The organism is Cryobacterium suzukii (genome assembly GCF_004403185.1).
Lineage (GTDB): Bacteria > Actinomycetota > Actinomycetes > Actinomycetales > Microbacteriaceae > Cryobacterium > Cryobacterium suzukii.
Genome location: NZ_SOHJ01000004.1, coordinates 57672 through 170199 on the forward strand (window position 1 = coordinate 57672; position 112528 = coordinate 170199).

Sequence of the window (112528 nt, forward strand, 5' to 3'; positions counted from 1 at the left end):
CATCACCGGAACCGTTTTCGACGACGATGATTTCGAGAAGCCTCTCAGGCCAATCCAACGCGAGCAGCCCACGAACACATTCGATCGTGTCGTCAGCGCCCCGAAAATTGACCAAAACGACCGACACGACACCCGAACGACGCTTCTTCACAGTGACACCTCACAAATAATGACTACACCGCACGGACGCGGTCAATCCAACGATCAATGGTTCCTAGTACACAGTCCTCGTCAACCCAACGACGATCTGCTATGCGGCCGACGCTCCAGGAAGTGATTCCAGGTACGCGGTGATAGTTTCGTCGGCCGGCCCGACCTTGACGAGCTCACCGTGGCTTAGCCAGGCAGCGCTGTCACACATTTCACGAACGGACTCCATCGAATGGCTCACCAAAATCACCGTGCGGCCTTCGTTCTTGAAATCAACGAACTTCTGCGCGCACTTGGCCTGGAATTCCGTATCTCCGACAGCCAAGACCTCGTCAACCACGAGAATGTCAGGGTTGACATTGATCGCTACGGAGAAGCCGAGCCGCACGTACATTCCCGAGGAGTAATTCTTCACCGGCTGGTCGATGAATTGTTCAACTCCTGAAAAATTCACGATTTCATCGAATTTTCCGGTGATTTCTTTCTTGGACATCCCAAGAATTGAGCCGTTCAGGAAGATATTTTCCCTCCCCGATAGCTCGGGATGAAATCCCGAGCCAACTTCAAGAAGAGCGGCGATCTTGCCGTTGTAGGTGATTCTGCCCGTCTCGGGATAGTAAATCTTGGCGAGGCACTTCAAGAGCGTCGATTTGCCCGATCCGTTGCTGCCAATGAGGCCAAACGTGGACCCGACTGGAACCTCGAAGCCGACGTCTTTCAGCGCCCAAAAGTCCTCATGCACGGATCTGCGACCGCGCATGATTGCGGACTTGATCGATTGGTTGCGCTCGTGGTACAGACGAAATTTTTTACTGACGTGTTCAATCTCCACAGCAATTTCACTCACAGTGCTTCAGCCAGTCCTTTCTCGCTCCGTCGGAAAACCCACAGTCCCACGCAGAATACGGCGAGTGCCCAGATCGCACACAGCAGAAAGTCCTGCGGATTCGGCCACCGGTTGTCGTATAGAAGCTGACGAAACACTGCGACGAATCGTTCCATGGGATTGATGCGGTAAATGTCGAGGATTGTCACTGACGTGCCAAATAGACCGCCATATTTGTCGCTTTGAGTCGCCACAAGGCTGATGGGGTAAATGATCGGAGTGAGGTACATCCAAATCTGCATAATGATCGAGACAAAGTACTGAGTGTCACGAAAATGCACATTTGCAACGGCCAGAATGAGAGCGAGCCCGGCCGCGAAGACAGCCAACAAGAACATCGTTACGACGACGAGAGGAAGCCACGGCCAAACGAAGGCGCCGCAAATGACCAGCACGACAACGAGCACGCCCATCTCGAACAGCCAGTTGTAACCAACAGAGCCGACCTTGGAGAGCGGCAGCACGATTCGTGCGAAATAAACTTTCTGCACCAGCCCGACGTTGCCCAGAATCGAACCCATGCCTTGCTGAACCACGTTGGAGAAGAACGCAAACGGGAGGAGGCCGCACAGCAACCAAACGGCAAAAATATCTAGGCCACTGGGATCGCCAGCTTCGGGTTGAACGCGAATAATGAATGCAAAGACGAGCGTGTAGACCAGCATGGACGCGAGTGGGTTCACCAACGACCACAGCTGGCCAAAAATCGTGCGCTTGTACTGACCGCGAATCTCACGCAGGGTGAGATTGGCCAGGAGCTCTCTCGACTGGAGAACTTCCTTTAGGTATCGCATTTAGCCTCACTGGGGTATCTGGCCGGTATGGCCGCATGCCAATCTAGCCTAGAACTATGATTGGTAGTCGTATGTCCACCGTATCGAAGCCTCCCGCCCCTACCCCACGTGTAGCAGTCGTGACTGTCAGCTATGGCTCCGATGACGTCCTCGGGCCCTTCCTCGCTTCCCTGCCGTCGGCATCTCGCCAGCCGCTCCACGTGGTAGTAGTGGACAATAAGCCGGCCGCATTCACCAATGTGGTCGAGTCACTGACGACCTCTGCAGGTGCGACCTACCTCCCGCTGCCCTCAAATCGAGGCTACGGGTACGCCATCAATTCCGCAGTTCGCGAATTGGAACCAGAAATCGACTGGGTCGTCGTGAGTAATCCCGACGTGACCGTGAATCCCGGTTGCATCGACATCCTTCTGGGATCAGTCCTCGATTCGGCCATCGCTGCGGTCGGCCCGCGCATACTCTCGTCCGACGGCGAGGTCTATCCCTCGGCCCGCACGGTGCCGTCGCTTCGATCCGGCGTCGGCCACGCGATCTTTGCAAATTATTGGCCGAAGAATCCGTGGACGCGTAACTATCGCAAGGAATCCGAAATCGAAGCCGTACGGCGGGATGCTGGCTGGCTGTCCGGCGCCTTCTTAATGATTCGTCGATCGGTTTTCGATCAGCTTGACGGATTCGATGAGAGTTACTTCATGTATTTCGAAGATGTCGACCTGGGGTACCGCATCGGTCGTCTGGGGCTTCGCAACCTGTATGAGCCCGCCGCCGTCGTCGTGCATACCGGCGCGCATTCCACATCAACGCACGATGAATCTGCCGGGATGATTCGCGCGCACCATGAGAGCGCCCAGAAGTTTCTCTTCAAGAAATACTCGGGTCCGTGGCAGCGGCCCTTAAGACTTCTGCTGGCCGTCGGGTTGGGGCTCCGTTCCCGCCTCGAGGCCCGTCGGTCACCCCGCTAAGCCTGAACCAGACCTGCCAGATACCGACCGTAGCCGCTCTTGATGAGGGGGGCTGCAAGGACTGCGAGCTGCGCGTCCGTGATCCAGCCGGCGCGCCAAGCGATCTCTTCAATGCACCCCACCTTGAAACCCTGACGGTCTTCGATGACGCGCACGTATTCAGAGGCCTGCATCATTGACTCGAACGTGCCAGTATCCAGCCATGCCGTGCCGCGGTCGAGCACCTGCACGTGTAAAGTCCCCTGCTCGAGGTACCGCTCATTGACCGTGCTGATTTCCAATTCGCCTCGTGCGCTCGGCTCAATGGTCTTCGCAATCTCCACGACGGAATTGTCGTAAAAGTAGAGGCCCGGAACCGCGTAGTTACTCTTGGGCTTGGTCGGCTTCTCCTCAATGGATATGGCCGTGCCCGTTTCGTCGAATTCGACGACTCCATAGGATGTTGGATTGCTTACGTGATAAGCGAAAATTCGAGCGCCTTCGATCTCCGCATTGCCCCGCAGAGAAGAACCAAGGCCTGCACCGTGGAAGATATTGTCGCCGAGGACCAGCGCAACGCTATCGTCCCCAATGAATTCTTCGCCAATGATGAATGCTTGAGCAAGACCATCCGGAGAAGGCTGAATTGCATACTCGATGCGGATGCCCAGATCGGAGCCGTCACCGAGTAGCGCTCTGAACTGCTCGTTGTACTCGGCAGTGGTAATAATCAAGATCTCCTTGATGTCCGCCATCATCAGCGTCGACAAGGGGTAGTAAATCATCGGCTTGTCCCAGATGGGCATGAGCTGCTTGGAGATGCCCTTGGTGATGGGCCACAGCCGCGTGCCTGAGCCACCGGCGAGAATGATTCCGCGCATGAGCGTTAGTTCCTGTCGTTCAAAGTGGCGTAGTAGGCGCGAGCGGCATCCCAGGTAGGGAGGAAGCCAGCAGCGCCCGCAGCCGCGAGTGTCGGGGCTTCCGTGTCTTTGGTCGAGAGCAGTACCTCTCCGGCCTCTGCGGGGAACACGAGCCCGATCTCTTCGTCGAGTGGGCTGATGCCGTGCTCACGGCCCGGGCTGAACGTGCTGTTTACGAGGTAACTGACCGTGGCGTTGTCGGTCAGCGCGACGAAGCAGTGGCCGAGTCCCTCGGCGATGTAGACCGCGCGACGATCGGTGTCGTCCAGCAGAACGCTGTCCCATTGACCGAAGGTAGGTGAGCCCACTCGAATATCAACGATGTAGTCGAGAACAGCACCATGAACGGCGGTGACGTACTTGGCCTGGCTGGGCGGGACATCCGCAAAGTGAATACCGCGCACTGAACCCCGCTTCGACACGGAGGTGTTCGCCTGAGCGAGGTTAAGTTTGTGCCCTACCTGCTCTTCAAGCTTGTCGAAGCGGTACCACTCAAGGAACACCCCTCGATCATCACCGAACTGCTTCGGTGTAATTTCGTAGGAATCGGGAATGGAAAGCTCTCGGATTTGCACCTTGGAAGTCTAGCAAGCGCGATCTCACCCTCCGGCGAGCGACTTGGAGCCGCCAATCGACCTAGGAGAGAGCGTTGATGGTGTCGAGCAAGCGGTCAATTTCGCGAGGGATGGGATAGTGGTGATTGCCCACGAAGAGTCCATCGACGTCGACTTTGTCTGCGGCCGGGAGGCTGTCCGGAACAATCGCAGATAGCCGGGACATGACGGGATTCTTAGTGAAGTTTCCGGCTACGACCGGCCGTGATTCAATGCCTGCGCCTGTCAATGCCTCAACGACCTCGGCCCGACGTCCGGCCAGAGGGCCCTCCAAGACGAGGGAAAAGCCAAACCAGCTGCTCTCCGAGGCGACCGATTGAAGGCGCACGTCATCCCGACCGGCAAATCGCTCCTGGAAAAGTATCGCGTTGTCCTGCCGACCCGAAACCAGCATGGGAACTTTTTTGAGCTGTTCGCGCCCCAGCGCGCCGGACATTTCAAGCGGGCGCACGTTGTAGCCGGGAAGAACGAACCGGAAGTGGTCGTCAAAGTCGACACCGGTCTTGGGGAAGATGAGGTTGTCCTTCGGTAGGTCTCGCGTCCAGCCGTGGGCGCGGAGCGACACCATCGCCTGATACATATAAGAATCGTCGGTTAGGACGATTCCACCCTCCATCGTCGAAATGTGGTGTGAGAAGAACGAGCTGAACGTTCCCGCCAGACCAAAGGTGCCGGTGAATTTATCACCAATCTTTGAGCCCATGGATTCGCAATTGTCCTCGAGCAAGACGAGCCCGTGGTCGTCGCAAATAGTTGACAATGCAAGCAAATCGGCGGGGTTACCCAGCAAGCTCACCGCGAAAACCGCTTTTGTCTTAGGCCCGATCGCGTCTAATACAAGCCGCGGATCCATGTTGAGCGTATTAACGTCAATGTCAACGAATCGGAGGGTCAGACCCAGCTGGTTGATCGGGTAATACGTGGTAGCCCACGAGACTGCAGGGACGATCACCTCGTCACCCGGATTCAAGTCCACATCGGGATTGGCGACTGCGGCTGCAATCGCAATGAGATTTGCACTACTACCCGAGTTCACCATCACGGCGTGTTCGGCGCCAAAGAACGAGGCGAATTCTTCCTCGAACTTTTTCACTTCTGGGCCCATCGTGAACCGGCCCCCGGAGATGACTCGCTGGAGGGCAGCATATTCTGCCTCATCCCACGATGAAGTCGCCAGCGGAAAAGTTGTTTCGGTCATTTCGTGCGGGTGTCTTTTCTCTTTTGAATCATGGAAGCGATGTTGATCAGGATGATGTAGCGAGGAAACGTTGGTAGGCGATTCGCATGCCGTCGTGGAGTCGGGTGCTGGGCGCCCATCCGAATTCCTTTGCACGTTCAGAACTCATCAGTTTCTGGTGCATGCCGGATGGCTTGCTTGGGTCTGGGACCAGTTTGCCTTGGAAACCAACGACGTCCATGGCCGCCTGGTAGTACTCGAGGACGGTGTGGTCACTGCCAAAACCGACGTTCAACATGTCAGGCCAAGCTTCCATACCATCGAGATTCGCAACGACCCAGTCCGCGAGGTCGCCAACAAAGGTAAATTCCCGTCGAGCGGTGCCGTCCCCCCAGACGTCAATCGTTGATTGTCCGGAGAGCTTGGCAGCGTGCACTTTTGCAATCGCAGCGGCGACCAGGTGTCCCTGCCCCAGCGAGTAATCGTCGTCGGGGCCATAGAGGTTTGACGGGATGATGACCCGGTAGCTCAAGCCGAGTTGCGTCGAAACATACTCGCAAAATTTCGCGCCAGCGATCTTCGACAGAGCGTACCCCTCATTCGTCGGCTCTAACGGTGCTGCGAGCACATCCGATTCCACGAGAGGCTGACGATAGTCGCGCGGATACATGCATGAGCTTCCGAAGTAGAGCAACCGGGGCACGCCGACGTCGACAGCAGACTTCAGCACGCTCGTGTCGATGAGGAGATTGTCCATGAGGAATGCCGTGGGATTGGCGATATTGGCCGCGATTCCGCCAACGTGCGCGGCGGCGTGCAGAATGACGTCGGGCTGAACTTTGTCAATCAGCGCGTGTGTCGCCCGTGAATCAGTGAGATCTGCCGTCGACCTCGTGGCAACCACAAGCTCATCATCGCGTCCTTGCAGACGCCATGCCGACTGAATACTTCGAGCCAGCATTCCATTGCCGCCTGTGAGGAGTGCACGCATCTGTAAGTCTCATTCCTGTCGAAACCGTCTGGCAACTCGACTCAACCAACTGATCTTATCCTTCGACCCGAACGAGCGCAGAACTCCTGAATCGAGCTCGCAGCACAGAGGCGAGTCGCTGACCATGATCTCTTCCCCATAGCCCGATAGAGTGGCTTGGCCAGCTCACGATTACAGACAGGCATAAATAAGTATGAAGATCCTCGTCACCGGCGGCGCCGGTTTTATCGGCTCCAACTTTGTGCGACGCACGATTGAAGACAAGTACCCGGGCCTCGAAGGCGCCGAAGTTGTCGTGCTCGACGCACTGACCTACTCGGGCAACCTCGAAAACCTCGCCCCGATCGCCGATTCACCGCGCTACTCCTTTGTGCACGGCGACATTCGCGACGGCAAACTACTCGACACGCTGCTTCCCGGGCTCGACGCGGTCGTGCACTTCGCCGCCGAGTCGCACGTTGACCGCTCGGTAATGGACTCGACGATCTTCGTTGAGACCAACGTGCTGGGCACCCAGCAGCTGCTCGACGCGGCGCTTCGCCACAAGCTCGCTCGGTTCGTGCACGTCTCCACCGACGAGGTCTACGGCTCCATCGCCGAAGGCTCTTGGAACGAGGAGCGGGCGCTCGAACCGAACTCCCCCTACAGCGCGTCGAAGGCCGGCAGCGACCTGCTCGCCCGCAGCTATCACCGCACCCACGGCCTCAACGTGTCGATCACGCGCTGTTCGAACAACTACGGCCCGTATCACTTCCCCGAAAAGGTCATTCCCCTCTTCGTCAGCAACCTGATCGACGACCTGCACGTTCCCCTCTACGGCGAGGGCAACAACATTCGCGACTGGCTGCACGTGGACGACCACACCCGCGCTATTGCCATGGTGCTCGTCGGCGGGCGCGCTGGCGAGATCTACAACATTGGCGGCGGCACCGAGCTCACCAATAAGGAGCTCACCCAGCTGCTGCTCGACTCGACCGGCAAGGACTGGTCATACGTCGACCGCGTCGCCGACCGTCTCGGCCACGATCTGCGCTACTCGGTCGACATTTCCAAGATTCAAGCCGAACTGGGGTATGCCCCCGAGGTCCCGTTCGAGCAGGGCCTCGCCGATGTCGTGCAGTGGTACCGTGACAACCGCCAGTGGTGGGAACCGCTCAAGGCTCGTGCGGCGCTGAACTAACATGACCCGCTACCTGATCACCGGGGCCACCGGCATGCTGGGGCTCGACCTACAGACGGCTCTAGCCGGCCGCGACGTGACGGCCCTCGGCCGGAACGACCTCGACGTAACCGACCTCGACGCGGTCAAGGCCGCCGTAGCCGGGCACGACGTCATCATCAACTGTGCCGCCTACACCAAGGTCGACGACGCCGAAACGAACGAAGACGAGGCCTACCAGGTGAACGCGGTGGGGTCGCGGAACCTGGCGGTGGCGGCATCCGCTATGCACGCGAAGCTCGTGCAGATCTCGACGGACTACGTCTTTGATGGCAGCGCGACCACTCCCTACGCCGAGAACACGCCGCACAGCCCAATCTCGGCTTATGGCCGCACGAAGGCTGCCGGAGAGGACTTTGTGGTCGCCGAGAACGGCGCGCGGAGCTACATCGTGCGCACTGCCTGGCTGTATGGCAAAAACGGTCCGAACTTCGCCAAGACCATGCTTAAAGCCGCTGGCACGCGTGACACGTTGAACGTCGTCAACGACCAGGTTGGGCAGCCTACGTGGACGGTTGACCTGGCTGCGCAGATCGTGCTGCTGCTGGACTCCGATGCGCCGGTCGGCATTTACCACGGCACGAACGCCGGGGTGGCTTCGAAGTTCGACCAGGCTCGTGACGTGTTCTCCCTGGCCGGGTTCGACCCGGAACGCGTGCTGCCGACCGATAGCTCGGCCTTCGTGCTGCCGGCGCCCAGGCCCGCGTACTCCGTGCTCGGCCACGCTAATTGGGCGGCCGCCGGGCTTGAGCCGATGCGAGGCTGGCAGGACGCCCAGGCTGCCGCCTTTGCTGCGGGGGTCTTCGAAACAGCATGATCACTCTGCGGGTAGTTGTCGACCAGATGGTCGCCCCGGTTCCGGGCGGTGTCGGTCGTTACACCGACGAACTCACCCGCGCGTTGATTACTAACGCTCCGGCCGGGTGTGAGGTCGAGGGTATCGTCTCGTCGTCGACTCCGGCACAGTATGAACTGATTGAGGCGGCGCTGCCGGGCCTGGCGAACCTGCACAAGACCTCGCTGGCCCGCCGCGAACTCGCTGCGGCCTGGGCCCTCGGCGTGACGGCGTCGTCGGGCACCGGTCTGATTCACGCGCCCGGACTGCTCGCTCCGCTGCGTCGCCACGACCGGGCGGAGGACGGCACCCAGATTGCCGTGACCTTGCATGATGTGCTCGCGTGGACGCATCCGTCGTCACTGACCCCGGCCACCGTGGCCTGGACCAAGGGAATGCTCAAGCGCGCCCGCAAGCACGCCGACGCGATCGTCGTGCCGAGCCACGCCGTCGCGCGGCAGCTGACCGACATCATGGATCTGGACGACCGGGTGCGGGTGATCGGCGGCGCTGTGGGGCGCGGGCTCGTACTGCCGGCCATTCCCCTGGTTGAGGAGCGCCTGCAAGCCCTGGGGCTCCCCTCGCAGTACATTTTGACCTCCGGGTCGCTCGACCCGCGCAAGGCCGTCACTGCGCTGATCACGGCGCTCGGGCTGCCCGGCGCACCGGACCTGCCACTGATCGTGCTCGGCCCGGACACCTGGGGAGAACTCGACCTGGCCTCGGTCGCCGATGAAGCCGGGCTGGCGCCCGGGCGGGTGCGCGCGATGTCGGGGCTGAGCGACTCCGACCTGGCCGTGGTGATTGCCCGGGCGAGCGTGTTCGTCTACCCGAGCCTCGAAGAAGGCTTCGCGTTGCCGATCATCGAGGCGTTCCACCTCGGCACGCCGGTCGTACACTCCGACGCCCCCGCCCTGCTGGAAGCAGCCGGTGACGCTGGCGTCGCGGTGGAGCGGTCGTCAAAGGGGTACCCCGAACGACTTCAGGACGCCGTCAACCGGGTGCTCGGCGACAGCGCGCTGCGCAACCGCATGACCATCTTCGGCGGCGACCGGTCGCGAGCCTTCAGCTGGCGGGACTCCGCCGAGCGGGTCTGGCAGCTGCACGCGGACCTGTAGCCCTTGATGCTGAGGCTTCTGCAAGACCAGCGGGTTCGCTTTCTCGCGGTCGGCGCCACGAACACGCTCGTCGGGTATCTGGTCTTCTCAGCCTTCACCCTCTGGGTTTTCGCGGATGTCTACCTCGGCTACCTGATCAGCCTCGCCCTCTCGTACGTGGTCGGCATAACTCTGGCTTTCGTGCTCTACCGGCGGTTTGTATTCGTGGTGCGCGGTCACGTGCTGCGGGACTTCGCCCGGTTCGTGAGCGTCTACCTGGTCGCGATTGCAATCAACGCGGCCGCGCTGCCGCTGCTGGTGGAAGTCGCGCGGGTGCCGCCGCTGCTCGCCCAGTTGATCATTCTCGTGGTCACGACGCTGCTGAGCTTCTTCGGGCACAAGAAGTTCTCGTTTCGCCGCAGTGGCGCCGAGTAACGGGCGAGTGCCGAGTTACGGGGTCGGGGTGGGCGCCGGCTCCAGAGCTGCGGCGATCATGGCCTGGATGGCGGAGTAGTCGGGGTCTTCGGGGTCGACGCCGTTCTCGGGGATAAGCGGCACCGAGATAACCGGCAGTTCCTTGGTCTTCGACGCGAGGTTCACGAAGTAGCCGAGCATGCCCTGGGGAACGTCGGTCTTCACGACGCGGGAGCTGGCCGCGGCCACACCCTGAAACTTGGTGAGCACGTTCGCCGGGCTGGCCTGCGCGAGCAGGGCCTCCTGCATCTGGGTCTGGCGTTGCATGCGGTCGTAATCGCTGGTGCCATGCCGTGAGCGGGCAAACCAGAGGGCGTGGTAGCCGTCCATGTGCTGCATGCCCGGCTCGAACCAGAACAACACCTTGTTGAAGTACTCGTCGGTGTGCACCGGAACGCGGTTCTGCACGTCGATGTCGACACCACCGAGAGCATCAATAAGTTCGGAGAAGCCCTGCATATCGATGAGTACGAAGTACTGAATGGTGAGTCCGGTGATGCCTTGGGCCGCCTCGAGCGTGGCCTGAACACCGGGGGAACTGCCCTCGGCCACCGCGTTCGGGTAGTACTCGGGGCGTTTCAGCTCGGCCTCGGTGAAGATGGCGTTGAGCATGCAGCCACCCGACACGTCGCATCCGTCGATGGAACCGTAGCCCTCTGGGTAGAGCGCTCCGAGCGAAGACCCAGCCGAGAACGGCACGTCCTCGAGGTTGCGCGGCATGCTAATGGTGGTGGCCTGGCCGGTCGTGGCGTCGATGCTGACCACCGACATACTGTCGGGGCGCAGGCCGTCGCGGTCGGCGCCGGCGTCACCGCCGAGCAGCAGGATGTTGTAGCGGCCATCGACCGGCGGTTCGCTCGGGCCGGCCACGAACACGGAGGAGAGGAATCCGCTCGCCGAGGTGGCGAAGAAGGCGCCGTAGCCGGCGGTTCCGCAGACGACGACCATGAGCGCCGCGGAGAACGCTGCGATGATCGGGCGGGCGCCGGGCGCGGCGCGGCGCAGGTTGATCAGGCCGAGGGTGTTGACGGTGAGCACGAGCCAGGTAAGCGCGTAGAAGGCGAGCACAGCGGCGGCTGCCCACAGGCCGATCGTGTTGGTGAACACGGTGAGCACGGCCTCGGGCCAAAACAGGTAGATCACGCCGACAATGATCGCAGCGGTGACCAGGGTGAGGGAGGCGCGGAGGCCGAATCGGCCGAGGCGGCGGTTGCCGGCCAGCACCTGCGCCGAACCGGGCAGAACGAAATTGAGTACGACAAGCCACCACGCACGCGTCGTCATAATGCGTGCGGAGCCGGAATTCGGGTGCCGGATCGGGTCTGTCACACTGCTCATAATCGCGTCTGGAGGTCCCGGTTCTTCTGCTCGACCAAATCTGCGAGCTGCACCGAATAGTCTTCGAGTTTGTGGCGCAGCGCGTCATCGCTCGTGGCGAGAATCTTGATCGCAATCAGCGCGGCGTTCTTCGCCCCGCCGATCGAGACCGTCGCGACGGGCACGCCAGCTGGCATCTGCACGATCGACAGCAACGAGTCGAGGCCGTCGAGCAGCCCGAGCGGAACGGGCACCCCCACCACCGGCAGAGTGGTCATGGCGGCGAGCATGCCGGGCAGGTGCGCGGCTCCCCCGGCTCCGGCGATGATTACCTTGAGGCCGCGGGCCTGCGCGCTGCGCCCATAGTCGAGCATTTTCTCTGGGGTGCGGTGCGCCGAAACCACCTGCACCTCGTGCGCCACCCCGAAGTCAGTGAGAGTCTGTGCTGCGGCGCTCATAACGGTGAAGTCGGAGTCGCTGCCCATGACCAAGCCGACGAGCGGCGCGCTAAAGCTCGCGGGCTCGTTAAATGTCTCGGTGTTGTCTGGCACGCAAATGATCCTATTGCTCACTGCTGAAAGAATTGTGCAGTGGCACGCGCTTGGTAGGCAACTTCGTCGAGATCGTCGCCGCCCGCCGTGACATGGCCCACCTTGCGGCCGGGCCGTGATGCCTTGCCATAGTTGTGCACCTTCACGAGCGGATGCTGCGCCAGGCCCGCCGCGTAACGGTCACTCAGCGAGCCTGAGGCTGGCCCGCCGAAGATGTTCACCATGACCGTCCACGGGTCCCTGGCACCGGTCGCACCGAGCGGCAGGTCAAGCACCGCCCGCAGGTGTTGCTCGAACTGGCTCGTGGTCGCGCCGTCAATCGACCAGTGACCGCTGTTGTGCGGGCGCATCGCCAATTCATTGATGAGGAGGCGCTCATCCGTTGTTTGAAACAGCTCTACGGCGAGCACCCCGGTGACGCCGATGCCCTCGGCCACGGCCACCGCGATGTCGGTAGCCACGTCGGCGATCCGGCCCACGGACTGGGGGGCCGGCGCGATGACCTCGGCGCAGACGCCGTCGCGTTGCACGGTCTCCACGACCGGCCAAACCGCGATCTCCCCGCTCGGGCGGCGGGCAACCACCTGGGCCAGCTCACGGCTGAAGTGCACGAGCTCTTCGACCAGAAGCGCGCCGCCGTTGCCGTCTTCGGCGAGGGCCTGAAACCAGTCGTCAACGTCATGTTCGTGGCTGACCACGCGCACACCCTTGCCGTCGTAGCCGCCGCGGGCGGTCTTGACGACGGCGCGGCCGCCGTGATTGCTGAGAAATTCGGCGAGCCCGGCGACGTCAACGATGCGCGCCCAATCCGGCACCGGCAGCCCCAGCTCGGCGAGCTTTTCGCGCATCAGTAGCTTGTCTTGCGCGTAGAGCAGGGCGTCGGGGCCGGGGCGCACCGTGACTCCCTCGCGCACGAGTTCGCGCAGAATCTCCTGCGGCACGTGTTCGTGGTCGAAGGTGATCACATCGACGGTCTTCGCGAACGCGAGAACCGTGGCCAGGTCGCGATAGTCACCGACACTCACGGCAGCGAGGTCGGCGGACATACCATCGGCTTCGGCGAGAACCTTCAGCTCAATGCCGAGGTTCACGGCCGCGGGAATCATCATGCGGGCGAGCTGGCCCGCTCCAATCACACCGACGGTCAAAGCCATCTGTTCACCATTTTCTCTGCAAGCGTTCAGCTAAACGCACGTCAAACTCGGCCCGTAAATTTCAGTTCGCCGTAGACTTCGAGACTTGAGTGCTTTCTAGCCCACTTTACCGAACGTCGGACGGACGCATGTCGATCACCCCGAAGCAGCGCCTGCTCAGTTTCCTGAGCCAGGGACTCAAGTTCGGCGCCGTCGGTGCGCTGGGCTTCGTGGTGGACTTCACGGTGTTCAACCTGCTTCTCACCACCGTGCTGGATTCCACCGAGGTACACGCCGGCCCCATCTACGCCAAGATCATCTCGACGGTGCTGGCCATTCTGGTGAACTGGCTCGGCAACCGTTACTGGACCTTCAGCAAGAACCGCCAGGATCACACGGCCCGGGAGGGCGTGGAGTTTCTCGCGGTGAGCCTCGTGGGCATGGGCATTGGCATCGCCTGCCTGTGGTTCAGCCATTACGTGCTCGGCTACACCAGCCTTCTCGCCGACAACATCTCGGGCAACGTCGTCGGCCTGCTGCTCGGGGCGATGTTTCGCTTCACGCTCTACCGCTACTGGGTGTTTGCACCGAGCCGGAGCGGGGCGCCGGCATCCGCTGGTATCGGTTCGGTCAGTACCCGCACCGGGGCTGTTCGGTTAGCGGCGACCCCAGAACGCTGACTCGTCGGAGTGGGCTGACTGCTCCTGCCGGCGAGAGCCGATGACGGTGCTCGCCTTTTCCATGAGGTCGTGCAGCGCGCTCTGCACGAGGTCGACGTTGGGAACGTCTTTCAAGACCAGCGGATGCTCCAGCCCCGAATTGATCAGGACCGTGCCCGAGTGAAACCCGGCCTGCACCCAGTTCTGCCGCACGCTCACGTCGTAGCCGCGGCTGTGCAATAGCTCCTGGCGGGTGCGCACGAAGAATCCGTGGCGAAAGATGATGCGACGGGTGGTGATCGTGTAGCGCTTCGTGAGCCAGGCGCCGAGCGGCAGCAGCCAGCCGATTACGGCGAGCGCGATGGCGCCGCCGAGCACAGCGGCGTTCTGCCACGGCTCCGCCATGTTGCCGAAGAAGTACCCGGTGCCACCGGCCAGGGCGAACAGGAGCAGTGTTGGCCAGACCAGGACGCGGGCGTGCGGGCGCAGGCGAGCCACGACCTTCTCTGGCCGGCTCTCGCGGGCATAGCCGGAGGATTCGGTCTCGTTGGTCTCGCCCTGCGTTTTCTTCTTCATTACCTCTATTAATACCTCAGGTGGGTGACATCGCCAGCGGCGACAGACCGTTCCTCGCCATCGACCTGGTTGACGACGGTCAGCCGGCCGTCAGCGTCAATGCCGGTGGCGGTGCCGACCAGGTCGGTGCCGCCGGGCAGTTCCACGCGCACGACACTGCCGAGCGTGCCGCAGAGCGCGGAGACGGCGGTATGCAGGCCGCTCGTCTCTGCGTCACCGTGTGCTTTCACGAAGGCTTCGTAGAGCGTTACGAGCTCGTGCAGGTAGGCGGCGAGCACCTGATCGGGGTCGGGCGCTGTGCGGGTGACCAGCAGCAGCGAGGTGGACGTGAGGGTGGGCAGATCGTGTTCGTCGAGGGAGAGGTTGAGACCGGCGCCGATGATGATGCCCTTCCCGTCGGGCAGGAGCTCGCACAGGATGCCGCACACCTTATAGCCGTCGATCAGTACGTCATTGGGCCATTTCAGGGTTGTATCGTGGCGGGGGTCCTCGGCTTCTTTGACCCCTTCGACCGGCTTCATGCTCGCCTCGACGACTGATTTCACGGCGCGGGTCATGGCGGCGCCGGCCAGCAGGGGGAACCAGCCGAGGGCGTGCGGCGGCACCTCCGGGCGCACGAGCACGGAGATGGCCAGGGCCTTGCCGGTCGGGGCCAACCAGACGCGGCCGAGCCGGCCACGCCCCTGGGTCTGGTTGTCGGTGACTACAACCGAGAGGTCGGGCCAGGCGGCGGCATCCGCTGTGGCGTGTTCTTTGAGCACATCGTTGGTCGAGGCGGCCTCGGAACGGTACTCGAACCGGCTCACCTCGGTGCGGCTGAGCGAAAACTCCATGGTGGCGACCCTCTCGTCGGCATAACTCCTGCAATTCTGTCGAATATGGCCTCAAAACACCTATTTCGAGGTGTTTCTGACCAAATTGCAGGAGTTCTGAACCTGGCGGAAGGGTTTCGGCTGGCCGATGGACCGCTGAAGGGGGAAACGTGCAGTGTTGGCCGGAAAAGTTGTGGAACATCGTCAACGGGGAGCGTGCGGGGGGTGCCGGTAGAGTGAAACGGTGACTGATAAGACGCCCGCCGCGGCACCCGACCTGTATACGACGGCGGGAAAACTCGCCGACCTCAAGCTGCGTTATCACGAAGCCGTGACCGCCAGCGGGGCGACCGCCATCGAAAAGCAGCATGCCAAGGGCAAGATGACCGCCCGCGAGCGCGTGGACCTGCTGCTCGACCAGGGCTCTTTTGTGGAGCTCGATGAGTTCGTGCGGCACCGCACCGTGGCTTTTGGCATGGAGAAGAAACGGCCATATGGTGACGCGGTGGTCACCGGAACCGGCACCATCCACGGCCGCCAGGTGGCTGTGTACTCGCAGGACTTCACCATCTTCGGCGGCTCGCTCGGTGAGGTCGCCGGCGAGAAGATCATCAAGGTGATGGATCTCGCCCTGAAGACCGGTGTGCCGATCATCGGCATTCTCGATTCCGGCGGAGCGCGCATCCAGGAGGGCGTCGTGGCCCTCGGCAAGTACGGCGAGATCTTTCGACGCAACACGGCCGCATCCGGTGTCATTCCGCAGATCTCGATCATCTGCGGCCCGGCCGCCGGCGGCGCGGTCTACTCCCCCGCTCTGACCGACTTTGTGATCATGGTCGACAAGACCAGCCAGATGTTCGTCACCGGCCCCGATGTCATCAAGACCGTCACCGGCGAAGATGTCGGCATGGAAGAGCTCGGCGGAGCCCTCACCCACAACAAGGTCTCCGGCGTCTCGCACTACCTCGCCAGCGACGAGCCCGACGCGCTCGACTTCGCCCGCGCCCTGCTGAGCTACCTGCCCGACAATAACCTGGCCGAGCTGCCCGTGTTCGACAGCGAGGTGGAGCTCGAAACAACGGATGCCGACCGTCGCCTCAACACGATCATCCCCGATTCGCCCAACCAGCCCTACGACGTGAAGACCGTCATCGAGCACATCGTGGACAACGGCGACTTTCTCGAGACGCAGCCGCTGTACGCGCCGAACATCGTCGTGGGGTTCGCCCGGGTCGAGGGGCGCTCCATTGGAATCGTCGCCAACCAGCCCAACGCCATGGCCGGAACCCTGAACATCGAGGCCGGCGAGAAGGCTTCACGCTTCGTGCGGTTCTGCGATGCGTTCTCCATCCCGATTCTCACCCTCGTCGACGTGCCCGGCTTTCTGCCGGGCACCGACCAGGAATGGACCGGCATCATCCGTCGCGGCGCGAAACTGCTCTACGCCTACGCTGAGGCCACCGTGCCGCTGGTCACCGTCATTCTGCGTAAGGCCTACGGCGGCGCGTACATCGTGATGGGATCCAAGCAGCTCGGCGCCGACACCAACCTGGCCTGGCCGACCGCGGAGATCGCTGTCATGGGCGGCCAGGGCGCCGTGAACATTCTCTACCGCGCCGAGATCAAGGCGGCCGAAGAGGCCGGCGAAGACGTGGCAGCGGTGCGCACGCGCCTCGCCAACGAGTACACCTACAACGTGGCCAGCCCGTTTCTCGCGGCGGAACGCGGAGAGCTCGACGGCATCATCGAACCGGCGGCTACGCGCGTGTCGGTCATCAAGGCCCTGCGCGCCCTGCGCACCAAGCGGGCGACCCTGCCCGCCAAGAAGCACGGGAACATTCCGCTGTAATGCCAAATTCGAAGCCTTCAGAGTTCGACCCGTCGGAGCTGGTTTTCGTGACCACGCATGTGAGTGATGTCGAGGTGTCGGCGGTGACCGCCGTCATCCGTGGTCTGTTGCGGGAAGAGTCCGACGAGCGTCGGGCCGCGCCGGAACTCGGTCAGAGTGCCTGGCAGCAAAACCAGCGCCCCTTGCGGGAGCCGGTGCACCCCGGCGCCAACCGCTGGCGCGGCTTCACCGGCTAGCTGCCCGGCCGCGTCCCACCCCCTTTCGGATGGGGCCCGGGCCCCGTCCACCGGCCCAGTCTATAAACTGGGCCCAAGGACGGGGCCCGGGCCCCGTCCGCGTGAGGCGGGTGCATCTACCGGTACGTCTGTCCCCATAAATGCCGACTGTGCAGACGAGTTTGGTAGTGCAGACTGAAGGTGCTCGGTGATGCTCCTTGAGTTTCACCACCAATCATTCGCTGACTAGGGTAAGCGAGCGAATGTGTTGGGGGCGAGAACGGATGGCATTCGGGTTGTCGTCCTTTCTCGAATACTCGTTAGGGGATCAGCTTCGGCTGATCCCCTTTCGCGTTTGTCCCGGCGCGCCACGCGCACCGCTAGGCACGCGCACCGCTAGGCGGAGGCGGCGGGCTCGACCTTTCGGGGGATTTCTATCCACAGGTCCACTTCTTCTTCACCGGACGAGTCCGGTCCGAGGGCGCTGACGGCCGGGTCGGGGCTGGAAAGGCCCACCACGGTGACCGCGATGGTCGCGTTGTCGGCAGATGTGCGAGCGATGATCCTGTCGGCCTGGGTGCGGCTGATTGCAGTCGCGAGGGTGTTGAGCACGATCTCCAGGGCGGAACCATTGAGATCGTCTATCCCGCCTTCATCGAGCAGGGTGACGCTCGCGCCGCGTCGACGGGCGGCCATGACCTGTTCGCGCACGGCGTGGTTCAGCAGACGCCGTCCACGGATTTCATCGCGAATTGCTGCTTCGAGTAGTCGGCACTCCTGGCGGTCGGCCTCGCTGAGATCGCCATCGCTCTCGCTGATACGCCGCAGCATGGGCATGGCCAGACGCATGGTGTGGGTCAGCCGCACCTGGCGCTCGTAGAGGTGGGCCTCCTGCGCGGCGTGCCATCCGCTCGCCTCCCGCTCAGCCCTTCCATACTGGCGGGCATCCCGGCTGGCCTTTACGAGCGCTCTCGACAGCAGCGCGGCCGCGACAACCCAGACCACGCTGCCGATAACGCCCATGTGCCCCAGCTCGCCAACCCCCGCCCAGATCACACTGTGCAGCACGAGCGCGCCGACACCCAGCAGGGCCAGCTGTGGGCGCTTGCGGGCAGCCGTGATCGTCATGAGGGTGCCGATCGCGGCCACGTACCAGGTGGCGTACCCGAGGTTGCCGGAGGATCCATCGAGCTGGCTGCCCACGATTAGCGGAATCGCTACCGAGACTCCCACGTTGAACAGGGCCAGCGGCAGCGACATGCGTATGGGGCTGCTGGTCCAGAGGCTCGCAACCGTCGCCACGACAAACAGGCCCATAGCCGCCAATATCGGTGCTACGGACACCGGCTGGTCGAGCGAATATACGCCGAGCAGCACATGGTAGCCCGAGAAGAAAGCGGCCACGATGAGAGCCAGGGTGCGAGAAACGACCACGACACCGGGCATTATCGATTGCCCGCGCCCGGCCCGGACAGCGAGCCCTTCGCTTCGGCCGACTGGTCACCGCTCGCATCGTCCGGCCGCGGCCAGGTGAGGGTGATGGTCGTGCCCTGGCCAAGGCTCGTGCGCAGAACGGCCACACCGCCGGCGGCGGCCACCCGGTCATGGATCGACACGCGCAGGCCCAGACGGGCGCTGGCGACGCTGGAAACGTCGAAACCGCGGCCGGTGTCGCTGATGCAGATGGTGCATCCGCTTTGGTCATCACCGCCCACAGTGACGCTGCGCGATTGTGCGGGGCCCGCGTGTTGCACGCTGTTAATCATGGCCTGCACGCTGGCCGAGTAGAGAGCCTCCGCGGCGTGCTCGGGAAGGGTGAGGCCTTCCACTCCCAGATCGGTCACGGTGAACACTCCGGTCGCTGTCGCGGCGGAGCGAATGCGCGCCGTCAGCTGGCTGACGGTGACCGTGACATCGTCGAGATTTCGCTCTCCGCTGGCTGCCTGCAAGCGGATGATGGCGCTGCGAGCCATAGCGGCGGCCAGCTCGGCTCCCTTGGCATTACGCACCCCGGCCGCGGAGAGAAGTGTCGCGAGCACACTGTCGTGCACGATGGAGTCGACCTCAACCCGTTCAACCTCAGTAGCATGATGCCGCACCGCTACGGCGTATTTGGCGAGCGCATTGGACTGGGCAGTATCGACGCGTGTTGTGGCCTGGCGCAGCACATAGATGATGATGAGTGCTGTCCCGCCGAGCAGCATGGCGTAGAACGTGTCGAGCGCAGCGAGCAGGTTCTCGGCCTCGCCGCCGGAGGGCAGCACCCGCACGAGCCCAAAGGTGACCGGGGTAACCACGGTGTAGACGATGGCCCACGCGAAGGGCAGGGCAATTGCCGCGCACGAAGTGGCGACACCGCAGAGGTACCAGAGCCACGGCTTACTCTCGAGTACCACTGTGGGATCGATCATGACCAACGGCCACACAAAGAGTGCGGCAAGATACACGGCCGACACTGCGCCCGCAGCCGTACGGATGCCCTGCCGGATCAGCGTCGCAGTGACGAAGATCAAAATCACCAGTGCCAGAACGATCGCAATCGGCACCGCTGCCGAAGCTTTGCGGCTGCCGAGTTGCTCAAGCATGACCGGCAGGGCCTGCAGGGCGAAGACCACGGCGACGGCGGCCACCGACCGCGACAGCACGATTTCGATCTGGGCGTGGCTGATCGGGTTGCGCGGCTGCCGCGCGCGGCCGAACAGGCCGCCATCGGCCTGGAATCCGTCGTCACCGACCGCGGAGAACGGCTGGGTTGTCGTGGAAACCAAGGCACCCTGACGGTTGTGGTCGCCCTGGCGGGCGGCCCGTTTAGGCACCGCGGTCAGCTTCGGTGGCGTCGAGCCCTGGCAGGATTCCATCTTCGACGGCGCGACGAAGCAGGTCGACCTTGGTCGGAGCAGGACGCCCGACCTCGACGTACTTCACCCGAATGCGGTCGAGGTATTCCCGGGCGGTGGAGTGTGCAATACCGAGCTGCATGGCGACCATCTTGAGCGGCAGTCCCGACGCGTAGAGGTGGAGCACGTCGCGTTCGCGGCGACCGAGCTGTGCCTTGGCGAAGTCGCGGTCGGCGTCGATGGCAGTGGCCCACTCGAGGTTGTTGAGCACATCACCTCGGGCAACGGATGCGACGGCCGCCATGACGGTGGTGGTCGGGGACGACTTGGGAATGACTCCGGCAGCGCCGGCAGCGAGAGCTTCTCGCACCGAAGCGACGCGGTCGGCAATGCTGTGTACGAGCACAGCGGAGCCGGTGGCCGCCGCCAGGTGCACGTTGTCGGTGACGAGCGACCCGTCGCCGAGCGAGAGGTCGAGCACGATCACGTCGCATGGGCGGCCGGCGAGGCCGTCGACGAGCGCCTGAGCGGTGGCTGCCGCGAACAAGACTTCGTAGCCGGCGTTCTCGCAGGCGGCCTGCAAGCCCAATCGCACCGACTCGTGGTCGTCGACAATTCCGACCCGAACGGGGGCATCGGTGGGGATGGATGGTGCGGAATCAGTAGCTGCGTGGCTCACGGTAGGGCTGCCTTCGGTTTGTCTGGTCTCAACGATAGCTATTTGCAGAGCAGTGCGACGGCTTCGACGTGGTGGGTATTGGGAAACAGGTCGAAAGCACGCAGGTTCTTCAGCTCATAACCCTGCTTCTGAAACAGCGCCACGTCACGGGCGAGCGCCACGGGGTCACAGGCCACATAGACGATTTGTTGTGGAGCGAGGGCGACCAGCTGGTCGACGACGGCCTTGCCGGCGCCGGAGCGCGGCGGGTCGAGCACCACCGTCGCGGCGGCGAGACGGGCCCGTTCGGCGGCATCCGCTTCGCGCAGCAGTCGTTGCAGAAAACGGTCGACCCGGTCGGCTTCGGCGGTCGCGCCGGCCCACTCCTTGAGGTTGCGAGCGGCGAAAGCAACCGCTTCGGAGTCGCTCTCTACCGAGGTGATGCGGGTCGTCGGGCCGAATTTATCGCCGACGGCCGCGGCGAGCAGGCCAACGCCGCCGTACAGGTCGAGGTTGGAGGCGCGCGGATCGAACACGCTCGGGTCGATGATGTCCTGCACCGCGTGGTACAGGGTGTCGGCGGCCATCGAGTGCACCTGCCAGAAGCCCGAGCGGTCCAGTTCGAACTCACGGTCGGCGACGATCTCGTGAATCAGACCGTGCGGCACCCGCTTGGGTTTGCCGTTCATATCTTTGGCTGAGACGAGCACCTGCACGTCGCCCTTGCTCGGCGCGACCAGGTCGATTTTCGCCGCGTTGTGAAACAGGGTGTCGAGCGGGGCACGAAGTTCGAGCTCGTGCTCGGCGAGCGGCAGGTCATCGACCGGAATGACCCGGTGGCTGCGGGCTGCGTACGGGCCGATCGTTCCATCGGCTGCCACGTGCAGGCTCACCCTGGTGCGCCATCCGGTACCGTCCATCGCGTCGCCGGGGCTGGCTTTCGCACTGACCGCAACCGGCTCGACGATAACGTCAGTGTCGAGGCCGGCCATGCGCTGCAGCGCATCGGCGAGCACCTGGCGCTTGAGTTCGCGTTGAAAGCCGAGCTCGATGTGGCCAAATTCTGCGCCGCCGGCGCGGTCTTCGGGGGCGCGATCAACGGATGCCGCGCTCCAGATGTGCGGCTGGCGTTCGGGGGCTTCGTCGATGACGGTGACCGTTTCGGCGCGCCAGAAGCTCTTGTGGTTGGCCTCGGTGAGGCGGGCGCGCACCCGTTCGCCGGGGAGGGTGTCGCTGACGAAAATCACGCGACCCTCGTGGCGGGCGATGAAGATTCCGCCGTGCGCGACGTTGGTGATGTTCAGTTCAAGCTCGTCGCCGACGCTCGCCGAGGATGTCGGCTCGGAGGCCTGGGGCTGGTGACTCGAGTTGCTCATCTAATGATGATCCCACACGGCCTCGCCGGCTTGCTCCTGCTGGCCTGCTTGAATGGATGCTCACCCTCTCGTTGATAGGACCGCATGCGCCTCCACCTGGCTTCCACGTCTCCGGCCCGCCTCGCCCTGCTGCGCGCGGCCGGCATCGAACCCGTACTGATCAACCCCGACGTCGATGAGGCTCGGGTCGTCGCCGAGACCGAGGCCGCGGTGGGCTCGGTGCTGGAGCCGCGAGTACTCGTGGAGCTGCTGGCGCGCGCGAAAGCGGAGGCGGCGGTATCCGCTGCGCTGAAGGAACCGCTGACCGGGCTGCTGCTGGGCGGCGACTCGGTGTTCGTACTCGATGGCGTCATCTACGGCAAGCCGCACACCGCTGAGGCCGCGCGGGAACGCTGGGAGCGCCAGCGCGGGCGTACGGGAACGCTGTATTCGGGGCACTGGCTGATCGAGGTCGCCGACGGCGTGCCAGGCCGGGCGATCGGCGCGGTCGCGGTGGCCGAGGTGACGTTTGCCGATGATCTCGACGACGCCGAGCTCGACGCCTATATCGCCACCGGGGAGCCTCTGTTCGTGGCAGGAGCGTTCACCATTGACAGCCTCGGCGCTCCTTTTATAACGAGCATCGTCGGTGATCCGTCAACCGTGGTGGGACTGTCGCTTCCGACGCTGCGACGGCTGGTGCGCGCTCTTGGGCACGAGTGGCCGGCCCTGTGGAATCGCCCCGGAGCGCTGTAATTGTAGGCATCCACAAGAATCTGCCGGGTCTTTTTGTGGGACAGAACCAAAAAGGATGCGGCGGCGGGCAATAGGCTAAGTGATTGTGTCACTCATAACGAAGGTCCTCATCGCCAACCGAGGCGAGATCGCCGTTCGGGTCATCCGTGCCGCGAAAGACAGTGGAATTCTCTCTGTCGCCGTCTACGCCGACCAGGATCGCGACTCCCTGCACGCTCGTCTGGCCGATGAGGCGTACGGTCTCGACGGCACCACCGGCGCCGAAACGTACCTGGTCATCGACAAGATTCTCTCGATCGCCAGGCGGAGCGGCGCTGACGCCGTGCACCCCGGCTACGGCTTTCTGGCCGAGAACGCTGACTTTGCCCGCGCCGTGATCGGCGCCGGTCTGATCTGGATCGGGCCGTCGCCCGAAGCCATCGAGCAGCTCGGCGACAAGGTCTCTGCCCGCAAAATTGCCGAAAAGGTCAACGCCCCCATGGCGCCCGGCACGCTCAACCCCTGCAGCGACGCGGCCGAGGTACTCGCCTTCGTTGACGTGCACGGCCTTCCCGTGGCGATCAAGGCCGCCTTCGGCGGCGGCGGACGCGGCCTCAAGGTGGCCCGTACCCGCGACGAGGTCGCTGAAATGTTTGATTCGGCCACCCGGGAGGCCATCACAGCTTTCGGTCGCGGCGAATGCTTCGTCGAGAAGTACCTCGATTCCCCCCGCCACGTGGAGACCCAGTGCCTCGCCGACATGCACGGCAACGTCGTCGTCGTGTCGACCCGTGACTGCTCACTGCAACGCCGGCACCAGAAGCTCGTCGAAGAAGCGCCGGCCCCGTTTCTCACTGACGCGCAGCGCGACGAAATGTACCGCGCCTCCAAGGCCATCCTCAAGGAGGTCGGCTACCTCGGTGCCGGTACCTGCGAGTTTCTCATCGGCCAGGACGGAACGGTGTCGTTCCTCGAGGTCAACACGCGACTGCAAGTGGAGCACACGGTCTCCGAAGAGGTCACCGGAATTGACCTGGTCCGCGAGCAGTTCCGCCTCGCCGAGGGGGGCGAGCTCACCTATGGCGACCCCGTCGCATCCGCTCACTCGTTTGAATTTCGTATCAACGGAGAGGATGCCGGCCGTGGCTTTCTGCCAGCGCCCGGCCCGGTACACGTGTTCAAGCCCGCGGGCGGTCCCGGCGTGCGCGTCGACACCGGCGTACAGTCTGGCGACGTGATCAGCGGATCATTCGACTCACTTCTGGCCAAGCTCATTGTCACCGGCGCGACCCGCGAGGAAGCCCTCGAGCGTTCGCGCCGGGCCCTCGACGAGTTTGAGGTGGCCGGCCTGCCCACCGTGCTGCCCTTTCACCGCAAGGTTGTGCGTGATCCCGCCTTCGCTCCGACCGATGGCAAGCCGTTCACCGTCTTCACCCGCTGGATCGAGACCGAGTTTGAGAACGACATCGAACCGTGGAGCGGCAGCATGGAAGACGCCGTCGGCCAGCAGAAACGCCACAGCATCGTCGTCGAGGTAGAGGGGCGGCGCATCGAGGTCACCCTGCCCACCCGACTGTTGCCCGGCGGCGCCAGCGCCCGCTCGGTCGGCCCAGCCCCGAAGCGTCGCGGTGGCCTGCACTCCGTCGACACCGCCACCGGAGACGCCGTCAAGGCGCCGATGCAGGCGACCATCATCAAGTTGCTCGTCGCCGAAGGCGACACCGTCGTCAAGGGCGACCTGCTGCTCGTACTCGAGGCCATGAAGATGGAGCAGCCCCTCGTCGCCCACCGCGACGGCACCGTGGGTAGCGTCGCTGCCACCGTGGGCGAAACGGTCTCCTCCGGCAGCGTGCTGCTGACGGTCTCCGACGCCGCCTAACCTTTCGCGCCGGCTCCTTGTTTTTCGAGACTGGGCCGCGGAAACCGGGTAATCCGCTCCTCGCTCAAACATTGCGATGTTGCGGGGCCCCGCGCGAAAAGCGTGCGCAGAGCCCCAACAACGCAAAACTCACAACCCCGCGGAAAACCCGGCCCCCACGGCTGCTCACAGGCATTGCCCCGCGTTCACCTGCGCGAGCTATCTGTGGAACCGGGTGGGGGCAGGGTATTCGCGGGGTGACGAGTTATGCCGGTTTCAGGAACGGATCCGAACGCCTTTCTCGGATTTGTTCCTGAAAACCGGCATTGTTCGAGCTGAGGAGCGGATGCCCTGCCCCCGACCCCGTCTACGAAACCCTGCTGCGAGAGCTAGAGGACGACGTGCATGGCGCGCGCGGCATCCGTTATGGAGCCGGTGAGCGAGGGGTAGACCGGGAAGGTGCGCGCGACCTCGTCGACGGTGAGCCGGTGTTCGACGGCCAGGGCGAGCGGGAAGATGAGCTCGCTGGCTTTCGGGGCCACGATGACGCCGCCGATGACCGTGCCGCTGCCGGTGCGGGCGAACAGCTTCACGAAGCCGTCCTTGATTCCCATCATTTTCGCCCGCGGGTTCGATGAAAGCGGCAGCTTGTAGATCTCGCCCTGGGCGAGTCCATCTTCGATCTGCTTCTGGGTGTAGCCGACGGTGGCGATTTCGGGCTGGGTGAAGATGTTCGCGGCAACGTTGCGAATCTCGATCGGATTGACCGTGTCCCCCATGGCGTGGAATACCGCGGTGCGGCCCATCATGGACGCAACGGATGCCAGCGGAATCTCGGTCGTGCAGTCGCCGGCCGCGTAGATGTTTGGAATCGAGGTGCGTGCGACCCGGTTGACCTGGATATGTCCGGATTCGGTGACCTGCACGCCGGCCTGCTCGAGGCCGATGTTGGCGGTGTTGGGAATGGAGCCGACGGCGATGAGGCAGTGGCTGCCCTCGACCGTGCGTCCGTCTTCGAGCGCCGCAACGACGCCGGTCTTAGTGCGCTCGACCGAGGAAGCACGTGACTTGGAAAGCACCGTCATGCCGTTGCGCTTGAAGACGTTCTCGATGACGTTGGCGGCGTCGGCGTCTTCACCGGGCAGAACCTGATCACGACTGGAGATCAGAGTGACCTTCGCGCCGAGGGCGCGGTAGGCCGAGGCGAACTCGGCGCCGGTGACGCCAGAGCCCACCACGATGAGGTGTTCGGGAATGGCCTTGAGGTTGTAGAGCTGGGTCCAGGTGAGGATGCGGTCACCGTCTGGCAGCGCTGATGACAGCACGCGCGGGCTGGCGCCCACGGAGACGACGAGGGTGTCGGCGTCGATGCGGTCGAAGTCGGTGGCGGTTGAGTCGCCGGAGGTGGCGACGATGATGCCGGTGGTGCCATCGAGGCGGCCGTGGCCCTGCACGTAGCGCACCCCGGCGCGAATGAGGGTGGCCTTCATGTCTTCGGACTGCTGGCGGGCGAGGCCGAGCAGTCGTTTGTTCACGGCGGCCAGGTTGATGGCCACCTCGGGCCGCAGGGGCTTGCCGGTTTCGCCGCGCACGAAGAACTGCACACCGAGGTCGGTCGCCTCACCGATCGAGTTCGAGGCCTCGGCCGTGGCGATGAGGGACTTGGAGGGAACAACATCCGTTATCACGGCGGAACCGCCGACACCGACGCTTTCAATGAGGGTGACATCGGCACCCTGTTGTGCTCCGGCGATGGCCGCTTCGTATCCGCCGGGCCCACCGCCTAGTACTGCGATGCGCTGCTTGCGTTCGAACTCATAGGCCATGTACTCCATTCTCTCAAGGCGCGCAGCCCCCGCCAAACCGGTTTATCGACCGTACAGCCCGCTTGTCCCCGTAAAAGAGCGAAATCGAGCCGAATGGTCGTCTTGGTGCCCTTTCGGCGCGCCGACGAGCAGAATTCGCTCAGAATCTCCGTGCCCAAGGTGAGGGTTCTAGAGTAGTGAAATGTTCACGAACGAGATCAACCCGTTAGACCTGCCCGAAACGGATCCGTTTGAGGCAGCGCAGTCGGCCGCCGCCGAGATCGCCGGCATCACGGGAGTTCCCCGGCACGACATCGCTCTAACGCTCGGCAGTGGCTGGGCCAGGGCCGCCGACCTGATCGGCGAGACCACCCACACGGTGTCCGCCGCAGACATCACGGGGTTCAGCGCCCCCGCCCTCGCCGGCCATGCCGGCACCCTGCGCTCCATTCTGCTTCCCAGCGGCAAGCGCGCGCTCGTGATCGGCGCCCGCACGCACTACTACGAGGGCCACGGTGTCCGCCGGGTCGTGCACAGCGTGCGCACGGCGGCGGCGACCGGAGCAACGACGATGATCCTGACCAACGGGGCCGGCGGCATCCGTGAATCGTGGACGCCGGGCACCCCGGTGCTCATCAGCGACCACATCAACCTGACCGGCGATTCTCCGGTCGAGGGCGCGAACTTTGTCGATTTGACCGACCTGTACTCGATGCGGCTGCGCGATCTCGCGCGCAGCATCGACCCAACGCTCGATGAGGGCGTGTACTGCCAGTTTCGCGGGCCTCACTACGAGACACCCGCCGAAGTTCAGATGGCCAAGGTGATCGGTGGCCAGATGGTGGGGATGTCTACCGCGCTCGAGGCCATCGCGGCCCGGCAGTCCGGAATGGAAGTGCTCGGCTTCTCGCTCATCACCAACCTCGCCGCCGGCATTCAGAAGACCCCACTCAGCCACGGCGAAGTCATTGAGGCCGGCGCGCTGGCCGAACCGGTGATCAGCGCACTCCTCGCTCGGATCGTGGCCGCGCTGTGACCGGCCCCGACCGCCCCGACGCGGCTCATCCCGATAGCAACGACGAGCGGCCGACCGAGCGCACCGGCGGTCGCCATTCCGGCCCGCCAGCGGATGCCGCGCCGCCAGCCACTCCGGATGCCGCGCCGCAGGTCCCGCCGCCATCCACCCCGGATGCCGCGCCGCAGGCCCCCGACGCGGACACGGCTGATGAGATCCACACTCCAACCCGCGCCCTGCCGATAGTGCACGACCCTGACGACGCCTCCGAACCCACTGTCGCAATTTCGACGATCGTGCACAACAGCGATGATGACGGCTCCGAACCGACCGTTGCCATTTCGACGATCACGTCCGACGGCGCGTCGAGCAGTGACGACGAGCTCGCGACCGCGCCCGTCGCGCACGAGACACCGGAGACTCCGACCGATCGCACCGCCGCTCTGCTGCAGGCCGCTCGGGCCTGGCTGAACCAGGATCCAGACCCGGAGACGCAGGCGCAACTTCGCGCTTTGATCAACGCCGTCGACGACGGCGATACCGCTGCCCTGTCCAATCTGCACTCGCGGTTCGACACCCGGCTCGCGTTCGGCACGGCCGGGCTGCGCGGCGAGATCTCCGCCGGACCGAACCGCATGAACCGCGTGCTGGTCTCCCAGGCCGCTGCCGGCCTCGCCACCTACCTGCGCCGGCGTGCCGCCCCCGGCGTCACGCCGTCGGTGGTCATCGGCTACGACGGACGCAAGAACTCCCAGGTCTTCGCGACCGACACGGCGGCGATCATGGCCGGAGCGGGGGTGCGCGCCATCCTCTTGCCGCGTCTGCTCCCGACTCCGGTGCTCGCCTTCGCGGTGCGGCATCTCGACGCGAGCTGCGGCGTGATGGTGACTGCCTCGCATAATCCTCCGAACGACAACGGCTACAAGGTGTACCTGGGCGGCGCGAACAATGGCGCGCAGATCGTCTCCCCCGACGACAAGGCCATCTCAGTGGAGATTCTGCGCGTGGCTGCCGATGAGCACGTGCCGCACCTGCCACGCGGAAGCTATGAAACCGCCGAGGAAGACGTCGTGCACGCTTACATCGCGGCGACGGCCGGCATCGCCCATACGCCCCGCGCGCAGGTGAACGCGGTGTACACAGCCATGCACGGCGTGGGTTGGGACACCACGCGTCGGGTGTTGGAGAAGGCCGGATTCGACCTGCCAACCCTCGTCGATGCCCAGATCGCGCCGGACGCTGCTTTTCCGACCGTTGCCTTTCCAAATCCGGAAGAACCCGGCGCCCTGGACCTTGCCTACGAGAGCGCGCGCGAGGTGGGCGCTGAGCTCATCATCGCCAACGATCCGGATGCCGACCGCCTCGCCGTGGCAATACCTGACCTGTCCAGTGCGAGTGGGTACCGCCGACTCAGCGGCAACGAGGTCGGCGCGATTCTTGGTTGGCGGGCGGCCGCCATGGCTCCGGCGACCGATCCCGACGCTCTGCCCCCCGTCGAGGCCGGCACTCTGGCCTGCTCGATCGTGTCGTCGCCGGCGCTGCATGCCGTCGCGGATGCCTACGGCCTGCGCTTCACAGAAACCCTCACCGGCTTCAAATGGGTGTCCCGGGTACCCAACCTGGTTTACGGGTTCGAAGAGGCGCTCGGCTATCTGGTCAACCCGGGTACCGTACGCGATAAGGATGGGATCTCAGCCGCAGTGGCGCTGCTCTCGCTGGTGAGCGACCTCAAGGCGGAGGGAACGACCCTCGCCCGCTATCTCGACCTGTTCAGCGAGAAATTCGGGCACTTCGCCTCTGGGCAGATCTCGGTGCGGGTTTCAGAAGTATCAACGATCGCTCTGGTCATGACGCGCCTGAGGGAATCCCCACCCACCCACGTCGGACGCATTCGCGTCGACGAAATCGATGACTTTCGGTGGGGGCTGGGCGCGCTGCCGCCGAGCGATGTGTTGCGCATCCGCTTGACCGACGGATCACGCGTGATGGTGCGCCCGAGCGGTACCGAGCCGAAACTCAAGGTGTACATCGACACCCGCTGCACGGTCGGAACCCTGGTGGAGCGTCGTTCCGCCGCGCAGGCCGCTCTCGACGAGCTCGATCGGGGAATGCGGGCGCTGATCGCGTAGGTGGCGGCCTCCGCTTCGCCGAGCCGTGAGTTTCGTTGGCCGAGCCGTGAGTTTACGGCCAATTTTCGGGAAAAATGCGTCAAGACTCACGGCTCGGCGACCGCGAGGACCGGGAACTCACGGCTCGAGCGGATGGCGCGGGGCGGCGCGGCGCTCTCTCGAGAGTGGGTATATCCGCTCACGGAGTTGGCGCTGATCGGGCTGGTGGGGCTGGTGGGGCATCCGCTTGAATCGCCGACGGGGGCGGTCTGGACACGGGGGCCCATCCAATCGCCGGGCCCACCTTTCGACCGTGGGCCCAGGTTATAAACTGGGCCCACGGCTCGGGCCCGGGCCCCGTCCGCGTCCCCGCCCCGCCCCGCCCGCGGCAGCAGTGGCGGCGGCAGCGATGGGGCTGGATGGCGGGGCTATCCGAGCAGGGAGACCGCTCGGGCGATGACCAGTGCCAGTAGCACGAAGCCTCCGAACGACTCGAGCGCCATGAGGCCCTTCGCGCGCAGCGAAAGCGGCATCGCATCGGTCGGGCTGAACGCCATGGAGTTGGACAGCGAGAAATACACGTAGTCGAAATACGACGCGACCCAGCCGATGCGCAGCGACGAGCGGGCGGCGACCTCCTCGATGGCGTCGTGGTCTTCGTCCTGCGGAAAGCGAAAGTCGGCCGGGGGAAAGTCCGCGCGGTCGGCATGCCGCCTTGAGACCGGGCCGCCGCGGTCAAGTTCCCAATAGACCAGGGCAAACGCGATGACGTTGGTCACCCACACCTGCAGGGCAGCGAGCAATAAGGTTGGGCCGTCATTCTTGTCGCCCGAGGTGAGCTGGATCACGAGCTGAACGAGCGCGACCTCGTTGGCCACGACCAGCAGGAACGCCTGGCCGGTGGCGATAATTCTCGACCAGCGGGTCTCGCGGTGCAACCGGTGCGGGTTCAGAGCGATGAGCGGGATCAGCATGGCGAGTCCGATGGCGACGACCGTGTAGCGCAGGCCGGGCAGGAACGTGCTCGGCAGCGTGGCGTACAGCGAGAGCGCGATGAGCAGCCCGAGTACGGCCGGCCAGCGATGTTCGGCCCTCGCGCCCTGCTTCACGCTGTCGCTCATGCCGCTGAGCTTAGGCCCGTCCCGCTGTGCTCGGGTCGGCGCCGCGCAAGTGGGCCCCGCGCCAGTCCACGCCGCGCCAGTCAGCCCCGCGCCAGTCAGCCCCGCGTAAGTCAACGCCACTCGAGTCGGCGCCGCGCCAGTCAACGCCACTCAAATCGGCCCCGCGCAAGTCGGCCCCGCGCCAGTCGGCCCCCCGTAAATCAACGCCACTCGAGTCGGCGCCGCGCCAGTCAACGCCACTCAAATCGGCCCCACGCCGGTCGGCCCGCGCCAGTCAGCCCCACTCAGGTCGGCGTCGCTCAGGTCAGCCCCGCGCCGGTCAGCCCCACCCAAGTCAGCGCCACCCCGTGCGCACTGAGCAGCGGCGGGTCGTTGCGTCCCGGACTCGTGCGCGCCCCCATCCTCTTCGCCGAGCCGTGAGTATTGTTCGCCGAGCCGTGAGTTTGCGGTCATTTTTTGCGAGAATCGCCTCAAAGCTCACGGCTCGGCGACCGCGACGACCGAAAACTCACGGCTCGGCGAGCGGATGCTGCGGCGGTCTAGTGAGCGAGGTGCGGCACGACTACAGCCCGACCGGAGAGTTCGCCGGCTTCGAGCTTGCGATACGCCTCGAGGGCGTCTTCCATGGCGAAGATCTCGACGTCGGGCGTGATCTGCCCGGCCTTGTACATGGCCACCACCTCGTACAGATCCTCGATGGTGCCCCAGTAGGTATTCGTCAGGGTTGACTCGTAGGGACTGGTGAAGAAGGACCACTCGTACTTTCCCCCGGCAATCCCCACGACGGTCAGGCGTGACTTCGTGGCCATGACCGAGGAGGCGAGGGCGATGGTCGGTGCGATTCCTACGAAATCGAAGGCGGCGTCGACGCCACGACCACCGGTGATTTCCCGGATCTTCGCGGCCTGATCCGGGCCGCTCTCTACCGTGATGGCGCCGTGTGCTCGCGCGCGGGTCATGGCATCCGCTTTGGAATCGGTGGCGATCACGGTAGCGCCAGTGAGCGCGGTGAGGATCTGCACGGCAACCTGGCCGAGCCCGCCCAGCCCCACGACGAGAGCGAACTTTCCGCCGCCGGCGAGGTTGGGAAGGGAATTCTTGATCGCGTGATAGGGGGTGAGACCCGCGTCCGACAGCGGCGCGGCCTTGATTGGATCGGCATCCCCGAGTGGCACCAGGTTGCGTGCCGGCACCACAATGTACTCGGCCATACCGCCATCGCGGCCCAGACCGGACGCCAGGTACGGCATCGTGGCGGCATTCGCGCAGTAGGTGTCTTCCCCGCGGGAGCACGCCACGCAGTGGCCGCAGCCGATCGGACCGTACACGAGGAATGCGTCCCCGAGAGCGATTCCCTCGACTCCCTCACCCAGCTCTTCAGCCCAGCCGGAGTTTTCGTGGCCGAGCACATAGCTCGGCGCAAGCTGTGGGGGCGCTGTTGCTGTCTCGAAATCCTTGTACACGGCAACATCTGAGTGGCAGGCACCCGCACCGGCCACCTTCAGGAGCACTTCACCCGGGCCTGGTGTTGGCTTATCGATGTCTTTCAAAGTTGGGAAGGTCTTCCAAGCCTCGAATACGACGGCGCGCATGTTCTCTTCTTTCCAAGTCGGGACGTGTAAACGCAACCCACTGTATCGCCCGTCGCTTGGCTCTATCCCGTCGCGGGGGGCGGCTTCAGCTGGGTGGTCTTGTGCGGTTCGCTGCTGCGGTTATACGTAATCCACTCGCCGACCTGCACGCTGTGGGAGAAATAGCCCGAGCGCATCTTCGAGCCGTCCTTGCGAAACCATTCCCAGTACCCCTCGAGTTCACCATTGACCCGGTGCCCGGTGGCCTTGATCCCGCCGTCAGCGTAGCGCTCGGTGTGTTCGCCGCCGGGCCTGTGGTCGTCGTTCAGTTGCGGCATCTGTTCGCCTCCGCCTGGTCGAGAATCTCGTGCAGCAGTCGGATGGCATTGGCAAAGTGCGGCATCCGTTTGGCGGGCCCACCTTGGGAACGCGGGCCCAGTTTATAAGCTGGGCCCACGTTCATAAGGTGGGCCCGGGACTCGCGCGGGGCAGGAACCCGGAACGTGTGCGGGCGGGCTAGGAACCCAGCGCGATCTCGAGCTTGACGACCAGTTCGTCGACATCGAAGTAGTTGTTGATGACGATGACGTCGGCGTTGGTCTTGCCGATCGCGTCGACGAGTTCAGACGAGGTCAGAATGACCTGGGCGTCGGCCGCGGCGGCGCGCACGCCGGCGACATCCGTAGCCTGCACACTCGCATCGATCTCGAGGCGTTCGAGCGCGCGCTCCGCATTGACTTTGAGAATGGCCGACGTGCCCAGGCCCATACCGCACATCACGACGATCTTCATGAGGCGGTCGTCCCGAACACGCTCTGCACGAACTCGGCGGTGGTCGCGCCGGCCAGAGCCGGAATCACCGTCGGGTCGTTGAACACGTTGGCGAGTTCCGCGACGAACTGCAGGTGGTCGTCGGCACTGGTAACGGCCAGGCCGACAATTACGCTGACCGGGTCGTTGTGTGGGTGCCCGAAGGCGACGGGCTCGGCGAGGGTGACGACGCAGAGTCCGTCCATGAGAACATCCGCTCCCGGGCGGGCATGCGCGAGCGCCAGGCCGGGCGCGATCACGATGTAGGCACCGAATTCGCGAATCACTTCGATCATGCGCTCGGTATAAGCGGATGTGGCGGCGCCGGAACGCACGAGGGCGTCACCGGCCGCCGTGATGGCGGCCGGCCAGCCGTCGGCGTGCGCGCCGATCGTGATGGCGTCGAGCGGGAGGTGAGGCAGTGGCATGATTTCTTTCGGTTCTGCGGGTGGTGCTGGGTGCGCCGGCGTCAGGCGTCGCCGAAGCCGGCTTCGATGGCCTCGACCAGCTCTTCGCGGTCTTCGAGCGGCAGGAACGCCGCGTTGGCCGCGTTGAGCTGGAAGATCTCGAGGTCGCCGAGGTCGTAGCCGAAGGCGTCGGAGAGCAGGGCGAGTTCCTGGGTGAGGGTGGTGTCGCTCATCAGGCGGTTGTCGGTGTTGACGGTGACCTTGAAGCCGAGCTGGTAGAGCAGGTCGAATGGGTGGTCGAACAGCTCCTCGCCCCAGGCGGCGACCGCTCCGGTCTGCAGGTTCGAGGAGGGGCTGAGTTCGAGCGTGATCTCACGATCGCGCACCCACTGGGCGACCGGGCCGAGGGTGACGAAGGTGTTCTCGTCGTCCTGGCGTTCGATGGTGACGTCTTCGGCGAGTCGCACGCCGTGGCCGAGGCGCAATGCGCGGCCGTCGAACAGTGCGCCGCGAATGCTGTCGAGGCCGTCGGCCTCGCCGGCGTGCACGGTGACCGGCATGAATTCGCGGGCGAGCAGGTCGAAGGCCGCGCGGTGGTTGCCGGCCGGGAAGCCGGCTTCCGCGCCGGCGATGTCGAAGCCGACGACGCCGTCGAAGCGGTAGCGCACGGCGAGTTCGGCGATTTCGAGGCCGCGGTTCGCGTGGCGCATGGCGGTGATGAGCTGGCCGATACGGATACTGCGGCCCGACTCTTCGACGTTCTCGATGCCGGCTTCGATACCGTCCTGCACGGCTTCGACGACCTCGTTGAGGGTGAGGCCGCGGGCCAGGTGCTGCTCGGGAGCCCAGCGAATCTCACCGTAGATGACGCCGTCGTCGGCGAGATCCTCGACGAATTCGCGGGCAACCCGACTGAGGCCCTCGCGGGTCTGCATCACCGCGGTGGTGACGTCGAAGGTCTTGAGGTATTCCACGAGCGAGCCAGCGTTGGACTGGTCCGAGAACCATTCACCGAGCGCGGCGGCATCCGTTGTGGGAAGCACGAATCCGATGGAGTCGGCCAGCTCAATGATGGACTGCGGGCGCAGACCGCCGTCGAGGTGGTCGTGCAACGAAACCTTGGGCAGGGTGTTGATGCTCGTGCCGCCGCCGGGCATGAGGAATTCCTCGATCACAGTCATACGAACAAGCTCCTCGATACGGGGGCGGATGTGAACTACAACCGCGCGCCCAGCTTATCGGAGCGGCTCTGGGCGGACCATGAGAAATACGGCCAGCGGATGCCGCCCCTCGCGTCAACCCCGCGGCACCCGCCCCGCCGGCACAGGGCCAGGGCCCCGTAAGCACGAGAGCTCACGGGCGTGACCGACCCCGCGGCAGAGTTCAGCTGTCGATGACTTTTACGAGCACCCGGGCCAGGCGCTTCCGAATGATGTGGTCGTTGGCCTCGACGCGGTGCATGGTGACGTGGCGCATCCGCTCGATAATGGTCATGCTGCCCTGCGCGATGAACGCGTCGAGCGCTCCGTAGATCACGTCGACCGGCACCGTGAGGCTCGCGATGTCACTCACCACTGTCTGCGATTCGATACAGTGCTCCATCGATTTGATGAAGGGTGTCCAGGTCTTCTCGGTGAGTTCAAAGATGCCCTTGGGCAGCAGGCGCGACATGATCGCGGCGTTGACGAGCGTGAATTCCTTGTTGGCGCGCAGAAAATCGTAGGCGCGCAGGTATGCGCTGACCCGCGCCTTGACCCGCGGATCGCCGATGTCGCTCGGTGAGACGTAGACCGGCGGACCGACCAGGACCATGCGCGACACCGATCCGCGACCGGCCAGACGCCGCCAGAATGTCGCGACAAGGCCGTGTCGCTCCATCGCCGCGTAGCGCGTGCTGATCAGGCTGCCCAGCGAGTGGCCGACGAGGACGAACGGCTCGCGCAACTTCAGCGAGCGGATGGTCGCGGCCAGGGCCCCGACATGATCCTCCAGTCGGTATTCACAACCGTCCGGCGCCGGCGACTGACCGAAGCCCAGAATATCCACGGCAATCACGCGATGGTTCGTCGTCAGCAGCGGAATCACCTCGTAGAAGGTGACCGAGGACGACGCGATGCCGTGCACCAGGATGACGACCGGGCCGGTGCCGGCATCCGTTGCTACGTGCAAAAGCGGTGGGCGGGACCGACGCGTCGTGCGCATCCGTTCCGCCCACCAGGTCATGCGCTAATTATCGTCGCGCAGTCTAGCCTTGAAGTCATTTTTAGCCTCGGTCGCATTGCGTTCGGCTTCAGCATGCTTCACGTCGCCCTCGGCCTGCTTCACCTTGGCGTCGGCTTTGGCCTCGTCGGCCTTGTCATCCATGCGGTCCTTGGCGTCGTCCACTGCCCGACCGATCTTCTTGCCGGTGGCATCGAGTGCATCTTTGGCATTGTCTACAAATCCCATGTTGTCCTCCTGATCGTGTGTGCGGTCGGGTTGAACCGCCGATTCCATGACCATACTTCGGGGGCTAGCCGCCGAGTCCCAATTGTGATCCGACTCCCAGACTGCCCCCAGTCAGCAACGCCAGGGCGCTCATAAAGTGAGGTATGAGACGAACCTGGGGTGTCATCGCGGTGCTTGTGACGACCGTGTTGCTGGCGGGGTGCACGGCGAACAGCGGTTCGCTGAGCACGGACTCGTCGGGGAGCATTTCCGGCGGGGTCGTTCCCGCTGAGGGTGACCAGGCGGCCGACGAAAGCGTGGTCACCGGCAGCACCGGCGACGTGAAGACCGCGAACCGCGACGTCATCACCACCGGTTCGCTCTCGATCACCGCCACGGACCCGGTGAAAGCAAGCGAATCCGCCGTCACCATCACCGAACAGGCTGGCGGACGGGTCGACAGCCGCAGCGAAAACCCGGCCACCCCCAGTCAGCCGGCCAGCGCAAATCTCACCCTGCGCATTCCGTCCGACGAACTCGACCGTACCCTGGCCGATCTGAAGAAGCTCGGCACCCTCAACTTTGTGACGCTCGCCGCCCAGGATGTGACGCAGCAGAGCCAGGACCTCGACGCTCGCATCACCGCGCTGACCACCTCGGTCGACCGGCTGCTCGCGCTGATGGCCTCCGCGACGACGACGACAGACCTCATCAGCATCGAAAGCGCGCTGTCGAGCCGGCAGGGTGAGCTGGAAAGCCTGCAGTCCCAGCGCGACTTTCTCGCTGACCAGATCGACTACTCGACCCTGCAGCTCGAACTAGTCTCGGAGGGCACCATCGCCGCGAGTGGCCCCGACAACTTCTGGACCGGTATCACGGTCGGCTGGACCGCCCTCGTCGCAGCCCTCGGCGGCCTGCTGATCGGCCTCGGGGTGGCCCTGCCCTGGCTCGTCGTACTGGCGATTTTCGGGGCAATTGTGTTGCTTATCGTGCGGTTGTTCACACGCCGGCGAAAGGCTGCATAGGCTTGTCTATGTGACCGAGTTTCTTCCTGCTTTAGCCCTGCCCGAAACGCCTCCGGCAGCGCCCGTTTCTGTACCCACAAGCGACCAAAACGAGCCGCTTCTTTCTGACCAGATCCTGGCTGGCATCCGCTCGCGGGCTGCCGGTTATGACCAGGCCAACACGTTCTTCTCCGACGACCTTGAGGAGCTCGTCGCCGCCGGTTATCTGCGTGCCCTCGTGCCGACCCGGTTCGGCGGACTCGGCCACACCCTGGCGCAGACCGCGCGCGCGCAAACCCGGCTCGCCGCATACGCCCCGGCCACCGCTCTCGGGGTGAACATGCACCTGATCTGGACGGGAGTCGCTGCGAGCCTCTACGCCCAAGGCGATCACTCGCTCGATTTTCTGCTCGAGGAGGCCGGCCGCGGCGAAATCTTCGCCTTCGGCGTGAGCGAACCCGGCAACGACCTCGTCCTATTCGGTTCGACAACGGATGCCATCCCCCAGCCAGACGGCGGCTACCGGTTCACCGGCACCAAGGTTTTCACCTCCCTCTCCCCCGTCTGGACAAGGCTCGGCACCCTGGGCCTCGATTCTTCCGACCCGGACGACCCTGCGATCGTCTGGGCTTTTCTCGATCGTGCGGATGCCGGCATCCACTCAAAAGACGACTGGGATACCCTCGGCATGCGCGCCAGCCAGAGCCAGAGCACCGTGCTCAACGGTGCGCTGGCCCGCCCCGACCGGGTCGTGCGCCGGCTGCCAGTCGGCCCGAACGGCGACCCGCTCGTCGCCGGCATCTTCGCCAACTTTGAGATCCTGCTCAGTGCGGTGTACACCGGTATCGGCCAGCGTGCGCTCGAACTCGCCGTCGCTGGCGCGCACCGACGTACATCGCGGAGGAACGACGGGCGCACGCACGCGCAGGATCCGGTGGCACGCTGGCGGGTGGGCGAACTCGTCATTGCGATGGACGGCATCTACCCGCAGATCGATGCCCTCGCTCGCGCGGTTGACGAGCGTTCATTCACGGTCGGTCCGGCCTGGTTTGCCCAGCTGTCCGGCCTCAAGTATCGGGCCACCCAGAACGCCAAGTTTGTCGTCGATACCGCAGTGCAGGTCGCGGGCGGCTCCGCCTTCAACGCAAGCTCCGAACTCGCGCGGCTGTACCGCGATGTGCTCGCGGGCTTCTTCCACCCCTCCGACGCGGACTCCGCGCACGCGACCGCCGCCGCATCCGCCCTCGGCCCAATTGATTTGCGCACCTCATGAGTTTCAGCAAAACCACCGCCATCTCGCTCGACCACTCCGGCTACACCCGCGCGGTGCTCGACCTCACCATGCGCCTCGCCGAGGTCATCTTCACCGCCGGTGCCGGCGCCGAAGATGCGACCGCCGCCATGATCGCGCTCACCAGGGCCTACGGGCTCAAGGGCACCGACGCCAATATCACGCACACGACCATCACGCTCACGCAGGAAGATGCGTTGACGCACGAGTCGATCATTCGCAGCCGCAACGTGAAGTACCGCACGCTGGACTACTCCAAGCTCACCGCGACGTCGGAGCTCATCGCCGACATCATCGAGAAGCCGATCGAGGTCGCCGAAGCCCGAAAAATTCTGGCGACGATCGTGAGCTCCAAGCCGCAGGTGCCTAAGCAGTGGCGCCGCATCGGCTGGAGCCTGGTCGGAACGGGCGCCGCGGTACTCATCGGCGCCGGGCCCACGGTGATCATCGCCGCGTTCATCGCCACCTGGATCATTGACTGGATCACTTCGGTGCTTGACCATCGCCAGGTTCCGCTGTTCTATCAGACCGTCGTGGGGGGCGCGATCGGCCCGATCGTCGCCGCGATCGTCGGGCTGATCGATCCCACGGCGAACCCCTCTCTCGTGGTCGTCGCGACCATCATTATGCTTCTGGCCGGAGTGACCACGTTCGGCGCCGTGCATGACACGCTGTCGGGGTTCTATCTCACCGGCACCGCCCGAATGGTGGAGGCCCTGCTCATCACGGCCGGTCTGGTTACCGGGGTGTCCGGTTCTGCGCTGTTCCTGGCCCGCTTCGGGCTGTTGCTCGAGATCGATTCGAACCCGATCGTCACGCTCGGCGTTCTGCCGGTGCTGCTCGTGGCAGCGATCGTGATCGTGATCGGGTTTGCGCTCGCCGTGCAGGTACCGTGGCGTGCGGTCTGGGTGGTCTGCGTGCTTGGTGCCCTCGCCGAATTTTTGTTCGTCGCGGCCCTGGCCGCAGGCTTCGGAATGGTGTGGGCTTCGGCGGCGAGCGCCCTCGGCGTCGGGCTGCTAGCCGCTGTTACCGCCCGCATCGTGCGTACCCCGCCGCTGGTCATCATGGTGACGGCTCTCGTGCCGCTGGTGCCAGGACTCACCCTGTTTCGCGGGCTGCTCATGCTGTCGGAAGGCGACATCAACGGGCTGCTTTCCCTGCTCACGGCTGCGGGTATCGCCATGGCCCTGGCGGCCGGCGCCCTGCTGTCGCAGTACATTGTGCAGATCGTGTGGGGCCCGGCTCGCCGGCTTCAGCGCCGCTTCGTCGGGCCGCTCATGGCCCTGCCGGTGCGGCTCGGCCGGGACTCCACCAAGCGCATCTAGCGCGGTGCGGCATCCGCTTTCAGAGCGGATGCCGCGGTCCCACCGATCAGTTGGGAACATCGGCCTCGCCGCCGGAATCGGCCACGTCTTCCTCGACGAAGCGGTACGGAATGGGCTCATCGGTCTCGCGGCCGCGCTTGTAGGTGCGCGTGATCGTTTCGGTGTCTTCGACCGCCTCGAGCACGATGACGTCCTGGTAGTCACCGTCGATGTATTCCAGCTCCACCTCGGTTCCGGCGGCGATCGGGTTGGGTCCAAAGAGTACTGCCCGGTAGGTGGCGCTATGGCTCATGACGGTGACCTTTCAACGAGATAACGGTTCAGTAGAGCGTCAGCATACGACACACCGGCAGTGGGTGCACAGGTCTTCTGCCCAGTTGACCGGTTCGGCCGCGACGATCGGAGACCCGAGATGACGTTTGCGGCAAATCCGCGTATTCTCAAGGTGACGGGGCCCCACGGCTCGGCGCGAAGGAGTACACAATGGCTGATAAATCACCGAAAAAGGATGCAACCAAGAAGGTTGCCGACAAGTCCCTCAAGGAAAAGAGGGCCGACAAGAAGGCGAAGTCTGAAGAGACCGCTTCTCGGGCCCGCAAGAGCTAGGTTCCAACAGACGCACGGGGTGCCGCCACGATCGTGGCGGCACCCTTTTTCTTTGCCGCCAGCATCCGCTCGAAAAGGAACAGCCATGACTCTGCCCACCGAAGACACCCGCGTGCTTTACCCGAGCGGCGCCGTCGATACCGAGGCGACCGTAGTGCACGCCGAGCCGCTCGGCGACGGACGCTTCGCCGTGCTCCTCGACGCGACCTGCGTGCATCCGGTCGATGCGGGCTGGCCCGACCAGGGTCCCGATCTGGCGCTGCTGCACCACGGCGCCGCCTTCTGGCCGGTCGACGACTGCATCGTGGGAGCCACCGACGGATCGGCACTCTACATCGGCGACGACATTCCGGTGGCTAAGGGAACGCCCGGCTGGGCCTTCGTCGTGGTGCACGTGGTCGACGCGGCCGGATTGAACGCCGGCGACACCGTCACCGTCGAGGTCGACGAAGGCCTGCGCGATTCCACGAGCGCCGGGCACACCGGCTGCCACCTCGCTTCCCTCGCCCTCAACGCCGCCCTCGCCGACCGGTGGAAGAAGGAGGTGCGCCCCGACGCCCTCGGCACCCCCGACTTCGACGGGCTCGCCATCGACGAATCCCTCATCGGACCGAACGCGTCCGTCGATACCTACCGGCTCGGCAAGTCTCTGCGCAAGAAGGGATTTTCGGTTGACGGCCTCGACGCAGCGCTTGCCTCCATCGAAGCTACCGTCAACGCGACCCTCGCCGGGTGGGTCGGAACGGATGCCGCTGTGCGCATCGACCGCGACGGCGACCTGTTGACCGATCGCCGCTATTGGGTCTGCGAACTGCCCGGCGCGAGCGTGCGCATCCCCTGCGGCGGCACCCACGTGACCTCGCTCGGCACGCTCGGCGCCGTGACCGTGACGCTGACCCTGCACGATCTGAATGGCACCGACGTGCTCACCATGAACACCTCCGCCGCGCGCTAGCTTCACGCATTGGGGGCAATATGGGGGGCCATCCGCGCCTGAGGAGAAGCACTATGCACGGTCTTCCGGCGATAGATTGCGCAATTCCTCTCATTGGCGCACAATTCAGGGGTACCAGGTCAGAGAGGACCCGCCATGAGCACCGTCATTGACAGCCCAAAGATCGGCAGCACCGCAGCGGATGCGGCCACCCCCAAGTTCTTCACCGGTTCCACGACCGATTTCTTCTGCTACGAAGACCTGCTCACCCCAGAGGAGCGGCAGCTCGTGGCCCAGGCCCGCGTGGTGTTCGAGCGCGATGTGCGCCCGGTCGTAGCAGAGCACTGGAACAACGAGACCTTCCCGTTTGAGATCGTCCCCGTGCTCACCGCCCTGAACTTGGTTGAACTGTGCGCGCGCGGCAACAATTTTCTGCTGCACGGGTTCATGACCCTCGAGCTCTCGCGAGTGGATGCCTCGATTTCCACCTTCGTCGGGGTGCACAGCGGATTGTTCGCAGCGGCCATCGCCCAGCTGGGCACGGACGACCAGCGCGAACGGTACCTGGACGACGCCATCTCGCTGCGCAAGATCGGTGCGTTCGCGCTCACCGAACCGGAGCACGGCTCCGACGTCTCCCGCAATATGGACACGACCGCGACCCGCTCCGGCGACTCGTGGACCCTGAACGGCGTCAAACACTGGATCGGCAGCGGAACCTTCGCCGCCAACGTGCTGGTCTGGGCGCGCGACACCGCCGACGATCAGATCAAGGGTTTCATCGTCAGCGCGGCCCTGGACGGGTTCACGGCCGAAAAGATCGAAAATAAGATCGCGCTGCGCATAGTGCAGAACGCCACGATCACCCTCGACCACGTCGTGGTCGCCGAACGTGACCGCCTGCCCGGGGCCACCAGCTTTCGCGACACCAACCGGCTGCTCACCAACTCCCGAGTCTGGGTCGGCTGGCAGACCGTGGGGCTACAGTTCGCCGCCTACGACTATGCGCTGCGGTACGCCCTCGACCGCCAGCAGTTCGGCAAGCCGATCGCGTCGTTCCAGCTGGTGCAGGAAAAGCTCGTGCGCATGCTGGAGAACGCGACGACCTCCCTCGGCACGATGGTGCGCATCGCCCAGTTGCAACAGGCCGGCACGCTCCGGCCCGAGCACGCCGCCATGGCCAAAGCCTCCGCCAGCGCTCGCATGCGGGAATCCGTGGCGCTTGGCCGCTCGGTGCTCGGCGGCAATGGTATCTCCACCTCCTGGGGTATGGCCCGCGTCTTCGCCGACGCCGAAGCGCTCTATACCTACGAGGGCAGCTACGAAATCAACACCCTCGTCGTCGGCCGTGCCATCACGGGCATCTCCGCGTTCCAGTAGGCGTTTGTCCTCGGCCATCCGCTCGCCGAGCCGTGAGTTTGGAACTCCAGGGCTCGCCGAGCCGTGAGTTTCAGGCCATATCTGGCGATTTTCGGGCCAGGACTCACGGGTCGGCGACTAAAACTCACGGCTCGGCTTGGCTCGGCATTTCTCGGCACGGCTGGGCGTTCGACCCTGGCCGCGGCATCCGCTCACGCAGTAACGGGTTGCCTGTGGATAACAAATATGCGCGAGGGCGATTCCCGTCATGATCGCTGCATGCCCACCATGCCTGAACGCGCAGTCCTGTCGTTTCGTCGGTTGCGCACGGATCGGGAGCATCCCGCGTCCACTCTCGAGCTGGCCAGGGCTTATTCGAAACGGATGCCGTCCACGCACGTCTTCAGTCACGCGACGGCGGCCGTGATTCATGGGATCTGGTTGCCTCGTCGTCTGGAATCGGATCGTCGGTTGCATGTCTCGGTGCCAGCGGGCACGCGGGCACCGCAGATGGTGGGAATCATCGGACATGAGGGCGTGGGGTGCGGTATGCCGCGGGTGCATGGCTTTCCCGTGACCAGCCTCGTGCAGACCTGGATCGACCTCGGCCAGGTGCTGACACGGGTCGAACTCGTCGCCGTGGCGGACTTTCTGTGCAGCGGCCGCAACCCGTGGCACACGCCCGACGAACTTCGCGCCGTCGCGGCGCGCCTGATCGGGCGACGCGGATGCCGCGCCCTGCGCGAGGCTGCGGGTCTCGCTCGGGCTGCGGTCGACTCGCCGCAGGAAACCAAGACGCGTCTGTTTCTCGTGGATGCTGGGATACCAGAACCGGTGGTCAACTTCGAGATCCGGGATGCAAACGGCGTCTTCGTGGCCCGGGTTGATCTGGCCTGGCCGAGTCTTCGAGTCTGTCTCGAGTACGAGGGTGATGGGCACCGCGGCGATCCGCGTCAATTCCGCGTGGATATCACCCGGCGCGAACGCGTCGAAGACCAGAGTTGGCGCATGGTGCGCGTCACCGACGACGACTTGAAGAACGGTGGCCTTGAACTTCTGCGCCGAGTGCGGGCAGCCCTGACCGAACGCGGCGCGCGCTGGTAGCCCGCGTGGCGGCATCCGCTCACCGAGCCGTGAGTCTCGGTCCCCGTCGTTCGCCGAGCCGTGAGTCCTAAGCCAATTCAGGCGATTTTCGGGCTGACACTCACGGCTCGGCAGATGAAACTCACGGCTCGATGGTGGAAGGCGACCCCGGGAGCCTAGCGACGCCCTGCGCAGCCGAGCGGATGCCGCTACGCGCGCTCGAAGATGGCCGCGAGCCCCTGCCCGCCGCCGATGCACATGGTTTCGAGCAGGTAGCGGCGTTCGGTGCGCTGCAGGTGCCGGCTCGCGGTGGCGAGGATGCGGGCGCCGGTCGCGCCGACCGGGTGACCGAGCGAGATGCCAGAACCGTTGACGTTCGTGCGGGCCCAGTCTTGCGGGGTGAAGTTCCACTCCCGGCTGACGGCGAGTACCTGGGCGGCGAAGGCCTCGTTGAGCTCGATCAGGTCCATGTCAGCGAGGGTGAGGCCAGCACGGTCGAGCGCGAGCTTCGTCGCCGGCACCGGGCCGAGGCCCATGCGGGAGGGCTCGACGCCGGCCCGCGCCCAAGACACGAGGCGCACGATCGGGGTCAGGCCGAGCTCGGCCGCGCGCTCCGGGGTGGTCACGATGCAGGCGGCCGCCGCGTCGTTCTGCCCGCTGGCGTTGCCGGCGGTGACGGTGGCGGCGGCATCCGCTTTGCCCATGATCGGTTTCAGGCCGGCCAGCGCCTCGAGCGTGGTTTCGCGCGGGGTCTCGTCGACCGAGACGACGACGGGACCCTTGCGGCCGGACACGGTGACCGGCACGATCTCCTCGAGAAAGCGGCCGTCGGCGACGGCGGCGAGGGCACGGCGCTGGGACCGGGCGGCGAGCTCGTCTTGTTCGACCCGATCGAGCGAGTAGTCACGGCGCAGGTTCTCAGCGGTTTCGAGCATTCCGCCGGGCACCGGATAATGGCGGCCGCCAGCGGTTTCGCGGCCACGGCCGAGGGCGTCGCGCAGCAACACACCGGCGGTTCCGGCCAGACCCCAGCGGGAATCGACCGTGTACAGCGGAGCCTGGCTCATGACATCAACGCCGCCGGCGATCAGCAGATCGCTGACGCCGGTCTGCACCTGCATTGCGGCGTCGAGGATGGCCTGCAGTCCGCTACCGCAGCGGCGGTCGACCTGCACGCCGCCGACGGTGACGGGCAGCCCCGCGTTGAGGGCGGCGACGCGAGCGACCGGCGCTGCCTCGGCCGAAGGGTAGGCCTGGCCGAAGATCACGTCGTCGACGAGGGCGCCGTCGAGTCCGGTGCGTTCGATCAGCGCGGAGATAACCGCCGCGGCAAGGTCGGCCGGCGCGACGGTTTTGAACACGCCACCGAACCGACCGATCGGCGTGCGGAGCGGTTCGCAGATGACGACCTGGCGCAGCGTGGTGGCGGTCATGCGGCGACTCCGCTGTCGATCAGGGTGTTCGGAAACGACGGAATCATGCGCTCGTCCCGACCAGCGTCGTGATCGTGGTCGGCGGCGTTGGAACGAGCAGGGTCGCTTCGGTCGCGGCCTGCACCTCGTCGACGGTTATGCCGGGCGCGACCTCGCGCAGCACGAGCCCCTCGGGGGTGACATCGATCACGGCCAGGTCGGTGATGATGCGCGTGACGACGGCCTTGCCGGTGAGTGGCAGGTCGCAGACCTTCTTGATCTTGAAGTCGCCGGCCCTGGTGACGTGCTCCATCACGACGATGACGGTGTCAGCGCCGTGCACCAGGTCCATCGCACCGCCCATGCCTTTGATCATTTTGCCGGGCACCGCCCAGTTCGCGATGTCGCCGACCACACTGACCTGCATGGCGCCGAGCACGGCCACGTCGATCAGGCCGCCGCGGATCATGCCGAAGCTCTGCGCCGAATCGAAGTACGCGGCGCCCGGATTTACGGTGACCGTCTCCTTACCGGCGTTGATCAGCTTGGGGTCGGCTTCGCCCTCCCAAGGGTAGGGTCCAACGCCGAGCACCCCATTCTCGGAGTGCAGCACGACGTGCACGCCCTCGGGCAGGAAATTCGGAATGAGCGTCGGCAGACCGATTCCCAAGTTGACATACGAGTCGGGCGAGAGCTCCTGCGCGGCGCGGGCCGCCATCTCGTTGCGGGTGAGGGCCATCAGTTCGCTCCAACTTCTGTTGCCGGCCGCGGCCGCGTCGTGGTCTTCTCGATCGGCAGGTCGGCGGCGTCCACCGCGCCGAGCTGCACGATGCGGTTCACATAGATGCCGGCGAGGTGCACCTGATCGGGGTCGATCTGCCCGGGTTCGACCAGCTCGTCGACCTCGGCGATGGTGATGTGGCCGGCCATGCCGGCCACCGGGTTGAAGTTACGGGCGGATTTTTCGAACACAAGGTTGCCGTGTCGGTCCCCCCTCGCGGCACGCACGAGGGCGTAATCAGTGACGATTGCCTCTTCGAACACGTACTCTTTCTCGCTGCCGAGCGAGGAGAACCGGCGGGTTTCTTTCGGCGGCGACGACACCGTCACCTCGCCGTCTGGCCCGTAGCGCCAGGGCAGTCCGCCGTCGGCGACCATGGTGCCGACGCCGCTCGCGGTGAAGAACGCCGGAATTCCGGTGCCGCCAGCCCGCAGGCGCTCGGCGAGGGTACCTTGCGGGGTGAGCTCAACCTCGAGTTCCCCGCCGAGGTAGCGGCGCGCAAAGTCCTTGTTTTCGCCGATGTAGGAGGCGATGACGCGGCTGATTCGCCCTTCGCGGAGCAGTTCGCCGAGCCCCCAGCCATCGACGCCGCAGTTGTTCGACGCAACCTGCAGGTTGGTGCTGCCGAGAGCGAGCAGGGCGCGAATGAGTACAATCGGCACGCCGACCAGGCCGAACCCGCCTACGGCGAGCGAGGCACCGTCGGGGATGTCGGCGACGGCGGCCGCGGCTGAGGGGTAGGTCTTGTCCATGGTGCTGGTCCTCTAGTTCGGCCAAATGGCGGTGTCGTGGGGGGTTTCGGAAGCCGCGTCGAGCCCGGCGAAGACTTCACGGGCTACGGCGAACGCGGCATTGGCGGCCGGCACGCCCGCGTAGATGGCGGTATGCAGAATGGCTTCGCTGATCTCGGCCCGGCTCAGGCCGTTGGTCAGGGCGGCTCGCACGTGCATGGCGAGTTCGCCCTCGTGCCCGCCGGTGACGAGCGCGGCGATGGTGAGAAAACTGCGAGTGCGCCGGTCGAGGCCAGGTCGCGTCCAGATCTCACCCCAGGCGTAGCGGGTGATGAAATCTTGAAAGACCGCGGTTTCGGGGGTGATCGCGGCGGTCGCCGCGTCAACGTGTTTGTCGCCGAGGACCGCCCGCCGCACGAGCATGCCGTCGGCATAAGCGGATGCCGCGGTGCGGTCAGCCGAAAGCGCCGCCGGAGCCGCGGTCGTGGCGGCCGCCGCCGCACCGGACCTGCCCCTTCCAGCGCCAGCCGAGGCGCCGGCCACCCACTCCCCGAGCAGCGTGCCGACCTCGGCCGGGCGTTCCAGCGACGGCAAGTGCGCGGCACCGGCGATCACTGTCGCAAAAGCTCCGGGAATGCGCGCCGCAAGCTCCTCCAGCTGCGTGCTCGACGTCACGGTATCGAACTCGCCCGAGACGCACAGCGCTGGCGTGCGGATACCGCCGACGGCATCCGTTTGGTCGAAACGAGCGAGCGCCTCGCAGGCCAGCGCGTAGGACTCGTCGTCGATATCGAGCAGTTGGTTGAGCGCCTGCGCTCCAGCTTTGGGGTCGCGCCCGAGAAAATCGGGGGCGAACCAACGTGCCGCGCTGCCCGCCACGAGCGAGGGGGTGCCGCTCGCCCGAACCCCGGCGGCGCGGTCGGTCCAGCCTTGCGTCGTGCCGATTTTCGCGCCCGAGCAGAACACCGCGAGGCTTGCCAGGCGTCCGGGGTGGTTGACCGCGAGGGCGAGACCGATCGCCCCGCCGAGCGAGATTCCGGCATAATGAAAGGCATCGACCTTGATCGAGTCGACCAGGCCGACGACGGCGTCGGCAATCTCCTCGATCGTGAACGCTGCAGAAGTCGTCGGACTGAAACCGTGACCGGGCAGGTTGAAACAGAGCACCCGGTGGCTGGCTGCCAGCACGGGCACGACGCTCGCCCAGAGATCGGTCGTGGTGCCGAGCGAGGGGCCAAGCACGATCAGCGGTGCGTTGGCGTCACCGTTTCGCGCCGGCTCGACGGTGCAGAGGATGACGGGCTGGCTCATGAGATCCTCACGTCGTTGGTAGAGAGTGTGGCGTCTTCGACGATATCGCCTGCTCCCGACACGGCCGACGCATCCGCTCGCTGGCGAAAGCTGCGCACGACGCGGTCGATGCCGGCCGCCGACTGGCCCGGCTGGCCCTCATAGTCGAAGGCCGCCCAGATCTGCGCGCGCAGCGCATCGGAACAGCCATCGGCGATCAGGATGCTCGCAAGCACCACCTGCAGCGGGCGGTTGGTGACGAAGGCTTCCTGCGAGGCCCGTTCGACCAGCGCGAACGCGGTGGTCTTGCCGACGGTTTCCGCCAGAATTGTGGTGACCCGCTCGCTGAACACGAGTCCGTCGGTGAGGTCGAGGTTGGCCCGCATACGATCCGGGTCGACGTCGAGGCGGGCGGCGAGCGACGCAGCGCCGGTCACAGCCGAAATCGTGAGCCGTTCGAGCACCCGCAGCGCCTGCCATTCGGCATGCCAGGCCCCACTTGGACGTTGGTCTTCGGCCAGCATGCTGCCATAGAGAGTGGATGCGAGACCCGGCGTCTGCAGCGCCGCCGCCGTGATCAGCACGGCCGATACCGGGTTGCGTTTGTGCGGCATGGCGCTGGATCCGCCCTGGCCGGGAGCGAGGCGTTCGCTGACCTCGGCGATTTCGGTGCGGGAGAGCACCGATACGTCCAGGGCGAAGGTGCCCGCCACGCCGGTCGCAGCGGCGAACACCGAGGCCAGTTCAGAGATGACGACGCGGTTGGTGTGCCAGCTGAGGCGCGGCACGACCAGGCCGGTGTGGTGGGCAAACCGTTCCAGTACCGTGTCCAGAATGCCGGCGGTGACCGCTTCGCTGCGCCGGGCCTTGGCGATCTCAGTGATCACGGCGAGGTTGCCGACCGCCCCGCCGAGCTGCACCGGCAGAGTGTCCCGAATGCCGTCCAGCCGGGTGACGATGAGCAGCACGGCATCGAGCCAGCCGGCAGCGACGAAGCCGAAGCTCGTCGGCGAGGCCTGCTGGCCGAGGGTGCGGCCGCTCATCACGGTGCCGCGGTGCTCGTCGGCGAGGCCGGCGAGGGTCGCGCTAAGGGAATCGAGCTGGTGGATGAGTTCGCAGGTCACGCGGCGGGCCACGATCATCGCGGCCGTGTCGAGGATGTCCTGGCTGGTCGCTCCGACGTGAATGTGGTCTGACGCCCCGGCCCGCACCTTCTCGGCGGCGCGGCCGAGGTGTTTCACGAACGGGATGACCGGGTTACCGCCGCCGCGCGCCTCAACGGCGATCGCCGCGAGGTCGAACTGACTCGCATCCGCGAGAGCGTCGCAGACGGCGAGCATCCACTCTGGAGCAAGCTCGGCGTCGACGAGTGCGCGGGTGAGCGCCAGCTCGGCGTCGACCATCGCCTGCAGCCAGGTCTGGTCGCTGGTCAGTTCGGATTCCCGAGTGCCATGGCTCAGCGGGTTGAGCAGTCCGGCATCAAACGTGAAGTTAGGCATCGAAGTCCAAAAAGACGGTCTCGTTCTCGCCCTGCACGCGAATGTCGAAGCGGTACGACGCGGCTCCCCCGACGACTCCCTCTGACACGCAGATCAGCGTGTCGCGGCGGTCTCCCGGCACGGCGCTGAGCACGGCGTCGGCTGCGTGCAGCGCGGAATCCTCGGCGAAGTAGGCCCGGGTGAACAGGTGATGGGTGACGCCACGGGCAAACACGGTCACCAGAATGTAGGGCGCTGCCGCCCCAGCTGCCCCTGGCTTGAGCGTCGTGAAGGTGTAGTGGCCGGCGATCGTCGTGGCGCAGCGGCCGAAGCCGGTGAAGGTGAAGCCGTCGCGGTCGATGCTGCCGAGTTCTCGGCTGAGCGCGCCGCTCTCATCGGCCTGCCAGATCTCGAGCAGGGCATCGAGGATCGGCTCACCGGCGCCGTCGGTGACGGTGCCGTGAAAGCGGATGGCGCGGGGATGGTACCCGGGAACCAGTTCCGGCCCGCCCACATAGGGCAGGGCGTAGCCGTAGAACGGGCCGACGGTCTGCGACGGGGTTTGCAGGGCCGGTTTCTGCGCGGTTGTGGGCTCAGTCATGGTCTTCTGGATTCTCTTGAAATCGATCCGGTGAGCACGATGTCAGTCATGGTCTTCTTCGCTTTCCATCCAGGTGGACTTGGGCCCGGTGAGCACGATGTCCCAGTTGTAGCCAAGCGAGAACTCGGGCACGCTCAGGCTGTGGTCGTACTGCCCGACCAGGCGGGCGCGGGCATCAGCATCGGCAATCGACTGGTAGATCGGGTCGAGCGCGAACAGCGGGTCGCCAGGAAAATACATCTGGGTGATCAGTCGCTGCGTGAACGCGGTCCCGAACAGCGAAAAGTGGATGTGCGCCGGTCGCCACGCATTCACGTGGTTCTTCCACGGGTACGGGCCCGGCTTGATCGTGGTGAAGGAGTACTCGCCGTTCTCGCCGGTGATGGCGCGGCCGACTCCGGTGAAGTTGGGGTCGAGCGGCGCGGGGTGCTGGTCGCGTTTGTGCACGTAGCGTCCGCCGGCATTGGCCTGCCACAGTTCGATCAGCTGGTGCCGCACCGGGCGGCCCTCACCGTCGAGCACGCGGCCGCTCACGGTCATCCGTTCGCCGATCGGTTCGCCGGCGTGCTGGATGGTGAGGTCGCTTTCAAGCACGTTGACATCGGTGTGGCCGAAGGCGGGCGAGAGGCGTTCAACCTCTTCCGGGTCGACGCGCACGAGCTCGTGGGTGGGGTGGCGCAGCAGGGAACTGCGGTACGGGGCGTAGTCGCGGCGAGGCTGCAGCTCGGGCGAGCCGCCGGCGGCGACGCGGGCTGCGGCATCCGCTTCGATCGCTTCGATCTCGATGGTGATGGAATCCTGAGATTCGTGGCCGGAACCCCGGGTGGGGGCCGAAACGATGTCGTGGGGCACGCATTCTCCTAGCAACGGTGACAGGTGGTTATTCTGAGTGTGGTGGACGAGTCCCGCCCCGCGGGGGGCACTTCCGCTCAGTGGAAGTTGGGTCCGGACCGCTAGCTGCCGGGCGTCGAAGACGCCAGATCGGGGCGATTCAGGTCGGTCATGGTGGCGACGATCATGTCGCCGACCAGGCGCCGGTAGTAAGCGTGCCGCTCGGGTTCGAGGAGGTCGCGGCCGAATAGGGTGCGAAACGTGTAGCGATTGGACACCTGGAAGACACAGTAGGCGCTGATCATGACATGCACGTCGAGGGCGTCGATATCGGTACGAAACTCTCCCGAAGCGACTCCGCGGCGCAACAAGTCCTCCAGGGTCTCGATCGCGGTTGAGTTGAGATCGTGGATGACGGTCGACTTGCTAATGTGCTGGGCGCGATGGATGTTTTCGATGTTGACGAGTCGAATGAAATCGGGGTGGCTGGTGTGATGGTCGTAGGTGAACTCAGCCAGCGCGCGCAACCCGTCGATCGGTGACAACCCGGCGACATCGAGTTCGCGTTCGACGGTACGAATGAGCGCGTAGGCCGTTTCCATGACCTGCAGGTACAGGCCTTCCTTCGATTCGAAGTAGTAATAGATCATGCGCTTGGTTGTGCGCGTCAGGGCAGCGATGCGATCGACGCGGGCCCCGGCAAATCCACTCCCGGCGAATTCAGCGGTCGCGACCTCGAGGATCTCCCGCCTGGTGCGTTCGGGGTCGCGGCGGTGTACGCCGTCCGCCACGATGATCGCGGTCATGGTGCTCCTCCGTGCCCTGGCTGAACCTTACGGCCGCCGTGGCCGCCAATTCCCCCACCATACGCGGGGTTCACTGCTAGACGGTGACTCGCGTTGTCTGCGGCGCGCGCGCCCCACGCGTCAGTCCGAGTTGATTCATTGGCGTCTGAAAAGTTTCCCTGGCAGTCGCGACGGCGATCACATTGATGCCGCAGATGATCGCGGTGATCACGGCCACGACGAACCAAGCGTTGGAACCGTCACCGGCCACGGCGATCGCTATGGTCGGGGCGAAACCGGCGACCGCGAAGCCGATCTGGGTGCCGATGGCCATCCCGGACAGGCGCACGGCGGCCGGAAACATCTCGGCGTAAAACGCCGGCCAGACGGCGGAGGTAGCCGTGTACACAAAGCCAAACATGCCGATCCCCACGACAAAAATTAGTGGGTAATTCGCGATCGAGATGGCATACAGGTAAGCGAACATGAGCGCGGCGCAGCCCAGTGAGCCGGCGATGAAGACGGGCTTGCGACCTACCCGGTCGGAGAGCATGGCCCAGAGCGGAATCGTGCCAAGCGCGGCGACGTTGGCGAGAACGCCGACCCAGAGCATGGTGGTACGGTCGAGCCCCACGGTGTTCACGGCGAAGCTCAGCGCGTAGACGGTGAAGATAGTGCTGACCGATGCGATCAGGGCGGCCGCGATGACGCGCAGCACGCCGCGCCAGTGGTCGCGGAACAGGACTCGCACGGGAACCTCGGCGACGGTGCCCACGGCGACCTCCGCCGTGAAGACAGGAGTTTCGTCGAGCGTGCGGCGAATCAGAAAGGCGACGAGGATGACAATGGCGCTGATCCAGAAGGGGATGCGCCAACCCCAGCTGAGCAGCTGGGCTTCGGGAAGCAACGCCACGGGGATGAAGACGGCGGTGGCGAAGATCTGGCCGGCCTGGGTGCCGCTCAGTGTAAAACTCGTGAAGAACGCCCGGCGGTGGTCCGGGGCATGTTCCATTGACATGGAGTTGGCACCGGCCTGCTCGCCACCGGCCGAGAATCCCTGGGCGAGGCGCAGCACCACGAGCAGGACAGGTGCAGCAACACCGATCTGTTCATAGCTCGGCAGGAAGCCGACAAGTACGGTCGATATGCCCATGAGCAGCACCGTGAGCACGAGCACCTTCTTGCGGCCGACGGTGTCGCCGAGGTGCCCGAGCACGAGGGCGCCGATCGGTCGGGCAAGGTAGCCGACGCCGAAGGTAGCCAGGGCGAGCAGGGTCCCCGCGAGCGGGTTGCTGTCGGGAAAAAAGACGCGGCCGAAGACGAGCGCAGCGGCGGTGCCATAAATGAAGAAGTCGTAGTACTCGAGCGCGCTGCCAATCCACGCGGCGGCGGCCGCGCGGCGCGGGTTGGCCTCCGTAACGACGGGTGTGCTGCTTGGGGTTGATTCAGGGGTCATCATTGATCCTTTACTTCGTTGAGTATGGCTGCGGGTGGAACGAAGGGCGAGGTTAGTCGGTCGGTCTCCTTCGTTCCTCGGCACGCTGCGAGGCAAGCCGCACGGGAGCATTGGCCGCGCCGTAACCGTCGTAACCCTGGGTGCGCTGCACAATCTCAAAGAACAATTGGCCGATCGGCATCGTATAGACGTGGAGAAAGCAACCCCGGTCGTCGCGGTCGAAGAGAATCTCGAGCGAGCGCAGAGTCTCGACCAACTCAGCACCCAGGTCAAGCCGGGCATCGAGGTCCTCATAATAGTTCTGCGGAATCGGCAGCAGGCGGGCGCCTCTGGCCCGCAGCTCGGACACCGTCGCTACAAGATCGTCGGTGTGCAGCGCGATGTGGTTAAGGTAGACCTCGGTTGTCTCTGGCTGCAGCGGGGTCACATTGAGGGCGAGACGCACGCCGCGGTCGGCGGTGACGAGACTCCGGCTGCGCACGAGTCCGGCTTCACTTGCGAGGTCGAGGCCGTCGGACACCGCGAGGCCGAGAACGCTCTGATAAAAGAGCACGGCCTCGTCGGCGCGCTGCCACGGCTGCACGAGCGCCACGTGGTCGACGTGGGTGATTCCGGTGGGAGGCAAGGTCGGCACCGTGGTCGGGACGCTCCCGCCCGTGCCGAATTCTGCGAGCCAGCTCGGGGTCTCGCCGTCGCGTTCGCTGAAATACACTTCCGTGCCGTCGGGCGCCAAAATGCCGTCGAGAATGTCTTCGTCGATGGCGCGGTCGCGGGGCAGCAGATGGGAGCGCAGCGCGATGGCTCTGGCGGAGGCGCGCTGCACGTTGGAGACCTCGAACCCGAGGGCAGCGAGGCGGGGTCGCGGTCCTGTGAGGTCGTCGTTGACTATGACGTGCACACCGGCCTGGGACCAGAGCTGGGCGTTCTTGCGCTGGTGCTTGCCCTGGTGGGTGAAACCGAGCTGCACCAGGACATTGTCAACTGCAGTACCGGCCCCCGGTTGCACCTCGATGAAACTGAAACCGCGGCTGGCGTCGACGCGGGGCAGACCAGCCAGGATGTCGGGTGCAGGCAAACCATCGAGAGCGGAAGATTGCAAAGCAGCGAGCGGGAGCCGGGCCGCACGGGCGGCGTCTTCGAGGAGAACGAGCGAGCGGCGGGCGTCCCGAGCGGTGACCACCGGGTCGCCCTGCCGAAACACGTCGTTGAAGACCTCGAGTGAGAGTGGTCCCCGGTAGCCGGCGTGCACGAGTCGGGCCACGAAGTCGGCGAGGTCCCAGCTACCCTCTCCCGGGAACAAACGGTAGTGCCGGCTCCAGCTCAGCACGTCGAGGTTCATGAGCGGGGCATCCGCCAACTGGCAGAAGAAAATCTTCTCGCCCGGGATGGTGGCGATCGCGTCGAGATCGCTCCCGCGCGACAGAATGTGGAAGCTGTCCAGGCATATGCCGAGGGCATCGTGGTTGACCTGCTCGACCAGGCGCCAGGCATGCTCATAGGTGGAGACGAATTTTCCCCACGCGAGCGCTTCATAGGCGATACGCACACCGTTTCGCGAGGCGAGGGCAGCTAGGCTGCCGAGCTGGTCGACGGCGGCGGAGTCGTCGGGACAGGTGGCGGTGCCCACGTTGGAGCAGAGCAGCATGGTGTCAATGCCAAGACGATTCATGAGCTCAAATTTGTGCTCAGCGCGGCGTAGGTTCCGGTCGAGCAGGCCTGGTGCGACCCCTTCAAAGTCACGGAAGGGTTGGTAGAGGTCGATCGAGAGGCCCAGGTCGGCGGAACGGGTCACGACCTCTTCGGGAGACATCCGGCTCGTGACGAGGTCGAGTTCGAACAACTCGTAGCCGTCGAATCCGGCGTCGGCGATGGCAGTGAGCTTGTCACCGAGTGACCCGCTGATGCACACGGTCGCAATGGATGAGCGCATCAGGCCCGCCCCCGTGCGGCCACGACCGGCGCGCCGTCGTTACCGAGCATCTCCAGAAAGTGTGCGCGCATCCGAGTCGGGTCTGGTTCGGCACCGGTGATCAAGCGGATGCTGTCGGCCGCCTGGCCCACGGCCATCCGTCCCCCGTCAAGAACGTCGTGACCGATCGATCGCGCGGTTCGCAGCAACTCGGTATCGATCGGCCGGTAGACGATGTCGGCGACCCAGGCCGCTGCGGCAAGTGCGGTCACGTCGAAGGGAAGGCCCGGGTATTCCTTCATGCCGGTCGGAGTCGCGTGCACGACACCGTCGGCGGTGGCGAGGTCGAGGGATAGGTCATCGGGAGTGCTCATGCATACCTCCTGGTCGGGAAACAGCGGTGCGTAGGCGTTGACCAGGGCCCGGGCGCGGTCGGGCTCCACATCCACGATCGCCAGCCGGTGCACGCCGAGTGCCAGGAGTGCGTACGCGGTGGCGGAGCCGGCGCCACCGGAACCGAACTGCACGATGCGGTCGCGCCGTGCATCGGGCAGGCCGGCGAGTACGGCCGAGCGAAATCCGGTCCAGTCGGTGTTGTGACCGATAAACCGATCACCCTGGATGAGCACCAGATTCACGGCACCAATGTGCGTGGCGGCGGGGGTGAGCTCATCAAGGAAGGGGATTACGAGTTGTTTACACGGGTGCGTCACGTTCAAAGCCGCGAAGCCCAGGTCCCGGGCTTCCTTGAGCATCACGCCGACATCGCCCGGCGCCCGGCCCGATTCGAGCAGGTCGAGAATGCGGTAGTCGTAATCGAAGCCGAGGTGACCCCCCTCCCGCTCGTGCATTGGTGGGGTCAGCGATGCGGTGATGCCCGCGCCGATAAGCCCGACGAGGTAGCTAGCCGTCGCGGTCATTCGACGCCCCCCGCAGCGGGCGCCGGGGCAGCCGGTATCCCTACCCGGGTCACGAGCCACTCAAGGGCGAAGACGTAGCCCATGACGCCGGCCCCGACGATCACACTTTCCGCGACGTCGGATAAAAAGGAGTGGTGGCGGAACGGTTCGCGGGCGTGCACGTTGGTGAGATGGACTTCGACTGTCGGTAGGCCCACGGCCAAGATCGCGTCGCGGATAGCGACGGAGGTATGGGTGAGGCCCCCGGCATTGATGATGATTCCCACTGCCTGGTGGCGCGCGGCGTGGATGGCGTCGATCAACACGCCCTCGTGGTTGCTCTGTACGAACGTGGTGTCCACGCCGAGCCGCTCGGCCGCGGCGGCAACGCGCTGTTCGAGGTCGTCAAGGGTAGCGGTGCCGTATGTGGCTGGTTCTCGGGAGCCGAGCAGGTTCAGGTTCGGCCCGTTCACCACGAGCACGAGAGGTCGTTCCGGTCGGTCGAAAATCGTCATCGATTCATATCCTTGGTTGAAGATTCACTCTTAGTACGTACTAGTTAGTACATTGTCAAACCCGTGACGAGTTCTTGTCAAGGGCACGGGTAAGATTCAGTCGTGATTCGACCGGTATCGAATCAGGTCGATGGCACCCTGCGACGCCCCGTCTAGAGCAGGAGGCCGGTGTACTGCTCGGCGAGCATGCGCGCAGCGAGCGGCGAATGGGTGACGTAGTCGAGCTGGCCGATCTGGCTGCGGTAGTCGAAGGCGCCGCTCTGCAGGTCGCCGGGGGTGGTGTGCAGCATCTCGGTCATCCAGCGGGAGAACTGCTGCACCCGCCACTGCCGGGCCAGCGCGCTCTCGCTGTAACTGCTGAGGAGCGTCTCGTTATTCGCGTAGAACGCGATGAGGGCTGCGGCGAGCTGGGTGACGTCGGAGATGGCCGAGTTGAGGCCCTTCGCGCCGGTCGGCGGCACGATATGGCCGGCGTCTCCGACCAGAAACAAGTTGCCGTAGGCGAGGCGGGAAGCGACAAAGCTGCGCATCGGGGTGATCGATTTGTCGGTGATCTGGCCTTCCTGCAGGGCCCAGCCGGGGGTGCCGAGCCGAGTGTGCAGCGCCTCCCAGATGCGGTCGTCCGACCAGTTCACAATATCGTCGGCGGGGTCGACCTGCAGGTACAGCCGGGAGACGATCGGCGAGCGCATCGAGAGCATCGCGAAGCCGTCCTCGTGCAGGGCGTAGATCAGCTCGTCGGATGACGGTGCGACATCGGCGAGAATACCGAGCCAGGCGTAGGGGTAGCTGCGGTCGAACAGGGTGATCTCTTCGGCGGGGATCGACGCACGACAGATGCCGTGGAAGCCGTCGGCGCCCACGACGAAGTCGGCGTCGATGGTGTGCTGCTCGCCGTCGTGCACGAACGTCACGCTCGGGTTCTTGGTGGTCAGGCCATCGACGACCACGTCGGAGGCTGCGTAATAGATCGTCGACCCGGCGGCAGCGTGTGCGTTGACGAGGTCTTTGACAACCTCCTGCTGGCCGTAGACGGTGACCGTGCGGCCGATCAGCTCGTTGAAATCCACATTGTGACGCTCACCGGCGTACTGCAGGAAGATTCCGTCGTGCTGCATACCCTCGGAGGCGAGGCGGTCACCCAACCCGAGTCGGGTCAGGGTTTCGACCGAGCCCTGCTCCAGGACGCCAGCCCGGATGCGGCCGAGCACGTAGTCCTGCGAGCGGTTTTCGACGACGATCGAGTCGATGCCGGCGTCACGCAGGGCCCAGCTTAGGAGAAGGCCGGCGGGACCGGCGCCGATGATGGCGACGCGGGTGGTTTCGTGGGGCACAGGTTCTCCTAGCAACAATGACAGGGTGATCCGACCAGTGTGCTGCGCTGCGCGCGGGTGCGGTGCAGCGTTTCCACTCAGTGAAAGGGTCGACACTCCTTCACTGCTGAGCACGCCGGTAACCCAGCGCCCGACTGACCCCCTGCGCGGCCAGGCGCACGGCTTGCTCCTGCTCCGGGTCAACCGTGTCGGTGGTACGGGTCACGATGGATACGGCCGCTACGACCTGGCCTGTGCGATCGCGAATGGGGGCGGCCAGAGAGCTCGAGCCGGCGGTCATCTCCTCGGACATGCGGGCGATGCCTATCAAGCGAATCTCGGCGAGCCGCTTTCGTACTGCTTCTGGCTCGGTGACCGTGCGCGGCAGAAAGCGCTGCAAGCTCGTGGCGAGATATTCCTGCACCACATCGGTCGGCGCGTAGGCCAACAGCACCAGCCCGACCCCGGTCGAGTGCAGCGGCAGGCGCGCACCGACCCGCGAAATCAGGCGCACTACGTGATGGCCTGAGAGCTTCTCCAGATACAGCGCGTCGCGCCCGTCGAGAATGGCGAGGTGCACGTGTTCGCGCGTCGTCTCGTAGAGGTCTTCGAGGTAGGGCAGCGCGATGGTGCGCAGGTTGCGGGCCGTCGGGGTCTGCACGCCGAGCTCCCACAGCTTCATGCCGAGCGAGTATTGGCCGTTCTCGTGTTTGCTCAGGCCTCCCCAGCTGACCCACTCGGCCACGAGCCGGTGTGTGGTCGACAGCGGCAGGTTGGCCCGTTGGGCGATGGCTGTCAGGGTCAGGGTGAGAGAGGTCGCCCCGGTGGGAGCCCCGAAGGCGTCGAGAATGGCGAAGAGTCGGGCCGCGACGGAACGGTCGTCCACGGCTACTTCGTCGCCGCTCGCCCGTGTCTGTGCCGGTTTTCCACTCATCGCACGTCACGCTACCGCGATCCGCCGAGAACTTCCACTGAATGGAAGCGCAGGTTTGAGTGGGGAAATCCGTGGCTAGTCTCCAATCAGAGCCGATCATCAGGCTCGCGGCGCCCCGCGTAGCCACAGCAGCACGACCCGCACCACCACACAATGGAGTGAACATGAAGAAATCGCTATTGATCGGAATTGCCGCGGCATCCGTTCTCGCCCTCAGCGCCTGCTCGGCCGGTTCCGACTCCGCTGCGCCCGCCGGTGGCGGCGACGCACTGACACCTGTCACGGTGGGTGTCATCCCGATCGCCGACACCGCTCCCCTCTACTTGGGCTTCGACCAGGGTTTCTTCGAAGACGAGGGCCTCGAACTCACCATCGAGACCGCCACCGGCGGTGCCGCGATCGTGCCCGCCATCGTTAACGGCGACTATCAATTCGGCTTCAGCAACCTGGGCTCACTCATGGTCGCCAAGGATAAGGGCCTGCCGCTCGAACTCGTCAGTGCAGCCGTGGCCTCTACCGGAGATGTCACGAGCGATATGGGAGCCATTGTCGTCAGCGGCGACTCGCCGATTGAAACTCTCGCCGACCTCAATGGCAAGACCGTCTCAACCAACAGCCTCAACAATCTGCTCGACACCGTCGCACGCAGCACGATTGACAGCGCCGGTGGCGACTCGTCCACCGTCTCCTTCGTTGAAATCCCGTTCCCGGATTCCAGCGCCGCCGTGGAAAACGGCCAGGTCGACGCGGCGTTCGTGGTGGAACCGTTCGTGACTTCGGCTTTGGAGAACGGTAACCGGGTCCTCTCCTACGGCTTCGCTGAATTTGCCGACAAGCTCGACATAGCCGCCTATTTCTCCTCCGCTGCCACCGTGGCGGGAGACGCGGAACTGGTCACGAAGTTCCAGGCCGCGATGAAAAAGTCGCTTGAATACGCCCAGGCCAATCCCGACGCCGTGCGCGCGATCATCGCGACCTACACCGAAACACCGGCCGAGGTGCTCGCCAAGATCGTACTGCCGACCTACCCGACCGAGTTCAACGTTGACGCCGTCACGGCGCTCAGCGAGGCGGCCCTCAAGTACGGCGTGGTCGAGAACGCGCCCGACATGAGCACGTTCCTGCCGTAGCCGCGCAGCATCCGTTTGCATCGCTCCGACCACGAGGAAGTGGCTTGCCAGAATGAGAAAACAACGTAGCGCCGTTGCCGGGCCGAAAGCGAAAGCTTTGGGCCTGGGCATCGGCGGAATTGTCCTGTTCTTCCTGATCTGGGAAGCCGCTCCCCGCCTCGGCCTGGTCAGCGACCGCTACCTGCCACCGGCCAGCGAGGTGCTGGTGCGGCTCGGGCAGTACCTCACCGAGGCCGCGTTCTGGAACGACGTCGCCGACACCATGACGAGTTGGGCACTGGGCCTCGCCATCGCCACGGTGGCTGCGATCGTCGTCGGCCTCGTTATCGGTTCCAGCCGGTTCCTCCGCCGCGCCACCCACACCACGATCGAGTTTCTGCGCCCGATCCCCTCGGTCGCTCTCATTCCGCTCGCCGTGCTGATCTTCGGCACCAGCATCGAGTCGACCCTGTTACTCGTGGTCTATGCCTCGTTCTGGCAGGTGCTGCTGCAGTTGCTTTACGGCATTGCTGATGTGGATGCCGTCGCCAACGACACCGCGAAGAGTTACGGCCTCGGCCGGCTCGCCCGGGTGCGCTACGTCATCTGGCCCACCGCGCTGCCCTACCTGATGACCGGGCTGCGCCTGGCTGCGGCCGTCGCCCTGATTTTGGCGATCACCGCGGAACTCATCATCGGCACCCCCGGCCTCGGCAAGCAGATTGCACTCACCCAGTCCGGTGGCGCCATCTCCTCGATGTATGCCCTGGTTCTGGCCACCGGCATGATCGGTGTGCTCATCAACCTCGGCGCGCGCATTCTGGAAAAGCGGGTGCTGTCGTGGCATCCTTCCGTGAGAGGAGACGTCGTCCTGTGAGTCCCCTCACACGCATCGCCTATTTCTTTGGCCTTCCCATATTGCTCATCGTTCTCTGGTACGCGCTGTCCTTCGGCTCCACCAACTTCTTCGTACCCAAGCCCATTGAACTCGCCCAGACCCTGTGGACCACCTGGATCGGCGACCGCTTCTTCGACGACGTACTACCGAGTCTCGGCCGTCTCGCGGTCGGCCTATTCTTTGCCATCGGCCTCGGCATCGTGCTCGGCCTGCTGATCGGTTCCACCCGCTGGCTGCGCAACCTGCTCGAACCGCTGCTCGAATTCTTTCGCGCCATCCCACCGCCCGTGCTCGTGCCGCTGCTCATGCTGCTCATCGGCGTCAACGACAGCATGAAGGTCGCCGTCATCATCTCCGGCGCCATCTGGCCGGTGCTGCTCAACACCGTCGAGGGCGTGCGCGCCGTTGACTCGGTACTGAACGACAGCTGCCGCAGCTACGGTATTACCGGTTTCGCACGCATCCGCTATTTCGTGCTTCCCGCTGTGACTCCCCAGATCATGGCCGGAGTGCGCCAATCGCTGTCGATCGGCCTGATTCTGATGGTCATCAGCGAGATGTTCGCCTCCTCCTCTGGCCTCGGCTTCACCATCGTGCAGTTCCAACGCAACTTCGCCATCCCCGAGATGTGGAGCGGCATCGTCGTGCTCGGTCTGATCGGCCTGGGCCTGGCCCTCATCTTTCAATTCGTCGAACGACGGGTACTGCACTGGTACCACGGTCTGAAGGAGATCACTCATGACAGTTAGCGAGACCACCATGAACCAGCCCGTCAAAACCGTGCCGATGCTCTCGGTGCGCGGCCTGCAGAAGATCTACAAGGTGCCCGGCGGCGACGTCGAGGCCGTACGTGACCTCACCTTCGACCTCGCCGAGGGCGAACTGGTCTGCCTGGTTGGCCCATCAGGGTCGGGAAAGACCACCCTGCTCAAGTGCATCTCCGGCTTGATGGAACAGACCAGCGGCACCATTGAGTTAGCCGGCGCCAAGGTCACCGGGCCGCCCAAGTCGATGGCCGTCGTCTTTCAGGAATACGGCCGCAGCCTCTTTCCCTGGATGACCGTGCGCGCCAACGTGGAACTGCCACTGAAGAACCAGAAGGTTCCGAAGGCCGAACGCGCCGCGTTCGTGGATGCAGCCCTCAAGTCGGTCGGACTCGACCACGTGCCCAAAAGCTATCCCTGGCAGCTGTCCGGCGGCATGCAGCAGCGCGTGGCCATCGCCCGCGCCGTCGCCTACCGCCCGCAGGTACTGCTGATGGATGAGCCGTTCGCTGCCGTCGACGCGCAGACCCGCGCCGACCTTGAAGACCTGATTCGCACCATCTGGAAGCAGCTCGGCGTGACGATTTTGTTCGTCACCCACGACATCGACGAGTCGGTCTACCTCGGCGAGCGCGTCATCGTGCTCTCAAGCTCCCCGACCGTCGTGCAGGAAGACCTCACAATCGACTTGCCGGCCGAACGCGACCAGCTCAACACCCGAGCGCTGCCCCGCTTCATGGAGCTGCGCTCGCACGTCTACGCTGAGATCCAACGAGCCAAGCTCGGCCCGGTCACCGAGCAGATCACCGCGCAGCGCAGAACCGCCGTCAAGTAATTGGGCCGACGGACCTAGAGGACCACTTCGATGACGGTAGGACGATCGGCGGCGAGCGCCCGGGTGACGGCCTCGGCCAACCCGTCGAGGCCGTTCAGCCGCACGCCGTAGCCGTTGCAGGCCACTCCGAGCGCGGCAAAGTCCGGTCCGGTGATGTCGACACCGATCAGGTCGATTCCGCGCTCGATCTGCTGGTCGCGAATCTCGGCGAAGCCAGAATTATTCATGATGATGACCGGAAGGCCCAGGCCCTGTTCCGCCGCCGTGACGAGTTCCATCCCGGTGAATTGAAACCCACCGTCGCCAACCAGCACGATGACCGGGCGCTCCGGCGCGGCCAGTTTGGCACCGATCGCCGCGGGCAACCCATAACCGAGCGTCGCGTAACCGGTCGGGTACAAAAACTGATTCGGCTCATCCATCGGCCAAAAGTGCACGGTGCCGTAATACGAGACCTGTGCGCTGTCTCCAGCAACAATCGTCGCCCGGGGCAGCGCCATGCGAAGCACCTCCTGCACCTCGCGCCACGGCGCACCGTCGACTAGTGCGGCCACCTCTATCTCACCCCGCGCGGTACCTGCGCGCACCTGCCCGGCTGAACCGGCAGCCTCCGACAGGAGCACTATCAGGTCGGTCAGGATCGCAGCAGCATCACCCTCGAGCTCAATGGTTGCTGCCAGGTTTTTGTCGAGCTGCCCAGGATCGATGTCGATTCGAATGACCGCACCGGAGGTCGCGATCGTGCCGCCCCAGAGATCGGAATCGCCCAGTTCCGATCCGACAATGAGGAGCACGTCGGAGTCGTTCAGCAGCGTCTGCGCGGGAGCCAGCCGTGCCGACGCCCCGAGCGACAGCGGATGGTTCTCCGAAATAACCCCCTTGCCGTGCACCGTTGTAACGACCGGGGCATCCAGCAGTTCGGCCAGCCGGAGCACCTCAACACCGGCTCCGCGGGCACCTCCACCAGCGAGAATGCTGACCCGACGGGCCGTTCCGAGCAGGCGAGCAGCGGCAGTCAAGGACTCTGCAGACGGATGCTCCATCTCGCGTTGCGCCGCAGTCGGCCCCTTCCCGCCCAGCGCCCAAGCCCCCTCCAGAAGGTCAAGCGGAATTTCCAGGTGCACGGGGCGTGGCCGGCCCACCCTCCATCGGTCGAATATCTCGGCTATGGCCGGCCCGATCTCGTCAATCTCGCTCACCCGCACGCTGCGTTCGAGCAGGGCATCCATGTGTCCCTGCTGATTTTTCACTTCGTGCAGCCAGCCGACGTTCTTGCCTTCAAGGCCGCGTGGGATGCCCGGCGAAATCACCAGCAGCGGAACGGAGTCAGCGTAGGCGGTGGCTGCGGCCGTTGTCACATTGGTTAACCCTGGTCCGCTCGTCGTGATCACGACGCCCGGACGACCGGAGACTCTGGCATACCCGTCGGCGGCATATCCGGCGCCCTGCTCGTGCCGCGGGGTGACATGACGGATGCCTGACCCGGCGAGGGCGCGATAAATCTCAAGATTATGAGTACCCGGGATACCAAAAACGACCTCGACACCCTCCGTCAATAGTGCCGCGACCACGGCCGCGCCGCCGTTGCGCACGGCCGTCATGCGCGGGGCGCCCGCGGGGTCATGGCGGAGATAAGCTCGTAGGCCACGTGCGAGGCCGCTACGGCAGTGATCTGGGCATGATCGTAGGCCGGCGCTACTTCGACGACATCGGCGCCAACCAAATTGACCGATCGTAGAGCGCGAATGATGGCGAGCAGCTCGCGGCTGGTGAGGCCGCCGGCCTCCGGGGTTCCGGTGCCCGGTGCGTGTGCCGGATCGAGAACATCGATGTCGACCGAGACGTACACCGGGCGATCACCGAGACGGGCCAGCATCCGCTCGATGACTCGGGCGACTCCCTCTGTTTCAAGTTCATGCCCGGCAATGATCGCAAACCCGAGACGGGCGTCATCGGTCAAGTCGTCGCTGCTGTACAGCGGCCCACGGATGCCGATATGGAGACTGGCCGTGAGATCGATGAGCCCTTCCTCGGAAGCGCGCCGGAAGGGAGTGCCATGGGTAATGGGGGCGCCGAAGTAGGTGTCCCAGGTATCCAGGTGGGCGTCGAAGTGCAGCACGGCGACCGGCCCGTGCTTCGCGGCAACGGCACGCAGCAGGGGCAGGGCAATCGTATGGTCGCCGCCAATGGTGACCAGTCGGGTGCCGCCCTGGCCGAGATGCTTGGCCGCGACCTCAATCTGCGTGATGGCCTCATCGATGTTAAACGGGTTTGCCACGATATCCCCGGCATCGACGACCTGCTGCGCATTGAACGGTTCGACGTCCTGCACCGGGTTATAGGGGCGCAACAACCGGCTCGCTTCGCGAACATGGGCCGGACCGAAGCGGGCGCCGGGCCGGTAGCTGACGCCACTATCGAACGGTACACCGACCACGACGATATCGGCGTGCCCGACATCCTCGAGGCGCGGCAACCGAGCGAAGGTGGCGATGCCGGCAAAGCGCGGCGACAGACTGGCATCCGACGGACCGACGGGCTGGGGTGACTGGGGCATTGAGTTCCTTAGACGTGGTCCCTGAACGGGAGCGAACGATCAAATTACTTTGGCGAGAAAACCGCGGGTGCGCGGATGCTGCGGGTCGTCGAGGACCTGCCGGGGCGGCCCGTGCTCGACCACAACGCCGCCGTCCATGAAGACGACGCGGTCGGCGACTTCGCGGGCAAAACCAATTTCATGGGTGACGACGATCATCGTCATCCCGTCGCTGGCGAGGTCTTTCATGGTGTCGAGCACCTCGCCGACGAGCTCGGGGTCGAGCGCCGATGTGGGTTCGTCGAAGAGCATCAGCGTTGGGTCGAGTGCGAGTGCCCGAGCGATGGCCACGCGTTGTTGCTGTCCGCCAGAGAGTTGCGCCGGATAGAAATCAGCGCGGTCGCCGAGGTTGACCCGCTCCAGGAGCTCGTGGGCGCGCGCTTCGGCATCCGCCTTGCTTTGACGTTTCACAAAGATGGGCGCTTCCGTAATGTTCTCCAGAGCGGTGCGATGCGGAAACAAATTGAACTTTTGAAACACCATTCCGATGCCGCGCCGCTGAGCGGCGATCTCGTGTGGTCGCAGTTCATAGGTATGGCCGTGGGCTCGCCGATAGCCGATCAGGTGCCCGTCTACCCAGATCTCTCCCTTGTCGATGCGGTCGAGATGGTTGATGCACCGCAAGAAGGTGGACTTGCCGGACCCGGACGGTCCCAATACACAGACCACCTCGCCCCGATTGATTTCGAGGTCTATGCCGCGCAGTACCTCGAGGTCACCGAAGCTTTTGCGCACGTTGACGGCACGCACCAACGGTTCGGTCATGAGGGTGTCCCCTGTCGTTCGGCGGCGCGAATGACGGGCCGTGGCCCGGTGACAGACCGGTCGAGGCGTCGTTCGATGCGCACCTGGATGATGGTGAGGATCGTGGTCAGCAACAGGTACCAGATGCTTGCGACGATCAGAAGCGGAATCTGCTGAAAGTTGCGGGAGTAGATCAACTGCACCGCCGTGAGCAGCTCCGGCAGGCCGACAACGATCACCAGTGAACTCAGTTTGAGCATGGAAATGGTGTTGTTGGCGATCGGAGGGAGCACGACCCGCGACGCCTGCGGCAGAATAATCCGGCGGTAGGCCAGCATGCGACTCATCCCCACGGCTTCGGCGGCTTCGCTCTGACCCGGATCGACAGATTTTATGCCAGCCCGAATGATTTCTGCCATGTAGGCGGCCTCGTTGAGCCCCAACCCCAGGATCGCGGCCGTGAACTGGCTGATCAGCACATTGGTCGGGATTTCGACGAAAGTCGGCCCGAACGGGATCCCGAGATTGATCACCGGAAGGATCGACCCGAGGAAGAACCAGAACAACAATTGCACCAGGATCGGTGTTCCGCGAAAGAACCAAATATAGCCCGACGCCACGAAACTGAGCACCCGGTTTCCCGACAGTCGCATGATGGCGAGGACCGTGCCGAGCACGATGCCCAGCACCATCGCTACGACGGTCAGCTCCAGGGTGAGAACCAGCCCACGCATGACCGAGCGCTCAAACAGGTATCCCGCTACGAGGTCCAGGCGCAGCTTCTCATTCGTGACCAGGAACTGCACAAACAGAGCGGCCGCAACCAGGATTGCTGCAACGCCGATCCACTGGCCTGGATGCCGAACCGGACGGATCCGTCCACCGTCTACCGGTTGCTCGTTCGCCCTGGTCAGGGTCGACGTTGACGGGACCGTCATTACTCCACGCCGGAGTTGATCGGAGCGCCGGTGAGCGCCTGCTTCTCCAGTCCCCACTTAGCCAGGATCTGGTCGTACACGCCGGACTCAATCACGTTGAGCAAGGCGCCCTGCACGGCGTCACGCAGCTCGGGGTTGTCCTTGGGAACGACGATGCCAACGGGGAGCGTATTGAACGGGTCGCCAGCGAGTTCGAAAGCGTCGTTTGAGGTCTGGACCGTGTAGGCGAGGGTCACGTCGAGCGCAACGGATGCGTCAGCCCGGCCGCTGGAAACAGCCTGCACGGCACTCGCTTGGTCGGGAAAGGGAAGCTTTTCAATCGCGGCTTTGCCCGCGTCCGCGCAGGCGGCCTGTAACGAATCAATCGTCAGGTCGCCGGTCGCGCCCTTCTCCACGGACGCGCTGTGGCCGCAGAGGTCTTCCGGACCGTTGATGTCGACGGCGTTGCCGCTCGCGACGAGAATCGACACTCCGGACTGCAGGTAGTCGACGAAGTCGACCTCTGCCTGACGCGAGGGCGTATCGAGGATTCCGGTGAGGGAAAGGTCGTAGCGACCGGCCGCGATGCCACCGACGATGCCGTCGAAGTTGACGTTTTCAAACTTGAAGTCCACATCGAGGACCTGTCCGAGGGCAGCGCCAAGGTCCGCGTCGAAACCGACCACCGTGGTGCCGTCAACATCGAAGAACTCCATCGGCGGAAAGGAAACACCCGATGCGACGTGCACGACGCCAGCGTCCCGCAGATCGGCCGGCACAGCCGCGGCCAAGGTCGCATCCGCTTTCAGCGTGTCGATGACGGATGCGGCATCTACGGCTACCGCGGAATCATCGCTCGGGGCTGCGCATCCGCTCAGCAGAAGGCCGGATGTGACTAGTCCGGCGAGCAAAGCGATCATGCGCGTGGGGTGTGTCAGGGGCTGCATTGAAAATCCTTCATCTCGACATTGAGTGACCAATAAGAAAGAAAACATGTCTATTGGTAATATTTCCTTGTGGCCATGGTGGGCGCTAGCACCGTGCAATGTCAAGTCCGGCACGACAACGCCACGTTTGCGTCTGTCGCGATTGCAGTGCGCCGGACAGCGTCGGTTCTATGGCGCGGGGGTCATCACCCAGAGCACCGCGCATTCCTCGGTGTTCGAGGTGTTCCGCCAGGTGTGCGGGTCGCGACCACGAAAGGTCATGGCGTCGCCGGGGTTGAGCAGAAAATTCTCCTCGCCAATCGTCAGCCTCAACGATCCACTCACCACGAAAACGAATTCGACGTCACAGTCCAGCACGTACAGGTCATTCCCGGCCGAACCGCCAGGCTCGATAACGGACTGAATGACCTGAAGCTGGCTTTGTGTGCCCGGGGTCACCAGGAATTCGGACGCCCCACGGCCACCGAAATTGATTGGTGACCCCTGGCCGGCACGAACGATCTGCGCCGGGGGAGATTCGAACAGCTCCCCCACTCGCAACCCGACGGCATCGCAAATCGCCACGAGCGTGGCGACGGATGGCGACACCTGGTCGCGCTCAAGCTTGCTCACGAATCCTTGGCTGATGCCGGCAATCATGGCCACGGCCTCCAAGGTCATGCCATTGCGCAAACGGGCAGCGCGCAAGCGCAACCCGATCGGAACCTGTCGACCCACTTTTAGTCCTAGACCTCGAGCTGCAGCGCAACCGCACGAACCGGTGCCCCATCAGCTGCCTCAAAGGCTATCGGCAGAAGCGACACGAGAGCGTCATCGAAATCGATCGCGGCGAGGTTGGTGAGGTTTTCCGCAATCACACCGGCGACATCGGCGATGAGGTGGTGCACCGGGAAACCCTCCCCCGCGTGATCTGAATCGGGCGTCTCGTCAATGTTGATTGCATCGATGCCGAAGGTGCGCACCCCGAGTGCGATCATGCGGCGGCAGGCATCCGCTTCGAGAAACGGGTTGTCAAAGTAGAGGTCCGTGCCGTAGTGCGCGCTCCAGCCGGTGTGCAACAGCACGATGACACCCGGTTCGAGCTGGTCGGCCACCGGCGCAACATGCTCCCACGTGATCCGGCCGCGCGGTCCGAGGCCCTGCGCATTCACGATCGCCGCGCGACCGACGAACCGATCGAGCGGCAGTTCGTCAATTTTCGGGGCGGACTCATCGAAGTGGTACGGGGCGTCGACGTGGGTGCCGGTCTGCGATCCCATGCTCACACTCAACAGGTTGAATCCGTCGCGTTCGATCGTGCTGTGCACCTCGAACCGCGGCTGGGGGTCTCCGGGGTACGTCTGGGTGGTGGAGTTCACGACAAGCGATAGATCAACAACCCTGTTTATCCTCATAGTCAAAAACTATTGCACATTAGTCAAGTACGGCGCTAGTGTCGACTTCAGCTTGTTCTCGAGCCCACCCCAATACGCGCGTGAAACCGAAGGCAGTAACCATGATCGACAACAACGACGTTGCCCCCGGCATCAAAGCGGTCACCCTGAACGCCCGACCCAAGGTCACCGAGGTCGAACAACACGGGATCGACACCATTCCCGACGCCGATCGCACCTCGACCTGGGTCGATCTGCTGCGCATCCAGTTTGGCGGGGCCAATACCTTCGCCACGGTTCTGCTGGGTACTTTTCCTATCGTTCTGGGTCTGTCATTCTGGCAAGGGGTGCTCGCTACCGTCGCGGGCGTGCTGGTCGGCTCTCTCTTCCTCATGCCGATGGGACTGTTCGGGCCGAAAACCGGCACCAACAATGCCGTCTCGTCCGGAGCGTTCTTCGGCGTGCGCGGTCGCGTGGTCGGATCCTTTCTCTCGCTGCTGACCGCGATCGCGTTCTACTCGATCTCCGTCTGGATCAGCGGGGACGCCCTCGTCGGCGCGCTCACCCGGCTCGCCGGCGTCACCGACTCGATCGGTCTGCGCACGATCGTGTACGGCGTGATCGGCATCATCGTGATCATCGTGGTCGTCTACGGGTTTCAGTTCATGCTCCTGGTCAACAAGACCGCCGTTATCGCGAACACGGCGCTCATTCTGCTGGCCATCGTCGCCTTTTCGGGAACGTTCGACGCTGGGTACAACCCCGGCCCATCGGCTTTTGCGCTCGGCGGATTCTGGCCGACATTCGTCGCCTCCGCGCTCATTGTTATGGCCAACCCCATTTCGTTCGGAGCATTCCTCGGGGACTGGTCGCGGTATATTCCCAGAAGCACACCGCCGCGCAAGCTGTTCCTCGCCACCTTCCTCGGGCAACTGTTGACCCTGATTCCGTTCCTGTTCGGAGTCGCAACGGCCACGATCGTCGCCGGTCAGGGCGACTACGTGTTTGCCTTGATTCAGGCCAGCCCGATCTGGTACGCGGTGCTGCTCATGCTTGTCGCTTTCATCGGGGGCCTGTCGACCGGCAGCACCTCGCTGTACGGTACCGGCCTGGACTTCTCGTCAGTGTTTCCACGATTCAGTCGGGTGCAGGCGACGATCGCCATCGGCGTTGTCGCGTTCATCTTTATTCTCACCGGGCGACTCTTCTTCGACCTGTTGGAAGCCGTCAACGCTTTCGTCGGTGCCATCATCGTGACGACGACGCCGTGGATCGTCATCATGACGATCGGCTATTTCGTGCGGCGCGGTCACTTCGATGCCCGAAACCTGCAGGTTTTCAATAGGGGCGAGGTTGGCGGCGTGTACTGGTTTCACGCCGGAGTCAACTGGCGCGGAATGGTCGCCTGGATCGGCGCTGCCACGATCGGTCTGCTCTTTGCCAACTATCCGCCGGTGATTGTCGGCCCCTTCATCACGGCTGGTGGCGGCATCGACCTCAGCCTGCTCATCGCGGTAGTGGCGGCAGCGGTGCTCTATCTCGGAGCGTTGTGGCTCTTTCCTGAACCCCGCTTCGTGTTCGGTGCCAACGGCGCGCGCATCGCGCCCAGCCGGCCCGGCGATCCCGAGCCCATCGTGACCGACCACGCATCAACCGCCGCCAAGGTCGCGGTCTCTCGGGCACGCAGATGAACGAGGCTGAGATCGACGCACTGATCGCCATTGACGCCATCATCGATAATTTCTCTCAGCACCAGCGTGAGGCGTATTTTTCCGGCTTTGCAGCGGATGCAACGTTCCTCTTCTATACGGCGCCGCACCGCCTCGACAGCCGGGACGCTTACCAATCGCTGTGGGCTGATTGGGAACGGGACTTCGGCTTTCGGGTGGTGAGTTGCTCGTCCAGCAATCGACGGATCCAGATCTTCGGCAATACCGCGGTCTTCAGCCATGATGTCGACACGAAGATCCGTGAGAACGACACCGAGCGCACGGTGTTCGAACGTGAATCGATCATTATGGAACGCCGGGAGGGTGCCTGGTTGTGTGTTCACGAACATTTGTCAGCGCGGCCCCTCGAAGGCGAGGCCTAGGTGGGCGGGGTAGCCATCGTGACGGGCGCGGCCAGTGGACTGGAAGCATCCGTTTGTCAGGGCAGATTACAGGATCGGACAATTCGTGCAGAAGAGTTGCGCGGATTGTTGAACAATCATAGGCTTTCTCACAATCAGTGACCGCCGGTGCTGACTCGTATTCCAAAGAAGTGAGCAGCGCCAATGGCCACGACCGTCACACGCAAACCAAAGAAGCTCAAGAACAAGCATCGGGGCGCACTGCTCGGTGCCATGTTCCTCATGGCCACCAGCGCGGTCGGCCCCGGCTTCATCGTGCAGACCACCACCTTCACGGTGCAGCTCGGCGCCGCCTTCGCCTTCGCCATCCTGGTCTCGATCCTGGTGGACATCGCCGTGCAGCTGAACGTCTGGCGGGTGATTGGGGTCAGCGGCAAGCGCGCCCAGGAACTCGCCAACACCGTGCTGCCCGGCGCCGGCTGGTTTCTCGCCGCGCTGATCTTCATTGGCGGGCTCGTCTTCAACGTGGGAAACATCGCCGGAACCGGCCTCGGCACGAACGTTCTGTTCGGCGTCGACCCGAAGATCGGCGGCCTCGTATCGGCCGCCATCGCCATTGCCATCTTCCTGAGCAAGCGCGCCGGCGTGGCGCTCGACAAGATCGTGGTTGTGCTCGGCGCCGTCATGATTCTGCTGATCGGCTACGTGGCGATCGTGTCGCAACCGCCGCTCGGCGAGGCGCTCAAGAACGCCGTGATTCCCGACAATGTGGACTTTCTCATCATCACGACCCTCATCGGCGGCACCATCGGCGGGTACATCACCTATGCCGGCGCGCACCGCATGATCGATGCCGGCGTTTCGGGCCGCGAGAACGTGGGCGAGATCACCAAGAGCTCCATCCTCGGCATCATTATCACCGGCGTCATCCGCGTGCTGTTGTTCCTCGCGATTCTCGGCGTTGTCGCCGGCGGCGTTGCCCTCACCAGTGACAACCTCGCGGCCGAAGCGTTCCAGTCCGCGGCGGGCGACATCGGCCTCAAGCTGTTCGGCGTCATCCTCTGGGCCGCATCGATCACCTCGGTGATCGGAGCCGCGTACACGTCGATCTCGTTCGTCACCACCGCCAAGACCTCGCCGCGGGTGCGCAGCATCGCCACCTGCGTGTTCATCGCGGTGTCGGCAACGGTCTTCACTCTGCTCGGCCAGGCTCCGGCCACCCTGCTCATCATGGCCGGCGCCGTGAACGGGCTGATCCTGCCGGTCGGCTTTGCGGTCATACTCTGGGTGGCGTGGCGCCGCCGCGACCTGCTCGGCGGCTACGTGTACCCGAAGTGGCTGCTCGTCATCGGTGTCGCCGCCTGGCTACTCACCCTCTATCTCGGCTACCGCTCGCTCGGCGGCCTCGTGCAGCTGTGGGCCTGAGCGCCATCGACCGGACCAATCTTGCGCCGGCCCAGGCCCGCGCACTCTTTCGCGACGGCCTCGCCACGCCGACCGCGGGCTGGTCGAGCGGTTTCACCCAGGCGAACCTCATCATCGTGCCAAAGGAGCAGGCCTTCGACGTTCTGCTGTTCGCCAACCGCAATCCCAAGCCGTGCCCGATCCTCGGCGTGCTCGAGGCCGGGCAGACCACCGGCCCGCTGCTGGTCGGCGGCGACATTCGCACCGACGTCGGCCGCTACACGGTCTATGAGAACGGGGTGCTCGTCGATGAGCCCACCGATCTCTCTGCCTGGTGGCGCGACGACCTGGTGACCTTCATCGTCGGCTGCAGCTTCACCTTTGAGGCGGCTCTGCAGGGCGCGGGCATTCCGATCGCCCACATCGAGCAGGGCCGGAACGTACCGATGTACCGCACCAACCGACGCTGTGCATCCGCTGGCAGCATGGCTGGGCCCCTTGTCGTGTCGATGCGCCCGATCGCCGCTGACCGGGTAGCGGATGCCGCGCGCATCACCGCGCGTTACCCCGCCGTCCACGGCGCCCCCGTACACATCGGGGATCCGAGCGATCTGGGAATCCGTGACCTCGCCAAGCCTGATTTCGGAGACCCGGTGACGGTGGCCGACGGCTTCGTTCCCGTGTTCTGGGCCTGCGGAGTCACACCGCAGGCGGCCGTGATGGAGTCGCGCCCGCCGCTGGCGATCGGCCACGCCCCCGGCCACATGCTCATCACGGACGCCCGCGACTCCGACTATCTGGTGCCGTAGCTCGCCTCAACGCGGGTCGCCCCTTCATGCGCGGGCGTGCGCCTCGAGCAGCTGCTGTTCGGCGCGGCGCAGGTAGTCCACCATGAGCACGGCCGCCGTCGCGCGTTCCCCCGCCTCGAACTTCGCGAGAATGACGGCGTTGTCGTCGATGTAGGGCGCGTGAAACAGCGGATCGGCCACCATCGAGTGGAACACCAGCCGCATCTCGGCGAGCACCTGCGTCATCTGCGCGTTGAGGCGGTCACTTCGAGTCAGTGCGACGACGCCCGCATGAAAGTCCTGGTTGGCGCTCGCCATGCCCGGCACCGAACCGTCACTTCGAGCGGCCCGGGCGTGCGCGATCGCGGCGTGGAGGGCATCCGTTGGCGACGTGGTCGACCAGGTGAGCGCTGCCGGTTCCAGAAAGCGTCGCACCCGGTAAATCTCACGGATATCGTCGGCGGTCGGCCGGGCCACGAAGACACCACGATTGGGGATGCGGGTGACGACGTGCTCGCCGGCGAGGGTGGCGAACGCCTCGCGCAGTGTGTTGCGGGAAACGCCGAGCACCTCGCAGAGCGGCTCCTCCGACAGTTTCGCGCCCGGCGCGAGCTGACCGCCCGAGATGCGCTCGCGCAGCATCGACGCCGCCCACAAGCCGGTTTCGGCGTGGCGCACGTCGACGCTCTGGCGACGCAGGTCGGGCAGGATCTCGTCGAGGGTCATAGGCACAGCGTATCCATTGTCCGGTTCCGGTCAGACCTCGATCTCAGCGATGACGGCGTGCACGGTCACGGCGTCGCCGGCCGCCACGAGGAGTCCGACGAGCGTTCCCGAGCGGTGCGCGGCGACCGTGGATTCCATCTTCATGGCCTCGAGCACGAGCAGCGCCTCGCCCTCGGTCACCGTGGCGCCGGGCTCGACCAGCCATTTCACGACGGTGCCGCTCATGGTGGAGCGCAGTTCTGCCGGGTCGGGTTCCGGGATCGATGGCGCCACGGCGGCAGCGCCGCCCCGCGCGAGCCCGCCGAACAGGTTCTCTGGCAGGCCCAGCGCCATCCGTCGCCCGTCGAGTTCGATCGTGATGGTGCGGCGGATCACGGGCGGGGCGGCCGGAGCGAGCGAGGGGTCGTGGGCGAGCTGCGCGGCGAACTCGGTTTCAATCCAGCTCGTGTACACGCCGAGCCGGTCGGTCCCGGCGAATACGGGCAGGTCGACGACCGCCCGGTGGAACGACAGCACGGTCGGCAGGCCCTCGATCTCGAACTCGGCGAGCGCCCGGCGGGCACGTCGCAGGGCCTGCGGCCGGTCAGCGCCGGTGACGATGAGTTTGGCGAGCAGCGAATCGAATTGCGGGGCGACGGCATCACCAGAACGGATTCCAGCATCCACCCGGATTCCCGGCCCGGTCGGCACGGTGAACGTCGTCACGGTGCCGGGTGACGGTAGAAATCCGCGGCCAGGGTCTTCGGCATTGATGCGGAACTCAAACGAGTGGCCGCGAGGCACTGGGTCCTCCGACACCGGCAGCCCTTCTCCGGCGGCGATGGCGAACTGGGCGAGGACGAGGTCGATGCCTGACGTCTCCTCGGTGATCGGATGCTCCACCTGCAGCCGCGTGTTGACCTCAAGAAAGGAGACGCTGCCGTCGTCGGCGAGCAGGTATTCCACGGTGCCGGCACCGACATAGCCGGCCTCGCGGCAGATAGCTTTCGCCGAGGTGTAGATGAGATCGCGCTGGTCTGCGGTAAGAAAAGGGGCTGGCGCCTCTTCGACCAGTTTCTGGTTGCGGCGTTGCAGCGAGCAGTCGCGGGTACCGACGACGATCACGTTGCCCGTCCCGTCGGCCAGAATCTGGGCTTCGACGTGCCGCGGTTTGTGCAGAAAGCGCTCCACGTAGCATTCACCGCGGCCGAAGGCGGCCACGCTCTCACGCACCGCCGAGTCGAACGATTCCTCGATGGCGTCGAGTTCCCAGACCACCTTCATGCCGCGGCCGCCTCCGCCGAAGGCCGCTTTGATGGCGACCGGCAGGCCGTGTTCCTCGGCGAAGGCGCGCACCTCGGCGGCGGTGTCGACGGTGCCGTTCGAACCGGCCACGAGTGGAGCCCCAACGCGCACGGCGATCTCGCGCGCCGAAACCTTATTGCCGAGCACCCGGATGCTTTCCGGGCTCGGGCCGATCCAGGTCAGGCCGGCGTCCTGCACGGCCTGGGCGAAGTCGGCGTTCTCGGAGAGAAAGCCGTATCCGGGGTGCACCGCATCGGCGCCGGCCCGGCGAGCGATGGCGAGCAGTTTCGGCACGTTGAGGTAGGTGTCGGCCGGGCTGTTGCCGCCCAAGGCATAGGCCTCGGTGGCCAGGCCAACGTGCAGCGCGTCGGCATCGACGTCGGCGTAGACGGCCACGGAGTCAAGCCCGGCGTCCGAGCAGCCACGAATGATGCGCACGGCGATTTCGCCGCGGTTGGCGATGAGTACTTTCTGCACGGTTCAGCTCTCGTTCGGGATTTCAGGGGGGATAGCGGCAAAGCGGATGCGCGCGCCCGTGCCGAGTTGCGCCGCCCGGTCCAGGTCGGCATGCAGCACGACACCGAGCACCGGGTAACCGCCGGTGACCGGGTGGTCGGCGAGGAACAACACCGGAAGGCCAGAGGCTGGCAGCTGGATGGCGCCGGAGACGGTGCCCTCGCTTGGCAGTTCGCCGCCGCGCGCACGTTCGACGGCCGGCCCGTCGAGGCGCAGGCCGATGCGGTTCGACTGGGCGGTGACGGCCCAGTCGATGCGGTCGAAATCGGCGAGCGTGTCGGCGCTGAACCAGTCGGCACGGGGTCCGGGAACATAGCGCAGCACGGTCACCGCGTCGGGCGGGTCGACCGCGGGTTCAGCGGCACCGACCACGCTCGTTGGCGGGGCAGGCAACACCCGTAATCCGGTGCCGGCAATGAGCGGCGCCGGGCCGATGCCCGACATCGAGTCGGTCGAGCGGCTGCCGAGCACGAGCGGCAGGTCGAAGCCGCCGCGCACTGCGACATAGCTGCGCACGCCCCACGCGGGGGCGTCGAGGGTCAGACGTTCGCCGGCGTGCAGGGCGAACGGCGCGTCGGTGGGCATGACGCGGGGGGCGGCATCCGTTCTGCTGATGGTGATGAGAACGGATGCCCCCGCCACCGCGACAACCTGCTCGGTGCGCGCGTCGAGTACGAGGCCGCCGAGGGCGTTTTCGAGCACGGCGGCGGAGGCGGGGTTGCCGACCAGCCGATTGCTGCGGCGCAGAGCTCCGCGGTCGAGCGCGCCGGCGCCCGCAACGCCGAGGTGAGCGAGACCAGGGCGGCCGAGATCCTGCACGGTGGTCTGCGGCCCGGGTTGTACGACGAGGAGGTCGGCCGGGAGGTCGACGACGTCGGTCCCGCTGGCCGTCGGCGCGGCGCGCACGAACTCGCGCACAGCGCGAAACTGAACCCGATTGCCCGGTTGTATGAGCGCCGGTTGCTCGCGGCCCGGGCTCCACAGAACGGCGTCGGTGCGACCGATCAGTTGCCAGCCGCCGGGAGTGACCCGCGGATAGACAGCCGAGTAGGCATCGGCAAGCGCCACTGCACCGGCCGGCACCGCCCGCCGCGGACTGTTGCGCCGGGCGACCCGCAGGCGGTCGTCGCCGACGAGGTACGCGAATCCGGGGGCGAAACCGCCGAAGGCGGCGGTCCACAGCTGCCCGGTGTGCGCCGCGATCACGCCGTTTGCGCCGAGGCCAGTAAGTTCGCCGACCTCGTCGAGGTCGTCCCCGTCGTAGATGACGTCGACGGTCACGAGCCCGTCATTTGCGGCGGCGGCCGTACGCGGTTCGATCGCGCGCAGCCGGGCGGCGAACCCGCGTGCTGCTACCGCCGAGTCGGCCGTCACGAGCACGGTTTCGGCGGCGGCAACCAGGTCCACCTGGCCGGGCAGCGGATGCTCACGCAGCGCCTCGTAGAGCCCGAGCACCTCGCTGAGGCCATCGAGCTGCACGAGCACGGCCCGGTCGCCGACGGGACGGATGGATCGAGGAGGGGTCGGCATCCGCTACACGAAACTGGCGATGGAGACGCCGGCAGCCAGCAGCGCGGAACGCACCGCTGCGGCGAGGTGCACGGCGTCAGGGGTGTCGCCGTGCAGGCAGATGCTCGTCGCCGGCATGGCGATGACCGAGCCGTCGACGGCGACCACGGTGCCCTCAAGGGCGAGGCGAACGACCTGCGCGGTCACCGCATCGACCGAGTGCAGCACGGCTCCGGGCAGCGTGCGAGACACGAGGCTGCCGTCGGGGTTGTAGGCGCGGTCGGCGAACGCTTCGGCCACGGTGCGGAGGCCCCCAGCCTGGGCGATTCGTTCGATCTCGCTGTTGGGCAGCACCATCAGCGGCAGGCCAGGGTCAACGGCGAGTACGGCGTCGACCACGGCCTGCGCCTGTACCGGGTGGCGAGCGATGGTGTTGTAGAGCGCGCCGTGCGGCTTCACGTAACGCACGGCGGTGCCGGCGGCGCGCGCGAGGGCCTGCACGGCGCCGATCTGGTAGATCACATCGTTGCTGAGTTCGGCCGGATCCATCTCGATGAAGCGGCGGCCGAAGCCGGCCAGATCGCGGTATCCAGGGTGCGCGCCCACCGTGACGCCGGCAGCGGCGGCAGCGGCGCAGGTCGCGCGAATTGTCGTTGGATCACCGGCGTGGAAGCCGCCGGCCACATTGACGCTCGTGACCGAGGCGATGATGGCGGCGTCGTCGCCAAACGTCCAGTTGCCGAAGGACTCTCCGACGTCGCTGTTCAGATCGATGGTTGCCATGGTCCCCGTCTTTCGTTCCCCCTAGACTGCCGTATTTCTAGCTATTGTTCAACAATCGAATCGAAATCGAGTGCTCTTTCGACCGGATCCCGGCAGAGATACCCGCGCCTGCGCCCCATAATGGGTGCCGCCCATAAGGGGTAGACAACGCGTGCACTGCCTCATATTGTATTAACACTTGCGGCAATACAGTCCGCTGGATGCGATCGATAACTGGAGTGAAGCAATGATGCGAAGCAAAGTTAAATCTGGCGCCTTTTCGGCGCTTCTGGTCGGCGCGTTAGTCGGGACCGGCGGTTTCTTGTCGGCCGGCGCAGCCTCCGCCGCCATCGCGCCGGAGTCAGTAGTTTCTTCCGCATCCTCGGATGTCGAACGCTGGGTCGTTCCGCAGACCCAACAGGGCGGCAACTATTGGACGTCCGAGCGCATGCAGTCCGCCATCCCCGGCGCGGTCCTGGTACAAGACAATGTGGCAGCCGGAGTAGTCGGTGCCGTCGCGGCCGGAGCCACGTCTCGGGTGGCCCCACAGAAGGCTGGCCCGGACAAGTCGACAATGGCCGCCAGCGTCTCCCCCATTTCCCACATTGGTAAAATTTTCTTCACCCTCGGCGGCACAGACTATGTCTGTTCCGGCAATGCCATCTCCGCGGCCAACGAGAACACGGTCGTCACCGCCGGACACTGCGTCAACGAAGGCCCAGGCGCTTTCGCGTCCCGGCTCACCTTCGTACCGGCCTATGAAAACGGCTCTGCACCGTTCGGCCAGTGGAATGCCACCGAACTGTACGCTCCCACCCAGTGGAGCAACAGCGGCGACATCAGCTATGACACCGGCTTCGCCATCGTGTCCTCACCCACCGGCACGTCACTGAGCGACAGCGTCGGCGCGTCGGGCGTCACGTTCAACCAGAGCCGCGGCCTCACCTACACCGCCTACGGCTATCCGGCCGCCGCGCCATTCAACGGTCAGACCCTGAAGTCCTGCTACGGCACCGCCACCCCTGACCCCTACGGCCAGAGCCAGTCGCAGGGCATCCCCTGCGACATGACCGGCGGATCGTCGGGCGGCCCGTGGATGATCGGCAGCGGTTCCACCGGCCTGCAGAACTCGGTCAACAGTTTCGGCTACAACAACATCGCGAACACCATGTTCGGACCCTACTGGGGGTCGGTCATCCAGAACACCTATGTCGCCGCATCCGCGTGACCCGAGCGACAAACACCCGGTTGCCCGGCAGCGCCTCGATCCCGATGCCGCTGACTGGACTGACGAACGGATGCGCGCGGCCCGGCCGCGCATAATCCGCCTGAACCCCGACGGGTCGCGCGAACTCGACGACGACGCAGCCGCTCCGCCGGAGGCCAAACCGGCGGCAGACGCAGATACCCCGCCGACGGAATCCTGAATCAGTGAAAGCCCCGTCCGATACTTGGACGGGGCTTTCACTGATTGGTCTGACGATTAGACCGGAGCAGTTTCCCCGACCGTGAACGCGGCCTCGGTGGTGTCCTCGATGTCTTGCAGGCTCACGCCGGGGGCGCGCTTGCGCAAGACGAGGCCGGTCGGAGTCACGTCGAAGACGGCCGTGTCACTGATGATGCGATCGACGACCCGCACGCCGGTGAGCGGCAGGGTGCACTCGGTGACGATTTTCGGCGTGCCGTCTTTCGCGACGTGTTCGGTGAGCACGACGACGCGCGGGGTGCCGGCGACGAGGTCCATCGCGCCGCCCATGCCCTTGACCATTTTGCCGGGAATGGTCCAGTTGGCGAGGTCGCCGAGGGCAGAGACCTGCATGGCACCGAGTATGGCGACCTTCACGTGACCGCCGCGAATCATGCCGAATGAGGTCGCCGAGTCGAAGATCGCCGCTCCCGGAAGCACGGTGACGGTCTGCTTGCCGGCGTTGATGAGGTCGGCGTCTTCCTCGCCCTCAAACGGGAACGGCCCCATGCCGAGCAGCCCGTTCTCGCTCTGCAGCGTCACGTGGATGCCCTCAGGCAGATTGTTGGCGACGAGCGTCGGGATGCCGATGCCGAGGTTCACGTAGTCGCCGTCGTTGAGTTCCTGCGCCGCGATCGCGGCCATTTCATCTCTGGTCCATGCCATGGTGCTAGTCCCCTGCCTCTACGCCGACCAGCACGGGCCGGCTGCGCACGGTGCGCTGTTCGATGTCTTTGACCCGCGCCGAGGCCTGAATCAGGCGCTGCACATAGACGCCGGGGGTGATCACGTGGTTCGGATCGATGCCGCCGGGCTCAACGATCACCTCGGCCTCAGCGATCGTCACGAGACCGGCGGTGGCGACCACCGGGTTGAAGTTACGGGCGGTGAACCGGTACTCGAGGTTGCCGAGGGTGTCGGCGCGCCAAGCCTTGACCAGGGCGACGTCGGCGACGATGCCACGTTCCTGCTGGTACGTTTCACCGTCGAAGTCGGCGAGCGGCTTGCCCTCTGCAATGAGCGTGCCGACGCCGGTCTTGGTAAAGAAAGCGGGAATGCCAGCGCCACCGGCCCGCAGTCGTTCGGCGAGCGTGCCTTGGGGGCTGAATTCGACCTCGAGCACGCCGGCCAGAAACTGCTCGGCGAACAGCCTGTTCTCACCGACGTAGGAGGCGATCACCTTCCGCACCTGCCCGGCTTCGAGCAGCACGCCCAGGCCCTTGCCGTCGACGCCCATGTTGTTCGACACGACGGTGAGATCCTTTACACCGGACCCCCGCACCGCATCGATGAGATCGGCCGGAATTCCGCTCAGGCCGAATCCGCCGACCGCGAGCACCATCCCATCGCGCAGAACGTCGTGCAGCGCCTCGCTCGCGCTGGCCTGAACCTTGGACATACATTCTCCTCATTGAGTGATGGTCATCGCCGACGTGTCCATCTTGTGGACGTTATTTCTTAACGCCATGATATTCAGCGCCGCCAAGCCCTGTCAATCATCACATCCTTGCGACTCCATCCCATGAACAGTAGGCTACAAATCATCCACATTATGGACAAAGGAGTCGATATGACCGGTCCGTCAGCCACACGTGCGGCGCAGAAGGCCCGCGGCGGCCAGCCAGCACCCCTGGCCCAGCCGGTGCAGGGCGCACAGGTTGTCGGCCGCGTTGCCCTGCTGCTGCGTCTCGTCGGGCAAAATTCTTTGGGCGCTTCCCTGGCCGAGATCGTGCGCGACTCCGGCCTGACCCGGCCCACCGTGCACCGGCTGCTCACCTCGCTTGCCGCCGAGGGCCTGCTCGACCACGATGCCGTGCGCCATACCTGGCACTACGGCCCCGAAATCTTCGTCATGGGAACCGTCGCCGCCGCCCGCTACCCGATCGAGGAGCTCGCCCGGCCGAGCCTCGTGCGCCTGGCGGAGGAGACCGGCGAGAGCGCGTTCCTGTCTATCCGGCGCGGCGCGGAAACCGTGTGTCTGCTCCGCGAAGAGGGCAGCTTCCCCATCCGTTCCTTCGTGCTGTACGAGGGGGTGCGTTTTCCATTGGGCGTCGCATCCGCTGGTCTGGCCATTCTGGCTTTCCTGCCCGAGGCAGAAGTGGATGCCCTCCTCGCCGACACCGAGGCCTTCGCGGCTCGCTGGGGTGGCCAGCACTCCCCCGCGAGCATCCGCGCCAATCTCGAGCGCACCAGGGTCACCGGCTATGCGGTCAACCCCGGACTCATCCTGGAGGGCAGCTGGGGCATGGGCGCCGCGATCTTCGACCGCAGCGGCCGCCCCGGCTGGGCGCTCTCGCTCACCGGCATCGAGCCGCGATTCAAACCAGAGCGCCAGAAGATCCTGGGCCAGCTGCTGCTCGACGAGGCCAGCCGCATCACCCAGACCCTGCAGCGCCCGCCGATCGTCTAGCGCTCTGGGCGGGGAATGAGAAAGTCCCGGCCTCGGCCGGGACTTTTCTAACAGTGTGGTGGAGCTAAGGAGATTCGAACTCCTGACCTTCTCATTGCGAACGAGACGCGCTACCAACTGCGCCATAGCCCCAAACTGCCTTTGAAGAATATCACGGGCTGGCCGACAGTTTCGCCGCTTCGAGCGCGAGGTGTCAATTAGACCGCGCGACGGCGACGCAGCACGGCGTCGAGGTCGGTCATGCCCGGAATTGTCTCGCCGACAATACCCATCGACGCGAATCGGCTGGGCACAGCAGTAGCGGTCGCCGCCACGACGGGCCGCGCGATCGGCGTGACGGCCCGGTTGGCCTCCTCCGCGAGCGCGGCGGCACGACGGGCAACCTCCGCTTCGGCGGCTGCCCTGCGCAGCTGGTTGGCCGCTTCAACGGATGCCATCGCCGTCTGCGCGATTGAGCCGCGCGAGAGGTGCAGCGCTCGCGGCACCGGTTGAGGCGTCCAGGTAGCCGCGGCGACCGGAGTCTGCTCCAGTTGCACGGGCTCGAAGGTTTGCCCGATCAGCACGGGCAGCTCCACCGGGGCTGCCAAGCGAATGATGCGCGCCGAGCGCGCGACCGTGGCCAGCCTTCCGAGAACGCCGAACGCGGCGACCATTACGACTCCGCCGCCGACCAGCGCCGTGAACGAACCGGCCAGAGCGGGAGTGATCCCCGACACCGCCAGCACGAAACCGGTCAGCAGAATCAGCGAGGTCAGGCCGCGAAAGCGCCGAAGACGCCGAAGTTTCTTCACCGGCGACTCCGGCAGGCGCGGCGCGGCCGCGGCGGCCACAGCGGCGGCGGCGCGGCGAACGTCGCTGGCGGCATCCGCTAGCGCCTGCGCTTCAGCCCGCTCTGATTGCTCGGCCCTCGCCAGAATGCGTTGCTGTTCGGCAACGGTACGGGCGTTCGCTTCAAGCCGCACTTGCTGCGGAACCTCGGCGGTTTCAGCCAGAATTCGCAGTGTCTGTTGCAATCGCACCGCATTCCGTTCGGTGGCCTGAAACTGCTTGCGACGCGACCACGTGGGCATCAAGTAGGCAACCCAGAGCACAGCAGCCACCGCCACCATGACCCCGCCACCCAATGCCTCACTATTCATGTTGACAACGGTAAGAGGCGCGGGCACATCCACCGAGGATTACTCTCGGTGTGTCACCCAAGTTAATACACTGATTCCGCCCCCGAACAGGGAAATTCTTAACCGTCATCGGGTGATGACACGCACCGGATGCGCGGCCGACTCCAAATCTGCCGCGCTGACGCTCGCGGCATCCGCTGGTACCAGGTCATCTTGCCAGCGGCGCATGACGCCCTGGCTGAGTTCCTCGGCGACCAGACCGAAGCAGAAATGGTCGCGCCAGTCGCCGTTGATGTGGATATACCGTCGGCGCAGGCCCTCATACCGAAAGCCGAGCTTTTCGACGACGCGCAGGCTGGCCTTATTCTCGGGGCGGATGCAGATCTCCATGCGGTGCAGGCCGAGCTGGTAAAAGCAGAAGTCGGTCGCGAGCGCCACGGCCGTGGGCGTGACCGACTGGCCGGCAAACTTTTCACTCACCCAGTATCCGATGGTGGCCGACGACAGCGATCCCCAGGTGATCGACGACACGTTCAGTTGACCGGCCAGTTCGCCGTTGTGTTCCACAATGAACGGCAGGCCGTTGCCCGATCGCGAATGCGTCAACAGGCTGCGGATGCTCGCGCGCGTGTCGAAAGACATCGGCGCGTAGGGGTTGGTCGCCTCCCACTTGCGCAACCACGAGCGGTTCGCCAGCAGTTCGCCCTCGAGAGCGCGCGAATCGCGCAATCGAATGGGACGCAGTGTGACGGCCCCCTCGCGGAGGGTCGGAATGGCGATCGGCACGGTTTGCCTGTCTGTCGTGGGTTAGAAGCCGGATGGGGCGGGGAAGATCGTTAGTCCAGTGTGGCGACGAATTCGCGCAGCCACGGCTTGAGGTCGACACCGAGATCTTCACGATCGACGGCGAGCTGCACGATCGCCTTGATGTAGTCGAGCCGGTCGCCGGTGTCATAACGACGCCCACGAAAGATCAGGCCGTACACGCCGCCGGTGGACTCCGGGTTTACGGCCATCTCCTGCAGGGCATCGGTGAGCTGGATCTCGTTGCCCTTGCCGGGCGCCGTGTGTTCCAGAATATCGAAAACTTCGGGGCGCAACACGTAACGGCCGATGATGGCGAGGTTGGATGGGGCGTCTTCGGCGCTGGGCTTCTCGACCAGACCGGTGATGCGCACGACGTCGGGATCATCGGTCACTTCGACCGCGGCCGCCCCATACATATGAATCTGCGCGGGGTCGACCTCGAGCAGGGCAACGATGCTGGCACCACGCTTGACCTGTTCGGCAAGCATGCGGGTCAGCAGCGGGTCACGGGAGTCGATGATGTCGTCACCGAGCAGCACCGCGAACGGCTCGTTCCCCACGTGCATGCGGGCGCGCAGCACGGCGTGGCCGAGTCCGCGCGGGTCGCCCTGCCGCACATAGTGGATGTCGGCGAGCTCGTTGGATTCACGCACCTTGGCCAGCCGGGTCTGGTCCCCCTTGCGTTCCAGCATGGCCTCGAGCTCGGTCATGCGGTCGAAATGGTTCTCCAGAGCGTTCTTGTTGCGCCCGGTGACCATCAGCACGTCACTAAGCCCGGCCGCGACAGCTTCTTCAACAACGTATTGAATAGCCGGCTTGTCGACGACGGGCAGCATCTCCTTCGGCATGGCCTTGGTCGCTGGGAGGAAGCGTGTTCCGAGTCCAGCTGCGGGAATGACGGCTTTAGTTATCGGGGTACCCATGGGCACTAGGTTAGTGGCAAGTAGGATGCCTTATATGGACTCCGACATAGCTCATCGAAAGCGTGCGCTACGAGCGGAATTACGCGAACGCCGTCAGAACCTGACGTCCTCGGAGCGCGACTCGGCCACGGCCGGTTTTACGGAGAATCTGCAAAGCCTTGTTCTCGACCTGTCAGCGCGGTCGATCTCCTGCTACCTGTCAGCCCGCAACGAACCCGATACCCGACCTTTTCTCAACTGGGCCACGGCAGAAGGCATCCGCATTCTGTTTCCGATTTCTCGCGAAGACGGCCTGCTCGATTGGACCGTCGGCGACGGTGACGAGGAATTCACCGGAATTTCCGGCGTACCAGAAGCCGTGGGAACCCTGCTCGGGCCAATCGCCATCAATGACGTCGACCTCATCATCGTTCCGGCGGCCGCCGTGGACGAGTCGGGACTGCGCATGGGCTGGGGTCGTGGCTACTTCGACAAGACCCTCGGCTCGATGGAGAAATGCCCGCCGGTGTACGCCGTGGTCTTCGACAGCGAATTTGTCGACGAGGTGCCCCGCGAGGTGCACGATCAGCCCGTCAACGGTCTCGTGACGCCGACCCGAATCATCGCTTTTTGACCGATTTTCACCGCTCGCAGCGCCCGTTCTGAACCTGCGGGGGTGCAAGCGCGCATAACCTTAGTACTGGCAGGCGTTTGCCTGTCGGCTCAACCAGCTGGAGATGCAGTGCCTACCTACTCTTACCGTTGCACCTCGTGCGACACCGCTTTCGATATCCAGCAGGCCTTCACCGACCACTCGCTCACGGTGTGCCCGACCTGCCAGGGAAAGCTGCGCAAGGTGTTCTCCTCGATCGGCGTCACCTTCAGCGGCTCGGGTTTCTACAGCAACGACTCCAAAGCGGATGCGAAGCGGTCCAACCCGAATCTCGACCGCAAGCCGGCCGAGAAATCAGCCGACAAGTCCGACTCTTCGGCGAGCAAACCCGCTGAAACCAAGGCCGAGAAGAAGACCGACAGTACGCCGGCGAAGAAAGACAGCTCGGCGTCCTCTTCTTCTTCTTCCTCCTCTTCCGTTCCGGCCGCGAAGGCGTCTTAGGTAGATGGCGCTGACAAAGACGGTCTCCCAAGTCATCCGTTTGGAGCACCCCGTGATCAACGGTTTCAAAGAATTCATCATGCGCGGCAACGTCATCGACCTCGCGGTCGCCGTCGTCATCGGCACGGCGTTCACCGCGCTCGTCACCGCTATTGTCACGAGTATCTTCAACCCACTCATCGCCGGCATTTTCAAGGCCGAGTCCCTCGCCATGACCCTCCGCATGCCGCTTCCCGGCGGCGATTTTCTGCTGTTTGGCGCCGTCATCGGCGCGCTTATTAACTTTCTGCTGATCGCCGCGGTCGTCTATTTCGTGATCGTGTTGCCGCTGAACAAGCTCAAGGAAGCCCAGGACCGTCGCCGCTCCGCCGGAGTGTCGTCCGAGGTCGTGGCCGACCCCACGACCGAGCTCGACCTCCTCACCGAGATCCGCGACCTGCTGGCCAAGAACGCCGCCCCAGCCGCGCCTGACCAGGGCCCCAAGCACTAGCAACTACCAGTGCGGCGGTCGGTCCTGTCGCAACTGTGCCTCGTTCGCGCTGGGGGCGCTCCCGGTGTGGGCGACGCCCCCCTCTTCGCGCAGCACCGGCGGGTGCGGGTCGGGGTCGGTGTTCGGCGCCGGCATCAGCTTGGCGCGCCGGGCCTTGCCGCCAGACTTCACGATCGGCTGCCGGGCCGATCCCAGGGGCGGCACACCCTCCGAACCGGTCATGCGCCCGGACGTTTCGGGGTGATTGTGGGGGCGTCGCCGGTCGAAAAGGGCCGGGCATCCGCTGGCGGAACACCGGCGATGGCGGCCACGCGTGCCGCGACGGCATCGGGGTTGCTGAACAGTTCGAAGCTGTGCACGCGCAGGTAGTGCCAGCCGAGGCGACGCAACACTTCGGGGCGCAGCCGCAACGACTCGCGCAGGCTCGCACGATTGACGACGGCATCCGTTTCGACCACGATCGCGCGGGTTCCGTAAGAAGCAGCGAGGGCGAGCTTGCCGCGGTGGCCGAGGCGCACACTGAGACCGAGCTTTTCGAGACGGTTGCCGAGATCAACCAGCATGGCTTCGCTCGCGTCGGGAACCTGCACCTCGTCACGACGGGCCTCGGTCTCGCTGAGTACCTGGGACAGGGCGAGGATGCCGTGACGCTGGCGGTCCTCGTCGATGTCCGCGGGGCGAAAGCAGGAGACGATGTCGAGCGCGCGACGTGCACGGGTCATGCCGATCGCGAGCAGGCGTTCGCCACCGGGTTCGCCGAGTGAACCAAAGTTCGACAGCAGTCGACCGTGCGGAGTGCGGCCGTAGCCGATCGAGAAAATGACCCGGTCGCGGCTCTGTGCCACGGCCTGCTCGAGGGTGAGCACGGTGAACGGTTCGCTGCGGTCTTTGAGAATGAAATCGGAGAGGTCGGTGCGCTTGGCAAAGGCCGCGAGCACGGCCTGCTGCACGCGCACGGCGTGCCGGGTACTCGCGGTGATCACCATGAGGGATTCGCGCGGACGCTTCGAGGCGTGGTCGAGCACGAGATCGACGACCTTCACGACCTCCGCGTCGACGCTCTCGATGGCGCCGCTGTCGGCGTCGGGCATGCCGCGGCCGCCGGCCACATAGTTGATGGTGAGGCTTCCGTGGCCGAGAAAACTTCCGGCCCAGGGCAGGGAATCGATGCGTCCGCCGTAGAAGCGGTGGTTGACGAGCTCGGCAAGGTCCTCACCGCCAGCCCGGTAGCTGCGCGTGAGGGTGAGAGTCGGCAGCAGCTCGCCGAGGCGGGCTAGGGCAGAGTCGGCGTGCAGGGCGTCCACCGATGCGTCGGGCGCCGCGGCCTCTCCCGAGCCGGCGATGCCCGTCTCGAAGGCTGACGGCGTCTGGGTGACCGGATCTCCGAACGCCACGATCTGTCGGCCCCGGCGAATCGCGCCGACGTTCTCGGCGAGGGTCGTGGCTCCGGCGTCGACCAGCAGCACGGTATCGAAGGTGATCTGGTCGCTGATTCCGGCGATCTCGTACGGTGAGGCCAGCCAGACCGGTGCGAGCACGCGACCGAGGTGCGGTGCGACCTCATTGAGCCGGGTGGGGGTGGCACGGTCGGCGCGCAGCAGGCGGCGCAGCTGATCGGCTTCCTCGGGAAAGTCGACGACGCCGATCTTCCAGGTTTCGGCGAGCAGCCAGGCCAGCAGCTTGCCGGTAGCGGATGCGTGCGCTTCGTCGACGAGTTTGAAATCGGCCTCGAGGCGGTCCAAGACCTGGGTGTTGGCACCCAGCAGTGCCCGGTCGCTCGCGAGCATGATCTCGAGCACGGACTGCCACCAGGCCAGCTCGAGCTCGACGGCGACGTTCTCTTCCGACACGTGGCGCTGGGACAGGTCTGTCATCAGCGGGTCGAGGTTATGCTCGCGAAGCGTAGCCAGCAGCGCTGTGCGCTCGTGCAGGTTCGCAAGCACCTCGCTCTCAGCGGCGAGGCCCGAGATCATCGATACAAGCTCATTCATCTGACGCCCGGCCAGGACTCGAGGCGTGCCGCTGGTACCGAGCGGAATATCGAGTAGACCGAGGTCTTCCCAAACTCGCTGAAAGGCAACGTGCACGTCGTTGATGCCAACCGGCACCTCCGGGCTGACGCCGGCAGCCGCGTAGCGCTGCCAGAGCGTGCGCTGGCTCTGGATGCGCCGCAGGCTCTCGTTCATGTCGTTGACCCGCACCCCGGGGCGCTGGTATTCCTCGGCAAGCTTCCGCAGCCTACGGCGGCTGGCCGAACTCATCTCGGACGATTCACGCCGCGACGACGTGGCGGCGATCAACTCGGTGAGCGACCGGTCGTAGACGCCAGGCTGAAATTTGTCGAGGGTTTCGCGAATATCCAGCAGCAGACGCAGGTAAATACCGAGCTCGTTGATCGTCTCGAACGGGCGCAACCGGGTCTGACCGATCAGGCCGTTGGCGCGTTCAAGCAGCCGCGGAAGTTCGATCTGGTTGATGCGTTTGGCGAGCTGGTGCGAGTTGGAGGCATCCGCTGTGGAGGTGAACGAGGCACCGTACCAGGGCGAGTCCCCTGGCCCGTACCGAAATTCTCCGAGAACGGCGGCCTTGATCAGGGTGTTGGCCGCGGCCGACCGGGAATGTGCGAGAAGTTCGAGGGCGTGCCGGTCGAGTCGGGCCGTGGTCGACGGCGGCTCGGGCAGCTGGGCGAGCCGGGCGAGTTCGCCCAGCGCCTCGAGCACAGAGACGCCGAGAGTGGAGTCGCGACGGGTGAGCGCCGAACGGTAATCGAGCAGCACCTTGCGCAGGCGCACGAGGGCGTCATCGACGTCGCCGACCCGCGGCTGGGCCGCTTTCTCGTTTCGGGTGATCGACTGGATCAGGTCGCGGCGCAGGGTGCGCGGGGTCACGGCGATGCCGGGCAGGCCCACCTGCACGAGGCGGCCGTGGATGCCATCGAGGCTGGAGCGGCGGGCGCTCACCACGAGTACCCGCTTGTGCTGGGCCACGAGCGAGCCGATCGCGTTGACGATGGTTTGGGTGCCGCCGGTGCCTGGCAGCGTTTTCACGACGAGGGAGTTGCCAGCCGCGATCTGCGCGACGACGTTCTCCTGCTCGGAGTCGGCGTCACCGAGCAGCGTGTCGGTGGCGGGCGGGCGGGCGTCCTGGCCGATTGGAACGACCGGGTTATACGCGGTCTCGATGTTGCGTCTGGCGGTCATGTTGCCGGCAACGGCGTCGAGCAGAGGATGGTCGAGCGATGACGCATCAGCGGCGAGCGCCCGGCCGACGTCGGCGAACGACGAGACGACGAGGCGGGGTACGACGTTGAACCAGGGCAGGTGCGAGGTCAGCCCGCGCAGGCGGTCGATGACAGGTTGGGGTTTGAACGCGCCGTTGGTCACGGCGAGCGCTACGAAAGCGTCGGCGTCGAGCACGATCTGAAACTGGTCTTTCAAGGCTCGGGCGAGTTCGGGGTTGAGAAAGGGCTGGCCCTTGAGCTTGAGTTCGTAGTCGCGTCCGTACCGGCGAATGGCGAGGGGACGAAGAAGTATCGGGGCGCTGTAATCGATGTCCTGGTAGCGCCACTCGGCGAGGCCGATGGCGAGGTTGACGGATTCGAGGCCGCGCATGGAGCGCAGTTCGATGCCCTTCTGGGTGATCTCGTTCGCGGCCAGGCGGGCGTTGCGCAGCGCGAGTTCGTCGCGAATGAGGTTGGACAGCAGCGTGGTTTTGCCGATGATGAACTGCGGCAGGCCGCCGGGGTGTGTGGCGCTGAGTTCGATGCGGGTGCGGGCTTCGTCGGTGAAGTGCAGCAGCGGGGAGCGTCCGCCGAGGGCTGCGAGTTCGTCGCGCCAGCGCTGCCAGACCGGTTCGGCGATGTTTCCCGCGGTGAAGGCCGGGTCGCCCAGACTGAGGTTGTGTGGACTGGTCACGTTTTGCGGGTCGACAGGGACGGCGCCCAGGTACTTGGAAAGCACGTCGTCGTCATCTTGTTTTTTATCGAGGTGCCACACAGGGATACCCTAATTGGCAAATCACCGGTTTGCCCTGAGGCGGCCGGGGTTTCGCGGGTTTCTGCTGCAATCTGCAGGCTCACAGCCAGTCGCGCCGCTTGAACACGGCGTAGAGGCTGATTCCCATGCCGAGCATCAGGGCGATCGCGAACGGGTACCCCAGCGGCCAGTGCAACTCGGGCATGTGGTCGAAGTTCATGCCGTAGATGGTCCCGACCAGGGTCGGCGCGAACAGAATGGCGGCCCAGCTGGAGATCTTCTTCACCTCCTCGCTCTGCGCGAGGCTTGTCTCCGACAGGTGCCGCATCTCGTCGTTCTGGCGCTGCCCGACGAGAGTGCTGTGCACGGTGAGGGCGTTCTGAAGCAGTTGCCGGAACGCGTCGCCACGCTCAACGACACGCAGGGTGTGGTCGAGGACGTCCCGCAGGTGCCGGTGCAGTTCGAGGTCCACGTTGTACTTGTCGAAGCCACGCTGCATCGCCTCGAACATGCTCACGAGCGGCTGGGTGGCCCGCTGAAATTCGATCACCTCACGGGACAGGGCGTAGATGCGCCGACTGACCTCTGGATCGCCGTCGAACAGCTGGTCTTCGATCTCGTCGATGTCGTTTTCGAGTCCGGCAACGACCGGCCCGTATTCGTCGACGACCTGGTCGAGAATGGCGTAGAGCACGGCCTCGGGACCGAGCGCGAGCAGGTGCGGGGTACTTTCCATTCGCTCGCGTACCTGGGCGAGGTCAGGAGATTCAGCGTGGCGAATAGTGACGACGAAGTCGGGGCCGACGAACACGTGCAGTTCGCCGAACTCGACACGTTCCTCGTCGTCTACATAGCGCGCCGGGCGCAGCACGATAAATAGAGTGTCGGCGTACCGTTCAATCTTCGAGCGCTGGTGCCCCTTGAGTGCATCCTCCACGGCGAGATGGTGCAGGCTGAATTCGCTCGCGACGGCCCGTACCTCGGCCTCGCTCGGCCGGTACAGTCCGATCCAGGCAAAGCCCTTGCTGTCCCTCATAACCTCAAAGGTGTCATCGAGAGTGTGTGGGGTGGACACCCGGTGCCCGTCCACGTAGACCGCGTTGTCGACCAGCGCCATTGGTTCTCCTTGTTCGATCTACCAGTGTGCCATTCGGCTACGGTTGCACAGTGACGCGAACGGATGTTTCCCTCTTTTTAACTCCGCGCGCGCCGCTCCCCCAGACCGACCGCGCACTGCTCGCCGCCGCCGTGGCTCGAATCTGCCCTGGCCAGGGGCCGGTCACCATCGAGCAGCGCTGCGAGCGCTGCGGCGGAGCGCATGGGCGCCCGCGGGTGCTGGCGCCGTCTGGCGTTTTTGTGAGCCTGAGTCGGGCCGGCCATACCGTCGCCGTCTCCGTCTCCCTGGTCGGACCGATCGGGGTCGACATTGAAAGCGTCACGGCGGTCGGTCGAGCCGGGTTCGACGACGTCGCGTTCAACGCCGACGAACGCGCAGCGTTGCAGCGGATGCCGGCCGCCGAACGCGACCGGGCCCGCGCCGGCATCTGGACCACGAAGGAAGCACTGCTGAAGCTCTCGGGCCAGGGCCTGACGGTGGACCCGCGGGAGCTGACTGTGGAGTGGGCTGGGGCATCCGTTTCATTGAGATGGCCGACCTCCACCCTCGATCTGAACCGGGTGCACGTCGAGGGCTTCGACGCGGGCCCCGGCCTGATCGGCACCCTCACCGTACTCAGCGCGAAGTCCCCCCGGGTCGAGCTGCACCGCGATTCGTAATTTCACGCTGAGCGGGAGTTGCGCCGCTGCGCGGGAGGCGCAACTCCCGCGCACTGGCGCAAGTCCAGCGCGACGCGCGGCGCGCAGCTGGCGCAGCCGTTATGGCTGGGTGCGTTCCAGGCCGCGGAGGGCACGCTGCGGGCCGGGCTGCAATCCGAACTCGAGGAGCCGCCGCCGCAGGGGGTACTGGCTCATCCCGACCGAGGCCGGCCAGCGGGTGAATCCATGTACCTGACGGCGAATTCCGTCCTCGCGCAGCTTTTCGTCATACTGGACCTGCTCAGGAGAGCGACCGGCCAGATATTTCGGGTTGAAATATTTGTCCCGACCATCGCACTCCCCCACGCCGTCGATATCCCGCCAATAGAAGTCGGTCTCGCACTCCTTGCCATCGACGATGAACGGATGCTGCAGCTCCGGCTCGGGAAATCCGCTCAGGGCGATGTTCACCCGACTGGCCGACTCCGCTGGCGAACCCGAGAGATGCGTTCCGAACTGGATGATCGCGCGGGCGCGGCGGGAACCGCGAAAGGGCAGCATCCGCTCAAGCGTGGCCAGAAGCGCGACCTTGGTGGTCAGGGTTGGGGTACGTCCAAACCGGTCCCGATAGAGCGCGCGGTCGACCAATGCCACGGCGGATTTCAGATCGAGCGTCGCTGCCAGATCGACGACTGTGCGTTCGATGGTCGTCACGAGTAGTCCGTCGATGGTCGTGACGTCGCGGGCATCCACGCCGAGGGCATGCCTGCGGATACCCGGATCCGAGCGGCCGCCCGAGGCTCGTTCGGTGAGCAGATGCACCTCCCCCGGCCAGCCGACGAGCATCGGCAGCCCCCAGAGCACGGCGGCCGAGTGGTGGCAGAGCACCGCCTGACCGCGCCGAATGAGGGCCGCCCCACGCACCCGGATCAGATAGCGCTGGTCCTCCCGTAGTTGGTTCCAACGCGCGCTGGGGTAGTACAGACCGCGGCTCACCCGCTGCAGTCGGCCCCTTGTTGATTCCCGTCGCAAGCGAAAATCGACGCCAAGGGCGCTTGCCAGATCAGATGCGAGGATGAGGCCGTCGCAGGGATCGGGGTCGGTGCTCGTTTGGGAGATCAGGCCAGCGCTGCTTCGGGGAACGATGCTGAAGCCGTCGCTGGGTTCTGGGTCTGGCTGAGACATCGAACCAGAGTGCCCGGAAGGCGCCTGCTGCGGGAGGCGGCTCGCCCCCTTCGTGCAGAACCCAGGCCCACACCTACCTGTGGAGGAGGAACACGCGGTTCGTCACGGCGTGCCATCCACTGAGCGAAGGATGCCCGCGAGCATGCGTTGCACGCCACGCGGGAGTTGCGCCGCTGCGCGGGAGGCGGAACTACCGCGTACTGGCGCAGGTCCAGCGCGACGCGTGGCGCTGGAGTACTGGCCAGGCCGGAACTCCCGCGTTCTGGCGCAACTCCCGCGCACCGCAACCGCACCCATGCCCGAGCCCAGCCCAGCCACGCCCGGCGCCCTGTTCTTAGAGGCTCGGCAGCGCGCTGTCCTGCACCCAGCGGGCCACGAACCCGCCGATCGCCCGGCTCCCGGTGTGCTCGGAGAAGAAAACGACGAAGTCGTCGGTCGAGACCTGCCCGTACCGGCGGGCCGCCGTGTAGGCGCGCAGGGTCGCGAAGAAGGCCTCGTCGCCGAGAGATTTGCGAATGGCGTGCAGGGCGAGGGCGCCGCGTTTGTAGACGCGGTCATCGAACATGGCGTGCGGGCCGGGGTCGCCGACGACGATGTCGCGCGGCAGCGCCGCCACCCGGCTGCGGTGCAGCACGGCGAGGGTGTCGGCCGTTCGACCACCGCGTTGCTCCTCCCAGAGCCATTCCGCGTAGCACGCGAAGCCCTCCTGCAACCAGATGTCCTGCCAGCGGGCCACGGTCAGGCTGTTGCCGTACCACTGGTGCGCCAGCTCGTGGGCGATCAGCCGGTCGCTGCCGTGCTCGCCGTTGACGTGGTTGCTGCCAAATACGGCGAGGCCGTGTGCCTCGAGCGGAATCTCAAGTTCGTCGTCGGTCACGACGACCGAGTAGGACGCGAACGGATACGGCCCGAACCGGTCGGCGAAGAACGCGATCATCTCGGTGAGGCGGGCGAAGTCGGTATCGACACGGGTCGCAAGTTGGGCCGGAAAGTACAGGCTGTGCTCGACCGGAGCGTTGGCCAGGTCGCGGCGGCGGAAGCGGCCGATCAGCACTGTGGCGAGGTAGGTCGCCATCGGCTCGCGCACGTCGAAGGTCCAGCTGGTGCGGCCGGAGCGGCTCGACCGGCTCGACAACACCCCGTTCGACACCACGGTGTAAGCCGATTCGCAGGCGATCTCGATGCGATAGGTGGCCTTGTCGCTCGGATGGTCGTTGCACGGAAACCAGGACACGGCACCGCACGGCTGTCCAGAGACGAGCACGCCATCGTCGAGTTCTTCCCAGCCGACGTCGCCCCAGGCGCTGCGCACCGGATGCGGCGCCCCGCGATAGCGCACCACCACCTCGAACACGGCCCCGGCCTCGATCGTCGTGGCGAGGCTGATGACGAGTTTGCGTGAAGAGTGCGTGACTTTGGTCGGCCGCGCACCGTTTACCAACACTTTTTCGATGCTCAGCCCGGCGAAATCGAGGCTGAATCGGTCGAGGGGCACGAGGGCGCGTGCGGTGATGATCGCGGTCGCGTTCAAGCGGTTGGTGGCTACCCGATAGGAGAGGGTCAGGTCGTAGTGTTCCGCGGTGTAGCCACCATTGCCGCTGGTGGGAATGTACGGGTCGCCAGCGCTGGCCGAGCCGTAGGTCGTCTGCACAGTCTGAGCCATCTCTTTACTATTCCTTGGTCAACGAGCCCACGGCGCCTGGTGCCAGGGCGTGATCGGGTTGCCAGACCAGAGCGAACCGGTCGGCACCCGTTCGCCGCGCATCACGAGCGAGCCGGGCCCGACCGTCGCCCCAGCCTCGATGGACGCCGCCGGCAGAATGACTCCGTTTGGCCCGAGCGTGGCGCCCTCGGCGAGCACGACCGCGTCGAGCTGCATGATGCGATCGTGAAACAGGTGGGTCTGCACGACGCAGCCGCGGTTCACGGTGCTGCCGGCGCCGAGGCGCACCAGGTCGGCTTCGGGCAGCCAGTACGTTTCGCACCAGACGCCCTTTCCCACGGTGGCGCCGAGGGTGCGCAGCCATACGGCGAGCGCCGGCGTGCCTGAGGCTTTCCCGGCGAACCAGGGTCGGGCAACCATCTCGACAAAACTGTCCGAGACCTCGTTCCGCCAGATGAAGGACGACCAGAGCGGATGCTCCGACGCGTCGATGCGCCCGACCAGCGTCCACTTGACCACCGTCGTGACCCCGGCAGCCACCGCACCGGCCGCGAGCATGACCACACCCGAGAGGCCGATCGCCGCGCCGAGGCCGAGCTGCAGCCACAGCAGGTCCAGCAGCGCGAGCACCAGAAGGGCGATCCAGGCGGTGGTGAAGCCGGCCACGATGCGCAGCAGTTCCCACAGCGACCGGGCAACTTTCAGGCGAACGGGAGGGTGGAAGGTGCGCGAGTCGTCGGCATCCGTTTGCCGGCGGCGCAGGCGGGCCGGCGGGTTACCGAGCCAGCTCGAGCCGCGTTTGGCCTTGCGGGGCGTCGACGAGAGCACCGCGACGAGCCCGTTGCGAGGCACGGTACGGCCGGGGCCTGCCATGCCGCTGTTGCCGAGGAAGGCTCGGCGGCCTACCTTGGCTGGCCCGATATGCATCCAGCCGCCGCCAAGTTCGTAGCAGGCGACCATGGTGTCGTCGGCGAGAAACGCGCCAGGCGCGATGGTCGTGAGCGAGGGCAGCAGCAACACGGTAGACGCCTCGACATCGGCACCGACTTTGGCCCCGAGTAGTCGCAGCCAGGTGGGCGTGAGCAGGCTCGCATAGACCGGAAACAACACCGTGCGGGCGCCGTCGAGGATGCGTTCGGTCATCCACACCTGCCAGCCGATGCGGCTGCGCACCGGATAGTAGCCTTCCCGAAGGCCCAGTCCGAGCGCGCGCACGAAGGCAATCACTAAAAGCGCGTAGGCGAGGCCGCCGGCAATGACGGCGACCGGCATGATCAGGGCCGCGCGCAGCACGGCAAGGCCGAGGCTGTCGGCGTTGCCGACGGCGGCGCCGACGATGAGCACGCCGAGCACGATTGCGATCGTAGGAATGGCGGTCATCGCCACCGACCCTGCCGCGAAGGCGCCGAGCCAGCGACTGGCACGCGGCGGACGTTCGGCCGGCCACGGGCGGCGGCCCGACCCGACGCGTCGAGCGGGGGAACCGGCCCATCGCTCCTCGGCTGGCACCCGCGACGAGACCGCGGAACCGGGTTCAATCTCGGCGCCGTTGCCAACGTGGGCGCCCCCGAGCAGGGTGCTGCGGGAACCGATCCGAGCATCGGCACCGATATGAACATGACCAATGCGCAACACGTCGCCGTCGATCCAGTGGCCGGCCAGGTCGACCTCGGGTTCGATCGAGGCCTGAGCGCCGATGGTGAGCAGCCCGGTAACCGGCGGCAACGAGTGCAGGTCCACGTCGGAGCCGATCTCGGCGCCGAGGGCTCGCGCGTAGTAGCTGATCCAGGGCGACCCGGCGAGGCTCGCCGCGTCGACGAGCAGGGCGATCTGCTCGGCTAGCCATAGCCGCAGGTGCACGGACCCGCCCCGCGGATAGTTGCCGGGCATCACGTCGTGCAGCAAGAGTCGGGCCGCCACCACGGCGATGAGCATCTTGCCGGGCGGGGTCACGAACAGTGCAAACCCAAGCGCTACCCACCACCACGACAGCGTCGGGGCGAAGGTCGCGCCGGCCAGGCCGAGCAGGTTGTTGGCGATGGCGAGGTAAACCAGCCAGCGGGCGCCGCTCAGCACGTGCAGCGGAATGCCGAGAACCGTCTGGGCGAGTTGACTGCGAGCCGGCGTCGGCAGTACCTGCCGCACGACAGCCGGCGTCACGGGGGTGCGGGCGTCAAGTTCCTCGGCGAGCGACCCGATGCGCGGGTGGTCGTACAGATCGGCGACGGTGGTTTCGGGGTGGCGGACGCGCACGGCCGACACGAACTGAGCGGCCGAGAGCGAGCCGCCGCCTTGAGCGAAGAAATCATCGTCAGGCCCGGTCACCGGCACCCCCAAAATGGATGCCCAGGCCTCGGCCAGCCACGCCGCCGTCGGTGACAGCGCGCCCGCGTCGTCGTCCGACCCGGGCTGCGAGGCGGGCAACGGCCACGGTAATGCCGCCCGGTCGACCTTGCCAGAGGTGCGGGTGGGCAGCGCGTCGACGATGGCGAGCAGCGGTACGAGCGCTGCGGGCAGTTCTTCCCGCAGCCTGGCGATCGCGGCCTGCCGGTCGAACGGCGCGCTGGTGGTCGTCAGAGCGATGTAGCCGACCAGAATGTGGTTACCGGCAGGGGTGGTCTGCACCACGGCGGCACCGCCGGCCACTCCGTCGAGAGCGCCCAGGGCGGCATCCACTTCGCCGAGTTCGATGCGTCGGCCGCCGAGTTTCACCTGGTCGTCGGCACGGCCGGCGAAAACCAGACCGACCGGGTCGAAACGCACGAGGTCGCCGCTGCGGTAGGCCCGGTGCCAGCCGAGCTGCGGGTGCGGAGCGTACTTCTCGGCGTCCTTGGCGGCGTCGAGGTAACGGGCCAGACCCACGCCGCCGATAATGAGTTCACCGGTCTCTCCGGCGGCGACCCGGTCGCCGTGAGCGTCGACGACGGCGAGGTCCCAGCCGTCGAGCGGCAGGCCAATGCGCATCTCACCGACGCCGTCGACGCGTGCTCCGCAGGCCACGACGGTCGCTTCGGTGGGGCCGTAGGTGTTCCAAACTTCTCGGCCGCGGGAACTGATGCGGGCGACCAGTTCTGGCGGGCAGGCTTCGCCGCCGAAGATCAGCAGCCGCACAGCCTCAAGCGATTCCTCCGGCCAGAGTGCGGCGAGGGTTGGCACGGTCGAGACGACGGTGATGCCGTGGGCGATCAGCCAGGGACCGAGGTCGGCGCCGCTGCGCACCAGGGAGCGCGGGGCCGGCACCAGGCAGGCGCCGTTGCGCCAGGCCAGCCACATCTCTTCACAGCTCGCGTCGAATGCCACTGACAGGCCGGCCAGAACCCGGTCGTTGGTGCCAATCGGCTCGTTGCGCAGAAATAGTCCGGCCTCGGCGTCGACGAAGGCGGCCGCTGAACGATGCGTGACCGCGACGCCCTTGGGCACGCCCGTCGAGCCGGAGGTGAAGATGACCCACGCGTCGTCGCCGGGCGTGGGAATGTTGCCACTCGGAAAGACCAACGCCGGGTCGTCGTGCGGCGGCACGGGTCGCGCCCGGAGCGACTGCAGGTCGAGGCCCGCACGCGGCGTAAAATAACTCCTCTCCCCGATGACGCCAACCACGTGTGCCTCGGCAAAGACCAGCCGGGCGCGTTCTTCCGGGTCATCGGCGTCGACGGGAACATAGGCGGCCCCCACGAACAACGTGGCCAAAATCGACACGTACAGGTCGCGGGTGCCAGAAGGGATGCGAATGCCCACGCTGTCGCCGCGGCGCACTCCGGCCAGGCTCAGCGCGTTCGCCTGGGCCTGCACCCGCCGCAACAGGCCGCGATAGCTGATCGTGCCGACCGCGTCTTCCAAGGCCAGGGCGTCAGGATGCTGCGCCGCGGTTTGCGACAGGATGTCGGCAAGGGTACGGGCTGGCGGTGCCCGATGGCCCGCCGCGAGCACAGCCTGGTCGTGCCCGCTGTTGCCCGTTGGGCTGTACTGGTACTCGCTCACACGACTCCTCGTTCAGGTCGTGGCAGTAGTACCGCCCGCCGCGAAAGTATCAGTCTAGAACTTGCGGGTAACGCGCGGGTGAACTGTGCCGGCGCCCCCATCACGAAAATCTGGAATTAGACTCGGGTCGGTTACGGCGACGCTCCGTCGCGCAAGACTCGTTGCCGTCGCCCAGTTTCTTCCCAACCCACTGATCGCGCTCTCCATGTTCGGTTCCCGTTGGTCGGCGAGGATAATGTGCATTGGTCCCGCCGGGGGACGAATGGAGCACCAGACCTTGAAACACGTATCGAACTCCACCTGGGACCGCCTAAAAGAAGAGGCGGCGGTTCACCTCTATGGCGAGTTGCACCACAGTGCGCGGGACGCCAACCCTGCGGTTTCCGATCCGGAGACCTCTCCAATCGCCGTGCAACGCCCAGTGGATTCCTGAGCCCCACTCCTGCCCCGCGAGATCGAAAACGGTTACCCGAAGTGATCCTGAGCCCGCTCTCGCGATCAGCTTAAGCGGACGGTGAAACCGGCCGGCGGCGGGACTCGACTCTTTCACCAGCCCTTCTGGGCGTTGCTGCACGATCTCGAACCGATCGCAATCTTCGACATCGCTGGAGCCGTTCACACCCGACTGGCTTCCCACGAGATGATGCCGCTGTTCGAGGCCCCCGAACAGCGTATTTCGTCGACCACACTTCAGGTGCTCAGCGCTACCAGCCCCGATCGGCCGCCAAATTGGGCGTATTCTGCAACGCACAGCGCGATCTCCAGCGACGCGCCAGAAAGGACGGACCATGTCCACGTATCCCCTACCCATCGACCCGCCCGGGCTTTTTCACAGCCCGGCCTTCGCGCAGGGCATGATCGCTCCGGCTGGGCGATTGCTCTACGTCGGCGGCCAGAACGGAACGGACAGCACGGGCGCGCTCCGGGACGGACTCGGAGCGCAAACTGAGCAGGCCCTACGCAACGTGCTCGCTGTGCTGGCCGAGGCCGGAAGCAGTCCCGAGTATGTGGTCAAACTGACGATCTATCTTGCGACCGGCATCGACCCCGGGGAAGCCTACGCCGCTACCGCTGGAGTCTGGGGAGACCGTCGCACCGCCGTCACCGTGCTCGCGATCACCCCGGCACGGGCGGGCGCTCTCGTGGAGATCGAAGCCGTTGCCGCAGTTCCCGCTGGTTGATCGGTCCAGGATGCATGGCCAGTGGTCTGCGGGACTACACCGCGCGACGCGCATGACTGCGGCACCGCTCGGCGTCACGGGCACGGCGGGCGTCACGGCACACAATTGGTTTTCTCTAAAGCGTGGTGCCCCTGGAGGGATTCGAACCCCCGGCCATTTCCTTAGGACGGAATTGCTCTTCCACTGAGCTACAGAGGCTGGTCCGGCAAGTTTAGCCGATCAGTCGGGCCGCTCGAGCGCGCCACCGTGTTGTCGCGCGACAAGCGCCGACCCCGTCAATTGGTGATTTTGATGTCGGCCCTCCTGCTGCCCGTGCCGCAAAAGCTCCGTACTAGGCGGCCGGGGCCAGATAGGCGTCCCATTCCTGCTCGGGGCGCTCGACTCCGCGCACAATCCAGGTCGTACCCTGCGGCATGCGTGGGGTGAAGCGCAGCTCCCAGCCCATTTCGGCCGGAGTGTGGTCGCTCTTGAGGTTATTGCACCGCAGGCAGCACGCGGCGAGGTTGTCCCAGGTATCACGTCCACCGCGCGAACGCGGTAAAACGTGGTCGATCGTGGCAGCCGACTTGCCGCAGTAGCAGCAACGGTGCTCGTCACGGCGCAAGACTCCGCGGCGACTCACCGGAACCAGGCGCGACATGGGGATGCGCACGTACCGCGTAAGCAGAATGACGCTCGGGCGATCCCACGAGCCAGAGGCGGCAAAAACGGGGTGGTCCTGATCGGACTGCACGATCGTCGCTTTCTGGTTCATCACCAAAATGAGCGCTCGTTTGAACGAGACGACGGCGAGGGGCTCATACCCCGCATTGAGTACCAGTGTGCGCATGCGCTCCCTTTCGAAGGAGGCTGGACGGCTTCCAGCCATTCGAACTACATCCGATGCGTACAGAACAGGAGCGCGACGGGGCGAAAAAGAGTACAAAAAAAGGCGCCGTCACAATGACAACGCCTCCTGGCTGCTCACGCAGCTCTTCTCGCTCTGACAACTATGCCGAAAGCACTCGCGACCGCGCACATCCATGGTGTGGATAGTGCGTCGCTCATGCATTGGCTCTCCTTTCGGACCTACAAACTACATCAGGGCACTAGGTTAACCCACAAATGGCGCAACAGGTAAACCTGTATGCGCCATTTGTGCTAGCTGTTACTCAGTGTTCACCGGACGGAGCGAATTAGATGCCTATCCGCACGATGTAGTAGTCGCTGGTCCAGATGGGCTGGATCCGCACGGACTGGCCGGTGTATGGCGCGTGCAGGATGTTTCCATTGCCTGCGTAGAAACCATCGTGCCCGTCCATGATCACGAGGTCGCCTGGCACGGCGTCCTCGATCGAGATCTTCGTTCCGGCCGCTGCCTGACCCACCGAGGAGTGCGGCAGGCTGATTCCGAACTGCGCGTAGACGTACATGATGAAGCCGGAGCAGTCGAACCCGGCCGGTGTAGCGCCGCCGTAGACGTACGGTGTGCCTTGGTACTGCGAGGCCACATTGAAGACGGATGCGAGATCGAAATTCGGGTAGGTCGGGTTTGCCAGGAAGTCGGCAACACTTGGACCGGAATAGCTTGCGGCATAGGAGGTCATCTGCGCGGCAACTTCAACTCGACGGGTTTCCGCGGCGGCGGCGGCAACGGAGGCCGCAAGCTCTTCGGGCGTGGTAGCAGTGAAACCTTCGCGAGCAACGCTCACGGTTGCCGCCTGGGCATCGACTTCAACGGCCTGCGCTTGCGCCTTGGACATCTCCGTGGATTCGGTGGCCTTGAAGGACGCGTCTTTCGAGCCGGGAGCAAAGGCATATGCCGGGAGAGCCATCGTGGCAACAAGGCCGGTAGCGAGGGTCATAACGACGATGTTGGCGATACCGCCTCGTCGCTTCTTCGGTGCCGCCCGAGGCGCGGCACGGTGGGAGTGTGCCGACGATTCCATTTTTTCCAAAGAATCCGATGCTCGGTTCGGCCCGCGGCGGGACCTTCTCGTTCCTAATGCAGCCAAAGTTTTAACCTCCGGCGCCTCGACAACACTAGGTTGTTGTCCCGTCCACTTCGCTAATCGCGGGTGTGTTCGTAAATCAAGAGACGGGGCAAGCAGGCGCCTTGATCAGAGTCCTTCGACCTTTCATGGTCTGTGGGACATCCCGAGGCTACAAGAGTGATGCCCATTTGTCACCCTGAAACTGCACATTTCTAACGGATTGGTAACGAACCAGCGAGCAGGTCGAGACGACTGGCTCGATTCAACGCGCTGCGAACCCGGCGCAAAGTCAGTGAGCGACCGGGATGTAGCCGGTCGGTGTGGTGACGAAAATGTGCCCGGCGACCTCATTGGGCAGCTCTAACCCGGCACCGAAACCTTCGACCTGAACCAGAACGTACGATCCGGCGGCTGAAAACACCCCGGTCGCGCCGGGCATGACGCCGCTCTGCTTGAGCTGCAGGAGCAGCTCAGGGTCGAACTGCACCGGTTCGCCGAGACGACGAATGACCGCCGTTACCGGCACGGTCGAACCCGCCACCACCGAAAGAACGTTGGTCACGCCCGCCATGAACGCGACAGCAGGGGAATCGCCGAGTTCGTCCAGGCCCGGAATCGGATTGCCGTAGGGAGATTCGGTCGGGTGACCGAGCATCTCCAAAATCTTGCGTTCAACCTGCTCGCTCATGACGTGTTCCCACCGGCACGCTTCATCGTGCACGAACTCCCACTCGAGCCCGATCACGTCGCTGAGTAGGCGTTCGGCCAGGCGATGCTTGCGCATCACGTGCACAGCCTTGCTGCGGCCGGTCGGGGTTAGTTCGAGGTGCCGATCGCCGGACACGATGACGAGGCCGTCACGTTCCATGCGCGCGACGGTCTGTGACACGGTCGGGCCGGAGTGTCCGAGTCGTTCGGAGATGCGGGCCCGCAGGGGCACGATCTGTTCTTCCTCCAGGTCGAGGATGGTGCGGAGATACATTTCGGTGGTGTCGATCAGATCGCTCATCCGCAGCCCTTCATTCGGCTCGTGCGCGCACCGCTCATCGAGTGATAGAACGGCGCTCCGTTGGCGGCCTCGGCAGTGGCCCGCACAGCGTCACAAGCCTACCCGCCCGGGGCGAGGCAACTAGAATCGCCGTATGGCCGACCTATTGATACCCACCGATCTGCTCCCCCTTGACGGACGATTCGGCTGCGGCCCATCGAAAATCCGGCGCGAACAGCTCGACCACCTGCTCGGATTCGGCACCGGAGTACTCGGCACCTCGCACCGCCAGGCACCCGTGAAAGACCTCGTCGGCCGCGTGCGCGCCGGCTTGGGCGAACTATTTCGCATTCCCGACGGCTACGAAGTTGTGCTCGGCAACGGCGGCTCGACCGCATTCTGGGACGCCGCAGCCTTCTCCCTCATTGAAAACCGCGCTCAGAACCTGGTCTTCGGGGAGTTCGGCGGCAAGTTCGCCAAGGCAGCCGCTGCCCCCTGGCTTGCAGCCCCCGACGTGATCACGGCCAACACTGGTTCACGCAGCGATTTCGTGGTGCGCGACGGCATCGACGTCTACGCCTGGCCCCAGAATGAAACCTCAACCGGCGTCATGGCCCCGGTTACCCGGGTCAAGGGTGACGCGGGGGCGCTCACCGTCATCGACGCCACCAGCGCCGCCGCCGGCATTGACTTCGACGCGAGCCAGGCGGATGTCTATTACTTCGCTCCACAGAAAAACCTCGCTTCCGACGGCGGCCTGTGGATCGCGTTGTTCTCCCCCGCGGCCCTCGAACGCGTCGAACGCATTGCCGCGAGCGGTCGGTACATTCCCGAATTTCTTAGCCTCAAGAACGCCGTCGACAATTCCCGCCTGAACCAGACCCTGAACACGCCGGCCCTCAGCACACTCCTGCTGATGGAGAACCAGATCGACTGGATCAACCAGAGCGGCGGACTGGCGTGGGCGTCTGCGCGAACGCAGGCGTCGTCATCCGTTCTGTATGACTGGGCGTCGGGCGTCGACTACGCGACCCCATTCGTGGCCGACCCGACGCACCGCTCCCAGGTCGTCGTGACGATCGATTTCGACGACGCCATCGACGCCTCATCGATCAGCAAGACCCTCCGCGCCAATGGCATCGTCGACACCGAGCCATACCGCAAGCTCGGCCGCAACCAACTGCGCATCGCGACCTTCACCGCCATTGACCCCGAAGACGTCAAGAAGCTCGTGGCATCCATCGAGCACGTCGTCGCGCACCTCGGAAACTAGCAGAATAAAAAAGGATCGCGTCATGCGTCTCTGGTTGAAAGACAGCGAACGCCGGCCCGATCCGCTGCCCGCAAGAACGGATGCCCGCACGGCACTGTTCATCGGCACCCTGCTCTGGCTGATCGCGCTCGGCGCCGCCCTCTTCATTGAGGTAACGGCGCCGGGTGTCTCAAAGTCAGGGGCGGCGGGCGCGCCGGGATCGGGTTGGTGGCTGTGGTGCACTGTGATCGGCGTCGGCGTCGGCGTCGTCGGGCTCGCCTGGGTTCAGTTCCGCCGCCGCTAGCGCTTCGTCGAAGTCGATGCCGTCCAGAGCATCGAGGGAGTCATCCGCGTCGTCGTCGACCGACTCTGCGGCGTCGTCCGAGTCTTCGTCTGACCCCTCATCGTCTTCGTCTTCGTCTTCGTCGTCGTCGTCTTCGTCAGACTCGTCATCATCCGCTGGCATATCGTCGTCGACGAGACGATCCGACCACGGCACCCACTCGGGCGCGAGCAAGGAGTCATCGCCGGGCGTCAGCTCGGTTTCGAGAACCTTCGGCTCGGAATTCTCGTCGACGCGCGCAAGACTTACCGTCCAGCGCCAGCCCGGATAGCCGGTCAGCAGGCAGTCAAACAGCAGCGACACCACGAGGTCGCCTTCGTCGATGTGGCCGATGACCTCACCGATAGTGTCGTCGGTCGTGATCTCCAGGAGCGCCGCCCGCGCCAGCTCAACGGCCGCGAGCAGGGTGGCGTCGGTCGGTCTGGCCGATTCCGTCGGCTGTGCGTCGGTCGGCTGTGCGTCGGTGGTCTCAGGCATCCAGTTCCTCGGCGACCTTGCGCAGCATCGCCGCGATCTTCTTGCTGTGGCTCGATTCGGGGTACCGGCCGCGCTTGAGATTTGTGCCGATACCGTCGAGCAGCTTCACCAGATCTTCGACGATGATCGACATGTCGTCGGCCGGCTTGCGATTGAATTTCGACAGGCTCGGAGGAGCCTCAATCACGCGCACCGACAGCGCCTGGGCGCCGCGTTTTCCGTCGGCGATACCAAATTCGAGCTTCGCGCCGGCCTTGATGGTGACTCCGGACGGCAGGGCGGAAGCGTGGAGAAAGACCTCCTGACCGTCATCGGATGTGATGAAGCCAAAGCCTTTCTCTTCGTCGTAAAATTTGACCTTGCCGGTGGGCATCTGAACCTCACTGAATTTTGGGCGCACAGAATGGCGCGGGGTGTGAACCCAGCATATTCGGTTGCGGCACCCGCGTGCCCGTATCCTTAGCCTGTGACCAATCAAACTCCACAAACCGTCAGCCGGCTTGAACGTGTGCTCGCTTACATGGTCGCGAGCGTGGTGGGGCTGTCGATTCTCGCGTTTATCGCGGTGATCATCGCGACCGCGATGGGCGTCGGCCAAAATGACGGGTTCAGCCGCGGCATCTGGCCGCCGATCTTCATCCTGCCGCTCTACGGCCTGCCCATCGGTTTCGTGCTCATTATTGTGCTCATCATCTCTGTGGGAGTTCGCCGCAGTCGCGAAGCTCGACGAAACCGCGAGTAATGCTCGGCCTCGCATCGAGACTTCGGGTCCTGCCCGATGCCGAGCTGCGGCACGTTATCGGGGTGCGCGGCGTTTCTGCAAACGGCATCCACGACTTCTTCGATCTGGCCGAAGCCCTGCTTGAGTCGGGCAATGTGCAACTGGCCCTCAGCCACCTGGACCGCCCGACCCTCGCCGTTCTGGCCGTAGCCGGGCAACTCACCAGCAGCAATTCCAAACCGACGCTGGACGCGGTGACGAACCGGCTGTCCGAATTGGGTTCGACCGAGGTCTCGCTCGCCGCTGTGGCCCGCCGGGTCGACACCCTGCACGCCTTGCTCTTGGCCGAGCTGAGCGACGGATGCTGCATTCCGTACGACGCAGTCTCGGCTCATCTCGCGCGTTGGCCGGCCCAGGGCCTACCGGGTGCCGCCGACCTCGCCGTCGCTCTGCCCCCGGCCGCCCTCGCCGCCGTGCCCGACACCGAGATTGCGTTCATCGACCAGCTGGCCGCTGAGCGCGCCTTCGGGATGGTGTCGTCGATCGCTGAGCTGGTCAACGAGCTGTGCCGCGAGCCCGCCCGGCAGCTTAGTCGGGGTGGGCTCGGCCTGCCCGATACCAAGCGCCTCGCCGCCGTGATGACGATCGACGTCGATCTGGTTGCCCCGATCCTGGCTTTGGCTTCCCGGGCCGACTTGCTCGCCCACTCCGACGGGTATTGGATGGAAACCGAGGCCGGAGAGGCATGGCTGCTCGAGCACACGACCGCCCGTTGGGCGGCCCTGGCCGTGGCGTGGTTGGCAGCGCTCCCGCCGATCGTGGCCGATATTCTGCCGCGGCAGGCCGGACTGTACTGGGGTGACGAACTCAGCGCGTTTATTGGCTGGCTCTATCCGGCCGGCGGCGAGTGGATGCTCTCCCAGCTAACCGAGTTCGCCCGCGACGCCGAGTTGCTCGGCATCACCGCCCACGACACCACCAGCACGGCTGGAGCCAGCGTGCTGCGCGGTGACCTCGAGGTAGCCGTCGACATCATGGCGACCGCGCTGCCGGCTGAAGTCGGCGCGGTGTATCTGCAGCACGACCTCTCGATCGTCGCGCCCGGCCCGCTCGCACCGTCGATCGACTCCCGGCTGCGCGGGATGGCCGACGTGGAAAGTCGAGAACTCGCGTCGAGTTATCGCATCACCGCGGCATCCGTCAATCGCGCCCTGGCCGCGGGGGAGAATGCAGACTCGTTGCTCGCTTTCCTGGCCTCGATCTCACTCACCGGCATTCCACAGCCGGTCGATTACCTCATCAACGAATCGGCGTCGCGGTACGGTCGAGTGCGAGTGGGAAGTCTCACCGATGGGCCGAACGCCCCGATCGCTCCACCCGGTAATGACACCGTTTTTCTCAGTTATATCCGCTCGGCTGATGCCGCGCTGCTCGGCACCATCGCCGTCGACCAGACGCTCGCGCCGCTCGCGCTCGTGCGCGCCGGTGACAGCGAACACCTGCTCAGCCGTTTCGCCGGTGACGCCGTGTTTTGGGCGCTGAGTGACGCACGTTATCCCGTCGCCGCCGAAGACGACCTCGGTGAGATCGTGCACTTGCGCCGGCACCAGATCGCCCGCGTCACGCTGACACCAACGGTTGACACCGCCCGCAATCTGGTCGAGAAGCTGCGGCTGCGCGCTGAAAGTGGCGTTTCAGTCGCGGATGCCTGGCTCGCCCGCCAGCTCGACACCGCCATCAAGGCCAAGCAGACCATCCTGGTCAGCATCGCGATGCCCGGCGGCGCAGTCGTGGACTACCTGCTCGAACCGGCCAGCGTCAGCAACGGACGCTTCCGCGCCCGCGATCGGCGGGCCGACATCGAGCGCACCCTGCCAATCAAGAGCATCCTCAGCATCACCCCTGCCCCCTGACCGGTGGGCTGACTACCGGTCCTACCGGGAACTCCGCCAGGCGGGCGTACCAACTGAGTGCGCGGCGACCAGCCCGTACCGGGAACTGCGCCAGACGGGCGTACCAACTGAGTGCGCGGCGACCAGCCCGTACCGGGAACTCCGCCAGACGGGCGTACCAACTGAGTGCGCGGCGACCAGCCCGTACCGGGAACTCCGCCAGACGGGCGTACCAACTGAGTGCGCGGCGACCAGCCCGTACCGGGAACTGCGCAAGACGGGCGTAGAGTTGGGGGCTATGTCTGATGGCCCCCTGATTGTGCAAAGTGACCGCACGGTGTTGCTCGAAGTTGCCCATCCTCTTGCCGAGGATGCTCGTCACGACCTCGCCGTTTTCGCAGAGCTCGAACGCGCCCCCGAACACATCCACACGTACCGCATCACGCGGCTCGGCCTGTGGAATGCCCGGGCGGCGGGGCACGATGCGTCCGACATGCTCGCGACGCTCGAGAAGTATTCCAAATTCGCCATACCGCAGACGGTCAGCGTGGATATCACCGAGACGGTCGGTCGCTACGGGCGACTCGTCATCGAACGTGACCCCGAGGGCGCCCTCGTCCTGCATAGCAGTGACCAAGCCGTTCTCACCGAGATCGCAGGGGCGAAGCGCATTGCGCCACTGTTGATCGGGCATCCGTCGCCGGAAACGTATCTCGTAGGGGCGTGGGCTCGCGGGCAGCTCAAGCAGGAACTGGTGAAGCTCGGGTGGCCGGCCGAGGATCTGGCCGGGTACACACCAGGGACCGCGCACGATATTGCGCTGAAGGAAGACGGCTGGGCGCTGCGCGACTACCAGAACAAGGCCGTCGCAAGCTTTTTTGACGGCGGCAGCGGCGTCGTCGTGTTGCCCTGTGGCGCTGGCAAGACCCTCGTTGGCGCCGGGGCCATGGCCACCGCGAAAACCAACACGCTCATTTTGGTGACCAACACCGTCTCGGCCCGCCAGTGGCGCGACGAACTGCTCAAGCGCACGACGCTGACACCGGAGGAGATCGGCGAATACTCCGGACAGGTGAAGGAAGTCAAGCCGGTGACCATCGCGACCTACCAAATTCTCACGGCTAAGCGCAAGGGCGAGTACGCCCACCTTGAGCTACTCGACGCCATGGACTGGGGCCTGGTGATCTACGACGAGGTGCACCTGCTGCCCGCTCCCGTGTTCAAGCTCACCGCCGAATTGCAGGCGCGCCGCCGCCTCGGCCTCACCGCCACCCTGGTGCGCGAGGACGGCCGCGAGGGCGATGTGTTTAGTCTGATCGGCCCGAAGCGGTTCGACGCCCCGTGGAAGGAGATCGAGGCCCAGGGCTTCATCTCCCCAGCCAACTGCTACGAGGTGCGCATCGACCTACCGCAGTCGGAGCGGCTGAGCTACGCAGCCGCAGCGGACGATGAGCGCTACCGTATGGCCGCTACCGCACCGGCCAAGCTTGGCGTGGTGCAGGCGCTGATCAAGAAGCACGAGGGCGAACGCATCCTCGTGATCGGCCAATACCTCGACCAGATCGACGAGCTGGCCGAGGTCTTGAACGCCCCGCAGCTCACCGGCGCCACATCGATCGACGAACGCGAACGGCTGTACCAGGCGTTCCGCGTGGGCGAGGTGAAGGTGCTCGTGGTGTCGAAGGTCGCGAACTTCTCGGTCGACCTGCCCGAGGCAACCGTGGCCATCCAGGTGTCCGGCTCGTTCGGCTCCCGCCAGGAAGAGGCCCAGCGTCTCGGCCGACTACTGCGCCCGAAGGAATCTGGCCTGTCGGCGAACTTCTACACGCTCGTCGCCCGCGACACCGTTGATCAGGACTTCGCGCAGAACCGCCAGCGTTTTCTCGCCGAGCAGGGCTACAGCTACACAATCCTCGACGCACAGAGCCTCACCGCCCCCACCCTGGCATCCTGACCGCCCGCACTACTACGGACGGGGCCCGGGCCCCGTCCCCCGGCCCAGCTTATAAACTGGGCCCAGGGACGTAAGGTGGGCCCAGCGCATCCCGCCCGCCCGCCCGCCCGCCCGCCCGCGTCAGGTTTGTCGGCGGGCGTACCGCAGGAACAGCATGTCGCCAGCGCGCAGCACGTGCAACAACTCCATGGCGCGGGTCGCATCGCTGGCGCCGACGCTGATGCGCCCGGCGGAGTTGCCCTCGAGCACCGGGCTCAGGCTGAGGCAAAGCTCGTCAACACTGCCGGCTTCGATCAGCGAACCGAACAGGTGCGGCCCGCCCTCGCAGAGAATCTGGGGCAGGCCGCGTGCGGCAAACGCCGCGACCATCATCCGCGGATCGATGGCGTCGTCGCCGCAGACCAGCACGTCGGCGACCTTCGCGAGCGCCGCCCGCCGATCGGACGGCGACCCAGCATGCGTTACGACGAGGGGACGTGTCGCAGCGTCGGTGAAAACCGGATGCCCCGGGTCGAGATCGAGTCGGCCAGACACGATCGCCAGTGGAGGCTGGTCGGCGAGGCCCTCCTCCATTCGCCAGGCCGCGTCATCCGCTGACACCCGTATGCCGCCGTAACCCTCCGCGCGCACCGTTCCCGCGCCGACCACGATCACATCGGTCAGCAGCCGCAGCGTGTCGAAGACGATCTTGTCGTCGGCATTTCCCAGCCCGCCACTGAGGCCGTCGTGGGTCGCGGCACCGTCGAGGCTCGAGATGAAGTTGACGCGCACCCGCGGCACCGAGCGGTCGGCCACCCGGTAGCACTCGATCAGCTCGGCGCGCGATGGCAGGCTGGCCCTCGGGGGCAGCTGAGCGCGCATCAGGCGAGGTTGTGACGCTCGTAGGCGGGCTCACGAAACCCGAGGATGGCCTCGGTCATGCGCACGGCGTCGACGGCGGCCCGCACGTTGTGCATGCGCACGATGCGGGCGCCCTGCAGAATGCACACCGTCATGGCAGCCAGGGAACCCTCCACGCGTTCGCCGCGTGGCCGGTCCAGGCTCTCCCCCACAAAATCTTTGTTGGAGACGGCGACCAGTGTCGGCAGGCCGAGCCCGGTAATCTCGCCGAGCCGCCTGGTCAGTTCGAGCGAGTGTCGAGTGGTCTTGTTGAGATCGTGGCCCGGGTCGATGATGATCCGCTCCCGCGGAACGCCGCGCCCCACAGCCCGATCGACCCGGGCCAGCAGAAACTCGCTGACATCGGCGACGACGTCGTCATAGTGCGGCGCCGGGTATGGCCTCCGCGGCACCGCCAGACTATGGGTTATAACGAGGGTGGCGTCACTGTCCGCGACGATGTCGGCCATGGCCGGATCGTGCACTCCGGTGGTGTCGTTGATCACGTGCGCGCCGGCGGCGATGCTCGCGGCGGCCACCGCGGGGTGAAAGGTATCAACCGAGATGACCACGCTCGAGCCGCGCAGCGCCTCGATCACGGGCACCACCCGATCGATTTCCTGCTCGATGGGCACTGCCGGTCCTGGCGCGAATTTAGCCCCGCCGATGTCGATCCAGTCGGCCCCATCGGCAATCGCACGATGCGCCGCCACAACGGATGCGTCGAGCGCGAACGTTGCGCCCTGGTCATAGAACGAGTCCGGCGTGCGGTTGACGATGGCCATCACGGCCACCTCTCGATCGAAGTTGAAGGTGCGGCCACCGATCAGCCGGCGCGGGGCATCCATGCGAGGCAACGTCAGTGCAGTGTCGGTGGTCGTGCGGTTCATAGCGGTCCTCACCTGTGAAACGAGTCGATCGTTCTCTTCCATCATGTCGGTAATCCGAGTCGCCCGACGGTTATCTGCCACCGATTGCCGCACGCACCGTTCACTATCAGCAAAGCTCCAGCTAACGCGCAGATACTTGGGGGCATGACTGACGGCCCCCGCATCCTTATCGTCGATGACGAACCCAATATCCGCGACCTCCTCACCACCAGCCTCCGTTTCGCCGGCTTCGCCGTGCGCGCCGTGGGCAACGGCGCGCAGGCCATCTCCGCCGTACTCGAGGAGGAACCGGACCTCATCATTCTCGATGTCATGCTGCCCGACATGAACGGGTTCGGGGTGACCAAACGCCTGCGCTCGGCCGGCTACACCGCACCGATCCTGTTCCTGACCGCCAAGGACGACACCGAAGACAAGATCACCGGCCTCACCGTCGGCGGTGACGACTACGTGACCAAGCCGTTCAGCCTCGACGAGATCGTCGCCCGCATCAAGGCCATCCTGCGTCGCACCATGCACGCCGATGAAGACGCCGTGATCCGCGCCGGCGAACTCACCATGGACCAGGACACCCACGAGGTTCTCGTAGGCACGGAAGCCATCGAACTGAGCCCCACAGAGTTTAAGCTGCTGCGCTACCTCATGCTCAACCCCAACCGGGTGCTGTCGAAGGCGCAGATTCTGGACCATGTCTGGGAGTACGACTTCAACGGTGACGCCGGAATTGTGGAGAGCTACATCTCCTACCTGCGCCGCAAGGTCGATGTGCACTCGAGCGAACCGCTCATTCAAACCAAGCGGGGCTTCGGCTACATGCTCAAGGCTGCCAAGGCTTAGTTACGGCGCACGTTATACACAGCGAGCTTTCGTAGACTAAATCCAAATGCACGAAACCCTGTCGAGACGGTGGAGCAGCATCTCCCTCCGTTCCAAGATCACCGGCGTCACGGTGCTGATGCTCACGCTCGGCCTGCTTGTTTCGGGCATCGGCACCATGGCAATGCTGAAGCAGTACGTGGTGACCCAGGTCGACACGCAACTGCAGGTCGACACGCAAACCGCGCTCAGCGGCTACTCGTCGAGCGTGTTCTCGCAGGGAGACACCGAAGGCGTCGCCTCGGACTACTTCGTGGCACTTTACGATCAGGACGGGGCCCTGATCACTCGTACCTGGCAGGAACGCGACCACGCTGAACTGCCCGTCGTGGGCATGCCGCTCGACCTGAAACGGGTCTCTCAGCTGGACGGGCAGATCCAAACCTTGTTCAATGCCGCCCACGACACCGAGTTTCACGCGATCATGGTTCCCGTGGTGATCAGCCCCACCGGCACCTACGGAACCCTCGTCATGGCGGTGTCGCTCCGGCCGACCGAAAACACCATGGCCACCTACCTCACGATCTTCCTGGGCTTCGGCGCT

At 65.0% G+C, this 112528-nt stretch carries 113 protein-coding genes and 2 tRNA genes (2 of these 115 only partly in view); 42 read left to right on the forward strand and 73 right to left on the reverse strand.

Translation table 11 applies throughout. The annotated features are described in order from the left end of the window. The 3 genes from E3T39_RS04625 to E3T39_RS04635 form a co-directional block, all read right to left on the reverse strand. Positions 1 to 151, reverse strand: partial view of a glycosyltransferase gene (locus E3T39_RS04625; protein WP_134513572.1) — the start only. 2363 nt of this gene lie to the left of the window's left edge; only the first 151 of its 2514 coding nucleotides appear in the window; its start codon is at positions 149 to 151; its stop codon lies off the left edge, out of view. Positions 152 to 250: 99 nt separating this feature from the next. After that, entirely contained in the window at positions 251 to 997 is a 747-nt protein-coding gene (locus tag E3T39_RS04630; protein ID WP_241979517.1) for an ABC transporter ATP-binding protein, read from the reverse strand. Continuing rightward, a complete protein-coding gene (locus E3T39_RS04635; RefSeq protein ID WP_134513573.1) occupies positions 994 to 1830 on the reverse strand; it encodes an ABC transporter permease in 837 nt (278 codons plus the stop codon). Before E3T39_RS04635 ends, E3T39_RS04630 begins: the two co-directional genes overlap by 4 nt. Positions 1831 to 1901: 71 nt before the next feature. On the opposite strand from E3T39_RS04635, the gene E3T39_RS04640 reads away from it, so the two are divergent. Further along, a complete protein-coding gene (locus E3T39_RS04640) occupies positions 1902 to 2792 on the forward strand; it encodes a glycosyltransferase family 2 protein (RefSeq protein ID WP_241979553.1) in 891 nt (296 codons plus the stop codon). On the opposite strand, the gene rfbA is transcribed toward E3T39_RS04640, so the two are convergent. The 4 genes from rfbA to E3T39_RS04660 all read right to left on the reverse strand — a co-directional run bounded on the left by rfbA (position 2789) and on the right by E3T39_RS04660 (position 6473). Beyond that, entirely contained in the window at positions 2789 to 3652 is an 864-nt protein-coding gene (gene rfbA / locus E3T39_RS04645) for a glucose-1-phosphate thymidylyltransferase RfbA (RefSeq protein WP_134513575.1), read from the reverse strand. The genes E3T39_RS04640 and rfbA overlap by 4 nt on opposite strands. A gap of 5 nt (positions 3653 to 3657) precedes the next feature. Next, on the reverse strand, positions 3658 to 4266 hold the full coding sequence (locus E3T39_RS04650) for a dTDP-4-dehydrorhamnose 3,5-epimerase family protein (protein ID WP_134513576.1): 609 nt from the start codon (positions 4264 to 4266) through the stop codon (positions 3658 to 3660). A 61-nt stretch (positions 4267 to 4327) separates the two neighbouring features. Then, a complete protein-coding gene (locus E3T39_RS04655) occupies positions 4328 to 5503 on the reverse strand; it encodes a DegT/DnrJ/EryC1/StrS family aminotransferase (protein WP_134513577.1) in 1176 nt (391 codons plus the stop codon). A gap of 46 nt (positions 5504 to 5549) precedes the next feature. After that, complete coding sequence (locus E3T39_RS04660; RefSeq protein WP_134513578.1) at positions 5550 to 6473, reverse strand: NAD-dependent epimerase/dehydratase family protein; 924 nt, start codon at positions 6471 to 6473, stop codon at positions 5550 to 5552. A gap of 193 nt (positions 6474 to 6666) precedes the next feature. Between E3T39_RS04660 and rfbB the strand changes: the two genes are divergently transcribed. The 4 genes from rfbB to E3T39_RS04680 are packed head-to-tail and all read left to right on the forward strand — an operon-like array spanning position 6667 to position 10059. Further along, a complete protein-coding gene (gene rfbB, locus E3T39_RS04665) occupies positions 6667 to 7653 on the forward strand; it encodes a dTDP-glucose 4,6-dehydratase (RefSeq protein WP_134513579.1) in 987 nt (328 codons plus the stop codon). 1 nt (position 7654) lies between these two features. Next, positions 7655 to 8509, forward strand: coding sequence for a dTDP-4-dehydrorhamnose reductase (gene rfbD, locus E3T39_RS04670; RefSeq protein WP_134513580.1), 855 nt, complete (start codon positions 7655 to 7657; stop codon positions 8507 to 8509). After that, positions 8506 to 9645 (forward strand): glycosyltransferase family 4 protein, encoded by a 1140-nt coding sequence (locus E3T39_RS04675; protein ID WP_134513581.1) that lies wholly within the window; start codon positions 8506 to 8508, stop codon positions 9643 to 9645. Before rfbD ends, E3T39_RS04675 begins: the two co-directional genes overlap by 4 nt. Positions 9646 to 9651: 6 nt before the next feature. Then, positions 9652 to 10059, forward strand: coding sequence for a GtrA family protein (locus tag E3T39_RS04680; RefSeq protein WP_134513582.1), 408 nt, complete (start codon positions 9652 to 9654; stop codon positions 10057 to 10059). A 15-nt stretch (positions 10060 to 10074) separates the two neighbouring features. On the opposite strand, the gene E3T39_RS04685 is transcribed toward E3T39_RS04680, so the two are convergent. From E3T39_RS04685 to E3T39_RS04695, 3 genes are all read right to left on the reverse strand, one after another. Next, positions 10075 to 11436, reverse strand: a complete 1362-nt coding sequence (locus tag E3T39_RS04685) for an LCP family protein (RefSeq protein ID WP_241979518.1) — start codon at positions 11434 to 11436, stop codon at positions 10075 to 10077. Next, entirely contained in the window at positions 11433 to 11900 is a 468-nt protein-coding gene (purE, locus tag E3T39_RS04690; protein WP_104192198.1) for a 5-(carboxyamino)imidazole ribonucleotide mutase, read from the reverse strand. Before purE ends, E3T39_RS04685 begins: the two co-directional genes overlap by 4 nt. Before the next feature lie 83 nt (positions 11901 to 11983). Further along, the gene (locus E3T39_RS04695) at positions 11984 to 13120 is read right to left on the reverse strand and encodes a 5-(carboxyamino)imidazole ribonucleotide synthase (RefSeq protein WP_134513583.1); all 1137 of its coding nucleotides are present in this window, start codon (positions 13118 to 13120) and stop codon (positions 11984 to 11986) included. 128 nt (positions 13121 to 13248) lie between these two features. Between E3T39_RS04695 and E3T39_RS04700 the strand changes: the two genes are divergently transcribed. Continuing rightward, positions 13249 to 13779, forward strand: a complete 531-nt coding sequence (locus tag E3T39_RS04700; RefSeq protein WP_134513584.1) for a GtrA family protein — start codon at positions 13249 to 13251, stop codon at positions 13777 to 13779. On the opposite strand, the gene E3T39_RS04705 is transcribed toward E3T39_RS04700, so the two are convergent. Beyond that, complete coding sequence (locus E3T39_RS04705) at positions 13756 to 14334, reverse strand: PH domain-containing protein (RefSeq protein WP_241979519.1); 579 nt, start codon at positions 14332 to 14334, stop codon at positions 13756 to 13758. The genes E3T39_RS04700 and E3T39_RS04705 overlap by 24 nt on opposite strands. An 8-nt stretch (positions 14335 to 14342) precedes the next feature. Beyond that, entirely contained in the window at positions 14343 to 15167 is an 825-nt protein-coding gene (locus E3T39_RS04710; RefSeq protein WP_134513585.1) for a biotin--[acetyl-CoA-carboxylase] ligase, read from the reverse strand. Between the two features lie 223 nt (positions 15168 to 15390). Between E3T39_RS04710 and E3T39_RS04715 the strand changes: the two genes are divergently transcribed. Both E3T39_RS04715 and E3T39_RS04720 read left to right on the forward strand, forming a co-directional pair. Beyond that, positions 15391 to 16995 (forward strand): acyl-CoA carboxylase subunit beta, encoded by a 1605-nt coding sequence (locus E3T39_RS04715; RefSeq protein ID WP_134513586.1) that lies wholly within the window; start codon positions 15391 to 15393, stop codon positions 16993 to 16995. After that, a complete protein-coding gene (locus tag E3T39_RS04720) occupies positions 16995 to 17231 on the forward strand; it encodes an acyl-CoA carboxylase subunit epsilon (protein WP_134513587.1) in 237 nt (78 codons plus the stop codon). Before E3T39_RS04715 ends, E3T39_RS04720 begins: the two co-directional genes overlap by 1 nt. Before the next feature lie 375 nt (positions 17232 to 17606). Here the strand turns inward: E3T39_RS04720 and E3T39_RS04725 are convergent, their stop codons facing one another. The 4 genes from E3T39_RS04725 to E3T39_RS04740 are packed head-to-tail and all read right to left on the reverse strand — an operon-like array spanning position 17607 to position 22081. Next, on the reverse strand, positions 17607 to 18644 hold the full coding sequence (locus tag E3T39_RS04725) for a hypothetical protein (protein WP_241979520.1): 1038 nt from the start codon (positions 18642 to 18644) through the stop codon (positions 17607 to 17609). A gap of 11 nt (positions 18645 to 18655) precedes the next feature. Continuing rightward, positions 18656 to 20026, reverse strand: a complete 1371-nt coding sequence (locus E3T39_RS04730; RefSeq protein ID WP_134513589.1) for a sensor histidine kinase — start codon at positions 20024 to 20026, stop codon at positions 18656 to 18658. Beyond that, the gene (locus tag E3T39_RS04735; protein WP_134513590.1) at positions 20019 to 20726 is read right to left on the reverse strand and encodes a response regulator transcription factor; all 708 of its coding nucleotides are present in this window, start codon (positions 20724 to 20726) and stop codon (positions 20019 to 20021) included. The genes E3T39_RS04730 and E3T39_RS04735 overlap by 8 nt, the downstream gene beginning before the upstream one ends. A gap of 38 nt (positions 20727 to 20764) precedes the next feature. After that, positions 20765 to 22081, reverse strand: a complete 1317-nt coding sequence (locus E3T39_RS04740; protein WP_134513591.1) for a class I SAM-dependent RNA methyltransferase — start codon at positions 22079 to 22081, stop codon at positions 20765 to 20767. 84 nt (positions 22082 to 22165) lie between these two features. On the opposite strand from E3T39_RS04740, the gene E3T39_RS04745 reads away from it, so the two are divergent. Next, a complete protein-coding gene (locus tag E3T39_RS04745; protein WP_134513592.1) occupies positions 22166 to 22816 on the forward strand; it encodes a Maf family protein in 651 nt (216 codons plus the stop codon). An 85-nt stretch (positions 22817 to 22901) separates the two neighbouring features. Further along, a complete protein-coding gene (locus E3T39_RS04750; protein WP_134513593.1) occupies positions 22902 to 24674 on the forward strand; it encodes an acetyl/propionyl/methylcrotonyl-CoA carboxylase subunit alpha in 1773 nt (590 codons plus the stop codon). Positions 24675 to 25042: 368 nt separating this feature from the next. Here the strand turns inward: E3T39_RS04750 and E3T39_RS04755 are convergent, their stop codons facing one another. Next, complete coding sequence (locus E3T39_RS04755) at positions 25043 to 26479, reverse strand: NAD(P)H-quinone dehydrogenase (RefSeq protein ID WP_134513594.1); 1437 nt, start codon at positions 26477 to 26479, stop codon at positions 25043 to 25045. Between the two features lie 181 nt (positions 26480 to 26660). Between E3T39_RS04755 and E3T39_RS04760 the strand changes: the two genes are divergently transcribed. Next, a complete protein-coding gene (locus E3T39_RS04760) occupies positions 26661 to 27494 on the forward strand; it encodes a purine-nucleoside phosphorylase (protein ID WP_134513595.1) in 834 nt (277 codons plus the stop codon). A gap of 422 nt (positions 27495 to 27916) precedes the next feature. Further along, entirely contained in the window at positions 27917 to 29602 is a 1686-nt protein-coding gene (locus tag E3T39_RS04765; RefSeq protein WP_134513957.1) for a phospho-sugar mutase, read from the forward strand. A 407-nt stretch (positions 29603 to 30009) separates the two neighbouring features. Here the strand turns inward: E3T39_RS04765 and E3T39_RS04770 are convergent, their stop codons facing one another. The 10 genes from E3T39_RS04770 to E3T39_RS04815 all read right to left on the reverse strand — a co-directional run bounded on the left by E3T39_RS04770 (position 30010) and on the right by E3T39_RS04815 (position 35938). Continuing rightward, positions 30010 to 30702: a DUF1345 domain-containing protein gene (locus E3T39_RS04770; RefSeq protein WP_134513596.1), complete on the reverse strand. Its 693-nt coding sequence runs from the start codon at positions 30700 to 30702 to the stop codon at positions 30010 to 30012. Positions 30703 to 30712: 10 nt separating this feature from the next. Continuing rightward, a complete protein-coding gene (locus E3T39_RS16540; RefSeq protein ID WP_255455916.1) occupies positions 30713 to 30946 on the reverse strand; it encodes a pentapeptide repeat-containing protein in 234 nt (77 codons plus the stop codon). Next, positions 30943 to 31155, reverse strand: coding sequence for a pentapeptide repeat-containing protein (locus E3T39_RS16660; RefSeq protein WP_134513597.1), 213 nt, complete (start codon positions 31153 to 31155; stop codon positions 30943 to 30945). Before E3T39_RS16660 ends, E3T39_RS16540 begins: the two co-directional genes overlap by 4 nt. An 86-nt stretch (positions 31156 to 31241) precedes the next feature. After that, positions 31242 to 32294: an NAD(P)-dependent alcohol dehydrogenase gene (locus E3T39_RS04785; RefSeq protein WP_134513598.1), complete on the reverse strand. Its 1053-nt coding sequence runs from the start codon at positions 32292 to 32294 to the stop codon at positions 31242 to 31244. 62 nt (positions 32295 to 32356) lie between these two features. Beyond that, on the reverse strand, positions 32357 to 32611 hold the full coding sequence (locus tag E3T39_RS04790; protein ID WP_134513599.1) for a toxin-antitoxin system YwqK family antitoxin: 255 nt from the start codon (positions 32609 to 32611) through the stop codon (positions 32357 to 32359). A 178-nt stretch (positions 32612 to 32789) separates the two neighbouring features. After that, positions 32790 to 33065, reverse strand: coding sequence for a PTS sugar transporter subunit IIB (locus E3T39_RS04795; RefSeq protein WP_134513600.1), 276 nt, complete (start codon positions 33063 to 33065; stop codon positions 32790 to 32792). Next, positions 33062 to 33511: a PTS sugar transporter subunit IIA gene (locus tag E3T39_RS04800; protein ID WP_134513601.1), complete on the reverse strand. Its 450-nt coding sequence runs from the start codon at positions 33509 to 33511 to the stop codon at positions 33062 to 33064. The genes E3T39_RS04795 and E3T39_RS04800 overlap by 4 nt, the downstream gene beginning before the upstream one ends. Before the next feature lie 41 nt (positions 33512 to 33552). Continuing rightward, entirely contained in the window at positions 33553 to 34671 is a 1119-nt protein-coding gene (locus tag E3T39_RS04805; RefSeq protein ID WP_134513602.1) for an adenosine deaminase, read from the reverse strand. A gap of 202 nt (positions 34672 to 34873) precedes the next feature. Beyond that, complete coding sequence (locus tag E3T39_RS04810; RefSeq protein ID WP_134513603.1) at positions 34874 to 35713, reverse strand: alpha/beta fold hydrolase; 840 nt, start codon at positions 35711 to 35713, stop codon at positions 34874 to 34876. A 3-nt stretch (positions 35714 to 35716) separates the two neighbouring features. Further along, complete coding sequence (locus E3T39_RS04815) at positions 35717 to 35938, reverse strand: hypothetical protein (RefSeq protein ID WP_134513604.1); 222 nt, start codon at positions 35936 to 35938, stop codon at positions 35717 to 35719. Between the two features lie 143 nt (positions 35939 to 36081). Here E3T39_RS04815 and E3T39_RS04820 point away from each other — a divergent pair, with 143 nt between their 5' ends. From E3T39_RS04820 to E3T39_RS04830, 3 genes are all read left to right on the forward strand, one after another. Then, positions 36082 to 36942, forward strand: a complete 861-nt coding sequence (locus tag E3T39_RS04820; RefSeq protein ID WP_134513605.1) for a DUF4349 domain-containing protein — start codon at positions 36082 to 36084, stop codon at positions 36940 to 36942. A gap of 112 nt (positions 36943 to 37054) precedes the next feature. Continuing rightward, entirely contained in the window at positions 37055 to 38194 is a 1140-nt protein-coding gene (locus E3T39_RS04825) for an acyl-CoA dehydrogenase family protein (protein ID WP_420898147.1), read from the forward strand. Next, a complete protein-coding gene (locus E3T39_RS04830; protein ID WP_134513606.1) occupies positions 38191 to 39537 on the forward strand; it encodes a threonine/serine exporter family protein in 1347 nt (448 codons plus the stop codon). Before E3T39_RS04825 ends, E3T39_RS04830 begins: the two co-directional genes overlap by 4 nt. Before the next feature lie 46 nt (positions 39538 to 39583). Here E3T39_RS04830 and E3T39_RS04835 read toward each other — a convergent pair whose 3' ends face one another. Next, positions 39584 to 39829 carry a hypothetical protein gene (locus E3T39_RS04835; protein ID WP_134513607.1) on the reverse strand — a complete coding sequence of 82 codons (246 nt, stop codon included), beginning with the start codon at positions 39827 to 39829 and terminating at the stop codon, positions 39584 to 39586. Between the two features lie 191 nt (positions 39830 to 40020). On the opposite strand from E3T39_RS04835, the gene E3T39_RS16545 reads away from it, so the two are divergent. The 4 genes from E3T39_RS16545 to E3T39_RS04850 all read left to right on the forward strand — a co-directional run bounded on the left by E3T39_RS16545 (position 40021) and on the right by E3T39_RS04850 (position 43540). Next, entirely contained in the window at positions 40021 to 40143 is a 123-nt protein-coding gene (locus E3T39_RS16545; protein ID WP_255408738.1) for a hypothetical protein, read from the forward strand. Between the two features lie 85 nt (positions 40144 to 40228). Beyond that, positions 40229 to 41098, forward strand: a complete 870-nt coding sequence (locus E3T39_RS04840; protein WP_134513608.1) for an alanyl-tRNA editing protein — start codon at positions 40229 to 40231, stop codon at positions 41096 to 41098. Positions 41099 to 41233: 135 nt separating this feature from the next. Beyond that, on the forward strand, positions 41234 to 42457 hold the full coding sequence (locus E3T39_RS04845) for an acyl-CoA dehydrogenase family protein (protein ID WP_134513609.1): 1224 nt from the start codon (positions 41234 to 41236) through the stop codon (positions 42455 to 42457). 258 nt (positions 42458 to 42715) lie between these two features. Further along, the gene (locus E3T39_RS04850; RefSeq protein ID WP_134513610.1) at positions 42716 to 43540 is read left to right on the forward strand and encodes a hypothetical protein; all 825 of its coding nucleotides are present in this window, start codon (positions 42716 to 42718) and stop codon (positions 43538 to 43540) included. Positions 43541 to 43728: 188 nt separating this feature from the next. Here the strand turns inward: E3T39_RS04850 and E3T39_RS04855 are convergent, their stop codons facing one another. The 14 genes from E3T39_RS04855 to E3T39_RS04920 all read right to left on the reverse strand — a co-directional run bounded on the left by E3T39_RS04855 (position 43729) and on the right by E3T39_RS04920 (position 58454). Next, complete coding sequence (locus E3T39_RS04855; protein WP_174845091.1) at positions 43729 to 44952, reverse strand: acetyl-CoA C-acetyltransferase; 1224 nt, start codon at positions 44950 to 44952, stop codon at positions 43729 to 43731. Between the two features lie 43 nt (positions 44953 to 44995). Continuing rightward, positions 44996 to 45670, reverse strand: a complete 675-nt coding sequence (locus tag E3T39_RS04860) for a 3-oxoacid CoA-transferase subunit B (protein ID WP_134513611.1) — start codon at positions 45668 to 45670, stop codon at positions 44996 to 44998. Beyond that, positions 45670 to 46464 carry a CoA transferase subunit A gene (locus tag E3T39_RS04865; RefSeq protein WP_134513612.1) on the reverse strand — a complete coding sequence of 265 codons (795 nt, stop codon included), beginning with the start codon at positions 46462 to 46464 and terminating at the stop codon, positions 45670 to 45672. The genes E3T39_RS04860 and E3T39_RS04865 overlap by 1 nt, the downstream gene beginning before the upstream one ends. Positions 46465 to 46476: 12 nt before the next feature. Then, positions 46477 to 47754 carry a bifunctional 3-oxoadipate enol-lactonase/4-carboxymuconolactone decarboxylase PcaDC gene (gene pcaDC, locus E3T39_RS16625; protein ID WP_134513613.1) on the reverse strand — a complete coding sequence of 426 codons (1278 nt, stop codon included), beginning with the start codon at positions 47752 to 47754 and terminating at the stop codon, positions 46477 to 46479. Further along, on the reverse strand, positions 47751 to 49232 hold the full coding sequence (locus tag E3T39_RS04875) for a lyase family protein (protein WP_134513614.1): 1482 nt from the start codon (positions 49230 to 49232) through the stop codon (positions 47751 to 47753). Before E3T39_RS04875 ends, pcaDC begins: the two co-directional genes overlap by 4 nt. Beyond that, positions 49225 to 49812, reverse strand: a complete 588-nt coding sequence (gene pcaG, locus E3T39_RS04880) for a protocatechuate 3,4-dioxygenase subunit alpha (RefSeq protein ID WP_134513615.1) — start codon at positions 49810 to 49812, stop codon at positions 49225 to 49227. Before pcaG ends, E3T39_RS04875 begins: the two co-directional genes overlap by 8 nt. 42 nt (positions 49813 to 49854) lie before the next feature. Further along, on the reverse strand, positions 49855 to 50664 hold the full coding sequence (pcaH, locus tag E3T39_RS04885) for a protocatechuate 3,4-dioxygenase subunit beta (protein WP_241979521.1): 810 nt from the start codon (positions 50662 to 50664) through the stop codon (positions 49855 to 49857). A 101-nt stretch (positions 50665 to 50765) separates the two neighbouring features. Then, entirely contained in the window at positions 50766 to 51449 is a 684-nt protein-coding gene (locus E3T39_RS04890) for a TetR/AcrR family transcriptional regulator (protein WP_134513617.1), read from the reverse strand. Positions 51450 to 51525: 76 nt separating this feature from the next. Further along, positions 51526 to 52884 (reverse strand): MFS transporter, encoded by a 1359-nt coding sequence (locus tag E3T39_RS04895; protein ID WP_174845092.1) that lies wholly within the window; start codon positions 52882 to 52884, stop codon positions 51526 to 51528. A gap of 52 nt (positions 52885 to 52936) precedes the next feature. Then, positions 52937 to 54814, reverse strand: a complete 1878-nt coding sequence (locus E3T39_RS04900) for a bifunctional sugar phosphate isomerase/epimerase/4-hydroxyphenylpyruvate dioxygenase family protein (RefSeq protein ID WP_134513619.1) — start codon at positions 54812 to 54814, stop codon at positions 52937 to 52939. After that, entirely contained in the window at positions 54814 to 55713 is a 900-nt protein-coding gene (locus tag E3T39_RS04905; protein ID WP_134513620.1) for a shikimate dehydrogenase, read from the reverse strand. The genes E3T39_RS04900 and E3T39_RS04905 overlap by 1 nt, the downstream gene beginning before the upstream one ends. Then, positions 55710 to 56207, reverse strand: a complete 498-nt coding sequence (gene aroQ, locus E3T39_RS04910) for a type II 3-dehydroquinate dehydratase (protein ID WP_134513621.1) — start codon at positions 56205 to 56207, stop codon at positions 55710 to 55712. The genes E3T39_RS04905 and aroQ overlap by 4 nt, the downstream gene beginning before the upstream one ends. A 152-nt stretch (positions 56208 to 56359) precedes the next feature. Further along, positions 56360 to 57541, reverse strand: a complete 1182-nt coding sequence (locus E3T39_RS04915) for a 4-hydroxybenzoate 3-monooxygenase (protein ID WP_134513622.1) — start codon at positions 57539 to 57541, stop codon at positions 56360 to 56362. 100 nt (positions 57542 to 57641) lie between these two features. Continuing rightward, positions 57642 to 58454, reverse strand: a complete 813-nt coding sequence (locus E3T39_RS04920; protein ID WP_134513623.1) for an IclR family transcriptional regulator — start codon at positions 58452 to 58454, stop codon at positions 57642 to 57644. 164 nt (positions 58455 to 58618) lie between these two features. Here E3T39_RS04920 and E3T39_RS04925 point away from each other — a divergent pair, with 164 nt between their 5' ends. The 4 genes from E3T39_RS04925 to E3T39_RS04940 are packed head-to-tail and all read left to right on the forward strand — an operon-like array spanning position 58619 to position 62060. Then, positions 58619 to 59584 carry an ABC transporter substrate-binding protein gene (locus E3T39_RS04925; protein WP_134513624.1) on the forward strand — a complete coding sequence of 322 codons (966 nt, stop codon included), beginning with the start codon at positions 58619 to 58621 and terminating at the stop codon, positions 59582 to 59584. 52 nt (positions 59585 to 59636) lie between these two features. Beyond that, the gene (locus tag E3T39_RS04930; RefSeq protein WP_134513625.1) at positions 59637 to 60440 is read left to right on the forward strand and encodes an ABC transporter permease; all 804 of its coding nucleotides are present in this window, start codon (positions 59637 to 59639) and stop codon (positions 60438 to 60440) included. Next, entirely contained in the window at positions 60437 to 61210 is a 774-nt protein-coding gene (locus E3T39_RS04935) for an ABC transporter permease (RefSeq protein ID WP_174845093.1), read from the forward strand. The genes E3T39_RS04930 and E3T39_RS04935 overlap by 4 nt, the downstream gene beginning before the upstream one ends. Further along, positions 61200 to 62060, forward strand: a complete 861-nt coding sequence (locus E3T39_RS04940) for an ABC transporter ATP-binding protein (protein WP_241979522.1) — start codon at positions 61200 to 61202, stop codon at positions 62058 to 62060. The genes E3T39_RS04935 and E3T39_RS04940 overlap by 11 nt, the downstream gene beginning before the upstream one ends. Before the next feature lie 14 nt (positions 62061 to 62074). Here E3T39_RS04940 and E3T39_RS04945 read toward each other — a convergent pair whose 3' ends face one another. The 7 genes from E3T39_RS04945 to E3T39_RS04975 all read right to left on the reverse strand — a co-directional run bounded on the left by E3T39_RS04945 (position 62075) and on the right by E3T39_RS04975 (position 68658). Next, complete coding sequence (locus E3T39_RS04945; protein WP_134513627.1) at positions 62075 to 63661, reverse strand: 5-guanidino-2-oxopentanoate decarboxylase; 1587 nt, start codon at positions 63659 to 63661, stop codon at positions 62075 to 62077. Continuing rightward, a complete protein-coding gene (gene speB / locus E3T39_RS04950; RefSeq protein ID WP_134513628.1) occupies positions 63658 to 64617 on the reverse strand; it encodes an agmatinase in 960 nt (319 codons plus the stop codon). The genes E3T39_RS04945 and speB overlap by 4 nt, the downstream gene beginning before the upstream one ends. Before the next feature lie 39 nt (positions 64618 to 64656). Further along, on the reverse strand, positions 64657 to 65421 hold the full coding sequence (locus E3T39_RS04955) for an amino acid ABC transporter ATP-binding protein (protein WP_134513629.1): 765 nt from the start codon (positions 65419 to 65421) through the stop codon (positions 64657 to 64659). Beyond that, positions 65418 to 66338, reverse strand: coding sequence for an amino acid ABC transporter permease (locus tag E3T39_RS04960; RefSeq protein WP_134513630.1), 921 nt, complete (start codon positions 66336 to 66338; stop codon positions 65418 to 65420). Before E3T39_RS04960 ends, E3T39_RS04955 begins: the two co-directional genes overlap by 4 nt. Continuing rightward, a complete protein-coding gene (locus E3T39_RS04965; protein WP_166784043.1) occupies positions 66338 to 67264 on the reverse strand; it encodes an ABC transporter substrate-binding protein in 927 nt (308 codons plus the stop codon). The genes E3T39_RS04960 and E3T39_RS04965 overlap by 1 nt, the downstream gene beginning before the upstream one ends. Before the next feature lie 168 nt (positions 67265 to 67432). Then, complete coding sequence (locus E3T39_RS04970; RefSeq protein ID WP_198416086.1) at positions 67433 to 67981, reverse strand: helix-turn-helix domain-containing protein; 549 nt, start codon at positions 67979 to 67981, stop codon at positions 67433 to 67435. An 8-nt stretch (positions 67982 to 67989) separates the two neighbouring features. Continuing rightward, positions 67990 to 68658 carry a cyclase family protein gene (locus E3T39_RS04975; RefSeq protein WP_134513632.1) on the reverse strand — a complete coding sequence of 223 codons (669 nt, stop codon included), beginning with the start codon at positions 68656 to 68658 and terminating at the stop codon, positions 67990 to 67992. Between the two features lie 101 nt (positions 68659 to 68759). Here E3T39_RS04975 and E3T39_RS04980 point away from each other — a divergent pair, with 101 nt between their 5' ends. From E3T39_RS04980 to E3T39_RS04995, 4 genes are all read left to right on the forward strand, one after another. Then, a complete protein-coding gene (locus E3T39_RS04980) occupies positions 68760 to 70328 on the forward strand; it encodes a purine-cytosine permease family protein (RefSeq protein WP_134513633.1) in 1569 nt (522 codons plus the stop codon). Then, positions 70325 to 70729 carry a YybH family protein gene (locus E3T39_RS04985; protein ID WP_134513634.1) on the forward strand — a complete coding sequence of 135 codons (405 nt, stop codon included), beginning with the start codon at positions 70325 to 70327 and terminating at the stop codon, positions 70727 to 70729. The genes E3T39_RS04980 and E3T39_RS04985 overlap by 4 nt, the downstream gene beginning before the upstream one ends. Before the next feature lie 183 nt (positions 70730 to 70912). Then, positions 70913 to 72133, forward strand: a complete 1221-nt coding sequence (locus E3T39_RS04990; protein ID WP_241979523.1) for an NRAMP family divalent metal transporter — start codon at positions 70913 to 70915, stop codon at positions 72131 to 72133. Next, the gene (locus E3T39_RS04995; protein WP_241979524.1) at positions 72124 to 72921 is read left to right on the forward strand and encodes a putative hydro-lyase; all 798 of its coding nucleotides are present in this window, start codon (positions 72124 to 72126) and stop codon (positions 72919 to 72921) included. The genes E3T39_RS04990 and E3T39_RS04995 overlap by 10 nt, the downstream gene beginning before the upstream one ends. A gap of 24 nt (positions 72922 to 72945) precedes the next feature. Here the strand turns inward: E3T39_RS04995 and E3T39_RS05000 are convergent, their stop codons facing one another. From E3T39_RS05000 to E3T39_RS05015, 4 genes are read right to left on the reverse strand one after another with little or no spacing between them, the layout of a single operon-like run. Next, the gene (locus E3T39_RS05000; RefSeq protein WP_134513635.1) at positions 72946 to 73626 is read right to left on the reverse strand and encodes a GntR family transcriptional regulator; all 681 of its coding nucleotides are present in this window, start codon (positions 73624 to 73626) and stop codon (positions 72946 to 72948) included. A gap of 30 nt (positions 73627 to 73656) precedes the next feature. Continuing rightward, positions 73657 to 75387, reverse strand: coding sequence for an acetyl/propionyl/methylcrotonyl-CoA carboxylase subunit alpha (locus E3T39_RS05005; RefSeq protein WP_134513636.1), 1731 nt, complete (start codon positions 75385 to 75387; stop codon positions 73657 to 73659). 3 nt (positions 75388 to 75390) lie between these two features. Next, positions 75391 to 76956 (reverse strand): 5-oxoprolinase subunit B/C family protein, encoded by a 1566-nt coding sequence (locus E3T39_RS05010; protein WP_134513637.1) that lies wholly within the window; start codon positions 76954 to 76956, stop codon positions 75391 to 75393. A gap of 3 nt (positions 76957 to 76959) precedes the next feature. Continuing rightward, positions 76960 to 77718, reverse strand: coding sequence for a LamB/YcsF family protein (locus E3T39_RS05015; RefSeq protein ID WP_134513638.1), 759 nt, complete (start codon positions 77716 to 77718; stop codon positions 76960 to 76962). Between the two features lie 226 nt (positions 77719 to 77944). On the opposite strand from E3T39_RS05015, the gene E3T39_RS05020 reads away from it, so the two are divergent. Together E3T39_RS05020 and E3T39_RS05025 are read left to right on the forward strand one after the other, a co-directional pair. Then, positions 77945 to 78925 (forward strand): trypsin-like serine peptidase, encoded by a 981-nt coding sequence (locus E3T39_RS05020; protein WP_241979525.1) that lies wholly within the window; start codon positions 77945 to 77947, stop codon positions 78923 to 78925. Then, positions 78906 to 79124 (forward strand): hypothetical protein, encoded by a 219-nt coding sequence (locus tag E3T39_RS05025; protein WP_134513639.1) that lies wholly within the window; start codon positions 78906 to 78908, stop codon positions 79122 to 79124. The genes E3T39_RS05020 and E3T39_RS05025 overlap by 20 nt, the downstream gene beginning before the upstream one ends. Positions 79125 to 79180: 56 nt before the next feature. On the opposite strand, the gene E3T39_RS05030 is transcribed toward E3T39_RS05025, so the two are convergent. Next, positions 79181 to 79828: a CoA transferase subunit B gene (locus E3T39_RS05030; RefSeq protein WP_134513640.1), complete on the reverse strand. Its 648-nt coding sequence runs from the start codon at positions 79826 to 79828 to the stop codon at positions 79181 to 79183. 4 nt (positions 79829 to 79832) lie between these two features. Further along, positions 79833 to 80561 (reverse strand): CoA transferase subunit A, encoded by a 729-nt coding sequence (locus E3T39_RS05035; protein ID WP_134513641.1) that lies wholly within the window; start codon positions 80559 to 80561, stop codon positions 79833 to 79835. A gap of 171 nt (positions 80562 to 80732) precedes the next feature. Here E3T39_RS05035 and E3T39_RS05040 point away from each other — a divergent pair, with 171 nt between their 5' ends. After that, positions 80733 to 81572, forward strand: coding sequence for an IclR family transcriptional regulator (locus E3T39_RS05040; protein ID WP_134513642.1), 840 nt, complete (start codon positions 80733 to 80735; stop codon positions 81570 to 81572). Positions 81573 to 81628: 56 nt separating this feature from the next. Here the strand turns inward: E3T39_RS05040 and E3T39_RS05045 are convergent. The 4 genes from E3T39_RS05045 to galU all read right to left on the reverse strand — a co-directional run bounded on the left by E3T39_RS05045 (position 81629) and on the right by galU (position 84420). Further along, positions 81629 to 81704 (reverse strand) — tRNA-Ala (locus E3T39_RS05045). A 65-nt stretch (positions 81705 to 81769) separates the two neighbouring features. Then, complete coding sequence (locus E3T39_RS05050; RefSeq protein ID WP_134513643.1) at positions 81770 to 82711, reverse strand: hypothetical protein; 942 nt, start codon at positions 82709 to 82711, stop codon at positions 81770 to 81772. Between the two features lie 105 nt (positions 82712 to 82816). Further along, the gene (locus E3T39_RS05055) at positions 82817 to 83476 is read right to left on the reverse strand and encodes a GNAT family N-acetyltransferase (RefSeq protein WP_134513644.1); all 660 of its coding nucleotides are present in this window, start codon (positions 83474 to 83476) and stop codon (positions 82817 to 82819) included. A gap of 50 nt (positions 83477 to 83526) precedes the next feature. Then, entirely contained in the window at positions 83527 to 84420 is an 894-nt protein-coding gene (galU, locus tag E3T39_RS05060; protein ID WP_134513645.1) for a UTP--glucose-1-phosphate uridylyltransferase GalU, read from the reverse strand. Between the two features lie 34 nt (positions 84421 to 84454). On the opposite strand from galU, the gene E3T39_RS05065 reads away from it, so the two are divergent. The 3 genes from E3T39_RS05065 (at position 84455) to mscL (ending at position 86003) form a co-directional block, all read left to right on the forward strand. Continuing rightward, positions 84455 to 85033, forward strand: coding sequence for a 5-formyltetrahydrofolate cyclo-ligase (locus tag E3T39_RS05065; protein WP_134513646.1), 579 nt, complete (start codon positions 84455 to 84457; stop codon positions 85031 to 85033). 108 nt (positions 85034 to 85141) lie between these two features. Further along, positions 85142 to 85513, forward strand: coding sequence for an FmdB family zinc ribbon protein (locus tag E3T39_RS05070; protein WP_134513647.1), 372 nt, complete (start codon positions 85142 to 85144; stop codon positions 85511 to 85513). 4 nt (positions 85514 to 85517) lie between these two features. Then, the gene (gene mscL / locus E3T39_RS05075; protein ID WP_241979526.1) at positions 85518 to 86003 is read left to right on the forward strand and encodes a large conductance mechanosensitive channel protein MscL; all 486 of its coding nucleotides are present in this window, start codon (positions 85518 to 85520) and stop codon (positions 86001 to 86003) included. A 3-nt stretch (positions 86004 to 86006) separates the two neighbouring features. Here mscL and E3T39_RS05080 read toward each other — a convergent pair whose 3' ends face one another. From E3T39_RS05080 to E3T39_RS05090, 3 genes are all read right to left on the reverse strand, one after another. After that, positions 86007 to 86225 (reverse strand): hypothetical protein, encoded by a 219-nt coding sequence (locus tag E3T39_RS05080; RefSeq protein ID WP_134513648.1) that lies wholly within the window; start codon positions 86223 to 86225, stop codon positions 86007 to 86009. Then, positions 86222 to 89998 carry an AAA family ATPase gene (locus tag E3T39_RS05085; RefSeq protein WP_241979527.1) on the reverse strand — a complete coding sequence of 1259 codons (3777 nt, stop codon included), beginning with the start codon at positions 89996 to 89998 and terminating at the stop codon, positions 86222 to 86224. The genes E3T39_RS05080 and E3T39_RS05085 overlap by 4 nt, the downstream gene beginning before the upstream one ends. Before the next feature lie 79 nt (positions 89999 to 90077). Beyond that, positions 90078 to 91094 carry a magnesium and cobalt transport protein CorA gene (locus E3T39_RS05090; RefSeq protein ID WP_134513649.1) on the reverse strand — a complete coding sequence of 339 codons (1017 nt, stop codon included), beginning with the start codon at positions 91092 to 91094 and terminating at the stop codon, positions 90078 to 90080. A gap of 50 nt (positions 91095 to 91144) precedes the next feature. Between E3T39_RS05090 and E3T39_RS05095 the strand changes: the two genes are divergently transcribed. Then, entirely contained in the window at positions 91145 to 91753 is a 609-nt protein-coding gene (locus tag E3T39_RS05095) for a 4'-phosphopantetheinyl transferase family protein (RefSeq protein WP_166784044.1), read from the forward strand. A gap of 99 nt (positions 91754 to 91852) precedes the next feature. Here the strand turns inward: E3T39_RS05095 and E3T39_RS05100 are convergent, their stop codons facing one another. The 3 genes from E3T39_RS05100 to E3T39_RS05110 form a co-directional block, all read right to left on the reverse strand. Continuing rightward, complete coding sequence (locus E3T39_RS05100) at positions 91853 to 92917, reverse strand: type IV toxin-antitoxin system AbiEi family antitoxin domain-containing protein (RefSeq protein ID WP_134513651.1); 1065 nt, start codon at positions 92915 to 92917, stop codon at positions 91853 to 91855. Between the two features lie 334 nt (positions 92918 to 93251). Beyond that, the gene (locus E3T39_RS05105; RefSeq protein WP_134513652.1) at positions 93252 to 94580 is read right to left on the reverse strand and encodes a M1 family metallopeptidase; all 1329 of its coding nucleotides are present in this window, start codon (positions 94578 to 94580) and stop codon (positions 93252 to 93254) included. An 18-nt stretch (positions 94581 to 94598) separates the two neighbouring features. After that, positions 94599 to 98558 carry a Pls/PosA family non-ribosomal peptide synthetase gene (locus E3T39_RS05110; RefSeq protein ID WP_134513653.1) on the reverse strand — a complete coding sequence of 1320 codons (3960 nt, stop codon included), beginning with the start codon at positions 98556 to 98558 and terminating at the stop codon, positions 94599 to 94601. 514 nt (positions 98559 to 99072) lie between these two features. On the opposite strand from E3T39_RS05110, the gene E3T39_RS16665 reads away from it, so the two are divergent. Together E3T39_RS16665 and E3T39_RS05115 are read left to right on the forward strand one after the other, a co-directional pair. Then, positions 99073 to 99507 (forward strand): TY-Chap2 family putative peptide chaperone, encoded by a 435-nt coding sequence (locus tag E3T39_RS16665; protein WP_420898137.1) that lies wholly within the window; start codon positions 99073 to 99075, stop codon positions 99505 to 99507. Beyond that, on the forward strand, positions 99413 to 99739 hold the full coding sequence (locus E3T39_RS05115; RefSeq protein ID WP_420898138.1) for a RidA family protein: 327 nt from the start codon (positions 99413 to 99415) through the stop codon (positions 99737 to 99739). The genes E3T39_RS16665 and E3T39_RS05115 overlap by 95 nt, the downstream gene beginning before the upstream one ends. Before the next feature lie 123 nt (positions 99740 to 99862). Here E3T39_RS05115 and E3T39_RS05120 read toward each other — a convergent pair. The 4 genes from E3T39_RS05120 to E3T39_RS05135 all read right to left on the reverse strand — a co-directional run bounded on the left by E3T39_RS05120 (position 99863) and on the right by E3T39_RS05135 (position 102721). Further along, a tRNA-Arg gene (locus tag E3T39_RS05120) sits at positions 99863 to 99937 on the reverse strand. 133 nt (positions 99938 to 100070) lie between these two features. Then, on the reverse strand, positions 100071 to 100568 hold the full coding sequence (locus tag E3T39_RS05125) for an HNH endonuclease (RefSeq protein ID WP_134513655.1): 498 nt from the start codon (positions 100566 to 100568) through the stop codon (positions 100071 to 100073). A 346-nt stretch (positions 100569 to 100914) separates the two neighbouring features. Beyond that, positions 100915 to 101583, reverse strand: a complete 669-nt coding sequence (locus E3T39_RS05130; RefSeq protein ID WP_241979528.1) for a C40 family peptidase — start codon at positions 101581 to 101583, stop codon at positions 100915 to 100917. 418 nt (positions 101584 to 102001) lie between these two features. Continuing rightward, positions 102002 to 102721 carry an iron-dependent transcriptional repressor DtxR gene (locus E3T39_RS05135; protein ID WP_134513657.1) on the reverse strand — a complete coding sequence of 240 codons (720 nt, stop codon included), beginning with the start codon at positions 102719 to 102721 and terminating at the stop codon, positions 102002 to 102004. Positions 102722 to 102854: 133 nt separating this feature from the next. Between E3T39_RS05135 and serC the strand changes: the two genes are divergently transcribed. Beyond that, a complete protein-coding gene (serC, locus tag E3T39_RS05140; protein ID WP_134513658.1) occupies positions 102855 to 103973 on the forward strand; it encodes a phosphoserine transaminase in 1119 nt (372 codons plus the stop codon). 175 nt (positions 103974 to 104148) lie between these two features. On the opposite strand, the gene E3T39_RS05150 is transcribed toward serC, so the two are convergent. Next, complete coding sequence (locus tag E3T39_RS05150) at positions 104149 to 104772, reverse strand: DUF3027 domain-containing protein (RefSeq protein WP_134513660.1); 624 nt, start codon at positions 104770 to 104772, stop codon at positions 104149 to 104151. Then, on the reverse strand, positions 104765 to 105145 hold the full coding sequence (locus E3T39_RS05155) for a cold-shock protein (RefSeq protein WP_104127594.1): 381 nt from the start codon (positions 105143 to 105145) through the stop codon (positions 104765 to 104767). The genes E3T39_RS05150 and E3T39_RS05155 overlap by 8 nt, the downstream gene beginning before the upstream one ends. A 93-nt stretch (positions 105146 to 105238) precedes the next feature. Between E3T39_RS05155 and E3T39_RS05160 the strand changes: the two genes are divergently transcribed. The 3 genes from E3T39_RS05160 to E3T39_RS05170 all read left to right on the forward strand — a co-directional run bounded on the left by E3T39_RS05160 (position 105239) and on the right by E3T39_RS05170 (position 109339). After that, positions 105239 to 105514: a hypothetical protein gene (locus E3T39_RS05160; protein WP_241979529.1), complete on the forward strand. Its 276-nt coding sequence runs from the start codon at positions 105239 to 105241 to the stop codon at positions 105512 to 105514. Further along, positions 105514 to 107406, forward strand: coding sequence for a helicase-associated domain-containing protein (locus E3T39_RS05165; RefSeq protein ID WP_134513661.1), 1893 nt, complete (start codon positions 105514 to 105516; stop codon positions 107404 to 107406). Before E3T39_RS05160 ends, E3T39_RS05165 begins: the two co-directional genes overlap by 1 nt. A 277-nt stretch (positions 107407 to 107683) precedes the next feature. Continuing rightward, positions 107684 to 109339: a DNA repair helicase XPB gene (locus E3T39_RS05170; RefSeq protein WP_134513662.1), complete on the forward strand. Its 1656-nt coding sequence runs from the start codon at positions 107684 to 107686 to the stop codon at positions 109337 to 109339. Positions 109340 to 109459: 120 nt separating this feature from the next. On the opposite strand, the gene E3T39_RS05175 is transcribed toward E3T39_RS05170, so the two are convergent. Both E3T39_RS05175 and folP read right to left on the reverse strand, forming a co-directional pair. Then, positions 109460 to 110200, reverse strand: a complete 741-nt coding sequence (locus tag E3T39_RS05175) for a pyrimidine reductase family protein (RefSeq protein WP_134513663.1) — start codon at positions 110198 to 110200, stop codon at positions 109460 to 109462. Next, entirely contained in the window at positions 110200 to 111108 is a 909-nt protein-coding gene (gene folP, locus E3T39_RS05180; protein ID WP_134513664.1) for a dihydropteroate synthase, read from the reverse strand. Before folP ends, E3T39_RS05175 begins: the two co-directional genes overlap by 1 nt. 144 nt (positions 111109 to 111252) lie before the next feature. Here folP and E3T39_RS05185 point away from each other — a divergent pair, with 144 nt between their 5' ends. Further along, positions 111253 to 111945, forward strand: coding sequence for a response regulator transcription factor (locus tag E3T39_RS05185; RefSeq protein ID WP_092112483.1), 693 nt, complete (start codon positions 111253 to 111255; stop codon positions 111943 to 111945). 46 nt (positions 111946 to 111991) lie between these two features. Continuing rightward, positions 111992 to 112528, forward strand: partial view of a sensor histidine kinase gene (locus tag E3T39_RS05190; RefSeq protein ID WP_134513665.1) — the 5' end (the start) only. Its footprint extends 1182 nt past the window's final position; 537 of the gene's 1719 nt are visible here — the first part of the coding sequence; it begins with the start codon at positions 111992 to 111994; its stop codon lies off the right edge, out of view.

Bases quoted from the DNA above. Each gene is read 5' to 3' on its own strand.
- galU (WP_134513645.1), bottom strand. From the start codon at position 84,420: ATGGGTACCCCGATAACTAAAGCCGTCATTCCCGCAGCTGGACTCGGA.
- pcaG (WP_134513615.1), bottom strand. From the start codon at position 49,812: ATGACTGAGCCCACAACCGCGCAGAAACCGGCCCTGCAAACCCCGTCG.
- E3T39_RS04720 (WP_134513587.1), top strand. From the start codon at position 16,995: ATGCCAAATTCGAAGCCTTCAGAGTTCGACCCGTCGGAGCTGGTTTTC.
- E3T39_RS04865 (WP_134513612.1), bottom strand. From the start codon at position 46,464: ATGGACAAGACCTACCCCTCAGCCGCGGCCGCCGTCGCCGACATCCCC.
- E3T39_RS05100 (WP_134513651.1), bottom strand. From the start codon at position 92,917: ATGTCTCAGCCAGACCCAGAACCCAGCGACGGCTTCAGCATCGTTCCC.
- E3T39_RS16545 (WP_255408738.1), top strand. From the start codon at position 40,021: ATGGCTGATAAATCACCGAAAAAGGATGCAACCAAGAAGGTTGCCGAC.
- E3T39_RS04675 (WP_134513581.1), top strand. From the start codon at position 8,506: ATGATCACTCTGCGGGTAGTTGTCGACCAGATGGTCGCCCCGGTTCCG.
- E3T39_RS04760 (WP_134513595.1), top strand. From the start codon at position 26,661: ATGTTCACGAACGAGATCAACCCGTTAGACCTGCCCGAAACGGATCCG.
- E3T39_RS04680 (WP_134513582.1), top strand. From the start codon at position 9,652: ATGCTGAGGCTTCTGCAAGACCAGCGGGTTCGCTTTCTCGCGGTCGGC.
- E3T39_RS05040 (WP_134513642.1), top strand. From the start codon at position 80,733: ATGACCGGTCCGTCAGCCACACGTGCGGCGCAGAAGGCCCGCGGCGGC.
- E3T39_RS04975 (WP_134513632.1), bottom strand. From the start codon at position 68,658: ATGAGGATAAACAGGGTTGTTGATCTATCGCTTGTCGTGAACTCCACC.
- E3T39_RS05155 (WP_104127594.1), bottom strand. From the start codon at position 105,145: ATGCCCACCGGCAAGGTCAAATTTTACGACGAAGAGAAAGGCTTTGGC.
- E3T39_RS05175 (WP_134513663.1), bottom strand. From the start codon at position 110,200: ATGCGCGCTCAGCTGCCCCCGAGGGCCAGCCTGCCATCGCGCGCCGAG.
- speB (WP_134513628.1), bottom strand. From the start codon at position 64,617: ATGCCCCAGTCACCCCAGCCCGTCGGTCCGTCGGATGCCAGTCTGTCG.
- rfbB (WP_134513579.1), top strand. From the start codon at position 6,667: ATGAAGATCCTCGTCACCGGCGGCGCCGGTTTTATCGGCTCCAACTTT.
- E3T39_RS04905 (WP_134513620.1), bottom strand. From the start codon at position 55,713: ATGACCGCGACGGCTAGCTACCTCGTCGGGCTTATCGGCGCGGGCATC.
- E3T39_RS05105 (WP_134513652.1), bottom strand. From the start codon at position 94,580: ATGGCTCAGACTGTGCAGACGACCTACGGCTCGGCCAGCGCTGGCGAC.
- pcaDC (WP_134513613.1), bottom strand. From the start codon at position 47,754: ATGAGCCAGCCCGTCATCCTCTGCACCGTCGAGCCGGCGCGAAACGGT.
- E3T39_RS04990 (WP_241979523.1), top strand. From the start codon at position 70,913: ATGGCCACGACCGTCACACGCAAACCAAAGAAGCTCAAGAACAAGCAT.
- E3T39_RS05010 (WP_134513637.1), bottom strand. From the start codon at position 76,956: ATGCCGACCCCTCCTCGATCCATCCGTCCCGTCGGCGACCGGGCCGTG.
- E3T39_RS05015 (WP_134513638.1), bottom strand. From the start codon at position 77,718: ATGGCAACCATCGATCTGAACAGCGACGTCGGAGAGTCCTTCGGCAAC.
- E3T39_RS04980 (WP_134513633.1), top strand. From the start codon at position 68,760: ATGATCGACAACAACGACGTTGCCCCCGGCATCAAAGCGGTCACCCTG.
- mscL (WP_241979526.1), top strand. From the start codon at position 85,518: ATGGCGCTGACAAAGACGGTCTCCCAAGTCATCCGTTTGGAGCACCCC.
- E3T39_RS05025 (WP_134513639.1), top strand. From the start codon at position 78,906: ATGTCGCCGCATCCGCGTGACCCGAGCGACAAACACCCGGTTGCCCGG.
- E3T39_RS04740 (WP_134513591.1), bottom strand. From the start codon at position 22,081: ATGAGCAACTCGAGTCACCAGCCCCAGGCCTCCGAGCCGACATCCTCG.
- aroQ (WP_134513621.1), bottom strand. From the start codon at position 56,207: ATGACGATTTTCGACCGACCGGAACGACCTCTCGTGCTCGTGGTGAAC.
- E3T39_RS05130 (WP_241979528.1), bottom strand. From the start codon at position 101,583: ATGACCCTCGCTACCGGCCTTGTTGCCACGATGGCTCTCCCGGCATAT.
- E3T39_RS04875 (WP_134513614.1), bottom strand. From the start codon at position 49,232: ATGCCTAACTTCACGTTTGATGCCGGACTGCTCAACCCGCTGAGCCAT.
- E3T39_RS04930 (WP_134513625.1), top strand. From the start codon at position 59,637: ATGAGAAAACAACGTAGCGCCGTTGCCGGGCCGAAAGCGAAAGCTTTG.
- E3T39_RS05030 (WP_134513640.1), bottom strand. From the start codon at position 79,828: ATGGCATGGACCAGAGATGAAATGGCCGCGATCGCGGCGCAGGAACTC.
- E3T39_RS05035 (WP_134513641.1), bottom strand. From the start codon at position 80,561: ATGTCCAAGGTTCAGGCCAGCGCGAGCGAGGCGCTGCACGACGTTCTG.
- purE (WP_104192198.1), bottom strand. From the start codon at position 11,900: ATGGGCAGCGACTCCGACTTCACCGTTATGAGCGCCGCAGCACAGACT.
- E3T39_RS04900 (WP_134513619.1), bottom strand. From the start codon at position 54,814: ATGCGCTCATCCATTGCGACCGTGTGCATCAGCGGGTCACTCGGTGAC.
- E3T39_RS16660 (WP_134513597.1), bottom strand. From the start codon at position 31,155: ATGACCGCAAACTCACGGCTCGGCGAACAATACTCACGGCTCGGCGAA.
- E3T39_RS04955 (WP_134513629.1), bottom strand. From the start codon at position 65,421: ATGACCGAACCGTTGGTGCGTGCCGTCAACGTGCGCAAAAGCTTCGGT.
- E3T39_RS04710 (WP_134513585.1), bottom strand. From the start codon at position 15,167: ATGGAGTTTTCGCTCAGCCGCACCGAGGTGAGCCGGTTCGAGTACCGT.
- E3T39_RS04890 (WP_134513617.1), bottom strand. From the start codon at position 51,449: ATGACCGCGATCATCGTGGCGGACGGCGTACACCGCCGCGACCCCGAA.
- E3T39_RS04895 (WP_174845092.1), bottom strand. From the start codon at position 52,884: ATGACCCCTGAATCAACCCCAAGCAGCACACCCGTCGTTACGGAGGCC.
- E3T39_RS04925 (WP_134513624.1), top strand. From the start codon at position 58,619: ATGAAGAAATCGCTATTGATCGGAATTGCCGCGGCATCCGTTCTCGCC.
- E3T39_RS04830 (WP_134513606.1), top strand. From the start codon at position 38,191: ATGAGTTTCAGCAAAACCACCGCCATCTCGCTCGACCACTCCGGCTAC.
- E3T39_RS04745 (WP_134513592.1), top strand. From the start codon at position 22,166: ATGCGCCTCCACCTGGCTTCCACGTCTCCGGCCCGCCTCGCCCTGCTG.
- E3T39_RS05165 (WP_134513661.1), top strand. From the start codon at position 105,514: ATGCTCGGCCTCGCATCGAGACTTCGGGTCCTGCCCGATGCCGAGCTG.
- E3T39_RS04685 (WP_241979518.1), bottom strand. From the start codon at position 11,436: ATGAGCAGTGTGACAGACCCGATCCGGCACCCGAATTCCGGCTCCGCA.
- E3T39_RS04850 (WP_134513610.1), top strand. From the start codon at position 42,716: ATGCCCACCATGCCTGAACGCGCAGTCCTGTCGTTTCGTCGGTTGCGC.
- E3T39_RS05000 (WP_134513635.1), bottom strand. From the start codon at position 73,626: ATGACCCTCGACGAGATCCTGCCCGACCTGCGTCGCCAGAGCGTCGAC.
- E3T39_RS04960 (WP_134513630.1), bottom strand. From the start codon at position 66,338: ATGACGGTCCCGTCAACGTCGACCCTGACCAGGGCGAACGAGCAACCG.
- E3T39_RS05020 (WP_241979525.1), top strand. From the start codon at position 77,945: ATGATGCGAAGCAAAGTTAAATCTGGCGCCTTTTCGGCGCTTCTGGTC.
- E3T39_RS05115 (WP_420898138.1), top strand. From the start codon at position 99,413: ATGATCGCTCCGGCTGGGCGATTGCTCTACGTCGGCGGCCAGAACGGA.
- E3T39_RS04985 (WP_134513634.1), top strand. From the start codon at position 70,325: ATGAACGAGGCTGAGATCGACGCACTGATCGCCATTGACGCCATCATC.
- E3T39_RS04800 (WP_134513601.1), bottom strand. From the start codon at position 33,511: ATGCCACTGCCTCACCTCCCGCTCGACGCCATCACGATCGGCGCGCAC.
- E3T39_RS05065 (WP_134513646.1), top strand. From the start codon at position 84,455: ATGGACTCCGACATAGCTCATCGAAAGCGTGCGCTACGAGCGGAATTA.
- E3T39_RS04835 (WP_134513607.1), bottom strand. From the start codon at position 39,829: ATGAGCCATAGCGCCACCTACCGGGCAGTACTCTTTGGACCCAACCCG.
- E3T39_RS05090 (WP_134513649.1), bottom strand. From the start codon at position 91,094: ATGGCGCTGGTCGACAACGCGGTCTACGTGGACGGGCACCGGGTGTCC.
- E3T39_RS04810 (WP_134513603.1), bottom strand. From the start codon at position 35,713: ATGACCTGGTGGGCGGAACGGATGCGCACGACGCGTCGGTCCCGCCCA.
- E3T39_RS04655 (WP_134513577.1), bottom strand. From the start codon at position 5,503: ATGACCGAAACAACTTTTCCGCTGGCGACTTCATCGTGGGATGAGGCA.
- rfbD (WP_134513580.1), top strand. From the start codon at position 7,655: ATGACCCGCTACCTGATCACCGGGGCCACCGGCATGCTGGGGCTCGAC.
- E3T39_RS04840 (WP_134513608.1), top strand. From the start codon at position 40,229: ATGACTCTGCCCACCGAAGACACCCGCGTGCTTTACCCGAGCGGCGCC.
- serC (WP_134513658.1), top strand. From the start codon at position 102,855: ATGGCCGACCTATTGATACCCACCGATCTGCTCCCCCTTGACGGACGA.
- E3T39_RS04695 (WP_134513583.1), bottom strand. From the start codon at position 13,120: ATGGCTTTGACCGTCGGTGTGATTGGAGCGGGCCAGCTCGCCCGCATG.
- E3T39_RS04770 (WP_134513596.1), bottom strand. From the start codon at position 30,702: ATGAGCGACAGCGTGAAGCAGGGCGCGAGGGCCGAACATCGCTGGCCG.
- E3T39_RS04635 (WP_134513573.1), bottom strand. From the start codon at position 1,830: ATGCGATACCTAAAGGAAGTTCTCCAGTCGAGAGAGCTCCTGGCCAAT.
- E3T39_RS04820 (WP_134513605.1), top strand. From the start codon at position 36,082: ATGAGACGAACCTGGGGTGTCATCGCGGTGCTTGTGACGACCGTGTTG.
- E3T39_RS04965 (WP_166784043.1), bottom strand. From the start codon at position 67,264: ATGCAGCCCCTGACACACCCCACGCGCATGATCGCTTTGCTCGCCGGA.
- E3T39_RS04785 (WP_134513598.1), bottom strand. From the start codon at position 32,294: ATGCGCGCCGTCGTATTCGAGGCTTGGAAGACCTTCCCAACTTTGAAA.
- E3T39_RS05080 (WP_134513648.1), bottom strand. From the start codon at position 86,225: ATGACCGGTTCGGAGGGTGTGCCGCCCCTGGGATCGGCCCGGCAGCCG.
- E3T39_RS05125 (WP_134513655.1), bottom strand. From the start codon at position 100,568: ATGCGCACACTGGTACTCAATGCGGGGTATGAGCCCCTCGCCGTCGTC.
- E3T39_RS05050 (WP_134513643.1), bottom strand. From the start codon at position 82,711: ATGAATAGTGAGGCATTGGGTGGCGGGGTCATGGTGGCGGTGGCTGCT.
- folP (WP_134513664.1), bottom strand. From the start codon at position 111,108: ATGAACCGCACGACCACCGACACTGCACTGACGTTGCCTCGCATGGAT.
- E3T39_RS04795 (WP_134513600.1), bottom strand. From the start codon at position 33,065: ATGAAGATCGTCGTGATGTGCGGTATGGGCCTGGGCACGTCGGCCATT.
- rfbA (WP_134513575.1), bottom strand. From the start codon at position 3,652: ATGCGCGGAATCATTCTCGCCGGTGGCTCAGGCACGCGGCTGTGGCCC.
- E3T39_RS05185 (WP_092112483.1), top strand. From the start codon at position 111,253: ATGACTGACGGCCCCCGCATCCTTATCGTCGATGACGAACCCAATATC.
- E3T39_RS04860 (WP_134513611.1), bottom strand. From the start codon at position 45,670: ATGGCCCTCACCCGCAACGAGATGGCGGCCCGCGCCGCGCAGGAGCTC.
- E3T39_RS05170 (WP_134513662.1), top strand. From the start codon at position 107,684: ATGTCTGATGGCCCCCTGATTGTGCAAAGTGACCGCACGGTGTTGCTC.
- E3T39_RS05135 (WP_134513657.1), bottom strand. From the start codon at position 102,721: ATGAGCGATCTGATCGACACCACCGAAATGTATCTCCGCACCATCCTC.
- E3T39_RS04845 (WP_134513609.1), top strand. From the start codon at position 41,234: ATGAGCACCGTCATTGACAGCCCAAAGATCGGCAGCACCGCAGCGGAT.
- E3T39_RS04815 (WP_134513604.1), bottom strand. From the start codon at position 35,938: ATGGGATTTGTAGACAATGCCAAAGATGCACTCGATGCCACCGGCAAG.
- E3T39_RS04640 (WP_241979553.1), top strand. From the start codon at position 1,902: ATGTCCACCGTATCGAAGCCTCCCGCCCCTACCCCACGTGTAGCAGTC.
- E3T39_RS04945 (WP_134513627.1), bottom strand. From the start codon at position 63,661: ATGACGGCCGTGCGCAACGGCGGCGCGGCCGTGGTCGCGGCACTATTG.
- E3T39_RS04940 (WP_241979522.1), top strand. From the start codon at position 61,200: ATGACAGTTAGCGAGACCACCATGAACCAGCCCGTCAAAACCGTGCCG.
- E3T39_RS04755 (WP_134513594.1), bottom strand. From the start codon at position 26,479: ATGGCCTATGAGTTCGAACGCAAGCAGCGCATCGCAGTACTAGGCGGT.
- E3T39_RS04790 (WP_134513599.1), bottom strand. From the start codon at position 32,611: ATGCCGCAACTGAACGACGACCACAGGCCCGGCGGCGAACACACCGAG.
- E3T39_RS05150 (WP_134513660.1), bottom strand. From the start codon at position 104,772: ATGCCTGAGACCACCGACGCACAGCCGACCGACGCACAGCCGACGGAA.
- E3T39_RS04805 (WP_134513602.1), bottom strand. From the start codon at position 34,671: ATGACTGTGATCGAGGAATTCCTCATGCCCGGCGGCGGCACGAGCATC.
- E3T39_RS04660 (WP_134513578.1), bottom strand. From the start codon at position 6,473: ATGCGTGCACTCCTCACAGGCGGCAATGGAATGCTGGCTCGAAGTATT.
- E3T39_RS04920 (WP_134513623.1), bottom strand. From the start codon at position 58,454: ATGAGTGGAAAACCGGCACAGACACGGGCGAGCGGCGACGAAGTAGCC.
- E3T39_RS04700 (WP_134513584.1), top strand. From the start codon at position 13,249: ATGTCGATCACCCCGAAGCAGCGCCTGCTCAGTTTCCTGAGCCAGGGA.
- E3T39_RS04855 (WP_174845091.1), bottom strand. From the start codon at position 44,952: ATGACCGCCACCACGCTGCGCCAGGTCGTCATCTGCGAACCGCTCCGC.
- E3T39_RS04705 (WP_241979519.1), bottom strand. From the start codon at position 14,334: ATGAAGAAGAAAACGCAGGGCGAGACCAACGAGACCGAATCCTCCGGC.